Below are 109,001 nucleotides of genomic sequence, written 5' to 3'. Positions count from 1 at the left end.
CGAAAGCGGACCGTCAGCTTTGGCATGGTTGGGCCAAAGCTGACGTTCGGATTGTCAGACGTCACAACTGGCGGCGCGGTTTTAACAGCAATAAAACACAATCCTGCACCCACGCCGAGGACCAAGGCGCGCTGCAGAGCGATAAGCCATATTCTTCCGGTCTATCTATCCCGAAACCATTGGGGAAGTCTGTCATCGAGTGCGAGGTCCAACTCAACTCTGGTGCCATCTTCAGTTTGGGCCCCGAGCGTGAATCCGCCCATTGCGTATAGCGTTATCTTCGCTTCACGTCTGAGCCACCGGGCTGGTTCAACGCTAGGATTGAAGGTCGGGTGAAGGTAGAAACGCACGATCCCATCGGGCAAGACATAATTTGCACCACGAGTGATCGCTATATATAGCGCAAGAAACTCAGGATTGTTCGAACTTTCCCACGATCGAAGGGAAAGAGTATAGCCGTTGTCAGAGGGACTCCCTCCAAATTTGCCCTTCAGTGGATCTGACGACAACAGCACATAGGTTGCATTTTCACTGAACGATCTCGATTCCAAAACCTCGTTGTTGGCAGTTTGCATTTGCTGAGCGATCAGCGACACTGGAGATTTCAGGGCAACAGCCAACTCCTGCAAGAGCTCCTTTGCACCAGATTGTTCAACTCCGAGCCTAAGCGCGCTGGCGGCCAGTTGCAGGGTTGGGGCAGAGAACCGCGAAAGATCGATATTGGGGAGTTCGTATGACTTAGGCGTTCTGTCAACGGAAGGTGTCTCAGACCTCAGCCCATTGCTATAGGTTCGTAAATTGTTGGCAAAGGTCTGAACGATGCTTTCAATGCTGTCGATGATCGGCATTATTTGAGACTGGCCCTCCGCATTGCCTTTGCGGCGCCAAACCAACCAAGGCAACGACCCCACGTTCGCTTGAGAAGCGGCTAAAAGCTCTCTCGACAGATTGACTTCAGAGATATGGGTTGCGCTCCAAGCCGTTGCCCACCGCCAGCATCGTTCAAGCATGGGCGGAAACGAAAGGTCACTGAACGGATTCGTGTGCCCGAGCCCGCTTTCTCCCAAAGCTAACCGCCATCTGACGCAGTCAACATCGGCGGAAAATTCAAAGTCTTTCAGCACTTCAAGAAGATTCTCGACTTTGGAGACGACGTCTTCGGCCAGGGTAAAGCGTTCTGAGCTCCTATCATTCGGCTGCAACACAACGGGGCCGAGCAATGCCGCCGTGGCGTACAGGAAGAAATAAGGGTCTCGACCTTCTGATATTAACCTAAGAAGTTCCGGTTCAATCGTATTACTACCTTTAGCCAAGCATGACAGCAAAGTTACGGCAAGACGGATTGACAATTCGACAGCGTGCACGTTTTCTTCTATGCCGACGGAAAATATTCGAGTTGACGCCGGATCGATTCCATCTCTAGACCTGAACTGGAACTCGTTCCTTGTTTTTTCTGGACGAGATGCACGAATTGCTTTCATCATGGCTACTGTTGTGCGGGCAGCATTCAGATATATAGTCTGTTCGACTGAGATACGATCGACAGTTTTATAACTGAGCTTGTATGCTCCTTGCTGAGCGCTGACAAATAGGCAAAGGTAGGAGCCCAAAACGATGGGATCCCCTATTCTTAGGTCTTTTCCGATTTCTTGGGTACTCGGTCTTAGCTTGAAATCCTTGCGAAAGCTCACAGATGGAGCCGAGTTCGAAGCGCCCGCAATGGCGATCACCAGGTTGGCTCCGCGTTCCAAAGCGTGCTCGATGGCATTGCTGACCTGTTCCGCCTCCGCGCGGTCGGCTGTACCGTCGTAGACGACTGACAGTGGGTTTCTTCGCGATACGCGAACGACCTGTTCAGTAAGCCTTCCCGCTGAATTGTAGCGCACCGTATAGATACCTTCGGGGAACGGGCGATCAATGGAGTTGAAGCCTTGGGCAACTTCGTTGAATGGTCCATGAGTTATTGAGATTGCTACACCCTTAGGCGCGATGACTTTAAGAATTCCTTCCGAGCTATGTCCATCAGACGTCGACATCAGTAGCTCCCGGTCCAATATGGTTGAATGCCTTTAACAACGTGCCGTCAGCGAGCTCAATGGAGTAGCTGCCGATGGGCAGATCGAAATGATGCGCTCCGTCCGTAACCAACTCGGTTGCAACGAGTTCGGTGATTTCGTTCCTCACCTGAAATTCGGTGCCGATTGGCACGGTGATGAACGTGACATTCAAGGTAAGGGAGCCCGTCAACGGAGGTCCTTGGACCAGCACCATTGCCGGCGGTCGCGGCCGCTCCAGAAAATCCGGAAACTGCTCCAATGGCGGTTTCACCAAGTCGGCAATACCGACCGTCACGAATTCTTCCAGGTCTTTCAGGGTCAATCGGCCGTTCACACGATGCTCTCTGAGGCCACCAATCAATAGTTTCGAAAATGCGCCTCGGGTTGGATCGGCACTTGGAACCTCATAGGCTACTTGCTCGTCCTGCGCTGCTCGTCCAATTCCGAGTCTGGCAAACCGTTGAGAATTGTTCACCCTATCATAAGGAGCAGGTGGCTTTCCTACCTTCAGTGGCAATGGGTTCCGGCAACAATCGAAGAACAGGACCAACTCGGGAGGGCCGACAAGCTGAAGATATCGTCGGAGGTCGTCGCAGCCTATCAACCCCAGCGCTAACATGCTGTTTGCAGAGAAATCGCCTGCCATAAAACAGTTTTGTGGTTCCTCTGTTGCAAACTCCAGTCTGGTCTGCCCGCCATGGCCCGCAAAGAATACGTATAGTCTTTGAGCTCCTGACTTTACTGCTTCTTCAGTGATGGCTGGAATGGAACGAATAATCTCTATGTATCCAGGCGCCTTACTGAAGTCCGGCCCAACCGTCGGCCATAGCGTCGGATTGTTCATAAACGTTACTAGATTCGGTCCTGGATTCTCCGGAGCCGGATAGGTCCAGAAGAACATATTTTGAGGAGCAATATTGCCTCCTGCCGGATCGAGTGCCCAATCTGCAAAGTCGGCGGCATCAGCAACCGCCCCATATAACTTGGTGAGTTTGGCATCTTCTGGATATTCATTTATCCCAATCACAAGAGCCCATGCTGCCATCAGACTGTCCTATCCCAAATAGGTGGCCACGCTAGCAAGTGTTTTAGGATCGTCATCAAAAGCCCCGTGTGCATGAGACAAGCAATTTAGTCCCGCGCCGGCGTTGGATTCGGATAGGATTACGCGGTTTGGCTCCGCATTGAGGAATGCCCGCACTTTCTCCAGGGCAGCGATCTCTTTTTGATCGGATAACTTCGGGGGCTCTTGGCCAACAAACCTGTCCATGCCCAAAAGTGCGGCATCGAACGCACCGTCTTCGCCTTCGCTTTCGAAAAGCCCTGAAACTAGATAGAGAAGCGACGAGGGATACAGGAACCCATATCCTTTGCCGAGTAGCACGTCGGCTCTCTCAAGTTTATCCGACATGATGAACATCCGGAAATTGCGAATGGCATCGGGCGCGCTCGACAGAAAGTCGGCGAACCTCTTGATCCGAATCGCGGGGGCAAGCAACACCAAGTCCGCTGGAGGAACACCAGGCGCATTGCGAGCTGAAAGGAATTCCGTCGCCCAAATTGACCCGGCACTATGCCCGACGACAAGCAACTGGAGATCTTTGACGCCGGACAGGGCGCTTATCAAGCGAGGACCCACGGAGCCAGGATTAAAATGATCGCGGGCGTCCTTCACCATCATTCCCCAGACGATGGAGCCAATCAGGTCACCGTAGAATTCGCGAACCATCTCCTCGGCTATGGTGGCATGAACACCGTGATCCCGTCCCTTCCTCATTCGGGAGATAACCCTAATGGCGATCCTAACACCGTGTTTGGCAACGCTGATTAAACTGCCACCGATAAGGAGGGCTCGCGGCCTTCCGGTCACCTGATCACGGTCTTCCCACTCACTTTGGATTTCGGTGTTGACTTTGCTGAACGTTTTCTCCCCTTGGACCGCATCCGCGACGTGATTTCCTCTGGAGACGTCCAGGGTTTTCCGAGCAATGTACGTGTCGATATTGGCACAGACCTTCTGCAAATCAGGATCAAGTTCGATTCGTTTTCCTAGTTCCATTTCCACGTCATCATCGGAGACGTTACCAAGCGCAGCGGCCCGGCTTGATGCGATACCTGGAACGCTAGGCTTTTCCTCCAAATCTGCGAAAGGATGATCCGATCGGGATTGGAGCGCAGCCTCCACCTCGTCGTCGGTCATCGGGTTGACGATGGCGCCGCCGCGTCCTACCGGGGTTAGTCCGCCAAGCTTCTCCGATATGTAGGGCATCAGCTTTTTAAAGAGCGCGCGGTACAGCCGGTCGTTCTCGAAAAGGTCGAGCCAGTTGGCACGCAGTGTCTCTGCGACCCCAGTTCTCCAGATGACATAGACTTGCTCCCAATCATCGGGAGGGTTTAAGCCTCCGGCTGCGGAAAGGCGCGTCGCCATTTCCTCGGCGCTTTTCTGATCGACGAGTCCTCCATGTAAATAGAGGAGTAATTTACGGGATCCGTGTTCCAGGCGCTTCTCAAGATTGGCAAGCGACTCCAAGTCTTGGGAATCAAGCTTTCCATCAGATGTACGGAGTATAGTCGTCGCCATTTCTCCCCCCATGCAACGAGTTAGCAATATGCACAGAATTCCAAGTTTCGCACCATGTTTGTTGGAAAGTTGAGAGAAGCTGGCGGAGCGGCGGGGGGTGGCGCTCAAGGACGTTGATGCGGCCGCCCTCTACGAGGCGCAAAGCGGTTCTGTGCGCCTTCAGCTATGTGAGTCTGCTCTGGGGCCACAGGCGGCCGGTCCAGTTGATTCGGCTACCCACTTCCGCTTGCCGCCCTTCGCCCTCAGTTCGTCCTTGATATCTTCATCAAATCGAGCACGCGGTATTTCGACACCAAAGAGCTGGTAAGGCGCGCAGCCGCTCCCCCGCAAGGGCCAGCAGGGGAGATCCGCCCCCCAGACACACTCCAGAAACAAAATTCAACAGTTCGGAAAAACCGGCGAAAAGATCGGGTGGCATAAGCTTCCCAGTCGGGATTCCGGGTTCTTCCTTTTTGGCAGCGTCGGTCCTCCACAAACAACGGTCAAATCGCAGCGGCGGCGCAATGCCTGCTCGCGCGGCGGCATGAACAGCCGGGCGGTGCCCGGCCAGGACGAGAGAGTATGGAAATGGACTACGATATCGCCGGACTGGACGCGGCAACGCCGATCGGCGGCCTGCCAGGCATCGATGCGCTGGCAAGGATCGCTCACGGCGTGACAAAGGGCGCGCGCGGCCAAATCCTGACGGGCGCCGACTTTGCCCGGCAGCCGGGTGAGCGGCTCGATACGGTGTTCGAGCAGCTCGCTGTCACCTTCGCCGCGTTGCCGGCGGTGATTTCGGACGGGCGTGTCTGGACGTATCAGGAGCTGAACAGCCGTGCCAACCAGTGCGCCCGCATGCTGATCAAGCACGGCGTGCGGCCGGGTCACCGGGTCGGGCTCATTCTCGACCGGTCGGCGGAGACCTATGTCGCGTTGTTGGCGGCGATGAAGGCGGGGGCTGCCTTCGTGCCGCTGGCCACCGCATTCCCTGAAGAGCGGATGGCGCTGATCATCGAAGACGCCGCCGTCAGCATGATCGTCACCATCGCCGCTTATGCGTCGCGCGCCGGTCAACTGCCCGTTCCCCATGTGCTGATCGACAGCGCCGCCGCCGAAATCTCCGCACAGTCGCCCGCGCCGCCGAAGCAGCAGGCGACCGACGACATCTGCTACATCCTCTATACCTCGGGCACCACCGGCAAGCCCAAGGGCGTGGTCATCACGCACCAGAGTTTCGTCAATTTCATACACGTCGCCGCCGCCTCCTATGGCTACCGGCCGGGCGACCGGGTCTATCAGGGCATGACCATTGCCTTCGACTTTTCCTCCGAAGAGATCTGGGTGCCGTTCGTCGCCGGCGCGACGGTGGTGCCGGCACCTGGCCAGATGCCGCTGGTGGGCGAGGAACTGGCGGATTTCCTGCGCCTCCATGACATCACCTGCATGGCCTGCAGCCCGACATTGTTGTCATCGATGACATCGGACGTTCCCAGCCTGCGCACGCTTCTGGTGGGCGGCGAGGCCTGCCCGCACAATCTGGTGGTGCGCTGGTCGAAGCCGGGCCGGCAGATCCTCAACACCTATGGCCCGACCGAGGCGACCGTCACCGCAACGATGGGGGCGCTGACGCCGGACCGTCCCGTCACAATCGGCGCGCCGTTGCCGACTTACTCGATCGTCATTCTCGACGCTTCGCTGCCGCAACTTGCCGAGCCCGGTGAACTGGGCGAGATCGGCATTGCCGGCATCGGGCTCGCCGTCGGTTATCTGAACCGGCCGGACCTGACCGACCAGAAATTCATCGCCGATTTCGTCGGCCTGCCGAACAACCCGTCGCAGCGCATCTACCGCACCGGCGATCTTGGCCGGATCAACGATAGCGGCGAGATCGAGTATGCCGGGCGCATCGACACGCAGGTGAAGATTCGCGGATATCGCATCGAGCTCGGCGAGATCGAGGCGGTGCTGCTCGACCAGCCCGAGATCGCGCAGGCCGCCGTCACCACCTGGGAGATCGAGCCCGGCCGCGTCGAACTCGTTGCCTATTACGCGCTTAAAACCGGCGTAGCGGCGGTTTCCCGTGCGGATCTCGCCCAGACGATGAAGCGGCGGCTGCCCGACTACATGGTGCCCGCCTATCTGGAGGAACTGCCTGCCATCCCGATGACCGTCTCCAACAAGGTAGACCTGCGCCAACTGCCGAAGCCGACGAGCATCCGGCTTTCGGCCGATCGCACGATTGTGCCGCCCGCCAATGAGGACGAGCGTTTCCTGGCGGAAGCGCTGGCCACGGTGCTGAAATTCGACGCGGTGTCGGTCGAGGATCACTTCTTCGACGATCTCGGCGCCAACTCCTTGCTGATGGCGCATTTCTGCGCGCGCGTGCGCACCAGGAAGGAATGGGCGACGACGTCGATGCGCGACATCTATCTCTATCCCACAGTGGCGCGCCTGGCGCTGCATCTGGGGGTAGCGGAGGAGATGACGACGGCAACCAACGAGCCGGTCCTCACCCGCCGGGCCTCGAATTTCGCCTACTGGACCTGCGGCGCGGCGCAGCTTTCGTTCTACGGCCTCTACAGCTACGTGGCGCTCTGGGCGATCAATGACGGCCTCAACTGGATGTATGACGCGCTCGACGATCCGCTGCAGCTCTATATCCGGTGCGTGGCGCTCTCGGCCGCCGTGTTCTTCGGCATGTCGGGCTTTGCAGTCCTGGCGAAATGGGTGCTCATCGGCCGCTGGAAGGCCGAGGCGTTTCCGATCTGGGGCGTGCGCTACTTCCGCTTCTGGGTGGTCAAGACGTTGATCCGCACCGCACCCGTCGTGCTGTTCCGCGGCAGCCCGCTCTACAGCCTCTATCTGCAGCTGCTCGGCACCAAACTCGGGAAAAACGCCGTCATCGAATCGAAGTCCGTGCCCGTCTGCACGGATCTTATTTCCATCGGCGCCAACACCATCCTGCGCAAGGAATCGATGATCCTCGGCTTCAGGGCCCAGTCCGGTTATATCCACACCGGGCCGCTGACCATCGGCCGCGATGCCTTCGTCGGCGTCGGCTCCACGCTCGACATCGACACCAGGATCGGCAACGGCGCCCAGCTCGGCCATTCGTCCTCGCTGCATCGCGGGCAAAGCATTCCCGACGGCGAGCACTGGCATGGATCGCCGGCGGTGCCGACCACGGCGGACTATTGCAAGGTGCGCAATGTCAATCCTTACCAGGTCCGGCGCTTCCTCTATGAAGCGCTGCAGCTGGTCGGCCTGTTTGGCCTCGTCACCCCGCTGCCGCTCCTGTTCCACAGCTACTGGGAATATGTCGGCGACGACTATCAGGAGACGATCGGCCTTGTCGCAATCGGCACCACGGTCACGCTTTTCGGCTATATCGCGGCGGCTTTCCTGGCAGCGACGCTGGTGCCGCGCCTGACGAGCCTGATCTTGAAGCCGGGCCGCACCTACACGCTTTACGGTTTCCGCTACTGGCTGCAGACCGTCGCCGAATTCGCCAGCAATTCCCGCGTGCTCGGGCTCCTGGCCGGCGACAGCTCGGCGATCGTGCACTACATGCGCGCCATCGGCTGGAACCTCAACAGAGTGGTGCAGACCGGTTCCAATTTCGGCTCCAACCAGCAGCACGAAAACCCGCTTCTGTGCGAGATCGGCACGGAGACCATGGTCTCGGACGGGCTGTTCATGATCAACATGCACAAGTCCGCCTCGGCCTTCAGGCTCGAGCCGACGCGCATCGGCGAACGCAACTATCTCGGCAACAACATCTACTATCCGCCGGACGGCCGCACCGGCGACAACGTGCTGCTCGGCACCAAGGTGATGATCCCCATCGACGGGCCGGTGCGCGAGAATGTCGGCCTTCTCGGTTCGCCTGCGTTTGAAATCCCGCGCATGGTGAACCGCGACAAGGAGCTTATCGCCGGCGTCGACGAGGCCGACCGGCGCCGGCGCATCCCGCACAAGAACCGCCACAACCTGGTGACCATTCTTCTGTTCCTGGCAACGCAATGGGTCATGCTGTTCGTCACGCTGGCGATCTGGGACCGGGCGCTGAACTACTATACGGAATGGGCGGAGGTCGCCCTGTTCGCCGCCGTGCTTTTGACCTCGGCGATCACCATTCCGTTCTACATTCTGGTCGAGCGGGCAAGCCTTGGCTTTGGCCGGCTGAAGCCGCAGATGACGACGATCTACGACGTCGCCTTCTGGCGCCACGAACGCCACTGGAAGCTGGCGGATTCGCCGATCGTGCGCCTGTTTGCCGGCACGCCGTTCCGGCCGATGATCCTGCGCCTGCTCGGCGTCAAGGTCGGCAGCCGGGTCTATGACGGCGGCAGCAATTTGACCGAGCGTTCGCTGGTCGAGATCGGCGACGACGTCACGCTCAACGAGGGCTGCGTGATCCAGGCCCATTCGCTGGAAGAAGGCGCGTTCAAGTCCGATTTCATCCGCATCTGCGATGGCTGCACGCTCGGGCCTTCCGCCTTTGTCCACTACGGCGTGGTGATGGGCAAAGGCTCGATGGTCGATGCGGACTCCTTCGTGATGAAGGGCGAAGAGCTGGAGCCCAACTCGATCTGGCGGGGCAACCCGGCCAAGCTGCATCGCTTCGTCACGCCGGTGCCGGAGGATAGCGTCAAGGCAACGGCTTGATGAGCGCAGACATCCGCCTCGTTTCGGTGACCGGGGCCAACCGGGCCCTGGTCGCGGCTCTGGAACTGGCTGCGGATCAGATGGATTTCGTCGCCAGCAATGCGGAGTCGCTGGACGAAGCCGAAAGCGACGGGGACGCTCGGCCGCGCGTCGTCATGGCAGGGGATCGCGTCGTCGGTTTCCTGATGTACGAGGCGCCGCAGGACGACGACGAGGCGCGGATCTACCGCTTCATGATCGATCGCGTCCATCAGGGCCAAGGCTACGGCAAGGCCGCTTTGCGCGAAGTGCTGGATGAAATCATGCGGCTCGGCCACATCAGCCACGTTTCGATCTGCTACGAACCTGGGAATGAAGCGGCACGCCGCCTCTATCGCGCTGCCGGTTTCGTCGAAGAAGGGCCCGACGAGGACGGGGAAATGATCGCCGACCTCGCTCTGCGGGGCGAACAGCCATGACGCGCCGGCTCGATGCCGGTGCCAGCCTGTCGGCGCAGTTGCTGGCGGCGATGGCCGCCATGGCACCGGCCGGCGTTCGGATCGGATGCCGCACGATCCGCGAAGGCGATGAGAACCATTTGCTGCCGCAGGAAGCACGCTCCATCCCGTCACGCCTGCCGCTGATGCGGCGGGCGAGTGGCGCGGCGCGGTGGATCGCGCACGAGCTGCTGGCGGATATGGGCTTGAACGACGTCGCTATCCTCCGCGGCTCCTCCGGCGCACCGGTATGGCCTCATGGAGTAACGGGGTCGCTGGCTCACGACGACGAGATAGCCGTGGCGGCCGTCGCGCCGCTCTCCCACGTCGCCTCGCTCGGCATCGATATCGAGCCCGCTTTGCCCCTGCCCGACGACATCTTCGCGCTGGTTGCAGTCCCCGCTGACCGGATCGACGCAACCGACTTGTGTCTTGCCGGTCGCATCCTTTTTGCCGCCAAGGAAGCTGTCTACAAGGCCGCCTACCCGCTTGATGGCGAAGTGCTGGGCTATGAGGACATCACCGTCGATCTCGACGCAAGCGACGCTGTGACGAAGACGGGCCGCAGAGCGAGACTGGTTTACTGCGTTGCTCCGTGTGTGGTCGTTCTGGCGTTTGTCGATGGTGTCCGAAGCGCCCCCCTTTAAGCGCGATGGGCCAGCGCCCGACAGCAACGCCTGCTCAACAAAGCGCTTTTTTTTCGCAGAGCGGTCGCAAAAGGCTCACACGGTTCGTCCTTTGACAGAAGAAGGAGAGCGCCATGAGAAACCTTATTATCACCGAGTTCATCAGCATCGATGGCATCGCCGAGGTCGAGAAGCTGCCCAGCGTGACCTGGAACGATGAGATGCAAAGGTTCAAGGAGGACGAGCTTGCCGACAGCGGGGCCATGCTTCTGGGGCGCACGACCTACGAGATTTTTGCCGGCTCTTGGCCCAAGGAAACCGGAGACTTCGCCGACCGGTTCAATGCGCTGCCGAAATATGTCGCGTCGACAAGCCCGAAGGCACTCGACTGGAAACCGGCCGAGTTGCTGAAGGGTGCGTTGCCGGAAGCGGTTCGGGCGCTGAAGCAAGGCAGCGGCGGCAACATCTATGTGCATGGCAGCCTGAGCGTCGCGCGGGAATTGCTGCGCCATGGTCTGGTCGATCGCGTCAGGCTGCTGAGCTACCCTGGCTCCGTCGGGGAGGGCAAGAAGCTGTTCCCGCCCGATATGCCGGTGGCGTTGGAGCCGATCTCGACCGTACAGTTCAGCAATGGCGTGGTGGCGCTGGAATATGCGGCTGGGAGGGTGTGAGACGCTGGTGGGGTAATCTCCCCTTGAGGGGAGATGTCGCCGAAGGCGACAGAGGCGGTCGGTCCGTCCTGACGCAACCTCCTATCGACAGTAGGAGGTCTAGCTTCACGCGAGACGACCCCGTCTGGCCTGCCGGCCATCTCCCCCTCGAGGGGGGAGATCGGCAGCTCACCCTACTTTCTTCCCCCGCTTGCCCTTGGCACGCGCCTCGACCACTCTTTCCACCTCGCGCTTCAGTTCGTCCTTGACCTCCTGCGTCTCGGCCAGCAGCGTGTCGATCTTCATGAAATCGAGCACGCGGTATTTCGACACCGGCGGGCGGATCAGTATGTCGGGGGGGCGCTGGTTCAGCTTGTGGGCGATGATCGACTGCATCATCAATTGCGTGGCGCCATACATCAGGTCGACCGTGGTCGGGTGCTTGCGCTCGGCCTCGCTAGGCGCGCCGACGACGTCGATGGCGATGATGATGTCGGCGGCGTTTTCGATGAGGTCGAACGGCACCGGATTGTAGATGCCGCCGTCGATCAGCACGCGGTCGTCGCGCGTCACCGGGCGGAACACGGCGGGAATGGCAGCCGAGGCGGCGAGCGCCGAATGCAGGTCGCCCTCGTCGAAGACGGCCAGCTTGTGACCGAAATAGTCCGTCGCCGTCACCTTGAGCGGGATCATCAGCTCGGCGAAGGTTTCCGGGATGGCTTCCGGCAGGAACGCCTTCAAGATGCGCTCTATGTTGAACTGGCTGACGCGGATGCCGCCCTGCATCGCCTCGGCGATGGTGCCGGGACGCGAGCGCCACATGCGCGCCGCCACCTCGGCGCGGCGGCCGAGGATCGAGCGGGCGTAGTCCTCGATGTCCTTTCCGCTCATGCCCGAGGCCATGCCGGCGCCCATGATGGCGCCGATCGAGGAGCCGGCGATGGCCACGGGCTTGATGCCGAGCTCGTCCAGCGCCTCGACGATGTGGATATGGGCGAGGCCGCGCGCGCCGCCGCCGCCAAAGGCGATACCGAAAGTCGGACCTGTCATTTGGCCTCCAGCTTCGGCCCGATGCTCATGATCGCGGGCGCCGGCGTCAGCAGCTTCTTCGCCGCTGCCTTGACCTGATCGAGCGTCACGCCGTTGATGAGCGCCGCGCGGCGCTGCACGTAGTCGATGCCGAGATTGTCGAGCTGCAATTCCACCAGGGTCGCGGCAATGGCGCTGGAAGAATCCAGATTGCTGATAGCATAGGAGCCGACCATGTATTTCTTGGTCGCGTCCAGCTCGGCCTCGGTCGGCCCCTCCTGCGCCATCTTCTTGACCACCTCCTTGACGATGGCGAGCGTCTCGGCGGCGCGGTCGGAACGCGTCGCCGTGGTGATGATCAGCGCATTGGAATGCTGGTGGTCGACCAGGTTGGAATCGACGGAGTAGGCCAAGCCGCGCTTTTCCCGCACCTCGTCATAGAGGCGCGAGGTGAAGGTGCCGCCGCCGAGAATCTGGTTCATCAGCACCGCGGGGAAGAAATCCGGCGCATCGCGCTTCACACCGGGGTAGGCAAACTGCAGCGAGGTCTGCGGCAGGTCGTAGTCGACCTCGAGCTGCTGGCCGAGCTTCAGCTCGGTATCGGCAACCGGTTGCAGCACCTGCTTTTCCGGCAGATCGCCGAAGACCTCATCGAGCTTCCGTTTCAGCGTCGCGGCATCTATGTCGCCGACCACCGCAACATGCAGGCCGCTGCGGGCGAAATTGGCCTTGTGGAAGGCAGCCAGATCCGCTGCCGTGATGGTGGCGATGCTGTCCTTGGTGCCCTGGTCGGGCCTGGAATACGGATGGTCGCCATAGATGGCGCGCAGCCATTTGGTTTGCGCGACGGTGTTGGGGTCACGCTCATTGGCGATGATGCCGGACAGGATCTGGGCGCGGATACGGTCGATCGGCGCCTGGTCGAAGCGCGGGCTGGTGACCGCCAGCCTGAGCAGGTCGAAGGCCGCATCCTTCTGCTCGGCCAGCATCCGCATCGCGCCATAGGTGCCGTCGCGCGCCGCTTCGAAGCCCATTTCGGCGCCGGCATCGTCAAGCTTGATCTGGAAGGCCTCGCTGTCGAGGTCGCCGGCGCCCTCGTCGAATAGGCCGGTCATCAGATTGACCAGCCCTTCCCGCCCCGCCGGATCCTGCGTCGAGCCGCCATCGAAGACGAAGCGGATGGCGACGATCGGAATGGAGTGGTCCTCGACCAGCCAGGCGTTGACGCCTTTCGATGAGGTCACCGGCTGAATGTCCATCGCGTGCGCGGCAAGCGCCGGCAGGATGAGGAAGAAGATGCCGAGGAACAGTGTGGCGAAGACGTGGAGAACCGCGATGCGCCTATGAGTAATCGCATCAGGCCATTGATCACCAAGGTCAGCTCCGCCCCTCATCGCGCTGCCGGGCACTTCTCCCCGTATAGTGACGGGGAGAAGGGGTCTCGCCGCGACGCTGGCGCTCTTCTTACGACGCTGATGGTTGGCGAAATCGACGATGACAGCGCCCCTCTCCCCGTCACTATAGGGGGAGAGGATGCCGGCAGGCAGGTGAGGGGCAGCGCTAACGCTCAATCTCGTCATCATCAATTCCCCGCCTGTTGCTGCGGCAAGAGATAGCCGGTCGTCGTACGGTCGAGCAGCAGATAGCGTGCGGCGACCGCCTTGATCTCATCGGCGGTGACCTTGCGAATGCGGTCCGGCCATTCCTCGATATCCCTGACGTTGCCGCCGGTGGCGAGCTCGGCGCCGTAGAGATTGGCCATCTCGTCCTGCTTGTCGCGGGCGAAGATCATGGCCCTGATATAGCGGGCCTTGGCCTTCTCCAGCTCGTCCGCGGTGACGCCGTCCTTGACGATGCGGGCGATCTCGGCGTCGACGGCCGCCTCGACGTCGCTCAGCTTGGCGTCGCCGCGCGGCGCGCCATAGACGGTGAAATTGGTGGCGTCGAGCATCGTACCCTGGAAGAAGGCGCCGGTCGCCGATGCGATGCCTTGCTTGACCACGAGTTGCTGGTAGAGCCTGCTGCGGCTGCCGCCGCCAAGGATCTCTCCCAGCAGGTCAAGCGCCTCGGCCTCGCCGGGTTTTGCCGTGTGGTAGGACGGAACCACCCATTGCGTCGAAAAGCTCGGCACCGAAACGCGCCCATCGGTGAGCGTCACCGTGCGCTTGGTGTTCTGCTCCGGCTCGACCGGGCGGATGCGCGGGGGCAGGTCGGGACCGCGCGCGACCTTGCCATAGGTTTTTTCGGCCAGCGCCTTCACGACCTCCGGCTCGACATCGCCGGCCACGATCAGCACCGCATTGTTGGGGCGGTAGTATTTGTCATAGAAGGCAACCGCATCGGTGCGGTTCAACTGCTCCATCTCCTGCATCCAGCCGATCACCGGAATGCGGTAGGGCTGGTTCTGCCAGAGCGTCGCGTCGACCTCTTCGTCGAGCACCGCCTGCGGATTGCTGTCGATGCGCGAGCGGCGCTCTTCCAGGATCACGTCGCGCTCGGTCTTGATGACCTCGTCGGTCAAGATGAGGTTGCGCATGCGATCGGCCTCGAAGCTCATCATCTCACCAAGTGCCGGGGGCGCCACCGTCTCGTGGAAGGCAGTGTAGTCATATGAGGTGAAGGCGTTGTTGGAGCCGCCGATGGCCGATATGGCGCGGTCGAACTCGCCCGCGGCGTGGTTGGTCGTGGCCTTGAACATCAGGTGTTCGAAGAAGTGCGCTATGCCGGACTTGCCTGGGGGCTCGTCGGCGCTGCCGATCTTGTACCACACCATATGGGTGACGATGGGGGCGCGATGATCGGGAATGACCACCACCTCCATGCCATTGTCGAGCAGGAAGTTGGCCACCTTGCCATCATCCGCGGCCAGGGCGGGGCCGGCCATGGTCAGCGCGGTGGCGAGCAAGGCTCTCCGCAGCCATTCAGTATGAAATGTCATTGATGGCTCCGGTTGTTATCGCGCGACGATAGGCAAGGTTAGCCGGGGAGGCAAAGTGAATTGTGCGTCATTTTGAAGGCGCCGGTCGCCCCACCCTTACGCAAGCTCGACGAACCGGATCACCGTCTCGCCGTAGTTTCGTTCATCAAGCACCGAGAATTCCGGCCCAATCTCGAAGGGCGCCGAGGCGGCTTCCTCGACCACGCACAGCGCGCCTGGCAGCAGCCAGCCGCCATCCCTGGCCGAGCGCAGGGCGCGCTCGCCAAGGCCCTTGCCATAGGGCGGATCGGCGAAGACCAGGCCGAATGCCGCAAGCGTACCGGCCTCACCCAGGGCGGTCGCGTCGCGGCGGAAGATCTTGGTGCGGCCGGTAAGGCCAAAAGCTTCGACATTGGTGCGGATCAGGCCGCGCCCTTCGGCCGATTCTTCGATAAAGACGCCATAGGAAGCGCCGCGCGACAGCGCTTCGAGGCCGAGAGCGCCGGTGCCGGCGAAAAGGTCGAGCACACGCGCGCCGTCGAGCTTGTCGGCAAAGCGGTGCGCCAACACGTTGAAGACGGCCTCGCGGGCGCGGTCGGTCGTCGGGCGGATGGCATGGTCGCGCGGCGTCGCCAGCGGACGCCCGCGAAATTGGCCGCCGACGATTCTCATTTATGCCCGGGTCTCATTTAAGGCCGGATCTCATTTAAGTCCCGGCATCATCTGGTCCTCGGGCCCTTGGGACCGTTGCGTGGCCGCTCGCCGCCCCGACCGCCATCCGGACGCTCGCCACCCGGCTTGCCGAACGGCTTGGCTCCGCCCGGCTTGCCATAGGACGGCTTGCCATAGGACGGCTTGAACGACGCCTTGCGCGCCTTGGCCTCGGCCGCCTTGGCGGCATCGGCTTCCGCCCTGCCCTTGCCGATCGGACGCGCGCCCGGCGCCATCCAGACATTAGCCTTGCGCTGGCCCGGCGGATCGATCGGCCGCTGCTCGCGCTCGGGCTTCTTGCCGCCGCGCGGTTTGTCACCAAAGGCGCCGCGCGGCTTGTCGCCGAAGCCCCCACGGGGCTTGTCGCCAAAATCGCCGCGCGGCTTTTCGCGAAACTCGCTGCGCGGCTTGTCCGAAAACTCGCTGCGCTCGGGTCTCGGGCCGCGTTCGCCAAAGCTCTTTTCCGGCCTCGCGCCCCTTTCGGGACTGGTCGACAGCTTGCCGAGCGCTTCGTCGCGGCTGCCTTCGCGGCGCTTGCGGTTCTTGATCAGACCGCCCTCGCCGATCGGCCGATGGTCGCCCTCGCGGGTGACTTTCGGCCGTTCCGGCTCCGCGTCACGCTCTCGCCGCACCGGCTGGTTGGAAAACGGCTTGATGATCTCGGCGTCGAAATTGGCGCCGGATTCCTCGACCAGCCGCTCGCCGAGCTGGTCGCGCAAGACGCGGCCCTTGATCTCCAGCACATGGCCTTCGGCGAGATCGTCGAGCTGGAACGGTCCGTAGGAGATACGGATCAGCCGCGTCACGTCGAGGCCGAGCGATCCAAGGATGTTCTTCACTTCGCGGTTCTTGCCTTCGCGCAGGCCGATCGTCAGCCAGGCGTTGGTGCCTTGTTCACGATCGAGCGTCGCCTCGATGGCGCCGTAGAAGACGCCGTCGACGGCAATGCCTTCACGCAGGCCTGCGAGCATGCTTTCCTCGACCTTGCCATGAACGCGCACGCGGTAACGGCGCAGCCAGCCAGTGGCAGGCAGTTCGAGCACGCGCGACAGACCGCCATCGTTGGTGAGCAGCAGCAGGCCTTCGGTGTTGATGTCGAGGCGGCCGATGGTCATCAGCCGTGGCAATTCGGCCGGCAGCACGTCGAACACGGTCTTGCGGCCCTCGGGGTCGCGGTTGGTGGTAACGACGCCGGCAGGCTTGTGAAACAGGAACAGGCGGGTGCGCTCGATCGGCGGGATCTCCATGCCGTCGAGATGGATGATGTCGCCCGGCATGACGTTGAAGGCCGGCGAGGTCAAAGCCCGGTTGTTGACCTTGACACGGCCCGCCGCGATCAGGTCTTCGGCGTCGCGGCGCGACGCCAGGCCGGCGCGGGCCAACCGCTTGGCGATACGCTCGCCGGCTTCTTCCGCATCTGCCGGACGCGGGCGCGGCTTGAAGGCGCCGCCAGATGCTTGCGGCCGGTCACCACCGAAATCGCGCTTGGGGCGATCGCTGAAGTCACGCTTGGGACGATCTCCGGCGTCGCGCTGCGGGCGATCGCCAAAATCGCGCTTTGGCCGGTCAAAACGCTTTTCGCCCTCGGCGGAAGCAGGCCGATCGCCACGCGGTGCGTAGGGCTTGCGAGGCCCTTCACGCTTTTCGAAAGGCTTGCCTTCGGGACGCGGCCCCTTGCTGAACGGCCGATCGCCGCCCTTGAAATCGCGCTTTGGCCGCTCGCCATCGGCCGCAACCGGCCGATCGCCGCGCGGTGCATAAGGCTTGCGCGGCCCCTCGCGCTTTTCATACGGCTTGCGTTCACCCTCGGCCGCCATAGGGCGATCCCCACGCGGCGCATAGGGTTTGCGCGGCCCTTCGCGCTTTTCATACGGCTTGCGCTCGCCTTCGGCTGCCATCGGCCGGTCACCGCGTGGTGCATATGGCTTGCGCGGTCCCTCGCGCTTTTCGAAGGGCTTGCCTTCGGAACGCGGACCTTTGCTGAATGGCCGGTCGCCACTTTTGAAATCGCGCTTGGGCCGCTCGCCCTCAGCCGCTGCGGGCCGGGCGCCTCGCGGTGAATAGGGTTTCTTGGCCCCGAAGGAGGGTTTGCCGCTTTTGCCGGCGGCGCCATCGCGGCGCGGCCCCGCGGCTCCAGGGCCGCTTTTGCCCGGGCCTTTGTGGCGCGGAGATTTCTTGTCGTTGTCGTCCATGTGGCCTTTGCCTTGTTGCGCTGCTACAGCGTGGCGCATCCTTTCGGACGCGCAAAGGACGCTATAGCACTTTGATTTGGCGCATGATCATTTCCGAAAATCTGTTCCGATATTCGGGTTGACGCGCTCCATAACAGGATCACCGCCAAGTGGCGAGGAGATAATCGGAATGGAAACCGCGTGAAGCGGCCGGATTTCATGGCGCTGGCGCTGAAAGAGGCGCAAGCCGCCGCCTTGCGCGGAGAAGTTCCGGTTGGCGCCGTCATCGCCAGCGGCGACACGGTGGTGGCATCCGCCGGCAACCGCACCCGCGAACTTGCCGATCCGACGGCGCATGCCGAAATGCTGGCCATCCGCGCGGCCTGCCAAACGCTCTCCAGCGAGCGGCTGACCGGCCACGACCTCTATGTGACGCTGGAACCCTGCGCCATGTGCGCCGGCGCCATTTCCTTCGCCAGGCTGCGCCGGCTCTATTTCGGCGCGGCCGACGAGAAGGGCGGCGCGGTGGTCAACGGCGTGCGCTTCTTCGCTTCGCCGACCTGCCACCATACGCCCGACATCTATCCGGGCATGGCCGAAGCCGATGCGGCGCTGCTGCTCAGGGACTTCTTTCGGGAAAGACGCGAAACGTAGAGCCTTCAGCTACCGAAGGCGACGGTTCCTACCAGGAGGGCAGCCAGTCGAAGAGCCCGCCGCTCTTGCCCTTGGCGGCCGCTTCCTTCTTGAGGCGGCGTTCCTTCTTGTATTCATCCTCGCCGAGTTCGCCCTGCGGCGCCGTGTCGGAGGCAGCTCGATAGGCCAGAGGCGGCTCGCTCAGGTATCTGCGAGTGTTGGGATCGCCCTGCTTTTGCTCTGCGGTGCGGCGCTGGATCTCGGCGGCGCGGCCCTTGTCTGAATCCTTCGGCGACCAGGCCGGCGGGTGGCTTGAGCCCGAATCCGCCAGCGCCTTCTTCACGGAAGCCGGATCGGTCTGCACGTCGTCGACGATCCCCGACTGATAGGACGGGTCGTCCTGGTGGGCAGTGGCGTCGGCACGCAGGCGGGCGCGGCGCTGCTCGGGCGATTCGGGCCAATCGGTGCTCGCCGTCTCGATGCTTTCCTGAGGCGGCGGCAGCACTTCCTTCTGCCCCGGCGCCGGCTTTACCAACTCCGGACGCGGCCTGTAGTCGATCTGTTCCTTGTGCTTGGGCGTGATGGCGAAGGCGCCCGAAAGGTCGCCGGCAAGCTGCTCGCCAGCCGTCTTGTCGGTGCCGTAGGTCGGCGAACCCATGCAACCGGACAGAGCGAGGCCGGACGCGACAAGCGGCGCCAGCAGCGCAACGCGCACGGAAGTTCTGTCGATCATGCCAAAAAGTCCCACTCTAGACAGCCTCTCGATCGTCACCGGCCAAAGGCCCGGTCCCCATCGTCCACGCTCTTGCGACGGAATTCCGGCGACAATTTGTCTTCCGGAGTTTCGCGTGTTTATCTCAACCACTCGTTAAGGGCAACGCGCGGGCGGTTTTCGCCCACGCGGCGTGGCATTTGTGCACCGGCTTATGAGCAGTCACAAACGTCCCAGAGCCTTGAGTTCATGCAGCACGGCGGCATCGCGGGCAGACACGTCGGGGAATTCCACGTCCTGCCCGACATCGGCGGTATAGCGCCACGAACGCGCGCATTTGACCAAGCCGCGGTCCTCGGCCTTTTCGACCACCACCGCGACACCTTTGACGTCGTCGAGCGCAAAGGCGCCTTCCGGCGCCTTGCCATGGGCGATGACGAGATCGCTGGTGATCGCCATTTCGGCCATGTCGACATCGGCGATCGCGGCTTCAAGCGCGGCATCGTCGAGGGTCACGACCGGCACGGCTTCCAGCGAGGCACCGATGACCTTCTGAGCGCGTGCGATCTCAAGCGCGCCGGTGACGACTCGGCGGACCTGCCGCACCTTGCGCCATTTTTCCGCCAGTGCCTCGTTCTTCCAGTCGGCCGGAATCTCGGGGAACTGGTCGAGATGCAGCGAGACAGCATCCGGATGACGGTCGAGCCAGGCTTCTTCCGTGGTGAAGGGCAGCATCGGCGCCAGCCATTTCACCAGGCAGTCGAAGAGGTGGCGCACCACTTGCACCGAGGCCTTGCGCTTCACGCTGGCGGGTCCCTCGCAATAGAGCGCGTCCTTCCTGATGTCGAAATAGAAGGCCGACAGCTCGACCACCATGAAGTCGAGCAAAGTGCGGGTGATGCGTTTGAACTCGAACGCGTCGTAGCCCGAGCGCACGACCTCATCGAGCTCGGCCAGCCGATGCAGCATCAGCCGCTCCAGTTCCGGCATCTTGTCCAGCGGCACCTCCTCGCCATCGTCATGGGCGAGCGTGCCCAGCATCCAGCGGATGGTGTTGCGGAGCTTGCGGTAGGCGTCGATGTTGGTCTGCAGCACGTTCTTGCCGAGACGCTGGTCTTCCCAATAATCCGTCGTCACCACCCATAGCCGCAGAATGTCGGCGCCGGACTGCTTGATGACGTCTTGCGGCACGACGGTGTTGCCGAGCGATTTCGACATCTTTCGCCCCTCCTCATCCATGGTGAAGCCATGGGTGACGACGGTGTCGTAAGGTGCCCTGCCCCTGGTGCCGCAGCTTTCGAGCAGCGAGGAGTGGAACCAGCCGCGATGCTGGTCGGAGCCTTCGAGATAGACGTCGGCCGGCCATTTCAGGTCCGGACGGTCTTCCAGCGTGAAGACATGCGTCGAGCCCGAATCGAACCAGACGTCGAGGATGTCCATCACCTGCTTCCATTTGGAGGCCTCGTGATTGCCGAGGAAACGCTCCTTGGCGCCGGCAGCGAACCAGGCGTCGGCGCCTTCCCTCTCGAATGCGTCCATGATGCGCTGGTTGACGGCTTCGTCCTTCAGCACATTGCCGTCCTCGTCGGCAAAGACGGCGATCGGCACGCCCCAGGCGCGCTGGCGCGACAAGACCCAATCCGGGCGTTCCTCGATCATGGCGCGGATACGGTTCTGGCCGGCCGCCGGCACGAAGCGTGTGTCGTCGATCGCCTTCAGCGCACGGCTGCGCAACGTCGTGCCGTCGCCGAGGTCCTTGTCCATATAGACGAACCATTGCGGCGTGTTGCGGAAGATGATCGGCTTCTTCGACCGCCAGGAATGCGGGTAGGAATGCTTCAGCCGGCCGCGCGCGAACAGCGCGTTGCGCTTGATCAGTTCGTCGATGACCGCCTGATTGGCATTGCCCTTCTTGCCGTTATCGTCGATGACACGCGCGGCGCCACCTTCGCGATCCGGGCCAAAACCCGGCGCGTCCCTGGTGAAGAAGCCGGCATCATCTACAGTGAAGGGGATGGCAGGGTCGATGCCACGTGCGCGCAAATCCGATGCCGCATCCATCCAGGCATCAAAGTCCTCGCGGCCATGGCCGGGCGCGGTGTGGACGAAGCCGGTGCCGGCGTCGCCGGTGACATGATCGCCGGCCAGCATCGGCACGGCGAATTCGTAGCCGCCGCCGAGACCTTTGAAGGGATGTGAAAGTGTAAGGCTTCCAAGCTCTTCGACCGAAACGCTGCGAAGGCGATTCAAGGTGACCTTGGCCTTGGCCGAAGAGTCTTCGGCAAGCGCATCTGCAAAGATCAGCTTTTCACCGGGCTGTGGACCGAACGAATTTTCGGCTGCGGTAACTTCATAAAGGCCGTAGCCGATCCGTGACGAATAGTTGACGGCACGGTTGCCGGGGATCGTCCACGGGGTTGTCGTCCAGATGACGACGTGGGCATCCCTCAGTTCCTTGATAGCTTCCCAAGCGCCACCCAACTCGGGTGTCGTGACAGTTCTTCCTGATCCAGCGCCGACGATCGGGAACTTCACCCAGATCGTGTCGGACTCATAGTCCTGGTATTCGATCTCGGCCTCGGCCAGTGCGGTGCGCTCGACGACGCTCCACATTACCGGCTTGGAGCCGCGATAGAGCTGGCCCGACATGGCGAACTTCAACAACTCCCCGGCGATGCGCGACTCCGAGTGGAAAGCCATTGTCGTATAGGGGTTCTTGAAATCGCCAACGACGCCGAGCCGCTGGAACTCGCCGCCCTGCACCGTGATCCAGTTCGCGGCGAAGTCGCGGCATTCCTTGCGAAACTCGTTGACCGGCACCTCGTCCTTGTTCTTGCCCTTGGCGCGGTACTGTTCCTCGATCTTCCATTCGATAGGCAGGCCGTGGCAGTCCCAGCCGGGCACGTAATTGGAGTCGTAGCCGCGCATCTGGAACGAGCGGGTGATGACGTCCTTGAGGATCTTGTTCAGCGCGTGGCCGATATGGATGTTGCCGTTGGCGTAGGGCGGGCCGTCATGCAGCACGTATTTTTCGCGGCCGGCGGCCGCCTCGCGCAGCTTGGCGTAAAGGTCCATATCCTGCCAGCGCTTGACCAGCAGCGGCTCTTTTTCAGGCAAGCCGGCGCGCATCGGGAAATCCGTCTGCGGCAAATAAAGCGTCTTGGAATAGTCGATCGTTTCAACAGTGTCGGTCATTGGTCTGCCATATGCATTGCCCGGCGGGCGTAAAAGCTCGGGCGTGAACTATCATGATTGGAAAAGCGCGAGGGGGCGCGCAAAACTCCCGGCGGCTCCGGCGGCGCTCAGGCCGCCCGGAACACCGGGCCTGTAATTCGTATCGTCAGCGCGCGAAGGCGTGAAAAGCTCGTCATTGCCGGGCTTTTAGCGGAGAAAGCCGCAGGAATAAAGCGTCTCTTGTTCGATTCACTTACATCGCGAAGTCGAAGCGATAGGTGGTCGAGACGCCGACCGTGAACTGGTTACGGTCGCCGCGCTCCTTGACCAGGCTGGAATCGGCGGCCGGGCCCATCAGGCGCGCATATTCGCCGAACAGGCTGGCGGTCATCGGATCGGTCACCTTCCAGGTGATGGCGCCACCAAGGCCGGTCGATTTCAGGCCGCCGCCAGGATGGTATTCGCTCAGGCCCGAGGCCGCAGCCTCCTTGGCGTTGACACCATAATAAGAGTCGAAATAGCCCGACGAGGCAAAGGACACGCGTGGTCCGCCCGAAATTCTGACAGTCGGCGTCACGTCGTAGAAAGCATCGGCGGCGATGTCGGCGACAAAGCCATCATGGGCACGAATGCCATGGCGCAGTTCGGCGCGGGCGCGCAGCCAGTCCGTCGGATAGATTTCGAAGAAGCCGCCGACCTCACCGCCCCAGCGCACCGGGTCGAGGCCCTTGAGCTCATCCTTGCTGTCGCGGGAAAACAGGAATTTTCCGGTCAGGCCGGCGCGGACGCCGCCATCGTCGACCAGCGCCAGCGAGATGTTGTCGTTGCGCGAGGTAAAGCGCGCGGCCGGGCCGGCCTTGCCCAGCGAGATGATCGGAGATGCGCTGAGCAGATAGCTGTTGGAGCCCTCGAGTTTCGGCGCGACCATGCCGGTGGCGCCAAGCGTCAGGTACCAGTCGCCGGACATCCAGCCGAAGGCACCCTCGCCCGCATTGGCGGTGGACACAGTGAGCAGCGCCGAGGCGAGAAACAGCGGAATCGTCCAGACAATACGCATCATCACCCCATACGCGAAACAAACGGAGAGAACACCCGGCAGCCAAAGCCATGGCGCCGGTTCGGTAAAATTTGACTTAAAATCTACAGCAGTGGCGGCAACTGCGACCCTGTTTTTTGCGCTGTGGCCCATTTGAACAGGGCGCCGCCGGGCCTGTGGCGAGTTGACAGAAATAGCGAGGTTGCCTAAATTCGCGTTAGTGAAGACTAACATGAACAGATGGACCGCGCTTGGCGACCCGACCAGGCGGACGATCTTCGAACTGCTGGTCGAACAACCCTGTTCGGTCGGGGAATTGGCTCGTGCGCTTCCTGTCACCCGGCCGGCGGTCTCGCAGCACCTGAAGGTGCTCAAGGACGCCGGCCTCGTGGCCAACACACGGCTAGGCAAGCAACGCATCTACCGGGTCGAACCGGAAGGCTTGGCCAGCCTGCGCGCCGAACTCGACCGGTTCTGGAGCAAGACCTTGGCGGCCCACAAAGTGGTCGTCGAACAGCCCTTGAAGGAGCAGGAATGAGCACACATCAACCGCCCGTGAGGCACTCCATCCTTGTCGAGGCTCCGATCGCACATGCCTTCAAGGTCTTCACCGAGGACTTCGGCAGTTTCAAACCCAAAGAGCATAACCTGCTTGCGGTGCCGATCGCGGAGACGATCTTCGAACCCCGCGTTGGCGGTCACGTCTACGACCGCGGTGTGGATGGCAGCGAGTGCCGCTGGGCACGGGTGCTGGCCTACGAGCCGCCGAACCGACTGCTTCTGAGTTGGGATATCAGCCCTCAATGGCAGATCGAGACCAATCCGGACAGGACCAGCGAGTGGGAAGTCCGGTTTACGGCGGAGACGAATAGCCGGACCCGCGTCGAGATCGAGCATCGCAATCTCGAACGTCATGGCGAAGGCTGGGAAGGCGTGCGCTTTGGGATTGACGGTGATCGAGGCTGGCCGCTGTATCTCAGGCGATTCCAAGATCTTTTTGCCAGCAAGGTGACCTGAAGGAGCACAATTATGGAACCCTATTGGCTAAGCATCCTCGGTGTACTGATCCTCTGTCTTTTGTCAGTCGCGCTGGCGGTTTACTCGGGTTCGTCCAAGGGATTTGCCGGAGCGCTTTCCGGTCCGGTGATCCCGGCCGACGACGCCAATCTCCTCTACAGGATCGACCGCGTGCATATGAACTCGGTCGAGGCGCTGGCGCCTTTTGTCGTCCCGGCGGTGCTGGCCATGATGGTTGGCGTTGGGTCGGCCACGTTGGCGACCATTGTCTGGGTTCATGTGGCGATACGCCTGCTTCACCTGGGGGTTTACCTACGCGGCGGCAATGCCGCCAAGGGTGGCAGTGTCAGAACGATCGTCTACGTCTCTGGAGCGATCGTCACGCTTGTCCTCGTCCTTGTGACTGGGTGGGCTGCCATAAATTGACACGTACGCGCGAACCTCAAGCCACCGACGCTTTGTTTGTTTGCTAGCCGTCGCCATCGGCTGGACGTCCGCTACAGCCGGGGCTAACCTCCCGGCAAGGTGCCAGGCGATTTCGAGGAGATGCAGCCATGACCCTGCACGGTGATACCCTCAAAGATGCGATCGGCCGGACACGGGACAAATGGGGGTGGTTCGTCGCGCTCGGCGTGCTGCTGCTCATCTTCGGCGGCATTGCCTTCGGCAATCTGTTCATCGCCACCGTCGCCTCGGTCTATGTCGTGGGCTGGCTGATGCTGATGGCCGGCATCATCGAGATCGTGCATGCCTTCGGCGTGAAGACCTGGAGTCGCTTCTTCTATTGGCTGCTCAGCGGCCTACTTTATGCCGTTGCCGGTTTCTTTGCCTTCGACAATCCGCTGCTGGCCTCGACGGTGCTGACCTTGCTGCTGGCGGTGGCGCTGGTCGCTTCAGGCGCGCTCAGGGCCTGGGTCGGCTATAGCCACCGACCGGAAAAGGGCTGGGGCTGGGTCGTCGCGGCGGGCCTGATCAGCGTGCTGGCGGGGCTGACCATCGCCATGGGCTGGCCGGTCAACAGCCTGTGGGTGCTCGGCGTGTTCCTGGCCATCGACCTGATCTTCCAGGGCTGGAGCTTCATCGCTCTCGGACTGGCGTTGAAGAAGTAAGGGTTTGAAGAGGTAAGCGGCCGGAAGGCTCAAAAAGCGATGGCGCCGTCCAGATCCGAAAGCGGCCTGACGCCGGCCAGCAGCGCGCGCGCCTCCGCCTCGTCGCGCTTCATTTGTGCCACCAGCCCATCGAGCCCATCGAACTTCACCTCGGGACGCAAAAAGCCGAAGAGCGATACGTCGCAGATCTCGCCATAGAGATCGCCGGCAAAGTCGAAGACGAAGGTTTCGAGCAGCGGCGCGCCATTGTCGTCGACAGTCGGTCGACGCCCGAAGCTGGCGACACCATCATAGAGCGTGCCGTCGGCGCGGCGAAAGCGGACGGCATAAATCCCTTCCTTCAGAGTCGTTTCCGGCGAAAGCCTCATGTTGGCTGTCGGGAAGCCGAGCGTGCGGCCGAGCTGCTGGCCGCCGATCACTTCGCTTTCGACGGTGAAGCGGTAGCCGAGCAGGCCTGCGGCCTCGGCGACCTCTCCCTCGCAGAGCAGCTCGCGGATACGGCTCGACGACACCACCTCGGCGCCCTCGTCGCGAAAGGCGTCGACCAGGGTGACGCCGAAACCATGGCGCTCGCCTGCCGCCATCAGAAACGCAGGACCGCCCTGCCGGTCCTTGCCGAAGTGAAAATCGAAGCCGGTGACGGCATGGGTGATGCCGAGGTTCGTCTCTAGCACATCGGTCACGAAAGCCTCGGCCGACAGGCCGGCAAAGGCGCGCGTGAACGGCTGTTCGACGAGTGCGGCAAAGCCCAGATGCGACAGCAGCCGCGCCTTCATCGGCGGCGGCGTCAATACGAACAGCGGCATATCGGGCCTGAACACCTTGCGCGGATGCGGGTCGAAGGTCAGCACTAGCGCCGGCACGCCGCGCCGCCCGGCTTCGGCAAGCGCGCGATCGAGCACCGCCTGGTGGCCGCGATGGACGCCGTCGAAATTGCCGATCGCCACCACGCCGCCGCGCAAATGCGGCGGCAGCGGCGCGGTTGCTGAAATGTGTTCGAAAGCTGCGCTCATGCAGCAACCCTACCGCAGTCTCGGAATGACGGCGACCGGCCGGTAGCCGTGCTTTTGCAGAAAGGCTGCAAGCCTGGCGGGGTCCGGCTGCATGGGATCGCCATAGTCGCGCGCGTGAATGCCGCCCGAGACGTAAAGCACGTCGATGCCGTTGTCGGCGGCGCCCTTGACGTCGGTCATCATGCCGTCGCCGATGGCCAGCACCTCGGTGCGCGCGACGTCTCGGCCGAGAAGCACGGCAACCTCCCGCAGCGCTACGTCATAGACCGGCGCATAAGGTTTTCCGGCGATCAGCGTGCGGCCGCCAAGCTGGGCATAGTCGCGCGCCAAGGCGCCGGCGCACCAGATCATGCGCTCGCCGCGTTCGACCACGATGTCGGGATTGGCGCAGATGAAAGGCAGGTTCCTGGCGCGCAGCCGGCGCAGCAGATCGGCGTAATCCTCAGGCGTTTCCACCTCGTCGTCGAACAGCCCGGTGCAGACCGCGCCGGAGGCCTCGAACTCCTCGACGAGCTCGACGTCCAGACCGTCATAGAGGGTGAAATCGCGGTCGGCGCCGATATGGAAGATTTTTCGTGGGCCTTCGGCGATAAGGTCGCGGGTCACATCGCCTGAGGTCACGACGCGGTCGTAGGCGGCGGCGGGAACGCCGATCGCATTCATCTGCGCCACCACATCGGCATTGCGGCGCGGCGAGTTGGTGATCAGGACGACCGGGACCTTCGCCGCACGCGCGGCGGCAAGCGCTTCGGCAGCCGCCGGAAAATGCCATTCGCCATTGTGGATCACGCCCCAGACATCGCACAGGATGGCCGAGTAGGCGCCCGACAAATCCGCGAGCGAGCCGATGATATCAGGCGAATCCGCCATGCCGTTTACCTGCTGTGACGATCATTGCGAGAGCTGCAGCCGACGGTCCGCCGCAACCGGCCCCGCATTAACCGAAGCGTTTCATCCTGTCACCAGCTTTTCGGCACTTGCCAGGCTGTTGCGCAACGGGCTGATCGAAGGTTGCACAGGCAGGAACCACCCTTCTCCGAGCTTCGGTCTATCGAAACAATGTCGCACCGCTGATCACCAGGGCCGAGTGGTTAACGAGCCTTGAAAAGATGGGCCTATGTTGAACGCATTTCAGCAACCTGAAATTTAACGATTTTGTGGGCATCTTCGGACCGATATTGGGGTCCTGGCAGGGGTGCTGAAGGCATGATCCGCAGATTTCTGAACGACAGACGCGGCAACTATGCCTTGATGACAGTGATCACCATGGTGCCCTTGATGGGCGCGCTGGCGCTTGCCATCGACTACACCGATCTCTTGCGCCAAAAGCAGAACATGCTGAACGCGCTGGATGCCGCCGGGATTGCCACGGCACAGCAGATCGTCACCGGGGCGACCGACACGGCAGTCAAGGCCTATGCGAAGGATTTCTTCGAAGCCAATCTCGGCCGCGTCAAAGCAGCCAATACGGCCCTGACGGTGACGCTTCCCAACAACAACGCAGGTGGTGGCACGCTGAAGCTGTGCGCCGAATTGACGTACCACCCCTATTTCCTGCCGGCAGCGGCCATGATGATCGGAAGAACCGCCGCCGACGTCACAACATCGGCATGCTCGGAGATCCGCCTCAAAAACACGCTGGAAGTGTCTCTCGTGCTCGACAATTCCGGCTCCATGAGCATCAACGGCTCCGGCACCGGCCAGCCGCGAATAGATTTGCTCAAGAAGGCCGCGACGGAGCTTGTCAATACAATGGCGCTCCAGGCCGCACAAATGAAGCAGGTGACCAAGCCGGTGCAGTTCTCGCTGGTCCCGTTTTCTGCGTCGGTCAATGTCGGCGCTCCGATCCCCCCGGCTCCATTGCCGACGTGGCTGGACACGACCGGCATTTCCCCGATCCATCATCAGAACTTCGATTGGTCGACGATGACAGCGGCAGCAAATGCCACCAAATGGATCGAAAAAGTAGGCAGCGTTTACTACCAGCGCGGCACGGGCTGGGGCACTGACAAAGACAAGGAGATGACGCGTTTCACCCTCTATCAGGACATGATGGCAACGACCTGTACGAAGAAAAACTCGAACGGCACTTGCAAGACCTCCGTCGTCGCCAAATACGAAGCCTGGAAGGGCTGCGTGGAGGCGAGGCCGTATCCCTATAATGACGACGACACGTCGCCGACCACTGGCACGCCCGCCACCATGTTCGTGCCGATGTTCGCGCCGGACGAAGCTGGCAATTTCTGGACCGACACAACTCGCACCAGCACATCGACGTGGGGTTACGCCAACAATTGGTGGATCGATTATTCCGACACGCTGACTGTCGCCAAACGCCAGGCGGATATGCGTAAGTATTTTCTGACAAAGCCCTGGGACGCAGCAGCCGCTGCGGCCGATGATGGACCCAATTCGGCATGCACGACCGCCGCGATCACGCCGTTGCAGGACATAACCACCACCGATGGCAAGAAAATCCTGACGGATGCCATCAATGCCATGGCCCCGACGGGCAACACCAACGTGCCGGAAGGGCTGGCCTGGGGCTGGCGGACGGTGTCGAGCAACGAGCCTTTTACGCAAGGCCGGCCGAACACCGAAAGAGGCAACGACAAAGTGGTCATCGTCCTGACCGACGGCGCAAACACCTATAGCATCGGCCCCAGCAACGACATGACCAGCAACTACGCCAAGAATGGATCGACCTACGCCGCCTATGGCTACACCGGCCCTAATTTTCCGAAGCCAGTGGAGCCTGCGACCCGCCTGTTCGTCAACACGACCGTCGCCAAGACAACCTATACGGCGACCAACTACACGGCCGCGCTTGACGAGCAGATGCAAACCCTTTGCGCCAATGCGAAGAATTCGAACATTCTCTTGATGACCGTCTCGCTCGACCTTGTTAGTTCCAAGCCGGCGGAAAAGACTGCCATAGATGCGCTCAAGAAATGCTCCTCGGATTCGCGCTTCCGCAAGGATCCGACCGACCCGAGCAAACCGGCGAAGCTGTACTGGAACGCGACCGGCGCCACCTTGTCGCAAAGTTTCAAGGAAATCGCCGACGAACTGTCGAACCTGCGCATCGTCAGCTGATCGGCGCGATCTTTCGAACAAGGCGCTCCGCCTCGGCGGGGCGTTTTGCGTTCGGCAGCTGGCGCATTTGGTTAGCGCCTGGTGAAGCGCTATCCGCGCAATCGAGCAGTTTCCCAAACCCGTCCTTCAACGTTTTGTGAAACTGTGGCGGCATTGAAGAATCCGCAGGCGGGGCCGCTTACATCACATGCGTGAACTCTGGCGCACATTCCGGCGTGACTTCTGGCGTGACCGCCGCGGCAATTACGCTCTGATGACCGTTGTGGCGATGGTGCCACTGATGGGCGGCGTGGCAATGGCTGTCGACTACACCGGCGTGGTCAGCGAGAAGCAGAGGGTGGTCAACGCGCTCGACGCCGCCAACTTCGCCACAGCGCGCCGGCTGGTGGAAGGCGCCACCGACGACCAGTTGCGGGCCTATGCGCTCGACTTCTTCAAGGCAAACCTCAACCACGTCGATCCCGCCGACACGACGCTCAGCGTTACGCTGCCCAGCAGCACGACCGGCGGCGGCATCGTCAAGCTGTGCGCCAGCCTGGTCTACAAGCCCTATTTCCTGCCGGCAGCGGCGATGCTGATCGGCAGGACGTCGGAAAACGTCACCTACTCCGTGTGTTCGCAAGTCCGGCTGAAGAACACGCTGGAAGTGGCCATGGTGCTCGACAATTCGGGGTCGATGTCGAACACGGGCACGGGTGCCGGACAAAAGCGCATCGACCTTCTCAAGCAAGCCGCCAAGCAGCTCGTCGACACGCTTGCCTTGCAGGCCGCGATGATCAAGCAGATCGACAAGCCGGTCCAGTTCAGCCTGGTGCCGTTCGCCGCCTCGGTCAATGTCGGCGCCAGCAACGACAACGCGTCGTGGATCGACGCCTACGGGCTGTCGCCCATCCACAATGAGAATTTCGCCTGGTCCACGCTTAACGCAGCCGACAAATATGCCCAGAAGATCGGCGGCATCTGGTACAAGAAAGGCACTGGCTGGGGTGAGCAGGAGGGGCAGATGCTGACCCGCTTCTCGCTCTACCGCGACATGAAGGTGGTCACCAGCCACGAGCGCATCGTCGGCAGCAAACGCGTGGTCTGCGACAAATATCGCGCCAATCATACATGCTCGGACAGCCACAACGAATACGACTACAACGACACATATGGACCGTTCGCCAGCTGGCAGGGCTGCGTCGAAGTGCGGCCCTATCCCTATAATGTCAACGACGCGCCGGCCTCCGGCGGACCGAACAACACCGGCACCGGCGTCGGCGATCCCGCGACCATGTTCGTGCCGATGTTCGCGCCGGATGAGCCGGGCAATCATTGGTACATAACGCAGGACCCCGACGAGGTGGCTCCCAAGACCTATGGCGCGGCCAACAGCTGGTGGAACGACGATCCGGCGAGCACCACCGGCAAGACCAGGCAGTCCAACATGGCCAAGTATTTCCAGCCACGGCCGATGAACGCGCCGGTGCTGGGGACGGGTGCCGGTCCGAATTACAGCTGCACCACCACGCCGATCACACCGCTGACCGACGTCGCCAACGCCGCCGGGCTGACCAAGATCAAGGCTGCGATCGACCTTATGGCGCCCAACGGCAACACCAATGTGCCGGAAGGCATGGCCTGGGGCTGGCGCACCGTCTCCAGCACGGAGCCTTTCACAGGAGGACGTCCTGAGACGGAGCGCGGCAACGACAAGGTGGTCATCGTGCTCACCGACGGCGAGAACACCTATTCGACGGTGAGTTCCGACCCCGCCGGCAACAAGTCGACCTATGCCGGCTATGGCTATACCGGCGTCGGCTACAACGGCACTGCGGTCACCCGCCTGTTCGGCGGCACGTCGAGCGCCATCGGCCAGCTCAACTATTCGTCGAGCAACTACACCGCCGCGCTCAACGAGCAGATGGCGACGCTGTGCAACAACGCCAAGGCGGCCAACATCATGGTGATGACGGTGGCGCTCGATATGTCGACGACCGACGCCGGCGACAAGAGCGCGATGGAGGCACTGAAGACGTGCTCGTCGGACTCGCGCTTCCGCAAGGATCCGACCGACCCGAGCAAGCCTGCAAAACTGTTCTGGAACGCGACCGGCGCCACGCTGTCCGACAATTTCAAGGAAATCGCCAACGAGCTCTCGAACCTGCGCGTGGTGAGCTGAGGGTTGAAGCTGCTGATCTTCCCCCTTGCGGGGGAAATTGACGGCTTCGCCGCTTTCGACATTTTTCGGCGCTGGCGCAAAGTCTCCGGCCATCATGCTCTTGCGGTGAGTCAAAACGCGTGCTCGGTATCGTCACCGCTTCCCGGAGATCGCCCGTGCCCGAAACCGCCAACCATCTCGCCTTCGCGCTGGTCTGCCTGGGCATGGTGCTGACGCCCGGGCCGAACATGATCTACCTGATCTCGCGCTCGCTGTCGCAAGGCCCCAAGGCCGGGCTGATCTCGCTCGGCGGCGTGGCGGCCGGCTTTCTGTTCTATGTCGTATCGGCTGCGCTGGGCATCACCGCGCTGCTGCTTGCCGTGCCGTTTGCCTATGACGCACTGCGCATTGCCGGCGCGCTCTATCTGCTATGGCTCGCCTGGCAAGCGGTGCGACCCGGCGGGCGCTCACCATTCCAGGTGCGCGAACTGCCGAAGGATAGGCCGCGCAAGCTGTTCGCGATGGGCCTGATGACCAATCTCCTCAACCCCAAGGTGGCGGTGCTTTATCTGTCGCTGCTGCCGCAGTTCATCTCGCTGGCAAGGGCCATGTGCTGTCGCAGCTTCTGGTGCTCGGCGCCACGCAGATCTCGATCAGCCTGACCGTCAATGCCATCATCGCGGTAACGGCCGGTTCGATCGCGACCTTCCTTGCCGGACGGCCGCTATGGATGGTCATCCAGCGCTGGATGATGGGCACGGTGCTTGCCGGGCTGGCGCTTAAAATGGCGACCGACGCGCAACGCTGATCGGAGGCAACGCGCCGAGACTACATCGGCCGCCGACCTTCCCATTCGAATCGATCGGCCGAACCTGCACGGAGGCCAGCGATTGAGATTTTCGCGGCCCTGCCCGGCAAAAGCCATGATCGCCGCTAAGTCAGGCTCGCATGACAATGATCTGCAGCACCAATCACCCGCTCGCGCAAACCCGCTCTGGCGCAGCAAGTCCAAAACCAAACAGGCGCCTGCTGCTGATCGGCCTTGCAGCCATGGCCGGCCTCGCTGCTTGCAGCACGGTCTCGGTGCCGACCGGCGAAGGCGCCGGTGTGTCGTCCTCGGCCACCGCGACGCTGGCCGGCATCCGAGCTTCGGCCGGACTGCCGGCGCTGGTGCCGGACGCCCAGCTCGAGCAGGCCGCTCGGCAGCAGGCCGGCTATATGGCCTCACGCGAACGCATGAGCCACACGACGGGCTGGGGAAAGGATTTCGCGTCGCGGATGAAGGACAATGGCGTGCGGGGCGCCGCCGCCGAGAACATCGCCGAGGGCCGCTTCGACCAGCAGAAACTGTTCGACATATGGATGCATTCGGCTGGCCACCGCCGCAACATGCTCGATCCGGATTTCAGCCGCTTCGGCCTCGCCTATGTACGCGACGGACGCGACAGCGCCATCCGCTACTGGAGCTTGGTGCTCGGAAAATAGCAGCCAGCGGTTACGGCGCGAGCCAGCCGTCAGCCTTTCGCGATCAGCTCGCCGATATCCCCAGCCGACAGGGGTTTGCTGAAATAATTGCCCTGCACCTCGTCACAATTGTTCTTGCCCAGGAAGGCGACCTGGTCTTCCGTTTCGACACCTTCGGCCAGCACCCGAAGGTTCAACTTCTGCCCCAGGGAAATCACGGCGCCAGTGACCGCTTGATCGTTCTCGTCGGTCGCGAGATCGTTGATGAAGGACTTGTCGATCTTCAGCCGCGCCACCGGAAACGTCTTGAGAGCGCTGAGACTGGAATAGCCTGTTCCGAAATCGTCGATCGATATCTGCACGCCGAGCTTTTGCAGTCCGTTCATCGTTGCGACCGCCAGCTCGAAATCCTGCATGATCAGGCTTTCCGTCACTTCGAGCTCGAGATACCTCGCCTCCAGGCCGCTTTCCTTCAATGCGTTGACGACGCGGTCGATCAGGTTCTTCTCCCGGAACTGCCGCGCCGACACGTTGACGCAGACGGTTACGGGCGACAGACCGGCGCGCTGCCAGGCTTTGTTCTGCCGGCAGGCTTCGTGCAGGATCCAGTCGCCGAGCGGCACGATCAGCCCGGTCTCCTCGGCGGTCGGGATGAACATCGCCGGCGAAACCAGGCCTCGCGTCGGGTGGTTCCAGCGCACCAGCGCTTCGACGGCGAAAACATGCCCCGATCGCAGATCCACCTGTGGCTGATAATGCAGAGCGAATTCCGACCGGGCGAGCGCGTTTCGCAATTCCTCCTGAAGCAGGAATTTTTCATGTGCCGTTGAGTTGAACTCCGGGGCATAGAACTGGAAATTGTCGCGGCCGAATTCCTTTGCGCGATACATGGCGGCGTCGGCATTGGCCAACAGCGTATCCGGGCTGGTCCCGTCCTTCGGGTAATTTGCGATGCCGATGCTGGCCGTCGTTCTCAGCCGATGCTCTCCGACAAGAACCGGTTCCGCGATCGCATCCCTGATCGTCTGCAGGGTTTCCGAGACCACATCGACATTGGTGGTTTGGTCGAACAGGACGATGACAAATTCGTCGCCGCCAAGCCGCACGACGGTGTCGGTGGCCTTCACGCATCCAACCAAACGGCTGGCGACGGTCTTGAGGAGTTCGTCGCCGGCATTGTGGCCAAACGTATCGTTCACCAGTTTGAAATTGTCGAGATCGATGAACACCACCGTCATCCAGCGATTGTATCGCTGCGCGTAGAGGACCGCCTGGGAAAGCCGATCCTCCAGCAAAGCGCGATTGGGCAGGCCGGTCAGCGCATCATGGTTGGCCATGAAGTGGATCTGGTCTTCCGCCAGTTTGCGCTCGATCGCGATGCCGGCAATGTGTGTGGTGAATTCGATCAGGCGGGTCTCGGCATGGGTGGGTTCGCGCACGGTCATCGAATACATGGCAAAGGCGCCCAACACGACGCCCCGATGCGACAGGATCGGGGTTGACCAGCACGAACGATAGCCATGGGGTGCCGCCAGTTCGCGGTAATCGTCCCAAAGCGGATCCTGCAGAATATCGGTAACAATGACCGGTTCCCGCCGGTAGATGGCGGTTCCGCAGGATCCCACCTTGGGACCGATGGCCGCCCCATCGATGGCGCTCGTATAGGCTTTCGCCAGGCCCGGCGCCGCACCGTGACGCAAATGAATGCCGTCCTTGTCGAGCAGCAGGACGGAACCGAATATCCCCTTCAACTGAGCCTCGACGAAGCGCATGAGGCGGTCGAGCACGTCCTCCAGCGGCGCGCTCGTGGCAATCATTTCGAGGATCTGCGCCTGCCCGCTGCGAAGGACATCCGCCTGCTTGCGGGCGGTGATGTCGTGGGCGATGCCAACCAGGCCGAAGATTTCATTTTGGCGATTGCGCAACGGCACCTTCGTCGACGAAAGCCATTTGCCGTTCCCCGACGCATCGACGACAAACTCTTCCGCGTCGATCACTGGTTGTCCGCTCTTGAGCAGGCGCTGCTCGACCAGGCGAAATTTCCGCGCAACTTCCGGGGGGTGGAGATCAAAATCGGTCAAACCGATCATGTCGCTGGTCTTGTTGCGCCCGCTATCGGTCGCAAGGGCGCTGTTGACCACGACGAAACGGCTTTGCGTATCCTTGACCCAGAGATAATCCGGCACCCAGTCGATCAGCGCCTGCAGCGAAATGCGCTCGTCGACGATCTGCCGATTGGCGAGAAGTTCAGTGATGTCCTCATGCGTGGCGATCCAACTGCCATCGGGCATGGGCTGGTTACGGATCTGGATTGTGCGACCATCGACAAGTTTGGCGGTCCAGAGCCGCGAAGCCTTGCCCGAATTGATCGAGCGAGCCGTTGCGAGATAGGTGTCGGCGGCCGTCGCCGCCGTGCCGGCGGCGACGCGGCGTTCGACGATTTCGCTCAGTGTCACGCCAGGCCGCAATTCCTCGGGCGCAATGCGGTAGATTTCCGCATAGCGCCGGTTGCTCAGGATCAGCCGTTCATCGGCATCGAAAAAGCAGATGCCTTGCGAAATATTCTCGATCGCAGTCTCGAAGCGCAGGGTCTGCCCTTCGAGACCCGCAATGGTCGTGCGAAGTTCTCCCTCGAGCGTATCGTAGGAAACGTCAGCCAGTCTTGCCAATGCGGCTACGCCCACCGGCCCGCGCGCCCCGACGGATCTTCTGGATGACTTCGTGACCAAACAGACCTCCTCCGGTTTGGCACCTGAAACAAGAAAGGGCCTCTGTCGTGCCAGACGAAAGTCGACTGACAATGTTACAGATGTGCTAATTCAAGATGAACTGTAACGGAATTGGAGGCGTCAGCAACCAGATACCAAAGGTGCAAATGTCATTTCAAATCAACTTCCAACGGCTCATTATCGATATTCTTTTGCACACGCGGGTTTTGACGATCATCCGAGCAACAAATCATCAGGGGCAACCAGCTTGCTGCCAGCGCTACCGGCGCCCGCCTCAATCCATATGCGCGGCAGGAGCTGCCGCGCCGGCCGGAGCGGTCTTCGGCTTGCGCAGCAGGAAGACAAACGGAATGGCAACCAGCGTCATCACCATCAGCAGTTTGAAGTCGTTGACGTAGGAGATCATCATCGCCTGGATGTTGACCATGCGGTCCACCTGCGAAAGTGCCGTCGGATCGCCGCCTGCTGCCGCCGGCGAGGCCGCCCACAAATTGGGGTTGAACGGGTTGATGAAAGCCGACAGTTCGGTGTGATTGACCTGCGTGTTGCGCACCATGAGAACCGTCACCACCGACACACCGATCGACGAACCGAGATTTCGAACCAGGCTGAACAGGGCCGTGGCGTCGGTGCGGAAGCGCACGTCGAGCGTAGCGAAGGCCACCGTGGACAGCGGCACGAACACCATGCCCATGCCCAGGCCCTGGATGACGCCGGAGCTGAGGATCAGCCAATTGTCCATCTGCGGCGTGAAGGAGGACATGGTGTAGAGCGACTGCGCGGTGAGCAGAAAGCCGATGACGACGAGGATGCGGGCGTCGATCCTGCTCATGAGCCGTCCAACGACAAGCATCGAAATCATCGTGCCGACACCGCGCGGCCCCAGGACGACGCCGATGGTGACGGTCGGATAGCCGAAGATGGTCGACAGCATCGGCGGCAGCAGCGACATCGAGGCCAGGATCAGCACGCCCATGACGAAGATGAAAGCCAGACCGGTGACGAAATTGCGGTCGAGGAAGATCTTGGGGTCGATGAAAGGACGTTCCGCCGTCAGTGTATGGATGATGAAAACCCAGAAGCCGGTGATCGAAAGAGCAAGCTCGATCCAGATTTCGACCGAGGAAAACCAGTCGACCTCGCCGCCGCGGTCGAGCAGCAGCTGCAGCGCGCCGACGCCGAGCGAAATCATGGCGAAACCGAAGAAATCGAAGCTGCGGATCCGCCGGGCAACGACCGGCAAATAGGCTGCCATGCCGAGGAAGGCGATGATGCCGACCGGCAAATTGATGAAGAACACCCAGCGCCAGTTGAAATTCTCGGTCAGCCAACCGCCCAGCGTCGGACCCAGGATCGGCCCCAGCATGATGCCGGCGCCCCAGATGGCCATCGCCTGGCCGTGGCGTTCCCTGGGGTTGATGTCGAGCAGGAAGGTCTGCGACAGCGGCACGATGGCTGCGCCGAACACGCCCTGCATCAGCCGGAAGAACACTATGCTCTCCAGGCTCCAGGCAATGCCGCACAGCATCGAGAACACGGTGAAGCCGACAACCGCCGCCAGGAACAGTTCCTTGCGGCCGAAGCGGTCGGCCAGCCAGCCGGTCACCGGCGTCATGATCGCGGCGGCAACGATGTAGGAGGTCAACACCCAGTTTATGTTGTCGGGCGACGCGCCGAGGTCGCCGGTCATGGTCGGCAGCGCGACATTGGCAATCGTGGTGTCGAGCGCCTGCATGACCGTCGCCAGCATCAGCGCCACGGTGATCAGGCCGCGATGCGGCACTTCCTTGAAAGGTTCTGGTGTGGTCATGATGCGGAACTTCCGACAGGTTACAAAAACGTGTACATTAGGTTTCCGGGCGGCGAGGCCTTCTCTGGTGAAGAGACCCTCATCGCGGTGGGACGCGATCTATCGATGTGGGGGTTACATCGATCGAAGGTCTCGACACATCAGGCGCTTGCCGCCCGGAAATCCAAGGTCCGAAGGATGGGCGCCGAGATGGTCCAGGTTCTGGGCAGGCCGCGATGCGGCCCGGTCCAATCCACCCCTCGTTCAACCTGCCGTCGGACCGATCCTGTCATCTCAACTTCACCTCGCCTGCGGCGGGCGTTCTGCCGGGCCGTGATCCTGCTTTTCGAGATCACGGTCCATTCACAGTCTATTGTGCTTCGCCTGCGGTGGCGTGGCCGAAGATAGCGGGGAACCCGCGAGCAACGCCGGTATCCACCGTAACCGAGGCGCTCATGCCGGTGCGCAGCGCCATTTTGGCGTCGGCATCGGTCAGTTCCAGGCGCACCGGAATGCGCTGCGTGACCTTGACCCAGTTGCCGGTGGCGTTTTGAGCTGGCAGCAGCGAAAACTCCGCGCCGGTGCCGGCGCCGATCGCCTTGACGGTGGCCTCGAAAGTTCTGCCCGGATAGGTGTCGACGACGATCTCGGCCTTCTGGCCAGGCTCCATGTGGGTAAGCTGGGTTTCCTTGAAATTGGCATCGATCCAGGTGTCGCCGGTCTCGACCAACGCAAACAGCGGCGTGCCGGAACCGACATACTGGCCGATCTTGAACGAGGAGGCCTGGCTGATGACGCCGTCGGCCGGCGCCTTGACCGTGGTCTGCGCCAGATCGTAGGCGGCCTTGTCGCGCGCGGCGAGTGCGGCCATCACCGTCGGATGCTTGTCGGTCTCGATATCGGGATTGCCGGCGAGAGCCGCCTTGGCGCTGATGATGCCTTGCTCGGCAACGGCCAGTTGCTGCCTGGCCTTGTCGAGATCGTTCTTGGCCTCGTCCAGCGACGATTTGGCGTTGATGCCCTTCTGGGCAAGGTCGGCGGCGCGGTCATACTGCGACTGCGCGTAGTCGACCTGGCTGGCATCGGACTTTTCCTGCGCCAGCGCCTGGCTGTAGGCGGCGCGCAGCTGTTCGATACCGACGCGTGCGACTGCGACCGCCGCGTCGGCCTGCGCCAATGCAATCCGGTAGGGCTCGGGGTCGACGGCAAACAGCACATCGCCCTGCTTGACCTGCTGATTGTCCGAGATGCCGACCTGAACGATGCGGCCGGCGGTGTCCGAGGCGATCGACACCTTGGCCTGCTGCAAATTGGCGTTCTCGGTTTCCTGATAGCGGCCGCCGGTCACCCAGACATAACCGCCACCAATGGCCAGCGCGGCCGGCAGGGCGACCATCAGCAGCAAGCGGCCGAGGCGGCGCTTCTTGACCGGAGCCGGAGTGGGCTGCACCGGGGGAGCCACCGCGACAGGTGCTGCGGCAACCGGCTGCGCCGGCGTGTCGAGCTTGCTTACATTCTCGTCTATCTTGACTGCCGCGTTCATGCTGCTGCCCCTTCCGTACTCTTCAAGGACGACGTCTCGCCGTCCGCCAGGTTTTGCACGATGGTGTCCAGCGCCCGGATCAGGATGCGGCGATCGTCCGGCGAAACCCCGACCAGCGATTCCTCATAGACTTCGCCGGCCAGGCTTTTGACCTCGGCATAGGCCGCGTTCGCCTTGGCGGTCGGGAAGATCATGCGCACGCGCCGGTCAGTTGCGTCGGGGCGCCGTTCGATCCAGCCGCCCTCCTCCATCCGGTCGACGAGGCGCGAAACGCTGATCGGCTCGATTTCGAGAAGTTCGGCGAGGCGAGCCTGGGCGACACCGGCCTCCTTGGCGACGCGAACCAGAAGCCGCCATTGTGCCGAGGAAAGGCCAAGACCGCTGGCGCGCGCCTCGAAGCGCTTGCGCATGAGGCGCTGCACGTCGTGGATCAAAAAGCCCAATCTATCTATGCCGTCGGAAACCATGAGCGGTATATATTATAAGCGTGCTTACCATTCAAGGCGCCGCATTGCGCCAGAGCCGAAAAAGAGGGATGGCAGCCATGCAGATGCGGTCATGGCACAGTCAATAACGGTTGCGGATGACCTCCCGACCGTGACGTGAATTGCCGTCGAGAACGCCGCGAGGAGAAAGGTCGTCTTGCGCGTCCTCGCCACCGGCACACCTAGGCTTTCGGCGGCACTTTCGCCGGCGGGGAAGGCATCGAGCCGGCGGTGGTTCCACAGGGCATAGGCAAGGATGGTGCCCGCACCCAGCGCGCCCGGATATTGTCCCAGCGAGCCAGGCCGAGGCCGCCCAGCAGCGGCTTTCCACGATGGTGACCTGCCACAGTCGACCAGCGCCCTTCGATTTTACGACAGGCGCAATTTCGATCAAACTGGCCTCGCAAAAAGCCGGCAGCATGGTGTGGCCAAATGCGAGGAGACTCATGAACCCGACCGAGAAAGCGCTGTGGTTTGTCGAGAGCCATTTGCCGGAAGCGATCTCGCTTGAGGATGTCGCGCAAAGCAGCGGCGTCTCGCGCTTTCATGTGACGCGCGCCTTTGGCGCCGCCACCGGCCGTTCGGTGATGGGCTATATGCGCGCGCGCCGGCTGACCGAAGCGGCGCGCAAGCTGGCTTCCGGCGCGCCTGACATCCTCGCGGTCGCGCTCGATGCCGGCTACGCCTCGCACGAAGCCTTCACCCGCGCCTTCCGCGATCAGTTCGGCACGACGCCGGAACTGGTGCGCGCGCAGGGCAGCCTCAGCAATCTCGACCTGGTGGAGCCGATCCTGATGGACCAGTCCTTCCTCGCCTCACTGCCGCCGCCGCGCTTCGAGACCGGCCGTCCCTTCCTCATTGCCGGCCTCGGCGAGCGCTACAGCTGCGAAACCAGCGCGGCTATTCCGATGCAGTGGCAGCGCTTCGGTCCCTATATCGGCAACATTCCCGGCGAGACCGGCGACGTCGCCTATGGCGTCTGCGTCAATGGCGACGATGCCGGCAATTTCGACTATATCGCCGGGGTCGAAGTTTCGGATTTCTCGGACCTGCCGAAGGAGCTTTCGCGGGTGCGGGTGCCGGCGCAGAAATACGCCGTGTTCACCCATGCCGAGCACATCTCCACCATCCGCCGCACCGTCAACACGATCTGGAACAAATGGCTGCCGGCCTCGGGGCACGATATAGCCGACGGCCCCGAATTCGAGCGCTACGGCCCGGAGTTCCATCCGCGCAGCGGCAATGGCGGGCTGGAGATATGGGTCCCGGTGGCCTGAACGCCGCTACAACTCCAGGTTCCAGTTCTGGCCGACCAGATCCTTGCCGAAGGCGTGATGGCGCTCTTCGTCCACCAGCCTGAAGCCGGCACTCTCGTAGATGTGGCGGGCGGCGGTCAGGATGTCGTTGGTCCATAGGGTCAGCGTCTTGTAGCCCTTAGCACGAGCAAAGCCGATGCACTCCTGAACCAGCCGCTTGCCGATGCCGAGGCCGCGCGCCGATGGTTCGACATAGAGCAGGCGCAGCTTCGCCACCGCGTCGGATTTGCGCACGACGAAGACCGAGCCGACTACCTCCCCTTGCCGTTCGGCAATCCAGCTGCGTTCCCATTCTGGATCGAAGGATTTTACGAAGGCGCCGAGGATTTCGGCGACCAGCGCCTCGTAGGTTTCGTCCCAGCCATATTCCTGTGCGTAGATCTGTCCTTGGCGGCGCACGACCCAGCCGATGTCGCCGACCTGCAAGGGGCGCAGCACATACGGCACTTTGGACTCCGGGCTGTCGCCCAGGAGTTGCTGCACCGTCTGCATAGCCTTGGCCAGCCGGTCCTGTTCGGCAGCGGGAAGCCGCGCCAGCAAGGCGGCGACCTGGTCGTGCGAAGCCCGGTTCAGCGGCACGAAGGCCTGCCGCCCCGCCGGCGTCAGCGTGATCGACGATTGCCGCGCATCCGACGCCAGCGCCGCGCGCGAAATCAGCTGCAGGTGCTCGAACTTCTTCAGGAGCCGGCTGACATAACCGGCATCGAGGCCGAGATCGCGAATGAGATCGCTGGCGGTCAGGCCATCGCGATGCGCCAGTTCGTAGAGCACCCGCGCCTCGGTCAGCGAGAAGGCGCTTTTCAGCAGGCCTTCGTCGAGCAGACCTATCTGGCGGGTGTAGAAGCGGTTGAAAGCCCGCACCGCGTCGATGCGCTCCTTGCCGGGCTGATGATGGATCGTCATGGGAAGCCTCCTGCCCATCAACGATCGGCCATTTATTTGACTTAGTCAAGTATGTACGAGATGCTCACGCGGTCGCTTCTCAGGCGATCGCGCGGCGGCGCCGCGCGATCAGGACGAACAGGCCGAGCAGCACGACGCTGGCCGCCGCACTGGCGGCGGCAAATTCCGGCACCGGGCGAAAATCCTTGCCGTCGATCAGCAGCGATGCCGCGACCGGGCCGATCGCCAGACCGAAAAGCTGGGCCGCCGGCACCAGAAGCACGGCCGTGCGCGTCTCGTCGGCGGTGATCGCCAGCCGGATCTGATAGGGCACGATGAACAGAAGGATGAAGCCCATGATCAAGGCCGCGACCCAGAAAACCGTCAGGCCGGGGCTGCCGGCGAGCACCACGGAACTGGCGACGGCGACCACGCCGATCGCCACGATCGCGAAGCGGTAATCGATGCGCGCCTCGAAGACGGTAGCCGTCATTGCGCCCAGCACCTGCAATGCGAGGTTGGCCGAGACGATCAGGCCGACGGTGCGGCCATCGATGCCGTATTGTGCGCCAAGTGGCTCGAGAAACGCCCAGACCGAGCCGAAGAACATGAAGTAGCAGAAGACGCTCAGCAAAGCGGCAAGCGAAGGAACGGTCAGCACATTGCTGAACTGTTCCTCCTTGGGCAGGTCGGCATAGCTATCGGGGACGATGAAGGCGACCGCCACCGAAGCGATGCAGACGACGGCAAGGACGATGAAGCCGCCTGCCGATCCGGCGGCCGGGATGACGTAAAGCGCCACCAGCAGGGCAAGGGCGCATTGCGCCAGGGTCTGAAGGGTGACGAAGAAGCCGCCGATGCGCTCGGCCCGGCGTGAACGGGCGATCAGTTCCGTGGCGACCGCCACCAGCCCACCCTCGGCGAGGCCTGCCACCGCGCGGGCGGCAATCAGCGAGGTCGAGGTCAGCGCATAGGCGGTCGCCCCGTTCGCCAGCGCCAGCAAGAGCAGAAGGACGGCACTTTTCAAGCGCATATTGTGGGCGGACAGCATCATGGCGATGGCCGCCGATCCGATGCCGATGGCGATCATCTCCGCCGTGGCGACCAGCGCGAGTTCGTCACCGCTGACATGCCCTTCGGTGTAGAGCGCGCCGAGAAGCACCGGCTGCAGCCCGAGAATGAGCAGGCCGACCGAGCCGATCCACAATGCCGAGGCGAGTTGCGCCCCAGTGGGGTTGCCGACCAGCCAGTCGCCGTTCCCGGCATCCGCGTTACCAGCAGAAGTCACGGTCGCCTCCCAACGTCCTTGCCTGACGGCAAAAAAACTGACAGTCTGTCAGCATTTAGAAACTGATACTCGATCATATTCGTTTGTCAATCAGTAGCGGGACTTGGCACCAACAAGGCTGGGGATGGTCTTGGCGATCGAATGGTCTGGGCGATCGAGAGGATGCGGCATGAACGAAGCAGTGCAGATGACGACCGAACCGAGGCGCAGGCCCAAACAGGAGCGCAGCCGCGAGCGCATCGACGCCATCCTGTCGACGACCATGCGGCTGATCGGCGAGAAAGGCATCGACGCCGTCACCATGAAGGAAGTCGGCGCACAGGCCGGCGGGCCGATCGCCACCGTCTATCATTACTTCCCCAACAAGTCGGCGATCCTGGCGATGCTCTACGAGCGATTCTCCGAAGTGAGCCGCGCCCGGCTTGCCGCGATCGTTGCCGACATTGGCCGGCTGGGCGACGTCATCGCGGCGGCCGACCGGCTGCTCGACGACTACTATGAGCGCGTCGCCGGCGACCCCGCCATTCAGGACCTGCAAAACGCCATCCAGGCTGACAAGGCGCTGAAGAATCTCGACATCGCCGAAACCCGGCGCCAGGCGACGATGTTCTGCGACCATGTCGGACCGTTTCTCGCGCCGGAGCGACGCGATGAGTTCGGCCGTATGGTTTTCCTGATCTTCCAACTGGCCGGCGGCGTCGTGCGGATGGCGCTGACCCAGAACCAGGAGGAAAGCCGCCACACCATCGAGGACTACCGGTCGATCATCCATACGCAGTTGGGACTGTTCCTCTAGCGCCCGATTCGACCCCGTCCGGTCTGGTGGATGAGGTTTTCGAAGCCGTCGGCCAGGTTGGAGGTGCCGGCGGCAACGATCTTCGACAGGTTCCTGGCGCGACCTGGGGTCTTGTTGGCATCGAGCAGCACGGCCCTGCCCTCATGCACGACAAAGTCGAACTTGCCATAGTCGAAGCCCAGCTTCCGACGCAAGGCGCGCAATTCGTCGGGAACCGCAACCGGCTCCCGGCGGATGGTGTCGTCGCCCTTGACCAGGCGCTGCGGCGAGACATAGCGGGTGCAGCGCTCCCGATCGCCGCAGAAAATCCAGAACCGCGCCGCAAACCCGTCGGGCTCGATTTCGGGAATGAATTTTTCCACGATCAGGTCGGCACGCCTGAAAATCTCCGGCGCCACATCGGCCAGCGAGGCATGCACCTGATAACGGTCGAAGGTCTGCGCGCCCGGGAAAGGCACTGCCTTGCCGGCGCGAACGGATTTTCGGTTGAGCTGCTCCTCGGGCGTCCCCCAATGATTGAGGTTGCTCTTGACGATGACCTGGCCGCTCCAGTTGGCACCCTCCTCGAGGATAGCACCGCTGATGCGGCGCTTGGAAATGTCGGTTGCACCAAGATTGAGACAAATCGGAAATCCGCGCGCGTAGTCGACATAGTCCGATGGCGTCACTGTCGCGTCGACATGCAGGACGGCAATATCGGCGTTATGACTTGCCGAGGGTCCACGCATGATCTGCACGGAGTGCCCGCGCCGTTTCAGCTCCGCCAGGACGTCGAACAACATGTAGGGGCTGTCCTGGCGCAGCAGGAGGCCCCGCCGGCTCTGGAAGCGGTCAAATTCATGCGTTATGACGGCAATGCGGGCCATGGCCTTTCCATGCATGAGGTAACTCGCAAGGCAACCAACAGCCTGGAAGGAATATGTCCAGCCTTTCCCCAAGCCGTTCCACATGACTGAGCATTGGGACGCAATTCGCCGTCACTGGCGGCTTCTCGGGTCGCCGCTGTGTCCGCCCCCGGAAGCTGTCGCCGCCTATGAGCGCGAACTTAGCCTGCAATCGGTCGATGTGGTGCTGCTCGGGGTCACGCCGGAGCTTGCCGGCCTCGGAAGGACCATGCTCGCGATCGACGAGTCCACTGCCATGATATCGGGCATCTGGCCGGGCGATACCGCGTCACGCAAGGCGGTGATCGGCAACTGGCTGGAGCTGCCGCTGGGCGACGAAAGCGCCCGGGCGGTGATCGGCGACGGCTGCCTGTCGGCGCTGGACTCCTCGGTAGCACGGCAGGCGCTGCTTGCCGAGATTGCGCGTGTGCTGAAGTCCGGTGGGCGGGCTGCATTGCGCGCCTATGCAAGCCCTCAGGTGCCGGACGATCTGCAGGAGGTCCGGGCGCTGACGCTTTCCGGTGGTGTCGCGACCTTCCACGAACTCAAATGGCGCATTGCCATGGCTTGTGCAGGCAGCGATCCCGACCGCGCCATTCCGGTGCGGGCGATCCTCGACGCCTTCGATGCGCTGTTTGCCGACCGGGAGGCCCTTGCCGCGACGACCGGATGGGAGATGCCGGTCATCGGCACCATCGATGTCTATGCGAATTCGCAGACTGTCTACAGTTTCGCCCCGGCGGCGACGCTGGTCGAAGAGGCGAGCCGGTTTTTTGACAGTGTCCGCCTCGCGCCGACAGGGACCTATGGGCTGGCTGAACGCTGTCCGCTTCTGGTGCTTAAATCGCCGCGGCGCCGGTAGGGTCTGCCGTCGGATCGCGGCACGGCTCCAATTGGCACAATTGTGCTCACCGTTCGCCTTGACTCTCGAAAGCCACGCGCTTATTTCAGCGCGACGTTAGCACTCTCCCCAGGTGAGTGCTAACGCACATCCGGCACCGCCGGATCGAGGAACAGCTCTCACCGTTCTCATTCGAGGAAGAAAAAATGGCAAAGTCGAAGTTCCGCCCGCTTCATGACCGCGTGGTCGTACGCCGGGTCGAATCCGAATCCAAGACCGCCGGCGGGATCATCATCCCGGATACGGCAAAGGAAAAGCCGCAGGAAGGCGAGATCATCGCCGTCGGCTCCGGCGCTCGCGACGAAGCCGGCAAGCTGGTCCCGCTGGACGTCAAGGCCGGCGACCGCATCCTGTTCGGCAAGTGGTCGGGCACCGAAGTCAAGCTCAATGGCGAAGACCTTCTGATCATGAAGGAATCCGACATTATGGGCATCATCGGCTGATCATCGGCCTCACCGTCAACTAATTTCGGGCTTGATCGCAAGCCCCCTGCCAGGAGCTAAAAAATGGCTGCTAAAGACGTAAAATTCTCCCGCGACGCCCGCGAGCGCATGCTGCGCGGCGTCAACATCCTCGCCGACGCAGTGAAGGTCACGCTCGGCCCCAAGGGCCGCAACGTCGTCATCGACAAGTCGTTCGGCGCACCGCGCATCACCAAGGACGGCGTCACCGTCGCCAAGGAAATCGAGCTTGAAGACAAGTTCGAAAACATGGGCGCGCAGATGGTCCGCGAAGTTGCTTCGAAGACCAACGACATCGCCGGCGACGGCACCACGACCGCGACCGTTCTGGCGCAGTCGATCGTCCAGGAAGGCCACAAGGCCGTTGCCGCCGGCATGAACCCGATGGATCTGAAGCGCGGCATCGACCTGGCCGTGACCGAAGTCGTCGCGGCTCTCGGCAAGGCTGCCAAGAAGATCAAGACCTCCGAGGAAGTTGCCCAGGTCGGCACGATCTCGGCCAATGGCGACGAGTCGGTCGGCGCCATGATCGCCGAAGCGATGCAGAAGGTCGGCAATGAAGGCGTCATCACGGTTGAAGAAGCCAAGACCGCCGAGACCGAGCTGGAAGTCGTCGAAGGCATGCAGTTCGACCGCGGCTATCTCTCGCCCTACTTCGTCACCAACGCCGACAAGATGGTTGCCGAGCTCGAGGACGTCTACATCCTACTGCACGAGAAGAAGCTGTCCAACCTCCAGGCCATGCTGCCGGTTCTCGAAGCCGTCGTGCAGACCTCCAAGCCGCTGCTCATCATCTCGGAAGACGTCGAAGGCGAGGCTCTGGCCACGCTGGTCGTCAACAAGCTGCGTGGCGGCCTGAAGATCGCCGCCGTCAAGGCGCCGGGCTTCGGTGATCGCCGCAAGGCCATGCTGGAAGACATCGCCATCCTGACCGGTGGCCAGGTCATCTCGGAAGACCTCGGCATCAAGCTCGAGAACGTCGGCCTCAACATGCTCGGCCGCGCCAAGAAGGTGTCGATCTCCAAGGAGAACACCACCATCGTCGACGGCGCCGGCAAGAAGGCCGAGATCCAGGGCCGCGTTGCCCAGATCAAGCAGCAGATCGAAGAGACCACGTCGGACTACGACAAGGAGAAGCTGCAGGAACGTCTGGCGAAGCTCGCCGGCGGCGTTGCGGTGATCCGTGTCGGCGGCGCGACGGAAGTCGAAGTCAAGGAAAAGAAGGACCGCGTCGATGACGCCCTCAACGCGACCCGCGCGGCCGTGGAAGAAGGCATCGTTGCAGGCGGCGGCGTCGCACTGCTGCGCGCTTCGGCCAACATCAAGGTCACCGGCGTCAATGCCGACCAGGCTGCCGGCATCAACATCGTTCGTCGTGCACTGCAGGCTCCGGCCCGTCAGATCGCTTCGAACGCAGGTGCTGAAGCTTCGATCGTTGCCGGCAAGATCCTCGACAACAAGGGCGCGACCTACGGCTACAACGCCCAGACCGGCGAGTATGGCGACATGATCGCCATGGGCATCGTCGACCCGGTCAAGGTCGTTCGCACCGCTCTCCAGGACGCGGCTTCGGTCGCCGGCCTGCTCGTCACCACCGAAGCCATGATCGCGGAGGCCCCCAAGAAGGAGTCTGCTGGCGGCGGCATGCCTGGCGGCATGGGCGGCGGCGGCATGGGCGGCATGGGCGGCATGGATTTCTAATCCAAGCTATCTGGCTTATGCATACGGAAAGGGCGCCGAGAGGCGCCCTTTTTGTTTTGGAAAGCGGATGGTTAGGCGGCGCTGTCCGCCTGCCGCGCAACCTTGCCTGCAAGCACCGCCTGCTCGACAAGCGCCGCGACCTCGTCGGCCACCACCAGCACCGGGCCACGATCGCGGGTGGCCCTCGCAATCACCATCAGCCCTTCCAGCGAGGATTCGACCAGCAGTGCCAGGGCATGCGCCCGGCGTTCGGGCACTCCTGCCCTGACAAAGGCCTGTCGCAGCAAGCCGATCCATTGCTCGAAAGCCGATCGGCAGAGTTCCGCCAGTTCCGGCACATCGGTGGGTGAATCCAGCACCACCGGCGCGATGGGGCAACCCAGCGAAAAATCATTGTCCTCCAGCATGCGCCCGACCGACTGGTAGATGTGATGGACGGCCACTGCAGGATCGCTCTCGGCTGCCAGTGCTTCGCCCAGCCTTTTCGTGACGTCGGCAACGCTGTTGCGCGTCACCTCGATGACCAGTTGGTCCTTGCCGCCTGGGAAATGAAAATAGAGCGAGCCGCGCGGCGCCCCGCTGGCGCCCAGAATGTCGTTGAGCGAGGTGCCGTGATAGCCGCGCTGCCTGAGCAACAGGCCTGTGGTCTCGAGTATGCGGGTGCGGGTGTCGTTGGCCATGTCAACCTCTGTCAGCAGTGACGCATTATAGGCCTTGCCAAGAATATGACAATCGGTCTATATAATATGTGGATCAGTCTATATACTATTAAGGAGAGTGACATGCGCAGCTACCGTCTCGAAGGGTTTGGTGGAACCGAATCCCTGGCGATGCGCGACGAGGCGCGGACGGAACCGAAACCGCATGAGATCGTGGTGCGAGTCCGCGCCGCCTCGCTCAATCGGCGCGACACGATGATCCTTGGCGGCACCTATCCCTTGCCGGCGCGGCAAGGCATCGTGCCGCTGAGCGACGGAGCCGGTGACGTCGTCGCAATCGGCGATGCCGTCACCCGTTTTGCCGTCGGCGACCGCGTCACCGGCAGCTACTTCGCCCGCTGGATCGATGGCCGCATCAATGCCGGTCTGATCGACCAGCTCGGCTGTACGCTTGACGGCATGCTGACTGAGTTTGCCGTGCTCGACGAACAATGGGCGGCGCGACTGCCCGATCATCTGAGCTGGCACGAAGCGGCGACGCTGACCTGCGCCGGCGTGACGGCCTGGAACGCGGTGACCGGGACCCGGATTCCGAAGCCTGGTCAATGGGTTCTCAACATCGGTTCGGGTGGCGTTTCGCTGTTTGCTCTGCAGTTCGCCAAGTTGCTCGGCTGCCGGGTTGTCGCCATCACATCGCGCGCGGAGAAGGCCGACAGGCTGCGGGCGCTGGGCGCCGACCTCGTTGTCTCCAGCACCGACATACCGGAATGGGGCGGCTGGGCGCGCGAGCAGACAGGCGGAGTCGACCTCGTCGTCGAAACCGGCGGCCCGGCCACCTTCGCGCAGTCGCTGATTGCCAGCACGCTTTATGGACACATCGTGCTGCTGACGCTGCAGGACGCCAGTGGCAGATCGATCGAGATGCCGGCAGCGCTTTATCAGCGCAGCCTCGCCACCATCAGCCGCCTGTTCGTCGGCAGCCGCAGCAATCTTGAGGCCATGCTGCGCGCCGTGTCGCAGCATCGCCTCAAGCCCGTTGTCGACAGGGTCTTCCCCTTTGCCGAAGCCCCCGAAGCGTACCGCCACTTCCAGCAGGGCGACGTGTTCGGGAAGGTTGTCATCGACTGCGCCTGACCCAATTGCCCGCTTTTCAACCCCGAATCAGGAGAACGACCATGACCATCCGTGAAGCTTCCGCAGAATGGCAAGGCACGCTGAAGGAAGGCGGCGGCCGTCTGCGGCTTGGCAGCGGCGTCTTCGAAGGCGCCTATTCCTTTCCGTCGCGGTTCGAGGACGGTCCGGGCACCAATCCCGAAGAGCTGATCGGGGCAGCACATGCCGGCTGCTTCTCGATGGCGCTGACCTTCATCCTCGGCCAGGAAGGCCACGTCGCCCGCACCATCCGCACCGTCGCCAAGGTGCATCTCGGCGCGACCGCCGCCGGGCCGACGATCACCCGCATCGAGCTCGAAACGGAAGCAGAGATTCCCGGCCTTCAGCCTGCCGAATTCCAGCGTATGGCGGAGACGGCGAAGACGACCTGCCTTGTCTCTCGCGCTTTGGCCGGCGTTACAACCATCACCCTCAAGGCCGAGCTGGCCGCCACCACTGCCACGGAACAATGAAAACCAGGAGGTATGAGATGAGCCAGGACAGCATCACGAGCATTCATCCGGGCGACCACTCTAGCCAGACGGCCGAGATCATGCGTCGCTTCAACGATGTGTTCCAGTTGCACGATCCGTCCGCGCTTGCCGAGTTGGTGGCGCAGGATTGCGTTATCGAAAACACCGTGCCGGCGCCGGACGGCGCCCGCCATGCCGGCAAAGAGGCATGCATTGACCTATGGTCGGCGATCGCCACCCAGCCCGGCACGCGCTTCGACCTCGAGGAAACCTTCGTCGCCGGTGAACGGGCGACGATCCGCTGGCGCTACTTCATGGCCGACGGCAACTCCATCCGCGGCGTCAACCTGATGCGTGTCGCGGACGAGCTGATCGTCGAGGCGATGGGTTACGTCAAAGGATAGAAGCGTTGCCCGGCACTCCCGTTCCCAGCCCGGAATCTCGCTCAAGTCGAGTTTCCGGGCCGGTTTTCTGGTCACTGGATGACGCGGTGCAGCTTCACCGTGGTGCTGGGACTGTTCTGGATGGTCTGGAAGATCACGCAATAGCGATCCGTGAGTTCGAGCAGTTGGTCGAGCTGACTTTGGGGAGCGTCGGTGTCGATGTCGAAGCGCAAGCGGATTTCCTTGAAGCCGACTGGAACACCCGCAGTCACGCCGAGCGTGCCGCGAAGATCGACGTCACCTTCCGCGGAAACTTCGGCGGACCTGATCGGAATTTCGAGCACGGCCGCCGCCGCGCGCATCGAGACACCGGCGCATGCGATCAGCGCCTCCAGCAGCATGTCGCCGGAGCACAGTTCCTGGCCGCTGCCCCCGGCCATCGGATGAATGCCGGCAAGCGCCAGCCCGCGTCCGGTCTCGACCTTGCAGGTCACGGTGGACGCGTCGGCGACGCCTTTGGCCTTCAAGGTGAGGAACGCGGCCTTCGCATCCCTGCGATAGAGATCCTTGATCGGCTCCTGCGTGGCGCGAAATGTTGCGATTTCCATGAACAATCTCCTGTCTTGAATTGTCGTTGTCAAAAATGGCGAGCAGTGGCCGGGCCTTATTCCGGCACCGCGATGCCGGAGCCGCCGAGCTCAGCCGGAAAGTCCCTGAGCTTGGGCAGCCCATCCTTCATCGGCAGCACGGTCTCAGCGTAGTTGACGTGAACCCCAGGCGTGAATTTCACGCCTGGTATGGTTGCCGCATAGACATCGACCAGGCCGAGCGGCGGATGAACGGTCATCAGATGACCACCGCATTTCGTGCAGAACTGGCGATCGCTCATTTCGGTCTTCTCGAACCCGGACAGGAACTCCGCGCCCCTGGTGACCTTGACGTTCTGAGGCTTCCACAGCGTGAAGGCGTTCACGGGAGACGCCGACCACGATCGACACGAACCGCAATGGCAATAGCCCATTGCCTCGGCGGCTCCGTGCACTTCGATTTCCACGGCGCCGCAAAAACACCCGCCCTTATGTACCGTCATGACATTTGTCCCTGGTTGGTTTCGACAGCACTCAGCGCCCTCTCTCGGCAGCGCTTGAGCACCGGTGCAGGTTTAGGAGTTCTGGCCGCGAACTGAATGATACGGCGTCCGCCTCGCTTGACAGCGCGTCCGGAACTCGAAAGGGATGGCTGACCGGCTAGCCGGGTGCGGGACGAAACGGAATGGCCGGGGATGCTCTGTCTGACCTGTTGAGGACGGTACGCCTTACCGGCGCGACGTTTTTTGACATTGAGGGCCACGAGCCGTGGGCCGTCTGCTCGCCGGCGCCATCGTCCATCCTGCCGAAGATCCTGCCCGGTGCGGACCATCTGATCTCCTACCATGTGGTAACGGCCGGTCGCTGCTTCGCGCGCATCGTCGGCCAGGAAGCGATCGCGCTGGAGGCCGGCGAAGTCGTCGTCTTCACCAGGAGCGACCCGCATATTATGTCCAGCAATCCGGCGCTGCGCGCCGATCCGCCGACAGCCGACGTTCTCGACATCGCAACAGCCGGCCGGATGCCGTTTTACATCAACTGCGCCGGCGACGGCGCGACCTCGGCCAGGCTGGTTTGCGGCTATCTCGCCTGTGATGCACAGCCTTTCAATCCACTGCTCGAGGCTTTGCCGCCGGTGATCAAGGCCGGAGCTGCCAAAGGCGATGGCGGCTGGCTCAGCCAGTTCATCAACCTGGCTGTCACGGAGGTGGCGCAAAAGCGCGCAGGCAGTGAAACGGTGCTCACCAAACTGAGCGAACTGATGTTTGTCGACGTGTTGCGCCGTTACTTGGAATCGCTGCCGCCACAAACCACGGGATGGCTGGCTGGCCTGCGCGATCCGCACCTGGCGAGGGCACTGGCGCTGATCCACGACCGGCCGGCGCATAACTGGACGGTGGAGGCGCTGGCGAAGGACTCCGCGCTGTCGCGCAGCGTGCTCGCCGAACGCTTCACCAGGCTGGTCGGCATGCCGCCAATGCATTATCTCGCCAAATGGCGCATGCAGATCGCCTCGGAGCTGCTCAGCGCCGGCTCCAGCAACATGGCCAGCATCGCCGCTGAAATCGGATACGAATCCGAGGCAGCGTTCAGCCGCGCCTTCAAGAAGATGATCGGCCTTCCGCCCTCCGCCTGGCGTCTAGGCATCCGGACCGGATCCGGAACCGACGAAGAGTAGGCCGATGCCTGCCAGATCCTGTTCTATCGATCAGCAAGCGCCAGCTTGGCCCCAAGCATGACAAAGGCGCCGGCGAAGGTGCGGCGCATCCAGGTCAGCACCATCGGCCGCGACACGACATGGCTGCGGATCGAGGCGGCAAAGATGCCGTAAGCGACGAAGACGACGAAGGTCAGCAGCATGAAGACGCTCGAGAGCTCCAGCATCTTGGCAAATGCGTTCGGTTCGGTCGTGCTGACGAATTGCGGCAGGAAGGCAAAGAAGAAGATCGACAGCTTCGGGTTCAGGATGTTGATCAGGATGCCGGAGGTGATGACCTTGGCTGCCGAGCGGGGTGCCGCGTTTTCATCGACGCTCAGGCCGCCCTTCTCCTTCAGCGTGTTCCAGGCCATGTAGAGGAGATAGGCGACGCCGAGATATTTCAGCGTCTCGAAGGCGACAGCACTTGTGTGCAGCAGCGCCGCCAGGCCGGTGATGGCGGCGGCCATATGCGGGATGATGCCAAGCGTGCAGCCGAATGCAGCAGTGATCGAGGCGCGCGCGCCTCGCGAAAGCCCGGCGCTCAGCGTGTAGAGAACGCCGGTGCCGGGCGAAGCCACGACGATCAGCGACGTCAACAGGAATTCGATGCTCATGGTTCCTCCAACGCCCTGCCCGTGGTGGAAGCTATCGGGGGATGTGGGATGAGGCAAGGTGGGCGTCGGCTAGATCGTTGGCATCCCGTGCGCCTTGCGCGCCATCAGGCAATCGTCGCCGCCAGGCATGCAGGCGTGGCAGACGTCCGGGCGGATCTCGTAGATGCCGCAGGCTGTGTGCTTGCCGATCTCGCCCGTAAGCGCCGAACAGCGCACGCCCTCGCAGCGCATCCCGGACAGGTCGGCGGAGACGAACTTTTCCGGAATCCGGTCAAGTTGCGCATCGTCCTCGGTCGAGAAGCGCGGCCATTCGGCCGAGTAGGAACAGCAGGCGCCGCAGCTCTGGCAATCGAAAACCGGCTGGTCGTCCTGTTTTGACGACCGGATATCCCTGGCGGCCAACGCGACCAGCCCAGGTGCTGCGAGATTGCGATCGGCTTGGTGCGGCAAGGCGCTATTTCTTCTTGCCTGCCTTGCCCTTGGGCGTGGCGGCTGGCGCCTCGAACAGATCGGTTGCCGACGGTTCGGCGGCCTTCGGCGCGGCAGCGGGCTTGGCCTGCTTTGCAGTGGCAGCAGCCGGCGCTGCCGGCTGGTCCTTGGTGGAAAACTTTATGGCCATGTCAGTCCTCGTCGGAAAAGCGGGATGATGGTGCGCGCGGATTGCGCAAGCGGCCGATCAGCGCCGAGACCGCTGTGATGTTCATTTCCTCGGGCGACCAGTTCCTCGCCTCGGCAATGTGGTGCGCCGCCAGTTCGCGATGCGTGCTGCCGCTATAGGCGGCATCCTGGTAGGTCACGCGCTCCTGGGTCCTTTTGTCCTCGCGGACATATTCGACCAGATAGTTCGGGGCTTCGGCACGGCCGCGCACGCCGACGCGCACCTGGGCATCGCCATGCGCGCGCTTGCAGCGCTCGAGCTTTTCCAGCACACGGCGGACATATTCGACCGGCTTGTCCAGGCCCGGGACCATGGACGCTATGGTCGCATCGGCATCGATCGGCGTCGGCGGTACGCGCTTGGTGGCCATCAGCGTTTGCCTGCCCGCTTCGGCAGCGCCGCAAGGACTGCGGCCGCTGCCATGTCGTCGGCTTCCTTTTCCTTGCGCAGTTCGCGCAAGCGCGCGGTCTTGGCTTCGCGCGCCTCGCTGACGGCATCACGCTCGGACAGGATGCGGTTGAGTGACATCGACTGGGTTTGCGTCTTGCTGAACAGCGAGCCGGCCTGGTCGGCGGTCTTGGATTGAGTGGTCAAAACTTTCTCCTGTCGGGAGCCTGGTGCCGATAGAGCGAGAGCGGTCTTCGATTACGACCAAAGCAATACGGCAGCGGGGCAGTATGGGCGGTTCAGATTGCTGGAGCGTCCCTTAGCACGTTCCGGCCGGCGTGCGGCGCACTTTTAGCGGCACGACGCACAAAATGAAAAAGGCCAGGCACCGCCTGACCTTCCATGAAAGCGCCGCGCATCCAGTTGGATGCGCAAGGCGCTCCTTTCAGCCTTTCATCGGTGCCAGTACATCCGTGGTCACCGGAAGGCCGAATTCCTTATCAGGCCGCCTTCAACTGGTCGGCGGACATCTTGCCCGACTTGTTGTCGCGGGTCATCTCGTAGCCGAGCTTCTGACCCTCGACGATGTCACGCATGCCGGCGCGCTCTACGGCCGAGATGTGGACGAAAACGTCGGCGGAGCCGTCGTCAGGCTGAATAAAACCAAAACCTTTGGTGGCGTTGAACCATTTCACTGTGCCGGTGGCCATGAAGAACCCTTTCCCTGGCAAATATTCGTTCACCATCGTGCGACTGCACAACAGCGTTTTGTCTCGATTTTTGATGGGGAAGTTCGTCAAAGGCGCGCATCATGCGCGGATAACAAAAGTCGGTCAAACAAATATCGACATATTTCTTATAGACTTCTCTTAGCGCCGAGTCAATTTCTGGTTTGGCCACAGAACAAATTCAACCTGAGGATGCCTGAGGCATAAGCCTCAACTGACGAGGTGGCGGAGCGCAAGGCGTTCCCAAAAAATATTCCACGCCCCGGAACCAATCGCAAGCCGGCGCATTTCCGTGGTGTCAGCAATTTAGAGAGCAATCTCGGTAATGCTGGCAAAAGGACGCCTCCCGCACATTAAACGGTGCGAGAGGCGTTCTTGTATGTGCCGTTGTCTGACACAATTCCCAAGGGAAAACCGTTTCACACTTTTCCTTAAACTTACGCTCGCCTACAGGATCGCGCTGATCAGCGGCAGGATCTCGTAGCGGAAACCGCGGCCGGAGCTCGACACCGGATCGCCGTCGGTGACCGCTCTTGCCTCGGCTTCGCTGCCGACACGCAGGATCAGCAGACCCCAAGGGCCGGCCGGGCCGGCGACCGGCCCGGCCAGGATCATGGTGCCCTCGGCAAGCTTGCCGCGCAGATAGTCGGCATGCCGGCCCATCAACTCCCTCTCCTCCTCCGTCAGGGTGAAGGCGAAGTCCGGCCGAGGCGGGATCAGCCGGCAGTGGAAGATTGTTGGCGCGGTAGTCTCACGCGGTCCATCATTGCTGGCCATCGGTCACTCACCGTGATGTCATTAGTGGTCCTATTCGTCCGGGCCGGGTTCCGGCCAAGTCTCCTTCGCTGCTTCCGCATACCAGTGCCGCATCGCCGGCGTTGCCAACACGGCGTCGACGTAGGCGCGCGTGTCGGGCGCGAGCTTGCCGCCATAGGTGTCGAAGCGGGTGACGACAGGTGCATACATGGCATCGGCCGCGGTGAAATGACCGAACAGGAAGGGGCCGCCTTTGCCGTATTGTTCCCGGCACTGGCGCCAGATCGTTTCGATGCGCGCGCGCTGCATTTCGCCTTCGGCGTCGAGCGGCTTGTGGCCCTTCGGCCGGCGCAAATTCATCGGCCAGCCATAGCGCACCTCGCGAAAGCCGGAATGCATCTCGGTCGCCACCGAGCGAGCCAAGGCGCGGGCGCCGATATCCTGCGGCCAAAGTTTTTTCTCCGGAAACAGGTCGGCCAGATATTCAAGGATGGCAAGGGTTTCCCAGACAATCCTGCCATTGTGATTCAACACTGGCACAAGGCCGGTGGGCGAGACTTTCGCCAGAGCGGCAAAAGTCTCGGGCGTGCGCAGGCGCACGAAACCTTCCTCGAACGGGATCTCCAGATGCTTCATCGCCACCCATGGCCTCAGCGACCAGGACGAAAAGCACTTGTTGGCGATGATGAGCGTAAATTCAGCCAAGGCGGTCTCCCCAAAATTTCGTCACACTAGTCACACGATACGACGCGGCAAAGCGTTTCGGCGACCATATAAGCGACCAGATGCGACGATGATCGCCGCCCAGGGAACCTAAGCCAAGCCGGCCCGTTTGCCTCCTGCGAATGAATCCCCGGAATCCCAGGAGATGCAAAGATGGTGAACAAGGATCAGGTTGCCGGCGTGGCCAAGCAGGTCAAGGGCTCGGTCAAGGAGGCCGGCGGCAAGGCGACCGGCAACAGGCAGACCCAGGCCGAAGGCACGGCCGACAAGACCGCCGGCAAGGTGCAGAAGGTCTATGGCGACGTGAAGGACAAGATCAAAAAGGCGCTCTGATTCGATCTTGCAGGCAATGAGGAAGGCGGCTCAAGACCGCCTTTTTCTTGTCAGAGGCTGAGGCTCTTGCTGAAGGCGCTGGTGAACTTGACCCCGCCCCGGTCGCCCGCCGCCTCGCCCAGCACCACGTCCATGCCGTCCCCGGTTACCCGCACCAGCGCGAAGCCACCCATATAGGCAGCCTTCGGCTTGAACAGGTCGAGGCCGTCGCTTTTGTAGATCATAGGCACTTCGTGCTGATGGCCATGGAAGATGGCGATGACATTGTAGCCCTTCAGCGCCGCCAGCAGCGCCTGGCGGTCGGCCTCGCTCCACCAATGCGGCGCGCCTGCGCCGTCATCGTCATAGGTGCGCTTGGCCGGGTCCCAGCGCTCGACCGAGAAAGTGTCCCAGCCATAGTGCTGGAACAGGATGACGGGACGGCCATCCGCAGCGTAGGTCGTCAGATCCTGCTTCAGCCACGGCAGGCTGCTCACCGCGCCGTGGCCGGTGTCGCCGGCAAACCGGTGGGTCTGGACGAGATGCAGGCCGCCCCAGTCCCAGGAATAGCAGTCGGTGTCGATATCGTATTCGGTGGCCGGCACCGGGGGCTTGAAGAACACGCCGGGGCGATGGTTGACCTCGACATAGTCGCGCAATTCGCGCCGGTACCAGTCGACGTGCGGCGGCGAGCCGTTCTGGTCGAGATCGTGATTGCCGAGGCCGACATAGACCGGCATGTGCACGCGATCGGGACCGACGCCCTGTTGATAGCGCTGGCTGAACTGCAACAGTTGCGTGCCTTCGCTGGGCTCGGTGATCTGGCCGCCGCCATCGTCGGTGATGTCGCCGCCGACAACGAGGCCGAGCGGCGCATCGATGCGGCTGCCGGCCGAACGCAGGCGGGTTGCAACGCCATCGATCTCGACTGGCCATTGCCGGCCGGCCAAGCCATTGAGGACAGCGACATTGCGCAACAGCGCGGCATCGGTCTTGCCTTCCTCCAGGCAGTTGGGGCTGAGGCCGCTCGACATGCGGCAGGCATGGACATCGGCGATGAACAGAAAGGTGGCGTCGATGGGCTGGATGCGCTTGCCGGTCTGGCCAAGCGCGGCGCGCGGCAGCATGCCAGCCATGGCAAGGCCGGCTGCCTGTGCGAGGAAATTGCGACGGGAGAGGACGAGCTTGCGATTCATGACCTGAAATTCAGCACAGCCGGCGCCCCACCGTCCAGTTGCCAGGAATGGCAGGTCGACACGGCACTGAGGCTCTGGCATTTCTTGGGTCATGCTGGCGCGCAGCAAATACAAGCAGAGGGGAGGATCATGAGAGCCGTTTCGATAGGCGTGGTGCTGGCTGGGTTGCTGCCGGCGGCTGCGGTGCATGCCGCCGATTGTGTCGACGCAAAATCGGCCAAGGCCGGCTTCGTTCTGGAAATGCCTGGCGTCCGCAGCGAGTTTCGGCCGGTGGCCGGCGGCATGGTGTCCGTCGCCAACACCTACGAATCGCAATCACCGCAGACACAGTTCCTGTTTGCAGGCCTGATCGAAGTGTTTCGCGACAGCGATACCGGACGGGTGGCGACGATCCCGTTTTCCGATCTGCGAAAACTGTTTCCGCTGAAGACGGGAGCCAAGAGCACGATCGAATTCGTCGAGTTGTCGCCGAACAAGCAGCCGAAGAGCACCAAGACACTGAGCCTGGTCGTCAAGGGCAAGGAGACGTTCAGCGTCGGCGGCTGCAAATACAACGTGCTGGCGGTCACGGAGACCTTCAAGAACGGCGCCGGCGAAACGCTGGACACATTCACCGCGCTTTATGCTCCCGATCTGCAAGCGTCTCTCGCCCGGCGTTACGACGAAGGGACCAGCGCGGAATCGGTGAACGGTTACGAGACGATCAAGCCGCTTTCCAACTAGAACAGCGCAGTTCCGGCCTCAAGGTTTTCCCGGCCGCAGCAGGATCCTGCGACGCCGCTTCGCTCTGCTCGGGAATGGCGGCGTTGAGCTGCCCTGAAGTTCGGCCAGGCAATCGCGCAGCACGCTGGCATCCTGTGCCGCCTTGGCCATCGACATGGCGCCGGAATAGGCAGCGATGGCGAGTGCCGCAAAGCGCTCGGGGTCGGTGCCCTGCTCCCTCCCCGACTGCTGGTCGGCTCGCACCTTGTCGGCAACCGCCTGACGCCATCCGGCAAAGATATCGTCCAGAGCGGCGCGGAAATCCGGGTCAGCGAGCGACAGTTCATGCGCCAGATTGTTGAGCGGACAGCCGCGCACGAAGCCTTGCTGCTCAAGCTCGGTCGCCACCGCCTCGAACACCGCGCGCACGCCTTCGCGCGCCGAGCCTGCCGCCCGTACAGGGTTGATCCAGGTTTCATCGAGGGCCGCTGCCACGCGCTCCTCGATCACCGCCAGAGCGAGCGCCTTCTTCGTCGGGAAATGATGATGCAGCGCGCCGCCGCTGACGCCTGCGGTCGTCATCAGCTCGCCAAGGGCGGATGCATGATAGCCACGCGCCTGGAACGACGCTTCGGCGATATCGAGCACCTTGTTGCGCAGCCCTTCGGGATCGTTGGTGCGTTTTCGCGGCGGCCCTTTCGGAGCCCGAGCAATCTCTGCTGACATTTGCCAACGATAGCAGATTGACAAAACAGGACAACCGGTCTGTTTTATAAACCGGATGATCATCCTGTTTTTTGGAGACGACACAATGACCGTACCCCTGAATGCGCCTGCGACGGCAAGCCTGCTCGCTTCGCCTGTCGTCGAGTTGCGGCAGTACACGCTGAAGCCGGGCCGGCGCGAGACGCTGATCGACATCTTCGACAGTCGGTTCATCGAAGGCCAGGAACACGCCGGCATGACCATCATCGGACAGTTCCGCGACCTCGACCGCCCCGACATATTCGTCTGGCTGCGCGGCTTCGAGGGCATGGAAGCGCGGAAGCAGGCGCTCACCGCCTTCTATGACGGGCCGGTGTGGACGGCGCACCGCGACGCCGCCAATGCGACGATGATCGATTCCGACGATGTGCTGCTCTTGAAGCCGGCATGGCCAGGCGCCGGCTTCGATCTGTCAGGCGCGCAGCGAGGCGCCATGCCGGCGGATGGAAAGCCGAGCGCAGACAATGGCTTGACCGGTGTTGTTGTCATCCAGATTCATCATCTGCGGTCTGGCGCCGAAGCCGATTTCGCCGGCAATTTCGAAACGGATGCCGTTCCGGTCCTTATCGGCGCCGGCGGACGGTTGCTTGGCGCCTTCATCACCGAGCACGCCGAAAACAGCTTTCCCCGCCTGCCGGTGCGCTTGAGCGAAAACGTCTTTATCGCGGTGACGGGTTTCAACAGTCCCGAGGCGCATGCCAGTTACGAAGCCGCAGTTGCCGCTTCGCCCCAATGGCAAGCGGCCGATGTGACCTGGCGGACCGAAACCTTGCGCCTGACGCCGACGTCGCAGTCGCTGCTGCGGTAACCGGATCGGCACGCGGCCAACCGAAGTTCATACTGAGCGATAGGCCGGCGGCTTGACCGCCCTCGCCGATCGGCATTGCCTTCGTGACGCGGGCAACAGCGAGAGCATTCGATGCGACTTGGCCTTCAATGAGACTTTCTGGCAAACGAGCACTGGTGACCGGCGGCTCGGACGGCATCGGCCTGGCGATATCGGAAGCTTTCTTGCGCGAGGGCGCCGACGTGCTGATCGTCGGTCGCGACACCAGCAAGCTCGAGACCGCCCGCGAGACACTTGCGGCGGCGGGCAACGTCGGCACCCAGTCGGCCGATCTCTCGACCTCGTCCGGCATCGATGCCGTGGTCGATCGCGCGAAAGCAACCGGCCCGCTCGACATCCTCGTCAACAATGCCGGCGTCGCTTATCTGGTGCCTTTCGAGACCGTCACCGAGCACCAATTCCAGCAATCCTTCGCGCTCAATGTGACGGCGGCGTTCTTCCTTACCCAGCGGCTGCTGCCGCATCTCGGCGCCAACGCCTCCGTCATCAACATCTCGTCCTACTTCGCCGACAAGATGATCCCGAAGCGGCCGTCGAGCCTGTATTCCTTGTCCAAGGGCGCGCTGAATTCGCTGACCAAGTCGCTGGCCTTCGAGCTTGGTCCGCGCGGCATCAGGGTCAATGCGATTGCGCCCGGCACGGTCGACACCGCCATGCGGCGCAAGTCGATCGACAACCTGCCGGCGGCAGCGCAAGCCGAGCTGAAAACCTATGTCGAGCGCAGCTACCCGCTCGGCCGCATCGGCCAGACCAGCGATCTTGCCGGCATCGCCGTCTATCTCGCCAGCGATGAGGCGGCGTGGACCAGCGGCGGCATTTTCGCGATCGATGGCGGGTATACGGCGGGGTGACCGTTTGGACGGCCCTCGGCCTCGAACAAGCGGAGCACTTGACCAAACTTGCGATACCGCGTCTGTCTGCGGATTGAGCAATGCTTCAGACATTCGTGGTGCCATGCCGTCTATCGATCCACTGATCCTCTTCTACACAACGTTCTTCAGCAAACCCGTCGATATCGCGTCGATACAGTGCGAAATTCCCGGGCGGTGGACACTGGACAAACGACGGATTTCCGAGGCCGCGGCAGTCGTCTTCCATATTCCGAACTTTCGCGAAGTTGGCGATGCCCACAAATACCCTGGTCAATATTGGGTCGCCTGGTCGATGGAATGCGGCCAAAACTACAAGCGACTTGCCGACCCCAAAATCATGCGGCACTTCGATGTCATCATGACGCATGAATCCCGGTCCGATGTCTGGGTACCCTACCTTCCGCGTGCGGTGTGGTGGAAAGATGCGCTGGCCAGACCAATCGTGCCGAAAACGGAAGAAGCGCCGGTCGCACTCTTCCAGTCGGCCGGCCTGAATTATAGCGGCCGTGTCGATCTGGCGAACGAACTGGCGCGCCACATGAAGATCGATTCTTATGGCCGATATCGCAACAACCGATCGGTCTCTGGCCCCGATCTGGGCTCGAAGACCAAGATCGAAACCATTGCGCGGCACAAATTCTGCCTGGCCATGGAGAACTCGATCGAGGCCGACTATGTCACCGAGAAAATCTATGACGCGTTCATGGCCGGCACGGTGCCGATCTACCTTGGCGCTCCCAATGTGGACGAGTTCGTTCCGGAGCACTCCTTTATTGACGCCAGTGCCTTCGCCAGCGCCAGCGATCTTGCAGCCTATCTCCAGCGCCTGATAGCAACGCCGCAGGACTACGAGGCTTATTTCGACTGGCGCTCAAAGCCATTGCCCGACAATCTCGTCAAACGGGTGCAATCATTGGAAACACCCGCGTTCTGCAGACTGATGAGCGTCGTGCGCCAGCGTCTGGAGGCGCGGACAAGCAAGCCTTCCGGACGGCGAACACTTCCGTTCGGCTATAGATCCTATCTCAGGACAAAGCTGCGCCGTTGGAGGAAAAAGGTTCCGAGCTGACGGTCCGCGATCAGGCGCGCTTTCAGCAAAATACGGAGGACAAAGAGCGTCCCTTGCGACGTCGAGACGGCTTCGACCTTGCCGCCATGCATCTTGGCAATCCCCGAGGCTATGTGGAGGCGCTCCCAGGGTGGACTTGAAATTCTCGGCTTCGCGATCCGAAGCTCGATCCGGATGCGATGCCGGATTTTGGTCGGGAAACTGAACAGAAGGACAAGCGCGTAAGCTACCTCATCGCTGCTGTTGCCTGTGAGACGCCGGTACGGATGGTAGTTTGGATCGTGTGGCAGCGTCGCTCGTAGGTAGACGTGAATTGCGCATTGCTGATCCTGGGGGAAGTTTGCGTAGAGCAATCCGCCAGCTCGACATGATCTCATCGAGCAAATCCGCAAGTTTCCGTCCACTTTATGGGATCAAGCCGCACTGAGGAGCAATTTCCTTCACACGAAAGTGGAGGGTGCAGGATCCCGAAGGCCGGCGCTACCGCTTCAACCGATTTACTGCCTGCCGGCCGCAATCTCTGCTTGAAGGCCATTGTGCAACGCGATACGCCGTTGCCGAATTCGATCGTCGGAGAGACAAGTGACCGCTGCCAGGACCAGAACCGAAACCGACACGTTCGGCCCCATCGAGGTTGCCGCCGACCGTTACTGGGGCGCGCAGGCGCAGCGTTCCCTCGGCAATTTCAGGATAGGCTGGGAAAAGCAGCCGGCCTCGATCGTGCGTGCGCTCGGCATCGTCAAGCGAGCGGCGGCGGAAGCCAATATGGAGCTGAAGCGGCTCGATCCGGAAGTCGGCAAGGCGATCATCGAGGCGGCGCAAGAGGTGATCGACGGCAAGCTCAACGACCATTTCCCGCTGGTCGTGTGGCAGACCGGCTCGGGCACGCAGTCCAACATGAACGCCAACGAGGTGATCTCCAACCGGGCGATCGAACTTCTGGGCGGCGTCATGGGCTCGAAGAAGCCGGTGCACCCCAACGACCACGTCAATATGAGCCAGTCGTCGAACGACACCTACCCGACAGCCATGCACATCGCTTGCGCCGAGCGCATCGTGCACGATCTGCTGCCGGCGCTTAGGCATCTGCACGCCGCGCTCGAGGTCAAGACAAAGGCTTTCGCCCACATCATCAAGATCGGCCGCACCCATACGCAGGATGCCACCCCCCTCACGCTGGGCCAGGAATTTTCCGGCTATGCCGCACAGGTGGCCTCTTCGATCAAGCGCATCGAGATGACGCTGCCCGGCCTGCAGGAACTGGCGCAGGGCGGCACCGCAGTCGGCACCGGCCTCAATGCGCCGGTCGGCTTTGCGGAAAAGGTGGCGGCGCGCATCGCCGACATTACCGGCATTGCCTTCGTCACCGCGCCGAACAAGTTCGAGGCGCTCGCCGCGCACGATTCCATGGTGTTCTCGCATGGCGCCATCAACGCGGCGGCCGCCGCCCTCTTCAAGATCGCCAACGACATCCGCTTCCTCGGCTCCGGCCCGCGCTCGGGCCTCGGCGAACTGTCGCTGCCGGAAAACGAGCCGGGTTCCTCGATCATGCCTGGCAAGGTCAACCCGACGCAGTGCGAGGCTCTGACGCAGGTCTGCGTGCAGGTGTTCGGCAACAACGCCTCGCTGACCTTCGCCGGCAGCCAGGGCCATTTCGAGCTCAACGTCTACAACCCGCTGATGGCCTACAACTTCCTGCAGTCGGTGCAGCTGCTGGCCGACGCTTCGATCTCCTTCACCGACAATTGCGTCGTCGGTATCGAGGCGCGCGAAGACAACATCAAGGCCGCGCTCGACCGCTCGCTGATGCTGGTGACAGCGCTGGCGCCGACGATCGGGTACGACAATGCCGCCAAGATCGCCAAGACCGCGCACAAGAAGGGCACCACCTTGCGCGAGGAAGCACTGGCCACCGGGCTGGTCAGCGAGGCAGACTACGACCGGCTGGTGCGGCCGGAGGACATGACGCATCCGGGTTAAGCGATTCCAGGGAAAGTGCCTTGCGTTTCCTCGGGAAGCGCGCAGCCCCTCTTCTTGGGAATTGCGTCAACTAGAATCCGAATTGTGTGGCGGGACAATTTGCTCCCGCCGCTGCTGGCCGCGACAAGAATTTTGCGTCGGTCGAACGATCCCGAAATGTACGTCCTGTGAACAATGTGTCGCCGGACTGGCGGCTTTGGTGAACAGTCGGCTTGGTCTATCTGACGGGACATCAACCCTTTTCGGAGAGCCACCATGTCCATCAACACTTCCGCTGCCGGCGCCGGCATCGCGTCCAACAGTTCCACCACCATCCTGCTCGGCCGCATCCTGCTCGCCGCCATCTTCCTGCTTTCCGGCTTCGGCAAGCTCACCGCCATTTCGGGCACCGCCGGCTATTTCGGCGCCATGGGCCTGCCGGTGCCGACCATAACGGCCATTGTCGTCGGCCTGATCGAATTGCTCGGCGGCCTTGCCGTGCTCGTTGGCTTTCAGACCCGCATCGCCGCCTGGGTGCTCGCGGTCTTCACCATCGCTTCGGCCTTTGTCGCCCATACCGGCTGGGCCGACCAGAACCAGATGATCCATTTCCTGAAGAACGTCGCCATCACCGGGGGTTTCCTGCTGCTGGCTTCCTCAGGCCCTGGCGCCTACTCGATCGACGCCAAGCGCGGCTGAGCTTTCCCTCCCAAGCCTGAAAAAAGCGGCGTGGAATTTTCCACGCCGCTTTTTCGTTGTCTGCCCAAGCGCGCGCCCGTCCCATCCCTGCTAGGATCGGTCTCGAAACAGCCGGCGGACAGACAACGGAGATGACCATGCCCCGCGATGCATTGCTTCTGATTTCCCGGCTGCTGCTCGCCGCCCTGCTCGTTCCCTCCGGCTACCACGCGCTCGCCGACATTGCCGGGACGACCGGCTATTTCGCCGGCCTCGGCATGCCATTGCCGACGCTTGCCGCCTGGGGCACCGGGCTGTTCGAGTTGATTGCCGGTCTCTTGATACTGGTCGGCTTTCAGACGCCGGTCGTTGCGATACTTCTTGCCGCTTTCTGCATCGTTGCAGGCTCCATCGGCCACTACGGCCAGGGCGGCGATGACCCGATGCTCACCTTCCTGCACCAGCAGATGCTGATGAAGGATATTGCCATCGCCGGCGGATTCCTGGCGCTAGCCATGGCCGGCGCCGGGGCCTGGTCGATCGACGGGCGCGGTGCCGCGGTCTGATATCGTCAAATATCGTCCCGGTTGAACCATCGATGCCCGAGGCAGGTCGACCCCCACTCCGTCTCGGCTTCGCCGAGCCCCCTCTCCCCCGATCGACGGGGTAGAGGAAGGGCGCGAGCCTATTGCCGCCAACGCTTTCCAACGAGGCTCCCTTCCTTTCCCTCCGGAGGGGGAAGGTGGCGGTGCGAAGCAGCGACGGATTGAGGAAGCCGGTGCTCGAACGCGAGGCCGACGACGACATGGTTTTGCTGTCAGGCCGCGCCTACTTCACCGACACGCTCTGCCCACCCTCGACCGCCAGCACCAGCCGGCGGTTGGTGATCCGCGCCAGTTGCGCCAGCCGTCCGGCCGGGCGTTCGCCGTAAAGATCGGAAAGTGAGGCCGGCAGCACCAGCGCCAACGTGCCATTGCCGCGGTTTTCCCATTTCAGCCGCGGCATGACGCCGGGCATGGCCGCAGTCAGCAGATAGACGACGCGCAGCACCGCCGCCAGGATGCGGGCGCGCTCGAGATAGCGCGGCGTCGCCAGGCCGCGGATTTCCGGCGCCGCATCGTTGAACACGCCTTCGTGGCGGAACAGGCCGACCAGCGCCAGGAAGGCACGGCCGGGGTGATCGACGCCAATGAAGGATGCGTGGGCAATGATGTTGAGCGACTGCTTGCCGCGATATTCCGGGTGTGCGCGCCAGCCTATATCGGCCAGCAGACAGGCAGCGTGGCGATAGCGTGCCTCATCCTCCGTCTCGTCGATGCCGAAGGCGGCAAAGGTCTTGTCCGTCCATTCGACAAGCTCATGCGCATGGGTGACCGAGCGCGACCGCAGCCGCGCCAGTTCCTCCGAAGCGGAGACCAGCGGATCGGCCTTCTGCTCGGCAGGGTCGAGCAGCGAATAGAGAAACCCTTCGCGCACGCCCAATGCCGAGACGATGATCTTCGACGGTTGCATCGCCGCCATGATCTCCTGCAGCACGACCGCGCCATAGGGCAGCAGCGAACGGCGGTTCTTCGACACACCTTCGATGCCCTTGACCTTCTCGATCTCGCCTTTCGCCACCTGCTTCAGGAAATTGGCGGCGCTTTCGACACCGATCTCATAGTGGTGCATGACGCCAAGCGGGTAGTTGGTCATTTCCATGTGCAGCCGGGCAAGGTTTCGCCAGGTGCCGCCAACGGCGTAAAAGGGCCGTCCCAGCCCGCCCTTCAACAATTTGGCGCGCGCCAGTTCGTCGCGGGTGATCTTTGCCGCCTGGGCGAGCGAATTCCTGGCCATGTCCTGCAGCCGCAGGCCACCCAGCGGCAGCGTGATGCCGTCGCCGATCGCCTCGCCATTGATGTCGATAAGCTCCAGGCTGCCGCCGCCAAGATCACCGGCAATGCCATTGGCGGGGTGGAAGCCCGAAATGACGCCAAGCGCCGAATAATGCGCCTCCTGCCGGCCAGTGAGCACGCGGATCTCGGTCTTGAGCACATCCTGGGCGCGGTGGATGAAATCGGGGCCGTTGATCGCTTCGCGGGCCGCGGCCGTCGCCAACACATACATGTGCTCCGCGCCGGCCTGGTCGGAGAGCGCACGGAAACGGCGGAACTCCTCCATCGAGCGCGTCACCGCCTCGGGGTCGAGCTTGCCGGTCGAAACGATGCCGCGGCCTAGGCCGGCCAGCATCTTTTCGTTGAACAGCAAGGTCGGCGAGCGCGCCAGCCCCTCATAGACGACAAGGCGGATCGAGTTCGAGCCGATGTCGATAATGGACAGCGGCCGGCGATCCTGCAGCCGGCCTTGGGACGTTGAAATCATCAGCCGGTGTTCTTCTTGCGACGCTTGAACTGCGCGATGCGCTTGGGCGCATGCGACTTCAGCGCGTCACCCCGTCCCGACAGGCTCGGATTGGTCATGAAATATTCCTGCGCGTTGAACGGTTCCTCACCCTCCTCCAGCACGACGCGCCGGGAGGTTCCGTCAGCCAATACGTCGAAACTTTGCTGGTTGTCCATGATGTTGCCCAGCATGATCTGGCCAAGGATCTGTTCATGCACCGTCGGGTTGGTGATCGGCACCATGGTCTCGACGCGGCGGTCGAGATTGCGTGGCATCAAGTCGGCCGAGGCGATGTAGACGATCGCCTCGTCCGACGGCAGGCCATGGCCGTTGCCGAAGCAATAGATGCGGCTGTGTTCGAGGAAGCGGCCGACGATCGACTTGACCCTGATGTTTTCCGACAGGCCGGGCACCTGCGGCCGCAGGCAGCAGATGCCGCGCACGACGAGATCGATCTCGACGCCGGCACGGCTGGCGTCATAGAGCGCATCAATGATGTTGGGATCGACGAGCGCGTTCATCTTCATCCAGATGCGCGCCGGACGGCCAGCCAGCGCGTGGGCGACCTCGTCGGCAATGTGCTTGAGGATACGGCTGCGCAGCGTAAACGGCGAGATGGCGATCCGCATCTCATCGGTCGGCTCGGCATAGCCGGTGATGAAGTTGAACAGCTGGGCGACATCGCGCGCGATCGTCGGATCGGTGGTGAAGAAGGACAGGTCGGTGTAGATGCGCGCGGTCACCGGATGGTAGTTGCCGGTGCCGAGATGGACATAGTTGCGCAGCTTGCCGTCCTCGCGCCGCACCACAAGCGACATTTTCGCATGGGTTTTGAGTTCGAGGAAGCCGAACACGACCTGGACGCCGGCGCGTTCGAGGTCGCGCGCCCAGCGGATGTTGGCTTCCTCGTCGAAGCGCGCCTTGAGCTCGACCAGGGCGGTTACCGACTTGCCGGCCTCGGCCGCGTCGACCAAGGCGCGCACGATCGGGCTGTCGTTGGAGGTGCGGTAGAGCGTCTGCTTGATCGCCACCACCTCCGGGTCGGCCATCGCCTGGCGCAGGAACTGGACCACCACGTCGAAGGATTCATAGGGGTGGTGGACGACGATGTCCTTCTCGCGGATGGCCGCGAAACAGTCGCCGCCATGCTCGCGGATGCGCTCGGGAAAGCGTGGATTGTAGGGGGTGAACTTCAGGTCGTCGCGTGGCACGGCGACGATCTCGGAAATCTGGCTGAGCGCCAGCGGGCCGGTCAGAACGCTGATGCGGCTCGAAGAGACGCCAAGCTCGCCGGCGACGAACTCGCGCAATTCGCCGGGCATCGACTTGTCGAATTCGATGCGGATGACCGAACCGCGGCGGCGCCGCTTCAGCGCCGTCTCGAACAGGCGCACGAGATCTTCCGACTCTTCCTCGACCTCGATATCGCTGTCCCGGATGATGCGGAAGGTGCCGGAACCCTTGACCTCATAGCCGGGGAACAGCTTCCCGATATAGAGGCCGACAGCCTCCTCCAGTGGAATGAAGCGAACGTGCTGCTTGCGGTCGGGCAGGCGGATGAAGCGCTTCAGCGCCACCGGCAGGCGCAGAAGTGCGCTCATCTCCTCGCCATTCTTGCGGTGGCGCAATTGCAGCGCCATCGAGAAGCCGAGATTGGGAATGAACGGAAACGGATGCGCCGGGTCGATCGACAGTGGAGTCAGGACCGGGAAGACCTGGTCCTGGAAATGGTCTTCCAGCCAGACTTTCTCATCCTTGGTCAGTGCATCGCGGGTGATGCTCTCAATGCCTTCCTTGTTGAGCAGCAGCATCAGCGCCGAAAGGCTGTTCTGCTGGTCCTCCTGCAGCCGCTCGACCTCGCGCAGCAATTGTTCCAGCTGCTGCTCCGGCGTGCGGCCGTCGGGGCTCTTGAGCGCAATGCCTTCGCGCACCTGGCCGGCAAGGCCGGCGACGCGGACCATGAAGAATTCGTCGAGATTGGCGGCTGAAATTGACAGGAAACGGACGCGTTCGAGCAGCGGATGGTGCTGGTTCTGGGATTCCTCGAGCACACGCCGGTTGAACTGCAGCCAGGAGAACTCACGGTTGACGAACCGATCGGGGTTGCCGCCCTCGGGGCTCGCCACCTCGACATTGATGAATTCGCTCTGCACCGGCTTCAGTTCGTTCATGGTTCCTGCTCTTCCCCCGCCAACCGTCCCTTGGAGCGCCGCTGGACGTGCCATGCCTCTAACACGCTTTTGTGGCGCATGACCCTTCGGCGAAAACCGTTCCGATTTCAGGGACATGCACTTAACCGGCTCAACGTATCCTCTGACAGGCTTTTGCGACAGTTTCATTTCATCGATCTTGCAAACAGGCCTGTTATGTTCCAGATGCTTTTCGACGAGATCAAGGAGACGACGATGGCAGGCGGTTCCATTCCCCATTTCCAGAACGATGCGGGCCATCCGGCAATCGACATCGGCGTCAAGGAATTCATGTGCACCGGCGCCAACCCGCCCTTCGACCACCCGCATGTGTTCCTCGACATGGGCGACGACAATGAAAAGGTCTGTCCCTACTGCTCGACGCTCTACCGCTATTCGGCGAAGCTGAGGGCGACGGAAACGCTGCCGGCTGGTTGCCTTTATATCGACCAGGCCGCCTGATCCTTCCGCGACAAGCCCGATGGAAGACATCAGGTCCCGGCAGGTCATAATCGCCGGGGCCGGCATCGCCGGGCTGACCGCTGCCCTTGCCTTCGCCGGACGGGGTTATCCGGTAAAGCTTATCGAACAGGCACAGCACCTCGAAGCGGCCGGCGCCGGCATCCAGCTTTCGCCCAACGCAACACGCATTCTTGGAAAACTCGGCGTGCTCGACCGACTGCTGCCCGCAGCGTTGCGGCCGGAAGCGGTCGTGCTCAAGGACGCCGGGACGCTGCGCGAACTGGCGCGGGTACCGCTCGGGCACGCCGCCGAAGCGCGCTGGCAGTCGCCTTATCTCGTTGCTCACCGCGCAGATCTGCAGGCAGCGCTGTTGGCGCAAATGGCTGAACGGCCGGAGATTGAGTTCATCACTGGCGCCCGCGTGACCGGCATCGTCAAAGACGCGCAATATGTCGCCGTGACCGCCGAAGTGGACGGCCGCGAGATCGAGGCACGCGGCAAACTGCTGGTCGGCGCCGACGGCGTCTGGTCGGCGGTCCGGGCGCAACTCGCAGGCGAGGACTTCGTCAAAAGCCGTTTTTCGGGCGAACTCGCCTGGCGAGTCACGATCGCGGCCGAGAGCGCCTCCGGCGAAGCCTTTGTCGCGATCGGCGCCGCCGACTGCGTCACCACGTTCCTGCATCCAGGCTTCCACATGGTCGCCTATCCCGTCAGCAAAGGCCGGGCCTTCAATCTCGCCGCCTTCACCAAGGGCGAGCGCATGGCCGAAGGTTGGTCGGGCCATGCCGATCCCGCGATCCTCACGGCTGCCCTGCGCGGCACCGCGCCGGGCCTGACGAAGCTTGTGGCACTGGCCGGCCCATGGACGGCCTTTCCGATCCACACCGTCGAACAGAAGCGGTGGACGAGCCCGCAGGGCATCGCGCTGATCGGCGACGCCGCGCACGCGATGACGCCGTTTGCCGCGCAGGGCGCGGCAATGGCGATCGAGGATGCCATCACGCTTGCCGACGCTATCGCCGATTTCCCTGGCGATCTGCCCAGAAGTTTTCGAATCTGGGAAAATCTTCGGCGGCCGCGTGTCGCCAAGGCCGCGCGTCGTGGGGCCGTAAACCGCCTCGCCTGGCATGCTGCCGGCCCGGTGGCGATCGCCCGCAATCTGTTCCTGGCCATGCGCTCGCCCGACAAGCTCGCCGCCGACCTCGATTGGCTCTATGGATGGCGAGCGGACACTCGGCAGTCTAGATCGTCGACGTAGCGATCCTTCCCACTCCCCTCTGTCCTGCCGGACATCTCCCACGCAAGGGGGGAGATTGGATGTCGCCGTCGCCTTCGCCAAAATCGCCGGCGTTGCAGCAGGAGCGCGGGCAAAACGGCTGATCTCCCTCTTGCGGGGGAGATGGCCGGCAGGCCAGAGGGGAGTGCTGTCCCGCTGACTTCAAAAGATCCAACACTGTCGCGGTGCGATGAAGGACTGCTAGTTATAAAACCGCATCGACAAGCCCAGCGAGGCCGGCAGCGGGTTCCACCAGCCGGTGCGCAGGCCGGCGGTGCGCAGGCCGGCGGCTGTCCAGGTGTTGCAGCCGACAAGCGCGTTGAAATGGCCGTTCGCCTCGAAGAAGCGGTCGAAGCTGGAATAGGCGGCGTTCTCGATGACGACCGGACCATGCGGCCCTTGCTGGAAACTCGCGTCGATATAGTCGAGCAGCGCTGCAAAACGTTCCTCATCGATGTCGAAACCGGTGACAGCAGGGTGCGGCTCGGCGATGGCCCCGGCGATATCGACATGCATGACCGAGGCGTCCAGTGTCAGCGCCTTGAGGACGGGCACTGCTTTCAGCTGCGACCAGCTCGGCGTCTCCAGATAGAAGGCCCGGCCGCCCCAGCCAAAGACGATGTAGCGCACTTCCGGGGCGTCGACAGGGATGCCGGCAGCGACCAGGAAATGGAAGCGCCGGCGCACCTCGTCATCGACGGGAATGGCGATGTCGGTGTGGATCGGATTCTCCAGCACCAGAATATGGCGCGTGCCCTCACCCGCCGCTGACGCCGGCCACAGCGGACGCGGCACCAGCGTGCCGAGCGTGGCAGCGAGCGCGACCACGATAATCAGCATGGCCACGAAACGCAGGGCTTTTCTCATGCGGCGGCGGCTTTGTGTTTCAATGGAGAAGATCAACCCCGACCCCAGATAGCAAAAGAGCCCGGCCGCATTACGGCAGGGCTCTTTTGCTTCGCATGAAAATGCTCAGTGCAGGATCTGCGACAGAAACAGCTTCGTGCGCTCGTGGCGCGGATGGTCGAAGAACTCGGCCGGCGTGTTCTGTTCGACGATCTGGCCCTGATCCATGAAGATCACCCGGTTGGCGACTTTGCGGGCAAAGCCCATTTCGTGAGTGACGCACAGCATGGTCATGCCTTCCTCGGCCAGGCCCACCATCGTCTCCAGCACTTCCTTGATCATTTCTGGATCGAGCGCCGAGGTCGGCTCATCGAACAGCATGATGCGCGGATTCATGCACAGGGAACGCGCGATCGCCACGCGCTGCTGCTGGCCGCCCGACAGCTGGCCCGGATATTTGTTGGCCTGTTCGGGGATCTTGACGCGCTTGAGGAAGTGCATCGCGATTTCCTCGGCCTGCTTCTTCGGCGTCTTGCGCACCCAGATCGGTGCCAATGTGCAGTTCTCCAGGATGGTCAGATGCGGGAACAGGTTGAAGTGCTGGAACACCATGCCGACCTCGCGGCGCACCTCGTCGATCTTCTTGAGATCGTTGGTGAGTTCCTTGCCGTCGACGATGATCTTGCCCTTCTGGTGCTCTTCCAGCCGGTTGATGCAGCGGATCATGGTCGATTTGCCCGAGCCCGAAGGACCGCAGATGACGATGCGCTCGCCGCGCATCACTTTGAGGTTGATGTCCTTCAGCACATGGAACTCGCCATACCATTTGTGCATGCCGATGATGTCGATTGCGACATCGGTGGTCGAGATGTGCATCTTCTTGGCATCGACCTTGATCTCTTCGGCGCTGACGGCGTTTTCTATGACCATGGCAGGTTCCCCTTTTTGTTCTGTCTTTTAGCTATGATGCATGTCGTTGTCCCAAAACCGCTAAACACTTTTGGGCGACATGCATCAACGTTTGTGGCCGGTGTCGAGCCGGCGTTCCGTGTACATCGAATACCGCGACATGCCGAAGCAGAACAGCCAGAAGACGAAGGCTGCAAAGATGAGACCGGATCTCGCGGTCTGTGGGGTCGCCCAATTGGCGTCCGAGAAGTTCTGCTTGACGACGCCAAGCAGGTCAAACATCGAGATGATGATGACGAGGCTTGTGTCCTTGAACATACCGATGAAGGTATTGACGATGCCGGGGATGACCAGCTTCAGTGCCTGCGGCAGCACGATCAGCACCATCTTCTGCCAGTAGCCCAGGCCAAGCGAATCCGCACCCTCATACTGGCCCTTGGGGATCGCCTGCAGGCCGCCGCGCACCACTTCGGCCATATAGGCGGCGGCAAACAGCGAGACGCCGATCAGCGCCCTGAGATATTTGTCGAACGAAACCCCGGCGGGCAGAAACAGCGGCAGCATGACGCTGGCAAAGAACAGAACGGTGATCAGCGGGATGCCGCGAACGAACTCGATGAAGACCACGCACAGTGTCTTGACGATCGGCATCTTGGAGCGCCGGCCGAGCGCCAGCACGATGCCCATCGGCAGCGACACGGCAATGCCGACAAAGGACAGGCTCAGCGTCACCAGCAGCCCGCCCCATAGCTGGGTCTCCACATGCGGCAGGCCGAAGATGCCGCCGACCAGGAGCACGAACGCGATGATCGGCAGTGCCAGGAATAGAAGAATGGCGTTCAACCCCTTCCGCGGCACACGTGGCATCAGCAACGGCACCAGCAGCGCCACGAACAGGACGGCGACCAGGATCGGCCGCCAGCGCTCTTCCAGGGGATAGCGGCCAAGCATCAACTGGCCGAACTTCGCGTTGACGAAGGCCCAGCAGGCGCCTGACCAGCCGTCCGGCTGGATGCCGCCTTGCGCCACCGTGGCGCATACAGTCCGGTCCGGCCCCGTCCACTGGGCGTTGATGAAGGCCCAGTTGACGACGGGCGGCACGATCATCACCACCAGCGCAATAGCCACTACAGTCAGGATGACGTCGCCCACCGAACCGATCAGGTTCTTGCGAACCCAGGCCAAAGGCCCCCGCACGCCGGCCGGGGCTTGTTGAGCGAGTGCCATTTCGGTCCGCACCCAGGAGGTATCATGTTCCTGCATGGTCTTACCTCTCCACCAGCGCCATCCTGGCGTTGACCACATTCATCACCGCCGACGTCACCAGGCTGATGATGAGATAGACGACCATCATGATCAGCACACCCTCGACCGCTTGACCGGTCTGATTCAGCACTGTGCCGGCGATCGCCGTCAGGTCGGGGTAACCGATGGCAATGGCCAGCGACGAGTTCTTTGTCAGGTTGAGATACTGGCTGGTCAGCGGCGGGATGACGATCCGCATGGCTTGGGGAACGACGACAAGCCGCAGGATAGATCCCGGCCGCAGCCCCAGGGCGCCAGCCGCTTCGGTCTGACCCTTGCTGACGCCGAGAATGCCGGCGCGCACGATCTCGGCGATGAAGGAGGCCGTGTAACAGGACAGCGCCAAATAGAGAGACAGGAACTCCGGCCCGATCTGAAAGCCTCCGGTCAGGTTGAAGGTCGATTGCTTTGGAAAGTCGAAGCTCAAGGGAAAGCCGCTCAGCGCATAGGCCAGGAGCGGAAGGCCGACGATCAGCGCCGCCGAAGTCCAGAATACGGGAAACTGCTGGCCGGTTGCCATTTGCCGCTGGCGTGCCGTGCGCGCGACAAAAAAAGCCATGGCGATGCCGACAAGCAAGGCGACAAACATCAGCCAGGAGCCGTCGCCCCAGATAGCGCGCGGAAAATAGAATCCGCGTTGGTTGAGGAAAGAGCCGAACGGCAAATTGAAACTGTCGCGAGGCGCCGGCAGTACCGCGAGCACGCCTGAATACCAGAAGAAGATCACCAGCAGGGGCGGAATGTTGCGGAACACCTCGACATAGACCGTGCAAATCTTGCGAACCAGCCAGTTGCGCGATAACCGGCCGACGCCGACAATGAAGCCAATGATGGTCGCGGTGATAATGCCGGCAACGGCGACGATAATGGTGTTGATAAGCCCGACGACAATGGCCTGGCCATAGGTCGAATCAGAATCATAAGCGATGGGCCTGACTGGAATGTCAAAGCCTGCTCGGTTGTTCAGGAAGCCAAAACCGGAAGTAATATGCAGGCGCTGCAGGTTGACGATGACGTTGTGGACGATCCACCAGACGCCCGCCACCAGCAAGATGACAACCACCGCCTGGAAGAAAAACCCGCGGACTTTCGGATCGTTGATGAAGGAACCGCGGCTCGGCTCCTCGCGAAGAACTTCCTGCGATGCCATTGCTCATCCCCTGGAAAGAGAAACCGGAAGGCAGATGATCTGCCTTCCGGATCACATTTCGATCAGCGGATCGGCGGTGCGTATTGCAGGCCGCCCTTGGTCCACAGCGCATTGATGCCGCGCGCGATCTTCAGCGGGCTGCCGGTGCCGACATTGCGCTCGAACATCTCACCGTAATTGCCGACTGCCTTGACGATGTTGACGACCCAGTCATTGCTCACGCCAAGGTCGGTTCCGATCTTGGTTTCGGCTTCCTGACCGAGCACGCGCTTGATCTCCGGATTATCCGAGGTCTTCATCTCTTCGACATTGGCCTGGGTGATGCCCAGTTCCTCTGCCTGCAACAGGGCGAAGTAGGTCCACTTGACGATGTGGTACCACTGGTCGTCCCCCTGGCGTACGGCGGGGCCGAGCGGCTCTTTGGAGATGATCTCGGGCAGCACGACATGGTCGGCCGGCGCACTCAGCGTCAGGCGGATGCCATAGAGGCCGGATTGGTCGGTGGTGTAGACGTCGCAGCGGCCGGCGTCATAGGCAGCGTTGACCTCTTCCAGCTTTTCGAAGACGACCGGGTTGTACTCCATCTTGTTCGCCTTGAAGTAATCGGCGAGGTTGAGCTCGGTGGTGGTGCCGCTCTGCACGCAGACTGCCGCACCTGAAAGCTGCAGCGCCGAATTGACGCCAGGCAGTTTCTTGGCGTTGATCATGAAACCCTGGCCGTCATAATAGGTGACGCCGATGAAGTTCAGGCCAAGCGCGGTATCGCGATTGATGGTCCATGTGGTGTTGCGCGACAGGAGATCGATCTCGCCCGACTGCAACGCGGTGAAGCGCTCCTTGGCGCTGAGCGGCGTGAACTTGACCTTGGAGGCATCGCCGAAGACTGCGCCAGCGACAGCGCGGCAGAAATCCGCGTCGATGCCTTTCCAATCGCCTTTGTCGTCAGGCGCCGAGAAGCCGGCCAGGCCCGTCGAGACACCGCACTGGATGAAGCCCTTCGCCTTGACGGTTTCGAGCGTTGTCGCCGACGCGGCCGAAGCCATCCATCCAAGCGCAGCGGCACCGAGAATGCCAATTGCAATATGTTTCATAACCCACAGACCCTTTTCTGTTTTCAGGTAAACCCTGATCCTCAGGCAAATCCTGATCTTTTCCCGCGTGAACCCGGCTCCCATCCGGCTCATTCCGGAACCTCGCGTCGTAATCGACGCCCGGCCCCTCCCATTCACGAACTGCATCGAAGGCGATTATCTCTGTGAGGTCAAGGGAAATGACCGTTTCACGACAGCTTTGAAAACCAATTGCCGCAAATGCCTGAATTGCGGACAACACCCTCAGGAAAGCAGCAAGCCCCGCAAACAAAAACGGCAAAGTCCGTCGACGCTAATCCACATCCACTCATGAAATCCGCGGCTCTGGATTGCCACGCGTTCCAGACTATTCATGGGGGAATTGGCCTATGCAAAGGGCACCGCGTGGCGGGCGCCCGCTGTTGCACGGCCAATGCCGCCGCTCTATGGCTAGCGCTTTCACCACGAGGCGAAGAGCAATGGCGACTGACTGCAACGAGATGGGTATCAACACGCGGCTTGCCCATTCGGGCAACAATCCGCACGACTATTTCGGCTTCGTCAATCCGCCGATCGTGCATGCCTCGACCGTGCTCTATCCCAATGCGTCGGCGATGGCGGCGCGCAGCCAGAAATACACCTATGGCACACGCGGCACGCCGACCACCGATGCGTTGGCGCATGCGATCGACGCGCTGGAAGGCTCCGCCGGCACCATAATCGTGCCGTCGGGCCTGGCGGCGGTGACCGTTCCGTTGCTGGCGTTTCTCTCGGCAGGCGATCACATCCTGATTGTCGATTCCGTTTACCATCCGACCCGCAATTTCGCCGACACGATGCTGAAGCGGCTGGGTGTCGAGGTCGAGTATTACGATCCGCATGCCGGCGCCGGCATCGCCAGCTTGATCAAGCCGAACACCAAAGTCGTGTTTACGGAATCACCGGCCTCCAACACCTTCGAGGTGCTGGACGTTCCGGCGATCGCCAAGGCGGCGCATGAAACGGGCGCCATCGTCATGATGGACAACACCTGGGCAACGCCGCTCTATTTCCGTCCGCTCGACCACGGCGTCGATATCTCGATCCATGCGGCGACGAAATATCCGGCCGGGCATTCGGACGTGCTGCTGGGCACAGTGTCTGCCAATGCCAACTGCTGGAAGCAGCTTTGCGAGACGTTCTACACGATGGGCTGCTGCGCCGGCCCCGACGACGTCTATCAAGTCCTGCGCGGCCTGCGCACGATGGGCGTTCGGCTGGATCACCATCAAAAGAGCGCGCTTGCCATTGCCGTCCGGCTTGAAGGCCAGCCCGGCGTGGCCCGCGTGCTGCACCCGGCGCTCCCCAGCCACCCCGACCACGCGGTGTGGAAGCGTGATTTTTCCGGCTCGAGCGGCATCTTTTCCATCGTGCTCAAAGGCGGCGGCCAGAGACAGCAGCATGCCTTCCTCGATGCCTTGAAAATCTTCGGTCTCGGCTATTCCTGGGGCGGCTATGAGAGCCTTGCCGTGCCGGTCTTCCTCGGCGACCGTACCGTCGCCAAGGGCCCCTATGACGGCCCGCTGATCCGGCTGCAGATCGGGCTCGAGGATGTCGAGGACCTCAAGGCCGATATCCTGCGCGGGCTGGAAGCGGCCGCTGCGGCATGACACCAGCAAACTTGCGAAGCTGATTCCGCTAGCCCGCTTAACCCGTTGAAAGGATTGGCGAGCGACTTTCGTAGGACGATCGACGTCGCAAAGCCGCTCATGGGTAGACCAAGCGCAATGTTATTTCCTCAACGCGCGCTTTTTCGGATCGGTTTGACTTTCAAAATCGTCGGCCCAACGCCATTGCAGGCGCTGCGCCCACAATTCCAGCCGGACTGAGCTTACCATGGCCTTTCGTCTCTTTGTCCCCATTCTCGCCGGCGCGACGCTGCGCGAGCGCCTCATCGCCTGCATCGGGGCGATGATCGGCATTGCGCTGACCGGCGCGATCGGCGCGCTGGTGCTTGGCAACGGCCCGCATGTGCCGCTGCTGGTGGCGCCGATGGGGGCTTCGGCGGTGCTGCTGTTTGCGGTGCCTGCAAGCCCGCTGGCGCAGCCATGGTCGATCATCGGCGGCAATACAATATCGGCGCTGGTCGGCGTGATCGTGGCCCATTTCGTCCATCAGCCCGTTCTCGCCACGGGCATTGCCGTGGCGATGGCGATCGCCGCCATGTCGTTCTCACGCTGCCTGCATCCGCCGGGCGGAGCCGCCGCACTGACCGCCGTGCTCGGCGGGCCGGCCGTGATCGGTGCCGGCTTCCTGTTTCCGTTCGTGCCGGTGGCGCTGAACTCCATGATGCTGGTCGCGCTCGGCTATGCTTTCCACAGGCTGTCGCGACGCAGCTACCCGCATGTGCCGGCCCCTGCCCCGAAAAGCACGCACGGAACCATCGATCCGCCGGCTCAGGAGCGCATCGGCTTCCGGGCCGAGGACATCGATGCCGCGCTGGCTGCGCTCGACGAGACCTTCGACATCGACCGCAACGATCTCGAACAACTGCTGCGACAGGTCGAACTGCAAGCGACGATGCGCGCACACCGAACCATGTTGTGCGAGGACATCATGTCGTGCGACGTGATTTCGGTCGATGAACACGCGTCCGCCGATCGGGCGCGTCATCTGCTGCTCGACCACAATATCCGCACGCTGCCGGTTGTAGACAAGGACGCCAGACTGGTCGGCACCGTTGGATTGAGGGAATTGGCGCGAGCCGACGAAGCCGTCGGAAGCGTTACGTCGACAGCGTCGACCGCCGCCGCCGGTACGCCCGCCATGGCCCTGCTACCGGTGCTCACCGACGGCCGCACCCATGCAGTCATCATCGTGGACGGGGACAGCCGCATCCTTGGCCTGATCACGCAGACCGACCTGCTTGCGGCAACGGCACGAGCGCAGGCTGCTGACAAGCCGCTGGCGGAAGCAGTATTCTAGGCGCCGTCGGAGCCGGGCGAAAATGGCCGGGAACCTTTTGCCGGCGATGTCATCCAATGTCTTGATCGAGGTTTCGGACGGGGATTGGATCGAGGAACTGGCCATGCCTGCTATGTCTGTACCAATGCCCACGGCTGCTTCAAGCGAGATGCTTCTCGTGCGCCGCGCGCTGGCACGCGAAGGCAACGCCTTCTGCATCATCATGAAGACCCATAATCAGCGGCTCTATCGCATCGCTCGCGGGGTGGTGCGCAACGATGCCGAAGCCGAGGACATCGTCCAGGAGGCCTATGTCAGAGCCTTTGCCCATCTCGATGCCTTTCGCGGGGAGTCCTCATTGGCCACCTGGCTGTCGCGCATCGTCATCAACGAGGCGCTCGGTCGTCTGCGCAAAAGGCGGCGGACGGTGGCGAAAAACCCGCAAGCCGAAATCATCCAGTTCCCCCTCAATCCCAGCGACGACCCGGAGCGGACGATGGCGCAGCGGCAGATCCTCGAGTTGGTGGAACGGGCGACCGACAGCCTACCCGATGTTTATCGGACGGTGTTCGTGGCGCGGGTTATCGAGGGGCTCAGTATCGAGGAGACCGCCGAGCTGCTTGGCGTGCGGCCGGAAACCATCAAGACAAGGCTACACCGCGCCCGCGCCCTGGTACGCAAGGCACTCGACGACCAGATCGGGCCGGTGCTGCTCGACGCCTTCCCGTTTGCCGGCCGGCGCTGCGACAGGCTGACCAGCGCCGTCATGCAGCGGCTCGGCCTGGAGAGCTGATCATCGGCTGATTTGGCCGATTTCCCCGGGAACGTTTGCCGCCGCTGCGCATCCAATGACCGTCAACTGAAAAACACGGCCCGGCGCGATCCTGCGTCCGGGCGAAGGAGATGCCATGGTTACCCGACACACCGCCGCCCTCGCTGCCTTGCTGCTGCTTGGCGCTGCCCCGCTCGCGCAAGCCGCCGACAAGCCGACGGACCCGCAGATCGCCCACATCGCCTACACGGCAGGCGTCATCGATGTGGAAGCCGCCAAGCAGGCGATCAAGAAATCGAAGACCAAGGAGGTCGTGGATTTCGCCAACGACATGGTGCGCGACCACGAAGCGGTCAACGCGCAGGCACTGGAACTGGTAAAGAAGCTGAAGGTGACGCCGGAAGACAACGCAACCAGCCAGGCGCTGACCAAGGCTGCGGCCGAGGAGCGGGCGAAGCTCGCCAAACTCGACGGCGCAGCCTTTGACAAAGCCTATGTCGACAACGAGATCGCCTACCACAAACAGGTCGACGGCGCGCTTGAAACCCTTTTGATCCCATCGGCCAGCAATGCCGAGTTGAAGAGCCTGCTGCAGACCGGCCTGAAGATTTTCCAGGGCCATGAACAGCACGCCGAGCATGTTGCAGGTATGCTGAAGTAAGGACCAGGCCATGTCGAAACGGCTGCTATGGATTGCACTGGCGCTGGTCTTCGGGACCTCACCCGTGCAGGCCGAAACCATCCAGGTCACCATCGACAAGCTTGTCTTTTCGCCGGCCACCGTCGAGGCGAAGGTCGGCGACACGATCAAGTGGGTGAACAATGACGTGTTCGCCCACACGGCTACCGTCAAGGGCGGCTGGGAAGTGATGATCCCACCGAAGTCAACAGCGAGCCTGACCCTGCAGAAGGCGGAAGCGGTCGACTATTTCTGCCGCTTCCACCCCAACATGAAAGGTCATCTGGCCGTGACGGCGCCTTGATCGCGGTCCGCAAGCCCGTCCTGCTGCGTTGAGGCTCGCCTGGCTTCATCCGGCCGGGTGATGTGCGTCCACGAGCCGTGACAGCCCGGCTGGCGGCGTGCGATCCAGGCATCCAGCCCTTCGCGCAGATCAGCGGTCGGAGCCATGCGGGCGAACTGCTCGGCCTCGACAGCCAAGCCATCCGCGATGCTCTGGTTCAGGCCGCGCGCCACTGCTGTGAGGATCGAGGCAATTGCTGCAGGAGAATGCCTGGTCACGCGCCGGGCGAGATCAATTGCGGCGGGCATCAGCTCCTCATGCGGCACCACCTGATTGACGAGGCCGAGTTCGAGGGCGCGCGGCGGCGGGAACCAATCGCCGGTCAACAGCAGCTCGAGCGCCCGCTTGCGCCCTGCCAGCCTCGGAAGCCGCTGCGTGCCGCCGAAAGCAGGCGGCATTGCAAGGTTGATCTCAGGCTTGGCGAACAAGGCGCGGTCGCTGGCGATAGCGAGCGGCACGGCTTCGGTGATCTCGCAGCCGCCGCCGAAGGCGATGCCGTTGACGGCGGCGATGACGGGCTTGCGGAATGCCTCCAGCCTTGCAGTCAGCCGCTGTCCGCGCATGACGAAGTCGCGCAGGGCAACGTCGACGCCGATGGCCACGCTGCCTGAGAATTCAAGGATGTCGGCGCCGGCGGAGAAGGCGCGCGCTCCTGCTCCAGTGAGAATGATGGCGCGGATGGCATCGTCGGTCTCGGCGGCATCGAGGAGCGCAAGCAGGCGATCAATCAGCGCATAGTTCAAGGCGTTGAGCTTTTCCGGCCGATTAAGTGTGAGGATGGCGATCCCGTCGCGGGCCTCGGTGAGCACAAGCTCGGTCATGTCTTTTCCTTCCCTGTGTTTGTCGACCGGAGAGGATCAGGCTTTCGGTTGTATGTATATTCACTAGTCGGTATACTTGCCCTATGAGCGAAGCACCGAACCCCACCCGCAAACGCATTGTCGATGCCGCAACGAAGCTGTTCTATGCCGAGGGGATCGGCCGCGTCAGCGTCGATGCAGTGGCGGAAAAAGCCGGGCTGACCAAGCGCACGCTCTACTATCATTTCAAGAGCAAGGACGATTTGATCGCGGCCTATCTCGACGGTCGCGACCAGCCGAACCTCAAGCAGATGGCCGGCTGGTTCGAGACGGCCGAAGGCGATGTCGAGCGCAAGGTCGAGGCGATTTTCACCAATCTGGCGCGCGTGGCGAAGCACCCGAAATGGAGAGGCTGCGGCTTTCTGCGCACGGCAGCCGAACTCGCTTCCATGCCCGGACACCCGGCCGTTAAAGCGGGGGCGCGGCATAAGCAGAATTTCGAGACCTGGCTGGCCGGCGAACTCACAGGCCACGGCGTCGACGAGCCGCAGACCCTGGCGCGCGAAATCGTGCTTTTGATGGACGGCGCGTTCTCGATCATGCTGATCCACCGCAACCCCGACTATGTCGAGGCGGCCGGACATGCCGCTGCAACGCTGGTTCGGGCAAGGTCAGGATCGGCGACTATCCGCTAGAGCGTTCATCGTTTAATGAAGACGGCGAAACACGCTATCTCTTTGTTTTGACGCAATTCCGGACCGAAAAACCGCTTCACACTTTTTCCTGGAATTGCTCTAGAATCCAGCCGCCAGCCATGCCGTCCCGACGGCAAGGGTCAGCAGCGTCAGTGGCAGGCCGACCTTGAAGAAGGCTGAGAAGGACAGCTGCGTGCCGGCCGCCCGCGCCTGTTCGGCGACGATCAGGTTGGCGACTGAGCCGAGCAAGGTGAAGTTGCCCGCCAGCGTCGAGCTCATCGCCACCACCAGCCAGGCACGCCCGGGGTTTTCAAGGCCGGGTATGAATGGCCGCAGCGCCAGCACGGCCGGAACATTGCTCATGATGTTGGAGAGCACCGCGGTGAAGCCCGATAGACGCCAGACGTCGTCCAGCCCGAGGTTCTTGGCCGAGGCGATGATGTCGGGCGTCAGCAGCGTCTTTTCGGCGCCGGCGACAACGATGAACAGGCCGGCGAACATGAACAGCAGCGGGCCGTCGATCTCGCGGTAGATGCGGGCCGGCTTGATGGCGCGGGTGAGCAGCAGGATGGCCCCGCCGATGAGCGCTGCCTTGGCAACCGGAACGCCGGCGAAGAAGGCGATGGCCAGGCCAATGCAGACAACCACCGCCTTCAGCACCTGTCCCGGCAGCATGCGGCCGCGATAGACTTCCGGGTTGAGATCGGCGGGGCGGGCGAATTCGGCGCGGTAGACGATGCGCACGATGACGACGACCGCGACGAGGCCGAAGAGGGCAACCGGCGCCAGGGCGGCCGAAAAGGCTGGGTAGGAAATTCCCGACAGCGCGCCGATGACCATGTTCTGCGGGTTGCCGGTGATGGTGGCGACGCTGCCGCAGTTGGACGCGGTGGCGGTGGCGATCAGATAGGGAATGGGATTGCGATTGATGACACGGGTGACGTGGACGACGATCGGCGCCATGACCAGGCAGATGGCGTCGTTGACCAGGAACGCCGACAACACGCCGGTCAACAGCGTCACCATCACCAGCAGCACGAAAGGCGCGTGCGCATGCTCGATAGCGTAGGCGCCAAGCGCCCGGAAGGCGCCGGACACCTTCAGATGCGCCACCACGATCATCATGCCGAGCAGCAGCGTAATGGTGTCGAAATTGATGGCGCGATAGGCATCTTCCATACTGAGTGCGCCGATGGCGATCATCGCCGCCCCCCCCAGCAAGGCGATCCCTGCCCGGTCGAGACGGAGGCCTGGAATACGCCCGACTGCGACGCCGGCATAAGTCAGGACAAGGATCAAAAGTGCCGCTGCGCCCATCAATGTCATTGGCAGACATCCTTGTCCAAACGAACCGACGCAGGAACGGACTGTTCCCGCTCAGGCATTTGCCGGGCAGCTTTAACGCCGCTCCAGCAAAGCGAAAGCCTATAACGATCCGAATGCGAAAATCGGTGGGCAAAATCGCGGGTCGACCGATGCCGGGAGCAACCGGAGCTTGATCTTGAGACGGCCGAAATTGGGAATGAGACACGCGCGGCGGACTGCGGCGGACTGAGATCGCCATCCGCGAAACTTCCCCCTCGGAAGGCTCGTGATCTATGTGATTAAATTCTAATTTAGGCTTTCCGGGTATGGATAGCTTAGCCGTATTTCGGCCTTGGGGTTTCAGATGGTCCAGGTTCTTGAGAGGGAATGCCGTGTCTCGGAAAACGAGGCTCTGCTGGCGCGTCCGATAGAATGTCCACAATGCCACGGAACCCGCAAGGTGTTTGTCTGTGCCCGGTGGGCGAGCTCGAACGGCCATTGCTGCCCTGGAGGAACACACCGGCTCAGGTGCCCCGGTCACAGCGTCACGTGCATGGAGTGCGAAGAGAACCTTGAGCGTATCTGAAAGCGATCGCGACCATTTCCTGTTCGGAAAACGCAAAAAGCCCGCTCCGGCGAACCGGAGCGGGCTTTGCAACCATACGCCAAGAGTACCCTGCTGAGACCAGTACCCTGCCGAGAGCCGACCCGCTTTGCGTTTCCGCCACTGCAATAAATTGGTAGCGGCACTTCCAGAAAAAGCGATTGTTGGCTAACCGCCGTCGGATTACTCGCCCGACTGGCCGTCGCCAGTCACACTGCTGCCCAGAATTCCAAAGTCCTGAGACTTAGTTCCTTGTCCCGCAGTCAGGAATCCATCCGCATCCAGGCCGCGCCGCAGCAGTTCCCGCACCGCCGCGGACCGGCTTGGCATGCGCTTTTCGAAGCGCCAGTTTTCCAAGGCAGCCAATTCCTCGGCTGTCAGCATGATCTGCAGTCGCTCGGGTCGTTCCAGCTCGGCCATTCGCGCCTCCAACCGTCAAGACCAAAAATATGGTGAGTTAGTATGTGTCTCAATTGCAGTATAGCTAGGGGTCCCCGTGCAGCGCGTCAAGAGAGGCTGATGGGTGACTCACATACAAGACCAACGATGAGGAAGACACGCCGATAGCACAACCCGCGCAGTCTGCTAACTACTTGATTTACCTGAGAATATTTTATATTCTTCTTGCCATCGGAAGGTCGTTGGCGCATCTTGACCACGACGGGACAACCGGCTCCTGAAAGGAAGGTTTCCATGCGCTACGGATATTCGGCTCGGCTACGGGAGGATCTCAATTCACGGGTCCTGGGCGCGCTGCGCTCGCGCGGAATGGTCAATATTGCGGTGGTTGCCGAGGACATACGATTGCGTAACCTGGACGAGAACGTCGCCCTTGAAGATGTCGAGCGGCTTGTGATGCAGACGGCCCAACTCTACGGCGCGGTGATGGAATTGGACGGACTGACCTCCGTCGAGGCGGGGAGATTGACTTCGCTTGCCGACGATAAGCACGAACTGTCTGGCATCGGCAATTCCGACACCACAGGCGGCCAAACCGCTCCCCTGCTGGGATTGTCCTAAGGCGCGACCCGCTCTTTCAATCGACAAAATCCGCGAGAGAGATTTGGACCGAGCGCAGCGGCGCCTGGAGCGTCCAGACGACGCCTTGTTCCCCAAATTCCAGTTGTCCGGTGCCGCTAAGCGCTTGTGGTGCAACCCGCTTGAGCACGACGGAGCCAAAACCGCGGCGCGTCGTCCCACTCAGGTTCGGCGGCCTCGTTGTAGAAGGTGATGCGGCCCTGTGTGTCGATGGTGTAGGCTGCAACGGGCAACGCTTCCAACAAACTGGCGGGCCCGACACCTGGGATTCCAATCCCCGCATGTTGGATGACGTATTCCCCTACCCCAAATTCCCCACCTGCTCGATTTGCCCGTTCCGCGGTAGCTGAGATGCACGTGCGAGGTTTCGGTTCCCGTCGTCCCCTTGGGACGGCAATTGTTCTCCTCAGAAAAGGCGATCACCCGCCGGGCGGCGCCGGATCTCAGGGCTCGCGCAAATGTCGACAACGAAGCGCAACTCAGGCCGTCTTTGTCGGAAGCTCGTCAACCCGAGGCGGTTCTCCCGTTAGCCCCGCCTGACGCCAGCAACAAGTTGCCTGGAACTGTGTCGCCGATGGCAAACGACAACATTGCGGCAAACAGGCCCTGATCGGCATCCAGCTTCAAAGGCCGCGGAACGTTGTTTCGCAGCCTTTACGCTGCGCCGATGGCTTCGCATCGACAGGAACCAATCAAGGGCCAGAGCGTTTGCCGCTGCGTACTCTTCTCAGACGTAGCCAGACGGAGTGAGGGACATGGCTTCATCGGTACTTATCGGCATTCTGATCACTTTCCTGGTGATCATCCTGGTGCTCTATCTCATCCAGCGTCTGCCGCTCGATGGCCGCACGAGGCAGATCGCGCAGATCGTTGTCATCATTATCGGCATCATTTCGCTGTTGAAATACCTGGCCGTATTTTAGGATAAGGATCGCCATGACATCCCAAACAATCGCATGGATCATTGGAACGGCGTTGTTTGCAGCAACAAGCACGGCCTACGCCCGACCCGACACGCGTTCGATGAGCTGCGAGGAGACGCAGCACCTGATCCAGAGCCATCACTCGGCGGTGTTGACGACCGGCCGGAATACTTACGATCGCTATGTCCGCCAATACGGCAACGAGTGCGACTGGCCGGAGGTGCCGGTCGCTGCCTCCGTTCCGACACGTGATGGCCAGTGCCGTGTCTATTGGTGCCGGGAACCGGTGTTCGATTTCCCGAACTGACATATCCAGCAGCCTTGCGGCGGTCGTTGCCATGGCGCTCCCGGGTTCAGACGATGCATTGCGCGAGGCGACATGGAACCCTTGCGCCGCGCGTGAATTGATTGTGCGCATGGCGCTGCAAGATGTAGCGGTGTGATGCCCAACCAGATGGAGGAGCGGTCATGCCCAATGATACAAGGCGGAGCGGCAGTTGCCTGTGCGGCGGCATCCAGTTTTCGGTGACGGGAGATCCCTTTCGGATTGGCCTTTGCCATTGCAAGGACTGCCGCAAGGCTAGCGGGTCGGCTTTTTCGGCGTTTGCAGTGTGGCCGCTCGAGGCGTTCGAAACGACGGGTATCGTCAACAGCTACGGCGACAGAAGTTTTTGTCCCACCTGCGGCGGCCGGGTCCCTTTGGTTCGTGAGAATGAGGTGGAAGTGACGATTGGCAGCCTCGATGAGGTGCCCACCGAAGGGCTGGAGCCCAGCTATGAACTCTGGGTCAATCGCCGTGAGCACTGGTTGCAACCCTTGCCTGCCGCCCGGCAAATCGAGCACGACCGGGTCGATGACGAGCCGACAAACCGGACAGCCGAACCGATTTCTGACGGTGTCGAGACGCCGTCTAGCTTGCCGCAACGCAAGTCGGCCTAGCGCGAGCGGCGCAGACAGCCGGCAGGCAGGAAATCGTTCTCGAAACCGCCCGATGCCGACAGGGCCGGGTCCGACAACATTTCACCCGGTAGAAGCCAAACGCAAAAAGCCCGCCTTGGCGTCAGCCAAGGCGGGCGGTAGATCATCCGGCCTGCGCTGCCGTGGAACGATGGGTTGGCCAAAGCCCTGGGCTGAGACCCGGTGCCGTTTGTAAGCGGCGATTGACTACGGAGCGGCCCGGTCAGCTGGAATTCGTCTTGTGGTTGCAACCATGGTACGTTTTGTTTGGAAACGAGAGCTTAAGACCACGCAATATCGTTACGTCAACTACGCTGCCCAAGTATCTCGTGGTGTGAACTGGAGGAACCTTCCTGACTTGTACAAAAGAACGCTTTGTTTATTTTGTTTCCGTCACATAGTGTAGCGAATCTTGAAGCCGGATGGGGCGGCTTTCATGCAGCCAGCGCCTTCGCAGGATTGCGGTCCGCACGTGCAATATCCACTTCACGGCAATCTTCATGCAAGCATAGCCAGCGCAAAGTTCATACGCAGACGTTGGGGGGCACCGATGGACCAGCCGAGCAAAATGGAGAACCTGCAGTTCGCGCAAGGGATACTGCGGGAGCTTAGGCAGAAAGCCGAAGCCGACGGCGAGAAGCTTCTGACTTATCTCATCGACATGGCCTACCTTGAAGCCAGCGACCGCATCCGTGCACATTGGGTCGGCAATCACGAGCCCGAAAGCCGCAGGGCCATGGGGTAACCGAAACGCGGCGATGGTTGCCCCCCACGGGGCGTTTTTAACCAGACGCCTGGGGCCGGGGAGACCATTGGTCAGTTGGCGATACCGGCTGAGATGTCAGCCAGAGCCTCCCTCACCCGAGTTTCGCTGATGCCCCGCGTGTCCTTGACCCAGCTGGGCGTCGAAAGCGGCGGTTCGATAAAGCGAACATGGTTGTTTACGGGCCCATGCACATAGGGGCGATTCAGCCCGTAGATGAGCGCGCATGGGACGTTCAGGGCAGCGGCGGCGTGGGAAATCCCGCCATCAACCCCGAGGAACATGGTCGACGCAGCGATTTGGCACATCGCGTCAGCAATCGACGGGGTCGAGGTGAAGTCGATTGCCTCAGGAATGGCGGCGCGGATTTTTGCGGCACCGGCGTGCTCGCGCGGTCCGCCTACAATCCAGATTGCCCAGCCGCGATCATGATGGTCTCTGGCGATCGAAATGAAGCGCTCGACGGGCCACGAGCGGAAATTCTCAATGTCGGCAGTATAGAGCGCCAGGGCCGGTCGGCCGGCATCGATCTTCTTGTGCTGGCGCCAATCGTCCAACTCGGCCGGATCGACCACAAGCCGGGGCGCCGGCCACTCTGCGCCCGCAGCCGGCTTTTCGCCAAGCGAGGCAATCGAGCAAACCTCCTCGAAGAGCCGCGTCTTGCGGGGTCCGAAGGCCCATAGATGCGCCAACCAGCCGGCGGGGAAGCGATTGAGGAGGCCGAATTGCAACTCCTGCGGATAGCCGATGCGCTCCTCTATTCCGGCCATGAACGCCATCAGCGCCGCCTTGGTGCTGCTGGTCATCAGATAGGCCGTACGGTAATTTTCCTTGCGCAACTCGCCAACCAGGCGGCTGCGCTCGCCAAAACCGGGGCGCTGATGACGCTTGGCAAGCGTCCAGCCCTTCCTGACATGCGGCATCAGGCGCGCCAGCGGCGCTGCGACAGGCGAGGTGACGACATCTATGGGGCGATCAGGAAATCGCGCAGCGATGATCTGGATGGCGGAATGGCAACGGACGAAGTCGCCGACCGCGGGGAAGCCGACGAAGAGGATTGGATCGCCGGTCGTCAAGGAAGCGCTTCGCCGTCAACGATGCGGAGTGTAGGGGTCGCGCGAAAATGGACGGGAGGCATTTCAGGATCGATCGAGGCGTGCAGGACTTCGTCCTGTGGGCGGCCGGTGCCGGCCGACGACCTAGCGCCGGTGCAAACCAAATCGACATGACGCTGAATCGGCCGCATTGACCTTGCCTCACAATGCTCTCAAGACGGCCCAGTTGCGTCACGGGCTGGGCATTGTCAAGGTCGCGCCAGAAACGCAAAAAGCCGCGGCGGCCTCGACCGGGTTACGGAATCGTTAATCAGCGCTTGCTACTATTCTGGATGACCAAGAATCTCGGCAATGCGCCCACGACCATCTCCAGGCAACAGCCAAAGACCTCCGCTCTTGGTCGGCTGGCGCCCGCCCTGTTTCCCCTTGTGGTCGTCGCGCTTGGATACATGATCGGCCGGCAATTCTTCGGCTTCTAGGGCGACTCGACTCGTCTATCCGCGCACGGTTAAGCCTCGCGCCTCGCCGGGGATGCAGTCAATGTCCACCCAACCTCCAAAATCAACCGGCGGCACGTACGCCGCTACCCACTGCCCCGCACGTAAGCAAATTTTGTGCAATAACGGGAACGTGATATTCACTGATCACCGGACAAAGGGGGCGCTGATGAGGTGTCTGGTGATCAATCTTGATCGTTCTCGCGATCGGCTGGCGCATGTCGCGTCCGAGTTCGGCCGGATCGGAGTACCATTTGAGCGTGTCTCCGCCATTGATTGCCCCGATTGCTGCTCTGTCGCCAAAAGCCCGCTGAGCGCTGCTGAGGTTTGCTGTTTCCTGAGCCACCGCTCGTGTTGGGAGATCGTTGCGAACGGCGCGGATCAATATGGCGCGGTTTTCGAGGACGACGTCGTTTTCGGCGCTGGCGCCGGCTCGCTGCTTGCTTCCGATCGATGGGTGCCACGCGATGCCGATGTGATCAAGCTGGAAACGCATTTTGCCAAAGTGAGGGTCGGACGCAAGGAAGTCGCTCTCGATGATGGGTTTTCGCTTGCCAGACTTTATGGGCTGCACGCGGGCGCCGCAGGCTATGTCCTCTCCAGATCGGCAGCGCAAAGATTGCTGCGCAGGACCATGCATCTGAGAGGAGAGGTCGACTTCGTTCTTTTTCACCCAGGATTCATGACCTGCTCGCTCAACCGAATCTATCAGATCATGCCGGCGCTTTGCGCACAGCACCATTTTGTTTCGGGACGAGAGCGCAAGCCTCGTGCGACGGCCCGGGAGGCGGCCAAAGCCGTTTCTCGATCGAATTGTTGGAGAAGCGGTGCGAACCTTCGCCTATCTTCGAAACCAGAGCCTGACCGGAACAAAGAAGATCGAGGCCGTCGCGTTCTCAGACTCTGAGGTCGACGACAAACCCGTCCACGGCGCGTTCGTCTATGGGCAGCCCGAGCACGGCCACCTCTACGAGGCGGCCGGCATACCGATCGCGCGGAAGAATAGTTCGACCGCCAGATAAGCAGACGATAGCGGCTGCGTTACGAAACAGCCTTTTCGCGGACCGGAAGCTTCCAGCCCGGCCTGACAAAGTGGCAGGTATAGCCGTTGGGGTATTTCTCGAGATAGTCCTGATGCTCTGGCTCCGCCTCCCAGAAATCGCCCGCCGGCGCAAGCTCGGTGACGACCTTGCCCGGCCACAGTCCAGAGGCATCGACATCGGCGATGGTGTCTTCGGCGACGCGCTTCTGCTCGTCGCTGGTGTAGAAGATCGCCGAGCGATAGCTCATTCCGACATCGTTGCCCTGGCGGTTCCTGGTGGTCGGATCGTGGATCTGGAAAAAGGATTCGAGCAATGTGCGAAAGCTGATCCTGGCCGGATCGAAAACGATCTCGATGGCTTCGGCATGGCTGCCGTGGTTGCGATACGTGGCGTTGGGCACATCGCCACCGCTATAGCCGACGCGGGTAGAGATCACGCCGGGACAGCGCCGGATCAAATCCTGCATGCCCCAGAAACAGCCGCCGGCAAGGACTGCACGTTCGGTGGACGTCGCCATATCATACCTCCATTGGATTGCTCCTTAGGTAGGCATTGTCGCTGGCTTCTTCCAGCATCTCAAGTGCATCACTCGTTGCCGGCCGAGCCGAACCGCCGCACGAGGACCTCGAAGACGATGTCGGAAATCCACATGGCCGAGACGCCGATCAAAAAGGCGGCGGCGAGCGTCGTGGTGTCGTCGGCCGGATCGGGGATAGGCATGCCGGTTGCCCTGAACCAGGCGACGGCAGGCAGCGTCAGATACGCAGCCGCCAGCGCCCCGCAGATCGGCGAGGCAATCATCTCGCGCAGCTTGTAGCGATGGCGCGACAGTGCTCGCAGCACGCCGCCAGCTAGCCCGGCGGCGACGACCGGCCCCTTGATGCCGAGCATGTCGAAGAGGTTGTGCATCGGCTAAGGCCTCCATCCGCAGAGCTTTTGTCCCTTGCGGTTGTGCGCCAGGAGCGCTCTCGCCTCGGCGTCCGACAGGACGTCGACGGCTTCGGCCGACAGGCGCAGCGGGCTCGAAATCGCGCAGAAGCCGCCCGAAGCAGTCGTGCACCCGGCAAGCGCCACAAGCAGCGCAAGCATCAGTCCCTTGCCCATGATTTCAGCTCCTTTCGAACAGCGTCCGCCGGCAGTGCGCCGACGTCGTTCTGCACCTGCTCAGCGACCGCGCGCGCCGCGGCCTCAGCGGCCGCCAGTTTGCCGCGCTCGGCCCTGGCGCCGGCCAGCCGCTGGTGAGCGCCCCAGCAAAGGGCGGCGATGACCGATGCCAGGAAGCCCAGCAGCGCTTTGTTGCCAAGCAGGACGGCGAGGAGCGCGCTCACAGCAGCCACCCGGCGACAAGCCCGGCGGCAAAGCCGATAGCAGAGGGTTTCGCGGCTTCGAGATAGGCGATGAGCAGTTGTTGAAACCCTTCCATGTCAGTGCTCCCAGCCGGATTTGCGGGCCAACCAGTGCCAGGTCTCGGTGACCGAGGCGATGGCGAGACCGGCGGCGATCTCCAGACCAGCTTGAATGTCGGGGTCGGAAGAAAATGCCGCCGCGTCGTCGGCGCCGAGCAGGCCACGCGCGACCAGAACACCGGCGCCGTAACGCAAGCCGATGCGGATGAAGACGGCGATCATGTCGAACTCCTTGCGAAAATCGATTTCAGGATTTGAAGCAGCGCACGCCAGAACGGCAGGCGTTCGACGGGGCTGACGCGCCCGCCGGTAGACACCGGCGGCATCGCACTGCCGGGCTTCGGCGAGAGCGCTGATGGCAGGGTCGGGGAGCCCGGCAAAGGTGCCGGAGCGGGCTGTAGTGCCGACATCAACAGCGCCTGGGAACGGACCGACCTGATGCGATCGCTCCAACCCTTGCCGAAAACCGGCCAGGTCGGCAGCCGCCGCAGGAATGCCAGGCGGGCATCGCAAAGATCGTCGATGACTGCGCCCGGTGGCCTGGCGCCCACAGCTTTGAGCGTGGCCGGGCCGATCCTGCCGTCCTGTGCGGTGCCAACTGCCGCCTGCAGATATTTAGCCGCCCTGCCCGGCCCACTGTTCACGGCGAAGTCGAAGACAGCATAGTCGACACCGCCGGGAAGCTCGGCGCCGGCTACCGCGTCCCAATAGAAGCGGCGATAGACCGTCGCCACCTGAGCGTTGCTGATCTCTCGCAGATCGGCCTTGCTGGCATCCGCCTTCACGTAGCGGCGGAAATTGGCGATGGTAACGCCTTTCATGGTAGCGCCACCGGGATCGGCCGGATTGTCGGACCAGCCGCCTTCCGATTTGAGGACGAGCGCAAGCGCCCGCGCGAAGTTGCGGTCCATGGGTAACCTCTGGAGATTGTGGAATTTAGCTCGGAGATTTTAGCCAGTCACAGATCACGCAAAGGAGACGAGTGTCCTGTTGATCCTGTTTGTGCCGACGGCATGTCGGTTGGCCAGCTATAACGCTTCCTCACCGGATAGGAATTTTGGATGGAGCGGCTAAAGCGGGCTCACGGAAGCACTTCGCCGTCAAGGATGCGCTTATAGAGTTCCAGGTAGGCCGTTGCGGTTTTCTGGATCGGAAATCTTTCGGCTGCCGATTCACGGCATGCTCGCGCGGAAATGCTGTTGATCTCATTGAGACCGTGAGCAAACTCATCATCGGTTTCGAAGAAACGCCCGCTGTCTGCATCGACCGTTTCGGCAAGCGCACCGCACCGAGTGGTCAGCACAGGCGTTCCGCACAGCATTGCTTCGACCGCCGCCATGCCGAACGGCTCTGCCCAGGAGATCGGGTTAAGGAAGGCGTACGCCTCGCCGAGCAATCGGAGCTTTTCCTCGCCATCAACAGTGCCGTGGAAGCGGTAGCGCCGCGATAAGCTCTTGAAGAACAGAGACTCTTTCCGGGTTTGGCTGCGCCCGAGCAACTTCCACCTCGAGCCACCCGCAATATCGAGAGCGAAGTTAAATTTCTTCGCCAGATCGACGGCCCGGTTGAGGCCCTTCCCGGCCCTCGCGATACCGCCCAAAAACAACAGCCGCTCACCTTTCCGATCTGCCAGCCGGTAGGCATCCACAGGGAAGCCGTTGTAAACAAACGTTTCTCGATCATGATGATGCGCGTGACTGGCGCTGACGAAGCTGTAATTTTGCCCCTTCCTCGGGGCGTTTGGAACATAGCCGTGCAGAGTGTAAAGCGCACGATATGGGCTTTCTACATCGTACCAGCCGTTGAAATGCACGATGTCAGTATTGATAGGGATCGCCCCCAGACATTCCACTACTGACGCGGCCTGCCGGACCTCGCAACGCGGATGGGTGGAGCCCACTCCGGCAATGAGTGTGATTTCATGTCCGAGAGATGCGAGTGCGCTGGCGAGCCAATCGATTTGCCGCTGGGTGCCGCCATAGCCTCGACAGGGAATTTTGCCTTGCACTGCAATAGTAATATGCATGTTCCAACGTTTAGACCGTTGCTCACATTTCGCAAGCTAGGCCCACGCTCTCACAACGAGTTTCCAGCTAGCGTTCGTTATGTCGTTAAAACCTGTTCCAGCCTTGTTAAGGACTTTAAGTGCGCCAGCAGCATTACCAATCCGTACATTCAAATTGGTCGCATCTGGCACGATGCTAATAGCTTGAGCGGTCGCATCAGTTGTATTGAGAGATGGGTTAATGGGTATCTCGTCACCAACCGAATACCCCGAATTAACCGTAGTACATTGAATGAAGGCCGCATAGAGCTTCGGCTTCACCCCCAGCCCATGAGCCAACGTCAGCGACCCGCCGGATGTGATGGTCTGTTGCGGGCTTTCATAAAACTTCTGAAGCAACGCCGTGGACGACTGGACATAGCGTGCATCCTGTTCGGCCTGCGACCATTGCAGCTTGATCCATCCTCCCCAGGCACCGCCAGCCTGCCTGCGCCGCCATAGCTTTTGGTCTGCCGCCGTAGTGTCGTTGACGAAATCATGCACCGTCTGCGTCCGGTAGCCAGTGCTTCCGTGCGCTTCCACAAACCCCAGGAACCAATTTACGCCGTCTGGCGCATTAGCCGCCGCCGAGGCCATATACCAGCCGTTGTCCAGGGCGTTGTTCCAATCGGTGATCGTCTGCGCGACGACACCGAGGTTAGGTCGGCTATCAAGTTTCAGATCAAACCCAGCCTTGACGAACCCCGTTGTAGCCAATTGCGTGGTATTCGTTCCAGGCGCTGCGGTCGGCCCCGTTGGCGTCCCGGTAAATGTCGGGCTGGCCTTCGGCGCCAGGCTGGACACCGCGATCCCACTATCCTTCCCCACCTTGCCCGTGGTGCCCGCGAAAGTGACAATATTGTCGGTTGCCGAAGACGCAGGCCCCAAAAAATCTCCTACTCCCGTCCCGTCGGCGCCTCTGTCGCCGGTACGGTCGAACATCAGCCAGATGCCGTTGGCCACCGTCGGCAAAGTGCCGGCGCCGCTGACATAGGCGAGCGTCAGTTTGCGGTAGCGCGTCGCGGCCATCAAATCGTCGCGCAGTTTCACCACCTTGCCGTCCTTTCGGTGAAAAAGCCTGAATTCCTCGAACCAGGGCAGCAGCGTCGAAAACACCTTGAAGCGGCCGGATTGCATGCGGTCGAGCATTTCCATCAGCCCCGCCTCGACCGAGACCGAGCCGTCGGCGAAGCGGGCGTGGCCCGACAGCATGTTCAGCCCGTGCGCGGCGTATTGTCTGGCAAGCGCGGTGCCCGCGCCTTCCAGCGTCTCGCGGCGGCCGTCGCGCGGCCAGGCCCAGGGCAGCCACTCGCCCCACGGCTTCAGGGCCAGTACCTGCATGGCCGGCGTCTGCTGCGAGGCCCGCGCCGCCTTGGAGATATAGACGACATCGGCCTCCGTATCCCAGGCCAGCTCGACCGCGGCCGACGGATGGTCCCAGCCGAAATCGAGGGCGCCGATCCGCGGCCAGTAGCGCGGCAGCCGGAACGGCTCGCAGGCAATCAGCTCCTCGGCAATCGGAAAGATGCGGCCGGAGCCCAGCACCGGAATGCCCTTGGCCCTCGCTTCGCGCTCATGTTCGGGATAGGCGGCGATGATCGCGGCACGCTCGTCCGGCGAATAGTGTTCGACGTCGTCTATGGTCATGAAGGTGACGTGACGGGTCATGCAAGCATGCTCCAATAGAGTGTGGCCATTGATACCAGCGCTCATCAATGCGAAGCTGACCCAAGACTTGGGGGAACACATGATTCGGATTGCAATCGTTGTCGGCATTGCCGCCAGTGCATCGGCATGCACCAGCCAGGCGAATGTTCCTTACGATACTAGTAAAAAAATCTGCAGAACCCGTACCGATCCAGGAACAGGGTTCAAACGCGAGGTCTGCGTCCCCGACACTCCCAATCAATCCTGTATGCTCTATATATATCAGTATACCGGTCGAGAGAAAATATTGTGCGGCCCATTAACGCGCAAATCGTCAACCGCCGAAGGTCGTGCCAGGCAACTTGCCGGCACCAAATACCCCTGATTCGACTTATCAACTGGGTTTGATGCGGATCACCTTTGGCGCCTGCGCATCCATGAACATGTAGCACCTGCCAAGCAGCGCCTTTTTGCCGAGCTCATCGAACACATTCTGCCCCAGCGGCGTGATCAGCACCTCGCCCGTAGCCAGCCCATCCTGGTGGCGGGCCTCGATCTCTTGCCAATGCGCATTCGCAACGTCGGAAAGCACGACATTGAAGGCTGGATGATTGTAGCTGACCAGCACGTTGCCATCATCCATGTCAGACGGCTTCATGTCCGGGAGAAGTTGTAAATCATGGCAAGCGTCTGGATGGCGGCCATGGCTGCCGCCTCATCGGACAGGCCGGCTTCCGTCAGCACGCAGGTGCCGTTTCAAGGATGGCAAAGTCACGGCCTCTGTCGAAGTAATAGCCGAACCGTTCCTCGATGCGATCGATGGGTTGTGAAAACGAGGGTCGCCATTTGGGCACCTGGGGCTTTGATACCTCAGCACCACCCGCCGGCGACACGACAAGCGAAGACAAACCGCCTGTCAATACCTGCCGCCTGTTCATGGACTTGGTTCCTCGACAACCTGGCCACCAGTCTAGTCGCGGTTCGCAATTCCGCAACGCGCCGAAACGGGAAAGCTTCGCTCTCATCTTTTCCTTTATCGCTTTATGCGGTAGGTCTTGCCGTGCATCGGCGACATCGATGCGTCTGGGCTGGTGCATTCTGCGCGGCCTGTACTCTACGCGGGTGGGACAGCCACTCTTTGCCATGACAGATCTATTCGAGGCGATGCGCCTGTCCGCCGAGGACAGCGAGGTTGCTCATCTTTTTTTCAGCGAAGGCGGTAAGATCCTGCTGCCACTCGGCAAATCGACAAATGCCATGACAGGTCAGGAGATGCTGGAGCGGCTGCTGTCGTCCCCGCATGATGACGATGGCGCGCTTGCCAACGACCTTCTCGGCGAGCTCGGCAAGACGGTGCCGTTGGAAAGCCTTCGTCTCCTGCTGACATCTGCCAATGCTGAGACGCGAGCGGCGGGTGCGTTTATTGCCACCTTTCAAAACCAGAACATAAGTTCGATGGTGGGTGAGCTGGCCGCGCTGCTTGGGGACAGCAACCCGCGCACGCGCTTCGATGCCGTGGAGTCTATCTTGCGATGCAGTACGCGGAACGATGGTCAGCATCTCGCGCAGGCGTTGTTTGCCCTTGATGATTATCACGATGGTGTACGCATGGGAGCCGTCAAATTTGTGCGCTTTGCAAAAGACTGGCAGTTAAAGCTTGCGCGTCAGCACGCCGCGTTGCTCAGGCCGCAAACGCCGTTTTCGGCGATCGCCGATATCTCCGGGCAATGGCGAGGTGATGCATCAGGCATGATCCGTGCTATGCTCGACCATTCAGAGCCGGTAGTGCGCCGTTACGGCTTGGGGCTGGCCAGCCGGGCGAGGTTGGTCGTTGTTGACGCGTTCGTCGAATGGGCGCAGGCGTCCGCCGATCCTGAAATCAGCAAACTGGCAACCGATTGCATCGAGCACAACCAGATATCGCACCACGCCGTATGGCAATCATCGTTGCCGGCAATCGCCTGAGGCACCGCTGATCTCGGGGTCAAGATAGCGACGTGACAGGACGTAGAGCCTGCCGAACTGATTCAAAGTAATGTCGTATGATGTTGTCCGCGCACGATATTTGCGCCGGGCGTGGCGGTTCTTACCTTCTCCCTTTGTGGGGTGAGAAGCGGTCCGCGTGGCGGACGAAAAGCCAATTGCTTGGCTTTTCGAGCTTCGAACGCCCTGAGCCTGCGAAGGGCCGGGTGGTGGCCGATCCAACCTGCCGGGTCCCCGCTGCTCCGCAGCGTCCCGGCGTTCGCCGGCCTTTCGTCGTGCCACTGGCACGACGAATTCGCTTCGCGAACCAGCTGCTCACCCCACAAGGGGGGAAGGGAGAACCTCCTGCGCCGTCAAGAACCGCAGCACCACGTCGCTCATGCCAAGCAGCGGCGTAAACGTCACCATGGTGATGCCGCCCGTCGCGTTGGTGCGGGTCAGGCCTTCGGAATAGATATCGAGCGGCGGCTCCTCGTCGAACCAGACGCCGTGCAGGGTTTCGCCCTGCCACTTTTCGCGGCCCTTCTCATAGCTCTTGAACGACAGCACCGATTCATCGGCCTGCACGTCGCCGCCGCCGCCCCAGCGCACCACGATGCTGTCGAGCGCGCCCGGCGCGCCGCGGCCCATCGTGGTCTGGCGGATGGCATCGGCGGGGATCATGCCGGTGCCCCATGCCGCCTGCTGCTGCGGCGGGCCGACCAGCACGCGCTGCGGGTTGTCTCGCGTGCCCTCGCCGGTCACGCCGGCAGCCCATAGCCTGACGGCGGCGTCGAAGGTCTTGCCCTGCCACCACGCGGGATAGCGGCCGGTGAGATGCATGGCCCATTCGGCGCCGCCGGCCCTGGTCTTGCCCAACTGGTTGCCGGCCATGAACAGACGTTCCCGGTTCTGCGCGCCGGCGGCGTGAAACTGCGCCTGCCTGGGATAAGGCCGGTAGGCGGCAAGCTGGTTAGTCCTGCGCCTGCGGTCCAGCTCCTGCAGCAGCGCCAGATAGTGGCGGCGCGTCTTCAGGCTGGTCGCCAAACGGCCCGAGGACGGCTTCGAGGCCACGGATGCGGCGGCGGATCTCGTCATCGCTCAGGGCTTCCAGATTGTCAGATGAAACATGCAAATCCTTGGCCAGATCCTTGGGTAGCACCGATTGCACGATCTTCAGATACTGGTCGGGCTTGTCGGCCCGGACCGCGGCAATGACGCCGGCGCCATGGGCGCTGAAATCGGCGCGAACCGCGTCGAGGAAATCATCGCCAAGCGTCTTCTTCGTCCGCTTCGGCTTGGCAGCGGCGGCAGTCGCCTTGCGGCCAGGGCGCGCACGCGGCGCCGTCCGGTCAGCCATGATCCGAGATCCCGGCGGGCTCGGCGGTAGGTGCCTGTTTCGCTGGCCGCTTGATCTTGCCGGACTTGATCTTGCCGGACTTGCGCCGTGCCGATTTTGGCCCTGACCGTGTTGGGGCGGCCTTGCGGGCTGCATCAGCGGCCGGCGCGTGGCGCTTTCCGGCAGACGCGGCTTTCAGGCTTGCCCTGGCGATCGCCCTTGCGTCGTGCGCGCCGCGCGGAAAGCCGAAGCCGCCGATGGCATCGACAGGACCACCGCGAACCATGCCGATCAGCACGCCCGGCACGACCGGCTCGATACGGCCGATGCGCGCCTGCGGGGCAGCGCCCTCGAACACGCCAATGGCGCTGACGACCTCGCGGCCGTCATCGTCGGTGATGATGGTGGCATAGCGGTTGGACAAGGGAGGCCTCGCGGATAAGGCAGAATGAACCGAGGATAGCGTTCCTTCACGCCCCCCTCTGTCCTGCCGGACATCTCCCCCTCAAGGGGGGAGATTGGCAGCTCCAGGGTCGCGACCAATTTGCAGCGCTGACGATTGGCGAAAGCAAGGCGGCAGTCCGATCTCCCCCCCGTGTGGGGGTTGAGGAGTGGTCCGCGCAGCGGACGGAAAGCCAATTGCTTGGCTTTCCGAACGACGAACGTCCGGCAGGCCAGAGGGGGGCTGTCCCGCCGACATCCGATATCCGCACGTTGTGGGCATCAGGAAAACAAAACCCGCCTCGTGGGCGGGTCGGTGGCGCAAATCAGCACCATGGACAAATCATAGCAAAGCTGCCCTCACCCGTCAATGCAGATAAGAAATAATTCCTACTCCGGTCAAAGCCTCGTCCTTGGCGGCGGCGCGCATTGCGCGAGGGCCGCATCGATGGGATGCTGGGTCTCGTCGGAGAGCGAAATGAGCGATGTGACCAGTCACTATGGCAGCGGCGGCATTGTCGAGCGCATCCTGTCGGCTGTGCCGGACGCAAAGGCCGGCAGCCTCGCAGCCAAACAACTCTATCCGTTCGATCAGCTTCATGGCCGCGAGCTGATCGCCACGCAGGACCATGCTGCGCGTCTTGCGCCCTCCGCCGGCGATCGGGTTCTGGACATCGGCAGCGGCATTGGCGGCCCGGCCCGGTTCCTTGCCGAGACCTATGGGTGCAGCGTCGACGGCGTCGACCTGACGCAGGCGTTCGTCGAGGCATCCCGCCGATTGACCGAGCTCTGCGGCCTCGGCGACAAAGTGCGTTTCCATGAGGCCGATGCGACAAGGCTGCCTTTTGCGGACGACACATTCGACGCGGCGATCTGCTTCTATGTCGGCATGAATATCGCCGACAAGGCGGCGGTCATCGGGCAAGCGTGGCGCGTACTGAAGCCGAAGGCCAGGCTTGTCTGGACCGAGGCGGTGCTGGCGGACGGCGAGCCTCACTATCCCTTGCCTTGGGCGGTGTCGGCTGTGGCCAGCCATCTCGTCGACCGCGAAACCCTGAAGGCTCTGTTTGCTTCAGCCGGATTCCAGGTCGACGACGTCATCGACGAAACCGGCGATCACGTCGAGCTGGCGTTGAAACGGGCAAATTCCAGCATGGTTCCGTCGCCCGCCCAGCAGCAGGCCAATGAGATCGTGCTCGGCGCCGAGTTCGTGCATCGGCGAAAAAACTACATAAGCAGCCTGAGCGAGGGAAAACTCGCGTCACTGGCCATCATCGCTTCCAAGCCGGCCTGAAACAAAAAACCCGCCTCGGCGGCGGGTCGGCGGCGCAAATCAGCACCATGAACAAATCATAGCATAGCTGCCCTCACCGGTCAAGATATGTCAGGAAAGAATTCCTACATCGACATCGATCGGAGACTCGGCGATGCTAGCGCTACCACATCCGGCGTCAAGTCATATGCATATGTTCTAAAGTGCCATGCCGTCGGCGGATGTTGTCTGATAATTTGTCCTTTGGCATCAAGGGGGCAAAAGAAGCCATGTCTGAGGACAAAATCCGAAATATAAATCTGACCGCCGACATCGTCGCGGCATTCGTGCGCAACAATTCAGTGCCTCCGGATAGCCTGCCGGCGTTGATCGAGAGCGTCAATGCAGCGCTCGCGGCCGTGGACAATCCCGTTGCTCCGCCGCAACCTGCGCCTGAGCCCGCGGTCAACCGCAAGCGCTCGGTAACGCCGAATTTCATTTACTGCCTCGAGGATGGCAAGAAGTTCAGGTCGCTGCGGCGTCATCTCGGCTCCGCCCATGGCATGACGCCGGAAGCCTATCGCGCCAAATGGGACCTGCCCGGCGACTATCCGATGACGGCGCCCAGCTACGCCGCCAAGCGATCGGAGCTGGCAAAGGAGTTCGGGCTCGGCATCAGGACACCCGAGGCGCCGGCCGCCAAGGCGCCGGCCAAGAGCAAGACCAAGGCGTAAAGGCACGCCCCCTCCGTGCCGTACGCCTGCTGGAGGACGATCATGGTGGCCGGAGAGCCCAATGACGTTCGCGTGGAACGTGTCGACCGCCGCCAATGGGCGGTGCTGGTTGCCGAGAATGGCACGGTGACCCAGCATCTGTTCATGGCCCAGGAAGCGGCCGAGAGTTTGCCGACGGCGAGCGGACAAGGCTCGGCCTTCCCGCCAGGCCGCCGGCGGCGGATCCGCTGGCCTGAACAGTCCTTCAACCGGCTGCAGGATACAAGACGCAGCCTTCGACAGGCCGTCTAGCGACTGGTCATTAGCTGGCTCTTATGGAATCATTCCACTCCAACTCGGGGGAGAGCGGGATGGACAAACCAGCCATGGCATCCGTGTTCAGGATGCGGCAAGCGCCAGCCACTGTTTCGGGCGTTCGCAGCGTCGGCCAAGGCCAGGCCGATCCGGTCATCGGCAGAAGGCCGCTCGGCGAGGCGATCCGCTTCGTCATCGACGCCCATCCCCATTACGACATCAGCGGCGTTTCGATCGCCTATGGCGACGGCTCGGCCCCGCGCCTCGGCAGCCGGGAGGTCAAGGCGCTGTGGGCCGAATATGGCCGCCGCTGGATGGAAGAGTAGCGCAGGCCATCGGCCGACGCCTATCGCTTGCATCCCCGTCCGGATCGTAACAGCGGCTCATGCGTTGAGCGTGAGCCAAATGGGAGCAACAGCAATGAACGTCGCCAATCTGCAACTCGAAGGCCTGCTGATGGCCGTCGCTTCGATCAATCAGGTGCTGGTGCGCAAGGGCCTGCTCACGGTCGAGGATATCGACATCGCGCTGCGCAAGGCCGAGGCCATCGAAACCGGCGAGGAGCGGTCCGACGGCATGTCGGAGTCCAACCGCGACGCCGTCAACTTTCCGATCAGACTGCTGGAACTGGCCAATCAATGCCAGCCGGAGGCGGACATGCCGTCCTTCTCGAAACTGGCCCGCATGGTCGGCCAGATGAAGGAACCCTACAACGACCAGATGTGAGGCGGTCTGCCGACGCGGGGCCTCACCCTCGGCCAAGTTTCGAGGCAAGCACGCTGCCCGGTCCATGCACGGCGGCGAACAGCAGGCCGGCGGCGAACGGGAAATGGGACATGAAGGCGCCGAACTCGGCCTGGTTGCCGGTCCAGTGCGACGGACCGTGGAAGGCAAGCCGAGGAAGACCACGTAGACGGCGGCGACCAGGGCGGCCGGCGTGAAGAACGCTCCGGTCAGCAAGGCGATCACCAGCAGCGTTTCGAGGATCGCGGCGCACCAGGCCAGAAACAGCGGGAACGGAAAGCCGGCGGCGGCGATGTAGCCGGCGGTCATGTTCATATCCATGAACTTGAAGGCTGCTCCCATCGCGAACATGGCGGCCAGCGTCAGGCGGGCGATGAGAATGGCCGCGGTCTGCCACGGCGATTGAACGGCTTCCATGATGTGCTCCAAAGGTTTGCAACGGGTTTCGCCCCAAGGACGGGCGCCACGCCGCCGATCCTACACCAGCCCGCGAAATTCTTTCGCGGCAAAGCCGGAGCTCGCAAAAGGAGGCGCTTGCAATCCTCTTGCCGCGCGTGGCCGCTCAGAGCTTCGCCATCAGCTCCCGCCCCAGCCGCTTCGGCGGCTCGGCCCGAAGCACCACATTGGTCGTCACCGCGCCGTAGCGGCCGATGGCGTCGACGATGCTTTCGAGGTCGGGCGGCGACGGGACGACGACCTTGACCAGAAAACAATCCTCGCCGGTCACCCGCAGCACCTCGACCACTTCCGGCATGGCCGCGAATTTCTTCAGGCAGGTCTGGATGTGCTCATGCGTGGTGCGCAGGCGGATCATGGCCATGGTGCCGAGACCAAGGGCGGTGGGATCGATCGCGGCCCGGTAGCCGGCGATGATGCCGCGCTCCTCCAGCCGCTTCACCCGCTCCGACGTCGCGGGCTGGGACAGGCCGACGCGGCGGCCGAGTTCGGAAATGCCGATGCGGCCGTCCTCCTGCATGATCTCGATGATCGCCATGTCGGTGGGGTCGAGCCGTGGCCGGTAATCGCCGTTTGCCATGAACACCTTCAATCCATCGGAATTCTTGGTCGCTTTCCGATGATCTCTCATTCCGCGAACGAGGAGAAGCCCTAGGATTGGGCATCATCTGCGGCGAAGGAACAGGATTTTCCATGACCGACTTCATCATTCTGCCGGGCAGCGGCGGATCGGGCGAGGCCCACTGGCAGACACGCTGGCAGCAGGCCAACCCGGCGATGCGCCGCTTCAGCCCGGCAAGCTGGGAGCTGCCGGATTTCGACGACTGGGTGGCGGCGCTGGACGTCGCGGTGTCACAGGCACAGACCCCGCCGGTGCTCGTCGCCCACAGTCTCAGCTGCCTGCTGGTCGCGCATTGGCAGGCGGTGTCGAGCCGTCGGATCGGCGGGGCGTTTCTGGTTGCGGTTCCCGACCCGGCCTCGCCGGTCTATCCCGCTTACGGAATTCCCTTCGCCGATACGCCGCGCGGGCCGCTTAGCTTCCCTTCGCTGATCGTGGCCAGCACCGACGATCCCTATGATCCGAACGGCTATGCCGGTGAGAAAGCCACACAATGGGGCAGCGAACTGCACATCGCCGGGCCGCTTGGTCACATCAACAGCAATAGCGGGCTGGGCGACTGGCCGGCGGGAATGGAGCTGCTGACGGCCTTCGTGAGAGAGAGACAGGCCGACCACGCAATCGCACCGTAGGCGCCCGAAGCGTGCGCGCGGGCTTGCCCCGACTTGTCCCGCCAGCTATCTCTCGGAAGGGGCGTTTGTGAGGGAGCCTGCGAATGGTGTCCGTCCGATATCTGGTCCGCGATGTCGATCTGTCCATCGCGTTTTATACGAGCCATCTGGGCTTCGCGCTGAAGCAGCAATTCGGTCCGGCGATGGCCATCCTGACGCGCGGCGACCTCTCGCTCTGGCTCGCCGGCCCCCTGGCGTCGGCAGCCAGGCCGATGCCGGACGGCCGGACACCCGAGCCGGGCGGATGGAACCGCTTTGTGCTCGAAGTCGAGCAGTTGCCGTCAATCGTGACTAAGTTGGGCGAGGCCGGCGTGCGGTTCCGCAACCAGATCGTCGAAGGTCCGGGCGGGCGACAGATTCTTTGTGAAGACCCGTCCGGCAACGTGGTCGAGTTGTTCGAGCCAAGCTAGACTTCGGCCGTCGCCTCGGATTCGGCGCCGGGCTTTGCCTGGCCTTCCCACTGCCGCTCCGCCTCTGCTTTGCGCTTCGGACAATCCTCGTAGTCATGCTCTCGCGAACCGCAATAGGAGCAGCATTTTGCCGGCGTGTCGGTTCGAAGCATTGTGGCCATGCACAAGAATGCACGAAAATTCATCCGGTTGCAGCAGCGTCTGCGACGTCGCTGCTGGGATGCGTGACCGCCAGCCTGGCGACGCCGCTCAATAGCCGCCGACGATCGGCAGAATCTCGGCGGCAGACATTGCGCGCGGCGCGTATTCGTCCGGCCTATATCAAAGTTAAATGCGGATGCTGGGCGTGAGGTGGTAGGTGATCGCGATGGGGGGACTCTCAACGCGCTCGAGGTGTCCCATGGACGTTCGAAATCTGATTGCCAAACTGTCGGCCGCGGTACTGCACCGCCGCGCCGCGTCTTCGCCGATACTGTACAGGCCGATCCGCAACTCGCTCGCCGACATCCCGTTGAAGCCGGCGCCGCGGCCGCCTTATCGTCCGCATCGGCCGATCTGGCCGGCAAGCAACATGTAGCTCGCCGGGCTGCAACCAGTTTGTGATTTCCTCGTTTATGGCGATCCCGTTTTCAAGGAGGCAAGTGATGAGATCGATCCGGGCGAGACGCGAATGGTTTGGATGGTGAGCGCATGAGCCGTTTTCTGCCCCTGACGATCAGATTCGTGGACGGAAGCGCGATGACGGTGTCGTCGATCGCCGACGCCAGGAGGGCGCTAGGCGGAACATGGAAGAACAAGCAGACGGCGGCCTACAAGGCGGCCGACAGGCTGGTGGACGACGCGTTGAACGGCATTTGCCGCCCGGACATCGCCTTTGCCGCTTTCCAGAATGCCGCCGCCCAACAGGGCTTGCTGAAGCCGGCCAAGCCAAGTGCCGCCCTTGCCATGCTCGACGAATTGGCGTCGCTGGATGGGCATCGTTGAAAGACCGGCTGACGGATTGCCGGCGATGTCATGGCGAACTCCGGATGGCCTATCTCGGCTCGCGGTTCATGCTGAGATAAGTCGGGTCGAACTCGGCGATTTCCACCAGCTGCTGCCAGTCCAGAATGGTCACCATGTAATTCGCCCAGCCGATCACACCGATCTTGCGCAGCGCACCGATGACCCGGTTCATGTGGACGACCGAAAGCCCAAGCACATCGGCCAGCTCCGCCTGCGACAGAGGAAGCCGGAAACTCATGCCGTTGGTCTGCTTGACCACCTGGAGCCGGACGAACAGCTCGCACACCAGATGCGCCAGGTGCGACGTCTTGGACCGCCGGCCCATGGCCACGATCCATTCCCGATGGATGGCGCCATCGACGAGCGTGTCCAGCCACAGCAAGCGGCTGAGATGAGGCGCCTGTTCGGTGATCGTCCTTAGCCGACTGTGGTCGGCGGCGATCACCCGGCATGGCGACAAAGCTATAATGCCATGGTCCATTGTCTTGAGCAGGAAGGCGTGCAAATCGACAAAATCGCCTGGCACCTGCAACGAGGTGAACTGGCGCCCGCCATCCTCCAGCACTTTGTAGCGCGCCGCCAGACCCTCGATGATGAGCGTGCTGTAGCCTGGCCTCGATCCCTCGGAAACGATGTCCTGACCGGTGGCAAAATCCATCTCGATGGTCATGGCGGCGGCCAGCAGCCCCTTTTCCTGCTCGGACAAAGCGTCATGCTGGCCAAGGTTGAGATAAAGCGGTTCTAGCATCGAGGATCCAGTTCGAGATTTCTTGGACATCCGTGGCCTAGCCAAACGCCGGAGATCGGGTGCGGTTGCAATCGGCCGGCACGGCGACGGCTCCTGGCAGGAAATCTGCTCAGGACACAGTCGCATGGAACCATGGGCGCGGGTTGGAATTTAATCCATGTCGCTCAAATTGGCCCCGATTTTGAGACAACGACATGCATAAAAACACAGACCTGAAGCGCGTCGCCTGCGCCCTTTCAACCGCGACGCGCTTTAGCATTCTCCAGCAGGGACTTGCACATATGGAACGGTTCTACTTCGACTTGTACAACGCCGAGACCCAGATTGACGAAGAGGGGCAGCTTTTTCCCAGCCGGGAGCGTGCGGGAGCCGAAGCGCTGCGCATATTGCACGATGTGGCGCGCGACGAGATACCGGAGGGCGACCACCGGCGGATCACCGTCAAGATGCTGAACGAGAACAGGGAGCAGATATTCGAAGCGTCGCTGACCATGGCGTCGCTGTGGAGTTGAACTCGTCGACCCTGTCGAGGACTGTATGGAACCTCTTGCCCTCCCCTCTGTTTCCTAAGGAGGGGCCAGCGGCAGAAGCTGCACGGCTGATTGACTGGAGGCATCTATGTCCTTGCAAAAGCTTCATCCCGAGCAGGTCGACGACACACGCAGGCTTGCCTATTCGACCTTTGCCCCGGCGCTGATCGGTTCGCTCACCAAGCGTCTGGCGCGGTGTCAGGGCGTCAAGGAACTGGGCGCCCTGGAAAAGTCGCTCATCCGCCTGATCGAAGACTCTGATGTCGATGGGCCGCAAGCCGAGGCGATGAAAGAGTTCGCCATCGAGCTGGTGGTGTCGACGATATCGGAAGCCCGCGCTCACCCCGACACCAAGAGCGATGTCGAAGCCGTTGGCGAGCGCCGCGCCGAAGGCCGCTCCGAGAACCCGCAGACGCTCGAGGAGCAGTTGCAATCAGGCCTCGAAGACAGTTTTCCGGCCAGCGATCCGCCCGCCGTCCTCTCGACCGCCATTTCCGGCGGCTCGAAGGACCTTGTCGGCACCGACGAGGTGTTGCGCCGCAAGAAGGAGGCGGCGCAGCGAAAGCAGGAGAAGGCCGACGCCGGTTAGCCGGACAAGTCGCGCCAGCTCGGGCGATGAGAAGCCGTCAGCCGAAGCGCTTTTCCGGTGACTGTCCGCTGGATGGTGACTGTTCGCCGGCCCGCGCGACGATCGCCTCGAGCGGCTCCGGCCGGTGCAGCAGAAAACCCTGGCCATAGGCCACGCCCATGCCGCGCAGAATGTCGAGCGCTTCCTGCTGCTCGATCTTTTCGGCCACCACCGCGCAGCCGAGACTTTTGGCGATGCCCGCTATGGCCGAGACGATCTCGCGGTCGAAACGGCTTTCCGCGATATTCTCGATGAACGAGCCGTCGATCTTGATCTGATCGACCGGAAAGCGCCGCAAATATTCGAACGAGCTCATGCCGGCGCCGAAATCGTCGAGGCTGACACGGCATTGCCGCTCGCGCGCCTTGCGCACGAACTGCTCGGCGGCGTCGAAATTGGTGACGGCCGCGGTCTCGGTGATCTCGAAGCCGATGCCGGAATGCGGCGCCCCGGTCTCGGCGATGACGGCGTCGACGAAATCCCATAGCAGCGGATCGCTCAGCGTCTGCGCCGACAGGTTGAAGCCGAGCATGATGGCGCCTGACCGCATCGCCGCGCCATGCTGCGAAAGCGCTGTCCTGATGATCCAGCGGTCCAGCCGCGAGGCAATGCCGAAGCGCTCGGCGACCGGAATGAATTCGTTGGGCGGGATCAGCTTGCCATTGCGCCCGGCAAGCCGCGCCAGCACCTCGACGTGGCGGCTCTCCTGCCAGGGCTGGCCGAGCAGATGGATTTCCTGGCCGAACAGTTTCAGCCGCCCGTCATCCATGGCGTCGACCGTGTCGGCGGCGACACGCGCCGCGTTGAGG

General features: G+C 62.2%; 116 protein-coding genes and 3 pseudogenes (1 of these 119 cut by a window edge). 57 read left to right on the top strand and 62 right to left on the bottom strand.

From position 1 onward, the window contains the following. Window positions 1-161: 161 nt before the first annotated feature. The 3 genes from NKI05_RS15265 to NKI05_RS15255 are packed head-to-tail and all read right to left on the bottom strand — an operon-like array spanning window position 162 to window position 4,638. Window positions 162-2,036, bottom strand: coding sequence for a pYEATS domain-containing protein (locus tag NKI05_RS15265; protein WP_155929743.1), 1,875 nt, complete (start codon window positions 2,034-2,036; stop codon window positions 162-164). Further along, window positions 2,023-3,102, bottom strand: a complete 1,080-nt coding sequence (locus NKI05_RS15260) for a caspase family protein (RefSeq protein WP_081727432.1) — start codon at window positions 3,100-3,102, stop codon at window positions 2,023-2,025. The genes NKI05_RS15265 and NKI05_RS15260 overlap by 14 nt, the downstream gene beginning before the upstream one ends. Window positions 3,103-3,111: 9 nt before the next feature. Beyond that, window positions 3,112-4,638 carry a hypothetical protein gene (locus tag NKI05_RS15255; protein WP_023736384.1) on the bottom strand — a complete coding sequence of 509 codons (1,527 nt, stop codon included), beginning with the start codon at window positions 4,636-4,638 and terminating at the stop codon, window positions 3,112-3,114. Window positions 4,639-5,199: 561 nt separating this feature from the next. On the opposite strand from NKI05_RS15255, the gene NKI05_RS15250 reads away from it, so the two are divergent. The 4 genes from NKI05_RS15250 to NKI05_RS15235 all read left to right on the top strand — a co-directional run bounded on the left by NKI05_RS15250 (window position 5,200) and on the right by NKI05_RS15235 (window position 11,061). After that, window positions 5,200-9,288: a Pls/PosA family non-ribosomal peptide synthetase gene (locus NKI05_RS15250; RefSeq protein WP_023816283.1), complete on the top strand. Its 4,089-nt coding sequence runs from the start codon at window positions 5,200-5,202 to the stop codon at window positions 9,286-9,288. Further along, window positions 9,288-9,746, top strand: a complete 459-nt coding sequence (locus NKI05_RS15245) for a GNAT family N-acetyltransferase (protein ID WP_023697683.1) — start codon at window positions 9,288-9,290, stop codon at window positions 9,744-9,746. Before NKI05_RS15250 ends, NKI05_RS15245 begins: the two co-directional genes overlap by 1 nt. Further along, a complete protein-coding gene (locus NKI05_RS15240; RefSeq protein WP_023697684.1) occupies window positions 9,743-10,411 on the top strand; it encodes a 4'-phosphopantetheinyl transferase family protein in 669 nt (222 codons plus the stop codon). Before NKI05_RS15245 ends, NKI05_RS15240 begins: the two co-directional genes overlap by 4 nt. A gap of 113 nt (window positions 10,412-10,524) precedes the next feature. Next, window positions 10,525-11,061: a dihydrofolate reductase family protein gene (locus NKI05_RS15235; protein ID WP_023816284.1), complete on the top strand. Its 537-nt coding sequence runs from the start codon at window positions 10,525-10,527 to the stop codon at window positions 11,059-11,061. A 168-nt stretch (window positions 11,062-11,229) separates the two neighbouring features. On the opposite strand, the gene NKI05_RS15230 is transcribed toward NKI05_RS15235, so the two are convergent. From NKI05_RS15230 to NKI05_RS15210, 5 genes are all read right to left on the bottom strand, one after another. Beyond that, complete coding sequence (locus NKI05_RS15230; protein ID WP_023816285.1) at window positions 11,230-12,090, bottom strand: patatin-like phospholipase family protein; 861 nt, start codon at window positions 12,088-12,090, stop codon at window positions 11,230-11,232. After that, window positions 12,087-13,463 carry a M16 family metallopeptidase gene (locus NKI05_RS15225; RefSeq protein WP_023697687.1) on the bottom strand — a complete coding sequence of 459 codons (1,377 nt, stop codon included), beginning with the start codon at window positions 13,461-13,463 and terminating at the stop codon, window positions 12,087-12,089. The genes NKI05_RS15230 and NKI05_RS15225 overlap by 4 nt, the downstream gene beginning before the upstream one ends. Before the next feature lie 188 nt (window positions 13,464-13,651). Further along, complete coding sequence (locus NKI05_RS15220) at window positions 13,652-15,007, bottom strand: M16 family metallopeptidase (RefSeq protein WP_023816286.1); 1,356 nt, start codon at window positions 15,005-15,007, stop codon at window positions 13,652-13,654. Window positions 15,008-15,103: 96 nt separating this feature from the next. Then, the gene (gene rsmD, locus NKI05_RS15215) at window positions 15,104-15,658 is read right to left on the bottom strand and encodes a 16S rRNA (guanine(966)-N(2))-methyltransferase RsmD (protein WP_023730465.1); all 555 of its coding nucleotides are present in this window, start codon (window positions 15,656-15,658) and stop codon (window positions 15,104-15,106) included. 47 nt (window positions 15,659-15,705) lie between these two features. Further along, window positions 15,706-17,889, bottom strand: coding sequence for a pseudouridine synthase (locus tag NKI05_RS15210; RefSeq protein WP_023734251.1), 2,184 nt, complete (start codon window positions 17,887-17,889; stop codon window positions 15,706-15,708). A gap of 180 nt (window positions 17,890-18,069) precedes the next feature. On the opposite strand from NKI05_RS15210, the gene NKI05_RS15205 reads away from it, so the two are divergent. Next, the gene (locus NKI05_RS15205; protein ID WP_023816287.1) at window positions 18,070-18,522 is read left to right on the top strand and encodes a nucleoside deaminase; all 453 of its coding nucleotides are present in this window, start codon (window positions 18,070-18,072) and stop codon (window positions 18,520-18,522) included. 28 nt (window positions 18,523-18,550) lie between these two features. Here NKI05_RS15205 and NKI05_RS15200 read toward each other — a convergent pair whose 3' ends face one another. The 3 genes from NKI05_RS15200 to NKI05_RS15190 all read right to left on the bottom strand — a co-directional run bounded on the left by NKI05_RS15200 (window position 18,551) and on the right by NKI05_RS15190 (window position 23,444). Then, window positions 18,551-19,234 carry a hypothetical protein gene (locus NKI05_RS15200; protein WP_023682973.1) on the bottom strand — a complete coding sequence of 228 codons (684 nt, stop codon included), beginning with the start codon at window positions 19,232-19,234 and terminating at the stop codon, window positions 18,551-18,553. A gap of 201 nt (window positions 19,235-19,435) precedes the next feature. Next, entirely contained in the window at window positions 19,436-22,408 is a 2,973-nt protein-coding gene (ileS, locus tag NKI05_RS15195; RefSeq protein WP_352792568.1) for an isoleucine--tRNA ligase, read from the bottom strand. Window positions 22,409-22,640: 232 nt separating this feature from the next. After that, entirely contained in the window at window positions 22,641-23,444 is an 804-nt protein-coding gene (locus NKI05_RS15190) for a MipA/OmpV family protein (RefSeq protein ID WP_023816290.1), read from the bottom strand. Between the two features lie 211 nt (window positions 23,445-23,655). Here NKI05_RS15190 and NKI05_RS15185 point away from each other — a divergent pair, with 211 nt between their 5' ends. From NKI05_RS15185 to NKI05_RS15170, 4 genes are all read left to right on the top strand, one after another. After that, a complete protein-coding gene (locus NKI05_RS15185) occupies window positions 23,656-23,961 on the top strand; it encodes an ArsR/SmtB family transcription factor (RefSeq protein ID WP_050594119.1) in 306 nt (101 codons plus the stop codon). Continuing rightward, a complete protein-coding gene (locus NKI05_RS15180; RefSeq protein ID WP_023730459.1) occupies window positions 23,958-24,440 on the top strand; it encodes an SRPBCC family protein in 483 nt (160 codons plus the stop codon). Before NKI05_RS15185 ends, NKI05_RS15180 begins: the two co-directional genes overlap by 4 nt. Before the next feature lie 12 nt (window positions 24,441-24,452). Then, window positions 24,453-24,866 carry an MAPEG family protein gene (locus NKI05_RS15175; RefSeq protein WP_023671536.1) on the top strand — a complete coding sequence of 138 codons (414 nt, stop codon included), beginning with the start codon at window positions 24,453-24,455 and terminating at the stop codon, window positions 24,864-24,866. A gap of 128 nt (window positions 24,867-24,994) precedes the next feature. Further along, window positions 24,995-25,549: an HdeD family acid-resistance protein gene (locus tag NKI05_RS15170; protein ID WP_352792565.1), complete on the top strand. Its 555-nt coding sequence runs from the start codon at window positions 24,995-24,997 to the stop codon at window positions 25,547-25,549. A 29-nt stretch (window positions 25,550-25,578) separates the two neighbouring features. Here NKI05_RS15170 and NKI05_RS15165 read toward each other — a convergent pair whose 3' ends face one another. Both NKI05_RS15165 and NKI05_RS15160 read right to left on the bottom strand, forming a co-directional pair. Further along, window positions 25,579-26,562, bottom strand: coding sequence for a bifunctional riboflavin kinase/FAD synthetase (locus NKI05_RS15165; protein WP_023682976.1), 984 nt, complete (start codon window positions 26,560-26,562; stop codon window positions 25,579-25,581). A 9-nt stretch (window positions 26,563-26,571) separates the two neighbouring features. Next, on the bottom strand, window positions 26,572-27,432 hold the full coding sequence (locus NKI05_RS15160) for a TIGR01459 family HAD-type hydrolase (RefSeq protein WP_023671533.1): 861 nt from the start codon (window positions 27,430-27,432) through the stop codon (window positions 26,572-26,574). Window positions 27,433-27,768: 336 nt separating this feature from the next. Here NKI05_RS15160 and NKI05_RS15155 point away from each other — a divergent pair, with 336 nt between their 5' ends. From NKI05_RS15155 to NKI05_RS15140, 4 genes and pseudogenes are all read left to right on the top strand, one after another. Next, window positions 27,769-29,658, top strand: coding sequence for a pilus assembly protein (locus NKI05_RS15155; protein ID WP_023816293.1), 1,890 nt, complete (start codon window positions 27,769-27,771; stop codon window positions 29,656-29,658). A 187-nt stretch (window positions 29,659-29,845) separates the two neighbouring features. Continuing rightward, the gene (locus tag NKI05_RS15150; RefSeq protein WP_023816294.1) at window positions 29,846-31,819 is read left to right on the top strand and encodes a pilus assembly protein; all 1,974 of its coding nucleotides are present in this window, start codon (window positions 29,846-29,848) and stop codon (window positions 31,817-31,819) included. A 155-nt stretch (window positions 31,820-31,974) separates the two neighbouring features. Then, a pseudogene (locus NKI05_RS15145) lies at window positions 31,975-32,606 on the top strand (LysE family translocator). 146 nt (window positions 32,607-32,752) lie between these two features. Beyond that, window positions 32,753-33,283 carry a CAP domain-containing protein gene (locus NKI05_RS15140; RefSeq protein WP_023689553.1) on the top strand — a complete coding sequence of 177 codons (531 nt, stop codon included), beginning with the start codon at window positions 32,753-32,755 and terminating at the stop codon, window positions 33,281-33,283. 29 nt (window positions 33,284-33,312) lie between these two features. On the opposite strand, the gene NKI05_RS15135 is transcribed toward NKI05_RS15140, so the two are convergent. From NKI05_RS15135 to NKI05_RS15115, 5 genes and pseudogenes are all read right to left on the bottom strand, one after another. Next, window positions 33,313-35,931, bottom strand: coding sequence for an EAL domain-containing protein (locus NKI05_RS15135; protein ID WP_245261944.1), 2,619 nt, complete (start codon window positions 35,929-35,931; stop codon window positions 33,313-33,315). Window positions 35,932-36,265: 334 nt separating this feature from the next. Beyond that, on the bottom strand, window positions 36,266-37,801 hold the full coding sequence (locus NKI05_RS15130) for a DHA2 family efflux MFS transporter permease subunit (protein WP_023671527.1): 1,536 nt from the start codon (window positions 37,799-37,801) through the stop codon (window positions 36,266-36,268). Window positions 37,802-38,150: 349 nt separating this feature from the next. Continuing rightward, entirely contained in the window at window positions 38,151-39,323 is a 1,173-nt protein-coding gene (locus tag NKI05_RS15125) for an HlyD family secretion protein (protein ID WP_023816295.1), read from the bottom strand. Then, window positions 39,320-39,790 (bottom strand): MarR family winged helix-turn-helix transcriptional regulator, encoded by a 471-nt coding sequence (locus NKI05_RS15120; protein ID WP_023816296.1) that lies wholly within the window; start codon window positions 39,788-39,790, stop codon window positions 39,320-39,322. Before NKI05_RS15120 ends, NKI05_RS15125 begins: the two co-directional genes overlap by 4 nt. Before the next feature lie 126 nt (window positions 39,791-39,916). Next, window positions 39,917-40,125 (bottom strand): annotated as a pseudogene (locus NKI05_RS15115) (iron chelate uptake ABC transporter family permease subunit); the annotation flags it as partial. Window positions 40,126-40,254: 129 nt separating this feature from the next. Between NKI05_RS15115 and NKI05_RS15110 the strand changes: the two are divergent. Continuing rightward, window positions 40,255-41,085, top strand: a complete 831-nt coding sequence (locus tag NKI05_RS15110; protein ID WP_023697700.1) for an AraC family transcriptional regulator — start codon at window positions 40,255-40,257, stop codon at window positions 41,083-41,085. 6 nt (window positions 41,086-41,091) lie between these two features. On the opposite strand, the gene NKI05_RS15105 is transcribed toward NKI05_RS15110, so the two are convergent. Together NKI05_RS15105 and NKI05_RS15100 are read right to left on the bottom strand one after the other, a co-directional pair. Beyond that, window positions 41,092-42,027 carry a bifunctional helix-turn-helix transcriptional regulator/GNAT family N-acetyltransferase gene (locus tag NKI05_RS15105; protein WP_023747749.1) on the bottom strand — a complete coding sequence of 312 codons (936 nt, stop codon included), beginning with the start codon at window positions 42,025-42,027 and terminating at the stop codon, window positions 41,092-41,094. A 79-nt stretch (window positions 42,028-42,106) separates the two neighbouring features. Beyond that, window positions 42,107-43,294, bottom strand: a complete 1,188-nt coding sequence (locus NKI05_RS15100; protein ID WP_352792560.1) for an MFS transporter — start codon at window positions 43,292-43,294, stop codon at window positions 42,107-42,109. A gap of 169 nt (window positions 43,295-43,463) precedes the next feature. Between NKI05_RS15100 and NKI05_RS15095 the strand changes: the two genes are divergently transcribed. Beyond that, complete coding sequence (locus NKI05_RS15095) at window positions 43,464-44,090, top strand: TetR/AcrR family transcriptional regulator (protein ID WP_023816297.1); 627 nt, start codon at window positions 43,464-43,466, stop codon at window positions 44,088-44,090. Here the strand turns inward: NKI05_RS15095 and NKI05_RS15090 are convergent. Then, a complete protein-coding gene (locus NKI05_RS15090; protein ID WP_023816298.1) occupies window positions 44,087-44,956 on the bottom strand; it encodes a hypothetical protein in 870 nt (289 codons plus the stop codon). The two genes, NKI05_RS15095 and NKI05_RS15090, sit on opposite strands and share 4 nt — an antisense overlap. An 82-nt stretch (window positions 44,957-45,038) precedes the next feature. On the opposite strand from NKI05_RS15090, the gene NKI05_RS15085 reads away from it, so the two are divergent. From NKI05_RS15085 to groL, 3 genes are all read left to right on the top strand, one after another. Next, window positions 45,039-45,836, top strand: a complete 798-nt coding sequence (locus tag NKI05_RS15085; protein ID WP_023816299.1) for a class I SAM-dependent methyltransferase — start codon at window positions 45,039-45,041, stop codon at window positions 45,834-45,836. A gap of 185 nt (window positions 45,837-46,021) precedes the next feature. Next, window positions 46,022-46,318, top strand: coding sequence for a co-chaperone GroES (gene groES / locus NKI05_RS15080; RefSeq protein WP_006203049.1), 297 nt, complete (start codon window positions 46,022-46,024; stop codon window positions 46,316-46,318). A gap of 63 nt (window positions 46,319-46,381) precedes the next feature. Continuing rightward, window positions 46,382-48,037 (top strand): chaperonin GroEL, encoded by a 1,656-nt coding sequence (gene groL, locus NKI05_RS15075; protein WP_023709705.1) that lies wholly within the window; start codon window positions 46,382-46,384, stop codon window positions 48,035-48,037. Between the two features lie 71 nt (window positions 48,038-48,108). Here the strand turns inward: groL and NKI05_RS15070 are convergent, their stop codons facing one another. Further along, a complete protein-coding gene (locus tag NKI05_RS15070) occupies window positions 48,109-48,717 on the bottom strand; it encodes a TetR/AcrR family transcriptional regulator (RefSeq protein ID WP_023697706.1) in 609 nt (202 codons plus the stop codon). 102 nt (window positions 48,718-48,819) lie between these two features. Here NKI05_RS15070 and NKI05_RS15065 point away from each other — a divergent pair, with 102 nt between their 5' ends. Genes NKI05_RS15065 through NKI05_RS15055 form a run of 3 tightly spaced genes read left to right on the top strand, consistent with a single transcriptional unit; the run spans window position 48,820 to window position 50,725 of the window. Next, window positions 48,820-49,830 (top strand): zinc-dependent alcohol dehydrogenase family protein, encoded by a 1,011-nt coding sequence (locus NKI05_RS15065; RefSeq protein WP_352792556.1) that lies wholly within the window; start codon window positions 48,820-48,822, stop codon window positions 49,828-49,830. A 41-nt stretch (window positions 49,831-49,871) separates the two neighbouring features. Beyond that, window positions 49,872-50,321: an OsmC family peroxiredoxin gene (locus NKI05_RS15060; RefSeq protein WP_023697708.1), complete on the top strand. Its 450-nt coding sequence runs from the start codon at window positions 49,872-49,874 to the stop codon at window positions 50,319-50,321. A gap of 17 nt (window positions 50,322-50,338) precedes the next feature. After that, a complete protein-coding gene (locus tag NKI05_RS15055) occupies window positions 50,339-50,725 on the top strand; it encodes a nuclear transport factor 2 family protein (RefSeq protein WP_023697709.1) in 387 nt (128 codons plus the stop codon). 71 nt (window positions 50,726-50,796) lie between these two features. Here NKI05_RS15055 and NKI05_RS15050 read toward each other — a convergent pair whose 3' ends face one another. Continuing rightward, window positions 50,797-51,312, bottom strand: a complete 516-nt coding sequence (locus NKI05_RS15050; RefSeq protein WP_023671510.1) for an OsmC family protein — start codon at window positions 51,310-51,312, stop codon at window positions 50,797-50,799. Between the two features lie 56 nt (window positions 51,313-51,368). Continuing rightward, a complete protein-coding gene (locus tag NKI05_RS15045) occupies window positions 51,369-51,794 on the bottom strand; it encodes a GFA family protein (RefSeq protein WP_023734267.1) in 426 nt (141 codons plus the stop codon). A gap of 182 nt (window positions 51,795-51,976) precedes the next feature. Between NKI05_RS15045 and NKI05_RS15040 the strand changes: the two genes are divergently transcribed. After that, window positions 51,977-52,969: an AraC family transcriptional regulator gene (locus NKI05_RS15040; protein WP_023697711.1), complete on the top strand. Its 993-nt coding sequence runs from the start codon at window positions 51,977-51,979 to the stop codon at window positions 52,967-52,969. Window positions 52,970-52,992: 23 nt separating this feature from the next. On the opposite strand, the gene NKI05_RS15035 is transcribed toward NKI05_RS15040, so the two are convergent. From NKI05_RS15035 to NKI05_RS15000, 8 genes are all read right to left on the bottom strand, one after another. Beyond that, window positions 52,993-53,604, bottom strand: a complete 612-nt coding sequence (locus NKI05_RS15035) for a LysE family translocator (protein WP_023689918.1) — start codon at window positions 53,602-53,604, stop codon at window positions 52,993-52,995. A 69-nt stretch (window positions 53,605-53,673) separates the two neighbouring features. Further along, window positions 53,674-54,054, bottom strand: coding sequence for a YkgJ family cysteine cluster protein (locus NKI05_RS15030; protein WP_023715196.1), 381 nt, complete (start codon window positions 54,052-54,054; stop codon window positions 53,674-53,676). 4 nt (window positions 54,055-54,058) lie between these two features. After that, window positions 54,059-54,223: a hypothetical protein gene (locus tag NKI05_RS15025; RefSeq protein WP_023671505.1), complete on the bottom strand. Its 165-nt coding sequence runs from the start codon at window positions 54,221-54,223 to the stop codon at window positions 54,059-54,061. A gap of 1 nt (window position 54,224) precedes the next feature. Further along, window positions 54,225-54,632: a hypothetical protein gene (locus tag NKI05_RS15020; RefSeq protein WP_023814785.1), complete on the bottom strand. Its 408-nt coding sequence runs from the start codon at window positions 54,630-54,632 to the stop codon at window positions 54,225-54,227. Beyond that, window positions 54,632-54,856 carry a hypothetical protein gene (locus NKI05_RS15015; RefSeq protein WP_023689917.1) on the bottom strand — a complete coding sequence of 75 codons (225 nt, stop codon included), beginning with the start codon at window positions 54,854-54,856 and terminating at the stop codon, window positions 54,632-54,634. The genes NKI05_RS15020 and NKI05_RS15015 overlap by 1 nt, the downstream gene beginning before the upstream one ends. A 293-nt stretch (window positions 54,857-55,149) precedes the next feature. Beyond that, window positions 55,150-55,359 (bottom strand): cold-shock protein, encoded by a 210-nt coding sequence (locus tag NKI05_RS15010; RefSeq protein ID WP_023671502.1) that lies wholly within the window; start codon window positions 55,357-55,359, stop codon window positions 55,150-55,152. A 465-nt stretch (window positions 55,360-55,824) separates the two neighbouring features. Then, complete coding sequence (locus NKI05_RS15005; RefSeq protein WP_023814786.1) at window positions 55,825-56,154, bottom strand: YciI family protein; 330 nt, start codon at window positions 56,152-56,154, stop codon at window positions 55,825-55,827. A 30-nt stretch (window positions 56,155-56,184) separates the two neighbouring features. After that, window positions 56,185-56,838, bottom strand: a complete 654-nt coding sequence (locus tag NKI05_RS15000; protein ID WP_023684314.1) for a glutathione S-transferase family protein — start codon at window positions 56,836-56,838, stop codon at window positions 56,185-56,187. Window positions 56,839-57,009: 171 nt separating this feature from the next. Here NKI05_RS15000 and NKI05_RS14995 point away from each other — a divergent pair, with 171 nt between their 5' ends. Continuing rightward, window positions 57,010-57,189, top strand: a complete 180-nt coding sequence (locus NKI05_RS14995) for a CsbD family protein (protein ID WP_023671498.1) — start codon at window positions 57,010-57,012, stop codon at window positions 57,187-57,189. A 50-nt stretch (window positions 57,190-57,239) separates the two neighbouring features. Here the strand turns inward: NKI05_RS14995 and NKI05_RS14990 are convergent, their stop codons facing one another. Further along, on the bottom strand, window positions 57,240-58,364 hold the full coding sequence (locus NKI05_RS14990) for a metallophosphoesterase (protein WP_023814787.1): 1,125 nt from the start codon (window positions 58,362-58,364) through the stop codon (window positions 57,240-57,242). A 129-nt stretch (window positions 58,365-58,493) separates the two neighbouring features. Between NKI05_RS14990 and NKI05_RS14985 the strand changes: the two genes are divergently transcribed. Beyond that, complete coding sequence (locus NKI05_RS14985; RefSeq protein WP_023814788.1) at window positions 58,494-59,087, top strand: hypothetical protein; 594 nt, start codon at window positions 58,494-58,496, stop codon at window positions 59,085-59,087. Between the two features lie 18 nt (window positions 59,088-59,105). Here the strand turns inward: NKI05_RS14985 and NKI05_RS14980 are convergent, their stop codons facing one another. Beyond that, on the bottom strand, window positions 59,106-59,792 hold the full coding sequence (locus NKI05_RS14980) for a TetR/AcrR family transcriptional regulator (RefSeq protein WP_023689911.1): 687 nt from the start codon (window positions 59,790-59,792) through the stop codon (window positions 59,106-59,108). 85 nt (window positions 59,793-59,877) lie between these two features. Between NKI05_RS14980 and NKI05_RS14975 the strand changes: the two genes are divergently transcribed. From NKI05_RS14975 to NKI05_RS14950, 6 genes are all read left to right on the top strand, one after another. After that, a complete protein-coding gene (locus NKI05_RS14975; RefSeq protein ID WP_023814789.1) occupies window positions 59,878-60,639 on the top strand; it encodes an NIPSNAP family protein in 762 nt (253 codons plus the stop codon). Window positions 60,640-60,767: 128 nt separating this feature from the next. Beyond that, on the top strand, window positions 60,768-61,529 hold the full coding sequence (locus tag NKI05_RS14970) for an SDR family NAD(P)-dependent oxidoreductase (protein WP_023697718.1): 762 nt from the start codon (window positions 60,768-60,770) through the stop codon (window positions 61,527-61,529). 4 nt (window positions 61,530-61,533) lie between these two features. Further along, window positions 61,534-62,619, top strand: coding sequence for a glycosyltransferase family 10 domain-containing protein (locus NKI05_RS14965; RefSeq protein ID WP_245261743.1), 1,086 nt, complete (start codon window positions 61,534-61,536; stop codon window positions 62,617-62,619). Window positions 62,620-63,201: 582 nt separating this feature from the next. After that, window positions 63,202-64,599: a class II fumarate hydratase gene (fumC, locus tag NKI05_RS14960; RefSeq protein WP_023671491.1), complete on the top strand. Its 1,398-nt coding sequence runs from the start codon at window positions 63,202-63,204 to the stop codon at window positions 64,597-64,599. Between the two features lie 255 nt (window positions 64,600-64,854). Then, complete coding sequence (locus tag NKI05_RS14955) at window positions 64,855-65,277, top strand: DoxX family protein (protein WP_023671490.1); 423 nt, start codon at window positions 64,855-64,857, stop codon at window positions 65,275-65,277. A 137-nt stretch (window positions 65,278-65,414) separates the two neighbouring features. Beyond that, a complete protein-coding gene (locus NKI05_RS14950) occupies window positions 65,415-65,822 on the top strand; it encodes a DoxX family protein (protein ID WP_023715186.1) in 408 nt (135 codons plus the stop codon). A gap of 262 nt (window positions 65,823-66,084) precedes the next feature. Here the strand turns inward: NKI05_RS14950 and ppx are convergent, their stop codons facing one another. Next, window positions 66,085-67,617, bottom strand: coding sequence for an exopolyphosphatase (gene ppx, locus NKI05_RS14945; RefSeq protein ID WP_023804989.1), 1,533 nt, complete (start codon window positions 67,615-67,617; stop codon window positions 66,085-66,087). Then, entirely contained in the window at window positions 67,617-69,809 is a 2,193-nt protein-coding gene (locus NKI05_RS14940; RefSeq protein ID WP_023689905.1) for an RNA degradosome polyphosphate kinase, read from the bottom strand. Before NKI05_RS14940 ends, ppx begins: the two co-directional genes overlap by 1 nt. A 234-nt stretch (window positions 69,810-70,043) precedes the next feature. Here NKI05_RS14940 and NKI05_RS14935 point away from each other — a divergent pair, with 234 nt between their 5' ends. After that, on the top strand, window positions 70,044-70,289 hold the full coding sequence (locus NKI05_RS14935) for a zinc-finger domain-containing protein (protein WP_023705697.1): 246 nt from the start codon (window positions 70,044-70,046) through the stop codon (window positions 70,287-70,289). A 19-nt stretch (window positions 70,290-70,308) separates the two neighbouring features. Then, window positions 70,309-71,547: an FAD-dependent monooxygenase gene (locus tag NKI05_RS14930; protein WP_023814791.1), complete on the top strand. Its 1,239-nt coding sequence runs from the start codon at window positions 70,309-70,311 to the stop codon at window positions 71,545-71,547. A gap of 219 nt (window positions 71,548-71,766) precedes the next feature. On the opposite strand, the gene NKI05_RS14925 is transcribed toward NKI05_RS14930, so the two are convergent. The 5 genes from NKI05_RS14925 to NKI05_RS14905 form a co-directional block, all read right to left on the bottom strand. Next, on the bottom strand, window positions 71,767-72,432 hold the full coding sequence (locus tag NKI05_RS14925) for a TIGR02117 family protein (protein ID WP_023727880.1): 666 nt from the start codon (window positions 72,430-72,432) through the stop codon (window positions 71,767-71,769). A gap of 105 nt (window positions 72,433-72,537) precedes the next feature. After that, entirely contained in the window at window positions 72,538-73,341 is an 804-nt protein-coding gene (locus NKI05_RS14920) for an amino acid ABC transporter ATP-binding protein (RefSeq protein ID WP_023671483.1), read from the bottom strand. Between the two features lie 84 nt (window positions 73,342-73,425). Further along, window positions 73,426-74,583: an amino acid ABC transporter permease gene (locus tag NKI05_RS14915; RefSeq protein WP_023700666.1), complete on the bottom strand. Its 1,158-nt coding sequence runs from the start codon at window positions 74,581-74,583 to the stop codon at window positions 73,426-73,428. A 4-nt stretch (window positions 74,584-74,587) separates the two neighbouring features. Next, a complete protein-coding gene (locus NKI05_RS14910) occupies window positions 74,588-75,775 on the bottom strand; it encodes an amino acid ABC transporter permease (RefSeq protein WP_023671481.1) in 1,188 nt (395 codons plus the stop codon). A gap of 62 nt (window positions 75,776-75,837) precedes the next feature. After that, entirely contained in the window at window positions 75,838-76,866 is a 1,029-nt protein-coding gene (locus NKI05_RS14905) for an amino acid ABC transporter substrate-binding protein (protein ID WP_352792546.1), read from the bottom strand. Between the two features lie 458 nt (window positions 76,867-77,324). Here NKI05_RS14905 and NKI05_RS14900 point away from each other — a divergent pair, with 458 nt between their 5' ends. The 5 genes from NKI05_RS14900 to NKI05_RS14880 all read left to right on the top strand — a co-directional run bounded on the left by NKI05_RS14900 (window position 77,325) and on the right by NKI05_RS14880 (window position 81,543). Further along, a complete protein-coding gene (locus NKI05_RS14900) occupies window positions 77,325-78,494 on the top strand; it encodes a cystathionine beta-lyase (protein WP_023814793.1) in 1,170 nt (389 codons plus the stop codon). Between the two features lie 226 nt (window positions 78,495-78,720). Next, window positions 78,721-79,809: an HPP family protein gene (locus NKI05_RS14895; RefSeq protein WP_023671478.1), complete on the top strand. Its 1,089-nt coding sequence runs from the start codon at window positions 78,721-78,723 to the stop codon at window positions 79,807-79,809. Window positions 79,810-79,912: 103 nt separating this feature from the next. Beyond that, complete coding sequence (locus tag NKI05_RS14890; protein WP_352792594.1) at window positions 79,913-80,581, top strand: RNA polymerase sigma factor; 669 nt, start codon at window positions 79,913-79,915, stop codon at window positions 80,579-80,581. A 115-nt stretch (window positions 80,582-80,696) separates the two neighbouring features. Then, window positions 80,697-81,221, top strand: a complete 525-nt coding sequence (locus tag NKI05_RS14885) for a DUF4142 domain-containing protein (protein ID WP_023814795.1) — start codon at window positions 80,697-80,699, stop codon at window positions 81,219-81,221. 10 nt (window positions 81,222-81,231) lie between these two features. Further along, window positions 81,232-81,543: a cupredoxin domain-containing protein gene (locus NKI05_RS14880; protein WP_023814796.1), complete on the top strand. Its 312-nt coding sequence runs from the start codon at window positions 81,232-81,234 to the stop codon at window positions 81,541-81,543. Here NKI05_RS14880 and NKI05_RS14875 read toward each other — a convergent pair. Beyond that, on the bottom strand, window positions 81,519-82,403 hold the full coding sequence (locus tag NKI05_RS14875) for a crotonase/enoyl-CoA hydratase family protein (RefSeq protein WP_023743016.1): 885 nt from the start codon (window positions 82,401-82,403) through the stop codon (window positions 81,519-81,521). The genes NKI05_RS14880 and NKI05_RS14875 overlap by 25 nt on opposite strands. Before the next feature lie 83 nt (window positions 82,404-82,486). On the opposite strand from NKI05_RS14875, the gene NKI05_RS14870 reads away from it, so the two are divergent. Beyond that, a complete protein-coding gene (locus NKI05_RS14870) occupies window positions 82,487-83,077 on the top strand; it encodes a TetR/AcrR family transcriptional regulator (RefSeq protein WP_023727874.1) in 591 nt (196 codons plus the stop codon). A gap of 99 nt (window positions 83,078-83,176) precedes the next feature. On the opposite strand, the gene NKI05_RS14865 is transcribed toward NKI05_RS14870, so the two are convergent. Both NKI05_RS14865 and NKI05_RS14860 read right to left on the bottom strand, forming a co-directional pair. Beyond that, a complete protein-coding gene (locus NKI05_RS14865; RefSeq protein WP_031194071.1) occupies window positions 83,177-84,403 on the bottom strand; it encodes an anion transporter in 1,227 nt (408 codons plus the stop codon). Window positions 84,404-85,169: 766 nt separating this feature from the next. Continuing rightward, window positions 85,170-85,406, bottom strand: coding sequence for a hypothetical protein (locus NKI05_RS14860; protein WP_023671471.1), 237 nt, complete (start codon window positions 85,404-85,406; stop codon window positions 85,170-85,172). A 273-nt stretch (window positions 85,407-85,679) separates the two neighbouring features. On the opposite strand from NKI05_RS14860, the gene NKI05_RS14855 reads away from it, so the two are divergent. The 5 genes from NKI05_RS14855 (at window position 85,680) to NKI05_RS14835 (ending at window position 88,649) form a co-directional block, all read left to right on the top strand. Next, the gene (locus NKI05_RS14855; RefSeq protein WP_023727873.1) at window positions 85,680-86,006 is read left to right on the top strand and encodes a hypothetical protein; all 327 of its coding nucleotides are present in this window, start codon (window positions 85,680-85,682) and stop codon (window positions 86,004-86,006) included. Window positions 86,007-86,779: 773 nt separating this feature from the next. Continuing rightward, the gene (locus tag NKI05_RS14850) at window positions 86,780-86,947 is read left to right on the top strand and encodes a Thivi_2564 family membrane protein (protein WP_023671469.1); all 168 of its coding nucleotides are present in this window, start codon (window positions 86,780-86,782) and stop codon (window positions 86,945-86,947) included. A gap of 13 nt (window positions 86,948-86,960) precedes the next feature. Further along, window positions 86,961-87,254, top strand: a complete 294-nt coding sequence (locus NKI05_RS14845; protein WP_023814798.1) for a hypothetical protein — start codon at window positions 86,961-86,963, stop codon at window positions 87,252-87,254. A gap of 161 nt (window positions 87,255-87,415) precedes the next feature. After that, window positions 87,416-87,886, top strand: a complete 471-nt coding sequence (locus NKI05_RS14840) for a GFA family protein (RefSeq protein WP_023814799.1) — start codon at window positions 87,416-87,418, stop codon at window positions 87,884-87,886. Window positions 87,887-88,454: 568 nt separating this feature from the next. Then, window positions 88,455-88,649 (top strand): hypothetical protein, encoded by a 195-nt coding sequence (locus NKI05_RS14835; protein ID WP_023684343.1) that lies wholly within the window; start codon window positions 88,455-88,457, stop codon window positions 88,647-88,649. Window positions 88,650-88,720: 71 nt separating this feature from the next. Here NKI05_RS14835 and waaF read toward each other — a convergent pair whose 3' ends face one another. Then, window positions 88,721-89,743, bottom strand: a complete 1,023-nt coding sequence (gene waaF / locus NKI05_RS14830) for a lipopolysaccharide heptosyltransferase II (protein ID WP_023814800.1) — start codon at window positions 89,741-89,743, stop codon at window positions 88,721-88,723. A gap of 510 nt (window positions 89,744-90,253) precedes the next feature. Between waaF and NKI05_RS14825 the strand changes: the two genes are divergently transcribed. Together NKI05_RS14825 and NKI05_RS14820 are read left to right on the top strand one after the other, a co-directional pair. Continuing rightward, a complete protein-coding gene (locus NKI05_RS14825) occupies window positions 90,254-91,126 on the top strand; it encodes a glycosyltransferase family 25 protein (RefSeq protein WP_081727289.1) in 873 nt (290 codons plus the stop codon). Further along, window positions 91,047-91,241, top strand: a complete 195-nt coding sequence (locus NKI05_RS14820) for a hypothetical protein (RefSeq protein ID WP_023814802.1) — start codon at window positions 91,047-91,049, stop codon at window positions 91,239-91,241. Before NKI05_RS14825 ends, NKI05_RS14820 begins: the two co-directional genes overlap by 80 nt. 19 nt (window positions 91,242-91,260) lie before the next feature. Here NKI05_RS14820 and msrA read toward each other — a convergent pair whose 3' ends face one another. The 9 genes from msrA to NKI05_RS14775 all read right to left on the bottom strand — a co-directional run bounded on the left by msrA (window position 91,261) and on the right by NKI05_RS14775 (window position 97,002). Then, entirely contained in the window at window positions 91,261-91,779 is a 519-nt protein-coding gene (gene msrA / locus NKI05_RS14815; protein ID WP_023814803.1) for a peptide-methionine (S)-S-oxide reductase MsrA, read from the bottom strand. A gap of 68 nt (window positions 91,780-91,847) precedes the next feature. Continuing rightward, on the bottom strand, window positions 91,848-92,171 hold the full coding sequence (locus NKI05_RS14810; RefSeq protein WP_023814804.1) for a hypothetical protein: 324 nt from the start codon (window positions 92,169-92,171) through the stop codon (window positions 91,848-91,850). 3 nt (window positions 92,172-92,174) lie between these two features. Then, the gene (locus tag NKI05_RS14805; protein ID WP_023671459.1) at window positions 92,175-92,366 is read right to left on the bottom strand and encodes a hypothetical protein; all 192 of its coding nucleotides are present in this window, start codon (window positions 92,364-92,366) and stop codon (window positions 92,175-92,177) included. After that, window positions 92,351-92,590 (bottom strand): hypothetical protein, encoded by a 240-nt coding sequence (locus tag NKI05_RS14800; protein ID WP_023684348.1) that lies wholly within the window; start codon window positions 92,588-92,590, stop codon window positions 92,351-92,353. The genes NKI05_RS14805 and NKI05_RS14800 overlap by 16 nt, the downstream gene beginning before the upstream one ends. A gap of 96 nt (window positions 92,591-92,686) precedes the next feature. Then, window positions 92,687-92,890: a Pam3-gp28 family putative phage holin gene (locus tag NKI05_RS14795; RefSeq protein WP_023689878.1), complete on the bottom strand. Its 204-nt coding sequence runs from the start codon at window positions 92,888-92,890 to the stop codon at window positions 92,687-92,689. Then, the gene (locus tag NKI05_RS14790; RefSeq protein ID WP_023814806.1) at window positions 92,887-93,579 is read right to left on the bottom strand and encodes a glycoside hydrolase family 108 protein; all 693 of its coding nucleotides are present in this window, start codon (window positions 93,577-93,579) and stop codon (window positions 92,887-92,889) included. Before NKI05_RS14790 ends, NKI05_RS14795 begins: the two co-directional genes overlap by 4 nt. A 170-nt stretch (window positions 93,580-93,749) precedes the next feature. After that, window positions 93,750-94,694: a glycosyltransferase gene (locus tag NKI05_RS14785; protein WP_023814807.1), complete on the bottom strand. Its 945-nt coding sequence runs from the start codon at window positions 94,692-94,694 to the stop codon at window positions 93,750-93,752. A 36-nt stretch (window positions 94,695-94,730) separates the two neighbouring features. Beyond that, window positions 94,731-96,380: a terminase large subunit domain-containing protein gene (locus NKI05_RS14780; protein ID WP_352595750.1), complete on the bottom strand. Its 1,650-nt coding sequence runs from the start codon at window positions 96,378-96,380 to the stop codon at window positions 94,731-94,733. Window positions 96,381-96,753: 373 nt separating this feature from the next. Further along, the gene (locus NKI05_RS14775; RefSeq protein WP_352792539.1) at window positions 96,754-97,002 is read right to left on the bottom strand and encodes a hypothetical protein; all 249 of its coding nucleotides are present in this window, start codon (window positions 97,000-97,002) and stop codon (window positions 96,754-96,756) included. A gap of 176 nt (window positions 97,003-97,178) precedes the next feature. Between NKI05_RS14775 and NKI05_RS14770 the strand changes: the two genes are divergently transcribed. Beyond that, on the top strand, window positions 97,179-98,324 hold the full coding sequence (locus NKI05_RS14770) for a HEAT repeat domain-containing protein (RefSeq protein ID WP_155922510.1): 1,146 nt from the start codon (window positions 97,179-97,181) through the stop codon (window positions 98,322-98,324). 333 nt (window positions 98,325-98,657) lie between these two features. Here NKI05_RS14770 and NKI05_RS14765 read toward each other — a convergent pair whose 3' ends face one another. The 3 genes from NKI05_RS14765 to NKI05_RS14755 are packed head-to-tail and all read right to left on the bottom strand — an operon-like array spanning window position 98,658 to window position 100,084. Beyond that, window positions 98,658-99,395, bottom strand: coding sequence for a terminase large subunit domain-containing protein (locus NKI05_RS14765; protein WP_245260097.1), 738 nt, complete (start codon window positions 99,393-99,395; stop codon window positions 98,658-98,660). Further along, complete coding sequence (locus NKI05_RS14760) at window positions 99,295-99,681, bottom strand: hypothetical protein (protein WP_023671450.1); 387 nt, start codon at window positions 99,679-99,681, stop codon at window positions 99,295-99,297. Before NKI05_RS14760 ends, NKI05_RS14765 begins: the two co-directional genes overlap by 101 nt. After that, window positions 99,674-100,084, bottom strand: coding sequence for a hypothetical protein (locus NKI05_RS14755; protein ID WP_023671449.1), 411 nt, complete (start codon window positions 100,082-100,084; stop codon window positions 99,674-99,676). Before NKI05_RS14755 ends, NKI05_RS14760 begins: the two co-directional genes overlap by 8 nt. A 495-nt stretch (window positions 100,085-100,579) precedes the next feature. On the opposite strand from NKI05_RS14755, the gene NKI05_RS14750 reads away from it, so the two are divergent. The 5 genes from NKI05_RS14750 (at window position 100,580) to NKI05_RS14730 (ending at window position 103,107) form a co-directional block, all read left to right on the top strand. Beyond that, a complete protein-coding gene (locus NKI05_RS14750) occupies window positions 100,580-101,395 on the top strand; it encodes a class I SAM-dependent methyltransferase (protein ID WP_023693742.1) in 816 nt (271 codons plus the stop codon). 248 nt (window positions 101,396-101,643) lie between these two features. Next, complete coding sequence (locus tag NKI05_RS14745) at window positions 101,644-102,087, top strand: Ros/MucR family transcriptional regulator (protein WP_023671447.1); 444 nt, start codon at window positions 101,644-101,646, stop codon at window positions 102,085-102,087. Window positions 102,088-102,129: 42 nt separating this feature from the next. Next, a complete protein-coding gene (locus NKI05_RS14740) occupies window positions 102,130-102,378 on the top strand; it encodes a hypothetical protein (RefSeq protein ID WP_352792536.1) in 249 nt (82 codons plus the stop codon). Between the two features lie 59 nt (window positions 102,379-102,437). Beyond that, a complete protein-coding gene (locus NKI05_RS14735) occupies window positions 102,438-102,707 on the top strand; it encodes a hypothetical protein (RefSeq protein ID WP_023697755.1) in 270 nt (89 codons plus the stop codon). 94 nt (window positions 102,708-102,801) lie between these two features. After that, entirely contained in the window at window positions 102,802-103,107 is a 306-nt protein-coding gene (locus NKI05_RS14730) for a hypothetical protein (protein WP_023671444.1), read from the top strand. 22 nt (window positions 103,108-103,129) lie between these two features. Here the strand turns inward: NKI05_RS14730 and NKI05_RS14725 are convergent. Beyond that, window positions 103,130-103,542, bottom strand: a pseudogene (locus tag NKI05_RS14725) (DoxX family protein). Between the two features lie 145 nt (window positions 103,543-103,687). Then, window positions 103,688-104,161, bottom strand: a complete 474-nt coding sequence (locus tag NKI05_RS14720; protein ID WP_023693744.1) for an Lrp/AsnC family transcriptional regulator — start codon at window positions 104,159-104,161, stop codon at window positions 103,688-103,690. 113 nt (window positions 104,162-104,274) lie between these two features. Between NKI05_RS14720 and NKI05_RS14715 the strand changes: the two genes are divergently transcribed. Then, complete coding sequence (locus NKI05_RS14715) at window positions 104,275-104,832, top strand: RBBP9/YdeN family alpha/beta hydrolase (protein WP_023814813.1); 558 nt, start codon at window positions 104,275-104,277, stop codon at window positions 104,830-104,832. An 83-nt stretch (window positions 104,833-104,915) separates the two neighbouring features. Next, window positions 104,916-105,281 carry a VOC family protein gene (locus NKI05_RS14710; protein ID WP_023814814.1) on the top strand — a complete coding sequence of 122 codons (366 nt, stop codon included), beginning with the start codon at window positions 104,916-104,918 and terminating at the stop codon, window positions 105,279-105,281. On the opposite strand, the gene NKI05_RS14705 is transcribed toward NKI05_RS14710, so the two are convergent. Then, complete coding sequence (locus tag NKI05_RS14705) at window positions 105,278-105,442, bottom strand: hypothetical protein (RefSeq protein WP_023685945.1); 165 nt, start codon at window positions 105,440-105,442, stop codon at window positions 105,278-105,280. The genes NKI05_RS14710 and NKI05_RS14705 overlap by 4 nt on opposite strands. 239 nt (window positions 105,443-105,681) lie before the next feature. Between NKI05_RS14705 and NKI05_RS14700 the strand changes: the two genes are divergently transcribed. Both NKI05_RS14700 and NKI05_RS14695 read left to right on the top strand, forming a co-directional pair. Then, window positions 105,682-105,858, top strand: coding sequence for a hypothetical protein (locus tag NKI05_RS14700; protein WP_023693747.1), 177 nt, complete (start codon window positions 105,682-105,684; stop codon window positions 105,856-105,858). A gap of 113 nt (window positions 105,859-105,971) precedes the next feature. Beyond that, a complete protein-coding gene (locus NKI05_RS14695) occupies window positions 105,972-106,265 on the top strand; it encodes a DUF982 domain-containing protein (protein WP_023685943.1) in 294 nt (97 codons plus the stop codon). Between the two features lie 49 nt (window positions 106,266-106,314). Here NKI05_RS14695 and NKI05_RS14690 read toward each other — a convergent pair whose 3' ends face one another. After that, window positions 106,315-107,034: a Crp/Fnr family transcriptional regulator gene (locus NKI05_RS14690; RefSeq protein ID WP_023671436.1), complete on the bottom strand. Its 720-nt coding sequence runs from the start codon at window positions 107,032-107,034 to the stop codon at window positions 106,315-106,317. 281 nt (window positions 107,035-107,315) lie between these two features. Here NKI05_RS14690 and NKI05_RS14685 point away from each other — a divergent pair, with 281 nt between their 5' ends. Together NKI05_RS14685 and NKI05_RS14680 are read left to right on the top strand one after the other, a co-directional pair. After that, complete coding sequence (locus NKI05_RS14685) at window positions 107,316-107,546, top strand: DUF6894 family protein (protein WP_023671435.1); 231 nt, start codon at window positions 107,316-107,318, stop codon at window positions 107,544-107,546. A gap of 106 nt (window positions 107,547-107,652) precedes the next feature. Further along, on the top strand, window positions 107,653-108,153 hold the full coding sequence (locus NKI05_RS14680) for a hypothetical protein (protein WP_023671434.1): 501 nt from the start codon (window positions 107,653-107,655) through the stop codon (window positions 108,151-108,153). Between the two features lie 37 nt (window positions 108,154-108,190). Here NKI05_RS14680 and NKI05_RS14675 read toward each other — a convergent pair whose 3' ends face one another. Next, on the bottom strand, window positions 108,191-109,001 hold the end of the coding sequence (locus NKI05_RS14675) for an EAL domain-containing protein (RefSeq protein WP_023697759.1). The gene runs 1,304 nt beyond the window's last position; only the last 811 of its 2,115 coding nucleotides appear in the window; the start codon falls outside the window, past its right edge; its stop codon occupies window positions 108,191-108,193.

Origin of the sequence: Mesorhizobium sp. M0771, from assembly GCF_040320155.1 — a bacterium.
Taxonomy (GTDB): domain Bacteria; phylum Pseudomonadota; class Alphaproteobacteria; order Rhizobiales; family Rhizobiaceae; genus Mesorhizobium.
Note: the sequence above shows the minus strand (reverse complement) of the source record. Positions and strands in the feature narration are given on the sequence as shown.

What these genes read in the sequence shown, in the direction of transcription:
- NKI05_RS15005 (WP_023814786.1), bottom strand. Translation starts at nt 56,154, where the DNA reads ATGGCCAGCAATGATGGACCGCGTGAGACTACCGCGCCAACAATCTTC.
- NKI05_RS14735 (WP_023697755.1), top strand. Translation starts at nt 102,438, where the DNA reads ATGGACAAACCAGCCATGGCATCCGTGTTCAGGATGCGGCAAGCGCCA.
- NKI05_RS14790 (WP_023814806.1), bottom strand. Translation starts at nt 93,579, where the DNA reads ATGGACCGCAACTTCGCGCGGGCGCTTGCGCTCGTCCTCAAATCGGAA.
- NKI05_RS14750 (WP_023693742.1), top strand. Translation starts at nt 100,580, where the DNA reads ATGAGCGATGTGACCAGTCACTATGGCAGCGGCGGCATTGTCGAGCGC.
- NKI05_RS14715 (WP_023814813.1), top strand. Translation starts at nt 104,275, where the DNA reads ATGACCGACTTCATCATTCTGCCGGGCAGCGGCGGATCGGGCGAGGCC.
- NKI05_RS15085 (WP_023816299.1), top strand. Translation starts at nt 45,039, where the DNA reads ATGACTGAGCATTGGGACGCAATTCGCCGTCACTGGCGGCTTCTCGGG.
- NKI05_RS14775 (WP_352792539.1), bottom strand. Translation starts at nt 97,002, where the DNA reads ATGGATGATGGCAACGTGCTGGTCAGCTACAATCATCCAGCCTTCAAT.
- NKI05_RS15045 (WP_023734267.1), bottom strand. Translation starts at nt 51,794, where the DNA reads ATGACGGTACATAAGGGCGGGTGTTTTTGCGGCGCCGTGGAAATCGAA.
- NKI05_RS14705 (WP_023685945.1), bottom strand. Translation starts at nt 105,442, where the DNA reads ATGGCCACAATGCTTCGAACCGACACGCCGGCAAAATGCTGCTCCTAT.
- NKI05_RS14940 (WP_023689905.1), bottom strand. Translation starts at nt 69,809, where the DNA reads ATGAACGAACTGAAGCCGGTGCAGAGCGAATTCATCAATGTCGAGGTG.
- NKI05_RS15210 (WP_023734251.1), bottom strand. Translation starts at nt 17,889, where the DNA reads ATGGACGACAACGACAAGAAATCTCCGCGCCACAAAGGCCCGGGCAAA.
- NKI05_RS15025 (WP_023671505.1), bottom strand. Translation starts at nt 54,223, where the DNA reads ATGGCCATAAAGTTTTCCACCAAGGACCAGCCGGCAGCGCCGGCTGCT.
- NKI05_RS15200 (WP_023682973.1), bottom strand. Translation starts at nt 19,234, where the DNA reads ATGATCGACAGAACTTCCGTGCGCGTTGCGCTGCTGGCGCCGCTTGTC.
- NKI05_RS15065 (WP_352792556.1), top strand. Translation starts at nt 48,820, where the DNA reads ATGCGCAGCTACCGTCTCGAAGGGTTTGGTGGAACCGAATCCCTGGCG.
- NKI05_RS14690 (WP_023671436.1), bottom strand. Translation starts at nt 107,034, where the DNA reads ATGCTAGAACCGCTTTATCTCAACCTTGGCCAGCATGACGCTTTGTCC.
- NKI05_RS15180 (WP_023730459.1), top strand. Translation starts at nt 23,958, where the DNA reads ATGAGCACACATCAACCGCCCGTGAGGCACTCCATCCTTGTCGAGGCT.
- NKI05_RS15130 (WP_023671527.1), bottom strand. Translation starts at nt 37,801, where the DNA reads ATGACCACACCAGAACCTTTCAAGGAAGTGCCGCATCGCGGCCTGATC.
- NKI05_RS14745 (WP_023671447.1), top strand. Translation starts at nt 101,644, where the DNA reads ATGTCTGAGGACAAAATCCGAAATATAAATCTGACCGCCGACATCGTC.
- NKI05_RS14740 (WP_352792536.1), top strand. Translation starts at nt 102,130, where the DNA reads ATGGTGGCCGGAGAGCCCAATGACGTTCGCGTGGAACGTGTCGACCGC.
- NKI05_RS14760 (WP_023671450.1), bottom strand. Translation starts at nt 99,681, where the DNA reads ATGGCTGACCGGACGGCGCCGCGTGCGCGCCCTGGCCGCAAGGCGACT.
- NKI05_RS14975 (WP_023814789.1), top strand. Translation starts at nt 59,878, where the DNA reads ATGACCGTACCCCTGAATGCGCCTGCGACGGCAAGCCTGCTCGCTTCG.
- NKI05_RS15230 (WP_023816285.1), bottom strand. Translation starts at nt 12,090, where the DNA reads ATGACAGGTCCGACTTTCGGTATCGCCTTTGGCGGCGGCGGCGCGCGC.
- NKI05_RS15265 (WP_155929743.1), bottom strand. Translation starts at nt 2,036, where the DNA reads ATGTCGACGTCTGATGGACATAGCTCGGAAGGAATTCTTAAAGTCATC.
- NKI05_RS15175 (WP_023671536.1), top strand. Translation starts at nt 24,453, where the DNA reads ATGGAACCCTATTGGCTAAGCATCCTCGGTGTACTGATCCTCTGTCTT.
- NKI05_RS14890 (WP_352792594.1), top strand. Translation starts at nt 79,913, where the DNA reads ATGCCTGCTATGTCTGTACCAATGCCCACGGCTGCTTCAAGCGAGATG.
- NKI05_RS14700 (WP_023693747.1), top strand. Translation starts at nt 105,682, where the DNA reads ATGGACGTTCGAAATCTGATTGCCAAACTGTCGGCCGCGGTACTGCAC.
- NKI05_RS14930 (WP_023814791.1), top strand. Translation starts at nt 70,309, where the DNA reads ATGGAAGACATCAGGTCCCGGCAGGTCATAATCGCCGGGGCCGGCATC.
- NKI05_RS15120 (WP_023816296.1), bottom strand. Translation starts at nt 39,790, where the DNA reads ATGGTTTCCGACGGCATAGATAGATTGGGCTTTTTGATCCACGACGTG.
- NKI05_RS14845 (WP_023814798.1), top strand. Translation starts at nt 86,961, where the DNA reads ATGACATCCCAAACAATCGCATGGATCATTGGAACGGCGTTGTTTGCA.
- NKI05_RS14865 (WP_031194071.1), bottom strand. Translation starts at nt 84,403, where the DNA reads ATGACATTGATGGGCGCAGCGGCACTTTTGATCCTTGTCCTGACTTAT.
- NKI05_RS15250 (WP_023816283.1), top strand. Translation starts at nt 5,200, where the DNA reads ATGGAAATGGACTACGATATCGCCGGACTGGACGCGGCAACGCCGATC.
- NKI05_RS15125 (WP_023816295.1), bottom strand. Translation starts at nt 39,323, where the DNA reads ATGAACGCGGCAGTCAAGATAGACGAGAATGTAAGCAAGCTCGACACG.
- NKI05_RS14855 (WP_023727873.1), top strand. Translation starts at nt 85,680, where the DNA reads ATGCGCTACGGATATTCGGCTCGGCTACGGGAGGATCTCAATTCACGG.
- NKI05_RS15220 (WP_023816286.1), bottom strand. Translation starts at nt 15,007, where the DNA reads ATGACATTTCATACTGAATGGCTGCGGAGAGCCTTGCTCGCCACCGCG.
- NKI05_RS14680 (WP_023671434.1), top strand. Translation starts at nt 107,653, where the DNA reads ATGTCCTTGCAAAAGCTTCATCCCGAGCAGGTCGACGACACACGCAGG.
- NKI05_RS15245 (WP_023697683.1), top strand. Translation starts at nt 9,288, where the DNA reads ATGAGCGCAGACATCCGCCTCGTTTCGGTGACCGGGGCCAACCGGGCC.
- NKI05_RS14875 (WP_023743016.1), bottom strand. Translation starts at nt 82,403, where the DNA reads ATGACCGAGCTTGTGCTCACCGAGGCCCGCGACGGGATCGCCATCCTC.
- NKI05_RS15235 (WP_023816284.1), top strand. Translation starts at nt 10,525, where the DNA reads ATGAGAAACCTTATTATCACCGAGTTCATCAGCATCGATGGCATCGCC.
- NKI05_RS14870 (WP_023727874.1), top strand. Translation starts at nt 82,487, where the DNA reads ATGAGCGAAGCACCGAACCCCACCCGCAAACGCATTGTCGATGCCGCA.
- NKI05_RS15155 (WP_023816293.1), top strand. Translation starts at nt 27,769, where the DNA reads ATGATCCGCAGATTTCTGAACGACAGACGCGGCAACTATGCCTTGATG.
- NKI05_RS14905 (WP_352792546.1), bottom strand. Translation starts at nt 76,866, where the DNA reads ATGAAACATATTGCAATTGGCATTCTCGGTGCCGCTGCGCTTGGATGG.
- NKI05_RS14895 (WP_023671478.1), top strand. Translation starts at nt 78,721, where the DNA reads ATGGCCTTTCGTCTCTTTGTCCCCATTCTCGCCGGCGCGACGCTGCGC.
- ileS (WP_352792568.1), bottom strand. Translation starts at nt 22,408, where the DNA reads ATGACCGACACTGTTGAAACGATCGACTATTCCAAGACGCTTTATTTG.
- NKI05_RS14825 (WP_081727289.1), top strand. Translation starts at nt 90,254, where the DNA reads ATGCAGTCAATGTCCACCCAACCTCCAAAATCAACCGGCGGCACGTAC.
- NKI05_RS15255 (WP_023736384.1), bottom strand. Translation starts at nt 4,638, where the DNA reads ATGGCGACGACTATACTCCGTACATCTGATGGAAAGCTTGATTCCCAA.
- NKI05_RS14795 (WP_023689878.1), bottom strand. Translation starts at nt 92,890, where the DNA reads ATGATCGCCGTCTTCATCCGCATCGGCTTGCGTTACGGCGCCGGTGTT.
- NKI05_RS14910 (WP_023671481.1), bottom strand. Translation starts at nt 75,775, where the DNA reads ATGGCATCGCAGGAAGTTCTTCGCGAGGAGCCGAGCCGCGGTTCCTTC.
- NKI05_RS15190 (WP_023816290.1), bottom strand. Translation starts at nt 23,444, where the DNA reads ATGCGTATTGTCTGGACGATTCCGCTGTTTCTCGCCTCGGCGCTGCTC.
- ppx (WP_023804989.1), bottom strand. Translation starts at nt 67,617, where the DNA reads ATGATTTCAACGTCCCAAGGCCGGCTGCAGGATCGCCGGCCGCTGTCC.
- NKI05_RS15020 (WP_023814785.1), bottom strand. Translation starts at nt 54,632, where the DNA reads ATGGCCACCAAGCGCGTACCGCCGACGCCGATCGATGCCGATGCGACC.
- NKI05_RS14685 (WP_023671435.1), top strand. Translation starts at nt 107,316, where the DNA reads ATGGAACGGTTCTACTTCGACTTGTACAACGCCGAGACCCAGATTGAC.
- NKI05_RS15185 (WP_050594119.1), top strand. Translation starts at nt 23,656, where the DNA reads ATGAACAGATGGACCGCGCTTGGCGACCCGACCAGGCGGACGATCTTC.
- msrA (WP_023814803.1), bottom strand. Translation starts at nt 91,779, where the DNA reads ATGGCGACGTCCACCGAACGTGCAGTCCTTGCCGGCGGCTGTTTCTGG.
- NKI05_RS14785 (WP_023814807.1), bottom strand. Translation starts at nt 94,694, where the DNA reads ATGCATATTACTATTGCAGTGCAAGGCAAAATTCCCTGTCGAGGCTAT.
- NKI05_RS14915 (WP_023700666.1), bottom strand. Translation starts at nt 74,583, where the DNA reads ATGCAGGAACATGATACCTCCTGGGTGCGGACCGAAATGGCACTCGCT.
- NKI05_RS15060 (WP_023697708.1), top strand. Translation starts at nt 49,872, where the DNA reads ATGACCATCCGTGAAGCTTCCGCAGAATGGCAAGGCACGCTGAAGGAA.
- NKI05_RS14770 (WP_155922510.1), top strand. Translation starts at nt 97,179, where the DNA reads ATGGGTTGTGAAAACGAGGGTCGCCATTTGGGCACCTGGGGCTTTGAT.
- NKI05_RS14730 (WP_023671444.1), top strand. Translation starts at nt 102,802, where the DNA reads ATGAACGTCGCCAATCTGCAACTCGAAGGCCTGCTGATGGCCGTCGCT.
- NKI05_RS14810 (WP_023814804.1), bottom strand. Translation starts at nt 92,171, where the DNA reads ATGCACAACCTCTTCGACATGCTCGGCATCAAGGGGCCGGTCGTCGCC.
- NKI05_RS14710 (WP_023814814.1), top strand. Translation starts at nt 104,916, where the DNA reads ATGGTGTCCGTCCGATATCTGGTCCGCGATGTCGATCTGTCCATCGCG.
- rsmD (WP_023730465.1), bottom strand. Translation starts at nt 15,658, where the DNA reads ATGAGAATCGTCGGCGGCCAATTTCGCGGGCGTCCGCTGGCGACGCCG.
- NKI05_RS14840 (WP_023814799.1), top strand. Translation starts at nt 87,416, where the DNA reads ATGCCCAATGATACAAGGCGGAGCGGCAGTTGCCTGTGCGGCGGCATC.
- groL (WP_023709705.1), top strand. Translation starts at nt 46,382, where the DNA reads ATGGCTGCTAAAGACGTAAAATTCTCCCGCGACGCCCGCGAGCGCATG.
- NKI05_RS14880 (WP_023814796.1), top strand. Translation starts at nt 81,232, where the DNA reads ATGTCGAAACGGCTGCTATGGATTGCACTGGCGCTGGTCTTCGGGACC.
- NKI05_RS14935 (WP_023705697.1), top strand. Translation starts at nt 70,044, where the DNA reads ATGGCAGGCGGTTCCATTCCCCATTTCCAGAACGATGCGGGCCATCCG.
- NKI05_RS15260 (WP_081727432.1), bottom strand. Translation starts at nt 3,102, where the DNA reads ATGGCAGCATGGGCTCTTGTGATTGGGATAAATGAATATCCAGAAGAT.
- NKI05_RS15160 (WP_023671533.1), bottom strand. Translation starts at nt 27,432, where the DNA reads ATGGCGGATTCGCCTGATATCATCGGCTCGCTCGCGGATTTGTCGGGC.
- NKI05_RS14720 (WP_023693744.1), bottom strand. Translation starts at nt 104,161, where the DNA reads ATGGCAAACGGCGATTACCGGCCACGGCTCGACCCCACCGACATGGCG.
- NKI05_RS14860 (WP_023671471.1), bottom strand. Translation starts at nt 85,406, where the DNA reads ATGGCCGAGCTGGAACGACCCGAGCGACTGCAGATCATGCTGACAGCC.
- NKI05_RS15055 (WP_023697709.1), top strand. Translation starts at nt 50,339, where the DNA reads ATGAGCCAGGACAGCATCACGAGCATTCATCCGGGCGACCACTCTAGC.
- NKI05_RS14980 (WP_023689911.1), bottom strand. Translation starts at nt 59,792, where the DNA reads ATGTCAGCAGAGATTGCTCGGGCTCCGAAAGGGCCGCCGCGAAAACGC.
- NKI05_RS15090 (WP_023816298.1), bottom strand. Translation starts at nt 44,956, where the DNA reads ATGGCCCGCATTGCCGTCATAACGCATGAATTTGACCGCTTCCAGAGC.
- NKI05_RS14990 (WP_023814787.1), bottom strand. Translation starts at nt 58,364, where the DNA reads ATGAATCGCAAGCTCGTCCTCTCCCGTCGCAATTTCCTCGCACAGGCA.
- NKI05_RS14950 (WP_023715186.1), top strand. Translation starts at nt 65,415, where the DNA reads ATGCCCCGCGATGCATTGCTTCTGATTTCCCGGCTGCTGCTCGCCGCC.
- NKI05_RS15070 (WP_023697706.1), bottom strand. Translation starts at nt 48,717, where the DNA reads ATGGCCAACGACACCCGCACCCGCATACTCGAGACCACAGGCCTGTTG.
- NKI05_RS14805 (WP_023671459.1), bottom strand. Translation starts at nt 92,366, where the DNA reads ATGGGCAAGGGACTGATGCTTGCGCTGCTTGTGGCGCTTGCCGGGTGC.
- NKI05_RS14955 (WP_023671490.1), top strand. Translation starts at nt 64,855, where the DNA reads ATGTCCATCAACACTTCCGCTGCCGGCGCCGGCATCGCGTCCAACAGT.
- NKI05_RS15105 (WP_023747749.1), bottom strand. Translation starts at nt 42,027, where the DNA reads ATGACGATCCATCATCAGCCCGGCAAGGAGCGCATCGACGCGGTGCGG.
- groES (WP_006203049.1), top strand. Translation starts at nt 46,022, where the DNA reads ATGGCAAAGTCGAAGTTCCGCCCGCTTCATGACCGCGTGGTCGTACGC.
- NKI05_RS15150 (WP_023816294.1), top strand. Translation starts at nt 29,846, where the DNA reads ATGCGTGAACTCTGGCGCACATTCCGGCGTGACTTCTGGCGTGACCGC.
- NKI05_RS15010 (WP_023671502.1), bottom strand. Translation starts at nt 55,359, where the DNA reads ATGGCCACCGGCACAGTGAAATGGTTCAACGCCACCAAAGGTTTTGGT.
- NKI05_RS14780 (WP_352595750.1), bottom strand. Translation starts at nt 96,380, where the DNA reads ATGACCCGTCACGTCACCTTCATGACCATAGACGACGTCGAACACTAT.
- NKI05_RS14850 (WP_023671469.1), top strand. Translation starts at nt 86,780, where the DNA reads ATGGCTTCATCGGTACTTATCGGCATTCTGATCACTTTCCTGGTGATC.
- NKI05_RS15035 (WP_023689918.1), bottom strand. Translation starts at nt 53,604, where the DNA reads ATGAGCATCGAATTCCTGTTGACGTCGCTGATCGTCGTGGCTTCGCCC.
- NKI05_RS14970 (WP_023697718.1), top strand. Translation starts at nt 60,768, where the DNA reads ATGAGACTTTCTGGCAAACGAGCACTGGTGACCGGCGGCTCGGACGGC.
- NKI05_RS14835 (WP_023684343.1), top strand. Translation starts at nt 88,455, where the DNA reads ATGGACCAGCCGAGCAAAATGGAGAACCTGCAGTTCGCGCAAGGGATA.
- NKI05_RS15165 (WP_023682976.1), bottom strand. Translation starts at nt 26,562, where the DNA reads ATGAGCGCAGCTTTCGAACACATTTCAGCAACCGCGCCGCTGCCGCCG.
- NKI05_RS14995 (WP_023671498.1), top strand. Translation starts at nt 57,010, where the DNA reads ATGGTGAACAAGGATCAGGTTGCCGGCGTGGCCAAGCAGGTCAAGGGC.
- NKI05_RS15095 (WP_023816297.1), top strand. Translation starts at nt 43,464, where the DNA reads ATGAACGAAGCAGTGCAGATGACGACCGAACCGAGGCGCAGGCCCAAA.
- NKI05_RS15140 (WP_023689553.1), top strand. Translation starts at nt 32,753, where the DNA reads ATGATCTGCAGCACCAATCACCCGCTCGCGCAAACCCGCTCTGGCGCA.
- NKI05_RS15050 (WP_023671510.1), bottom strand. Translation starts at nt 51,312, where the DNA reads ATGGAAATCGCAACATTTCGCGCCACGCAGGAGCCGATCAAGGATCTC.
- NKI05_RS14885 (WP_023814795.1), top strand. Translation starts at nt 80,697, where the DNA reads ATGGTTACCCGACACACCGCCGCCCTCGCTGCCTTGCTGCTGCTTGGC.
- NKI05_RS15110 (WP_023697700.1), top strand. Translation starts at nt 40,255, where the DNA reads ATGAACCCGACCGAGAAAGCGCTGTGGTTTGTCGAGAGCCATTTGCCG.
- NKI05_RS15225 (WP_023697687.1), bottom strand. Translation starts at nt 13,463, where the DNA reads ATGAGGGGCGGAGCTGACCTTGGTGATCAATGGCCTGATGCGATTACT.
- NKI05_RS14900 (WP_023814793.1), top strand. Translation starts at nt 77,325, where the DNA reads ATGGCGACTGACTGCAACGAGATGGGTATCAACACGCGGCTTGCCCAT.
- NKI05_RS15040 (WP_023697711.1), top strand. Translation starts at nt 51,977, where the DNA reads ATGGCCGGGGATGCTCTGTCTGACCTGTTGAGGACGGTACGCCTTACC.
- NKI05_RS14985 (WP_023814788.1), top strand. Translation starts at nt 58,494, where the DNA reads ATGAGAGCCGTTTCGATAGGCGTGGTGCTGGCTGGGTTGCTGCCGGCG.
- NKI05_RS15240 (WP_023697684.1), top strand. Translation starts at nt 9,743, where the DNA reads ATGACGCGCCGGCTCGATGCCGGTGCCAGCCTGTCGGCGCAGTTGCTG.
- NKI05_RS15170 (WP_352792565.1), top strand. Translation starts at nt 24,995, where the DNA reads ATGACCCTGCACGGTGATACCCTCAAAGATGCGATCGGCCGGACACGG.
- NKI05_RS14925 (WP_023727880.1), bottom strand. Translation starts at nt 72,432, where the DNA reads ATGAGAAAAGCCCTGCGTTTCGTGGCCATGCTGATTATCGTGGTCGCG.
- NKI05_RS14695 (WP_023685943.1), top strand. Translation starts at nt 105,972, where the DNA reads ATGAGCCGTTTTCTGCCCCTGACGATCAGATTCGTGGACGGAAGCGCG.
- NKI05_RS14920 (WP_023671483.1), bottom strand. Translation starts at nt 73,341, where the DNA reads ATGGTCATAGAAAACGCCGTCAGCGCCGAAGAGATCAAGGTCGATGCC.